Genomic DNA, 99,735 nt, shown 5'->3' with positions numbered 1-99,735 from the left:
CATCCAAGGACCAGAAGGAGCCGAAGGACCTACTGGTCCTCAAGGTGTGCAAGGGCTTCAAGGGCCAGAAGGAATCGAAGGGCCCACTGGACCTCAAGGTGTGCAAGGCATGCAAGGACTTAAAGGACCAGAAGGGCCGACTGGACCTCAAGGTGTGCAAGGTATTCAGGGGCCAGAAGGACCACCAGGGCCGACTGGCGATTGTGAGTGTCCACCGGGTCCTACTGGGCCGACTGGACCAACCGGACCTACTGGACCTGCATGTAATTTCCTTGTTTATGTTACAAACGCAGGTGTTATAGATGATCCAACAGATGATACAGTATCTGTAATCAACACCGGAACAAATACAGTTGTTGCTACAATTACTGTAGATAATGCACCGCTCGAAGTAACAGTCTCACCAAATGGTACTCGCGCTTATGTTACTAATATTTTTTCTAATACCGTTTCTGTTATTAATACTGCCACTAATATAGTTGTCGCTACCATCCCTGTTGGATCTAATCCAATCGGTGTAGCTGTTTCTCCAAATAACACAACTGTTTATGTTGGAAATCACGGTAATAATACAGTTTCTGTTATTAATGCTGGTACTAACACTGTCATTGATACCATTCCTGTTGGCAATGCTCCGCAAGGAATCACTGTTTCTCCAAATGGAGCCTTTGCATATGTTGCAAACGAATTAAGCAACACAATCTCTGTTATTAATACTGCTACTAATACAGTTAGCGCTACCATTCCTGTTGGCATTCGCCCTAGGATAATCGTATTTACACTAGATGGTACTCGCGCGTATGTCACAAATCAAAATAGCAATACGGTTTCTGTTATTGACACTGCTACTAATTCCGTAATTAATACAATTAACGTAGGGATTGAACCGGTTGGTATAGATATTACACCCGATGGCACTCGTATTTACGTTGTAAATAAAGTTAGTAATAATGTATCAGTAATAAGCGTGGCGACAAATACTGTAATTGATACAATTCCTGTTGCTTTATCGCCAGATCAAGTAACCATCATACCAAATGGCACTCGTGCCTATGTTACAAACCAAGCTAGTAATACTGTTTCTGTTATCAATACTGCTACTAATACGGTTATAGATACGGTTCCAGTAGGTGTTGCTCCAACTGGTATAGCAACCGGAACTATTTGTGAATAAAATAAAAAAACAGAGAGTCAAAAATATGTCTCTCTGTTTTTTGCGTTCCTTAAAAACTTCATATTCATAGTAGCCCCTCTTGTATGAAATGAAGTAACTGATTAACTTTACGAACTTGAAAAACAGTCAGAAATTATACATATCAAGCTCTAATCTTATTTTCTAACCTTCTAAAATTCCTTTACAAAATAAAAAAGCAGCTGTTAAGCTACTTTACATTCGTTTTATCCCCAAGAGAAATGATATATATATTCTCCCGTTACACTTTGGTTAATTCCAATAATTCTAGCAAACCTCATTAAGTCCGCACCCTGAAGAAAATACATTGCAAGCGTCACTGGTACTTGTGACCACATGAATTGATAAAACTCCTCGACTCTCTGGTTAGTTGAAACAATTAGATCATTTACAGGCCCTTGATTCCATACAGAAGTTCTAACTGAATTAAACGGAAGATCTTTCCCATTAACCACTATTCGCGCCATACTTTGAGTTATGTCCACAACAATTCCCTCCATCATTACAAAAATTAGACCTGTGTATTTACTCCTTTTGTTATAAATATTCTTTACTTTCATAAATGTCTAAGGCAAATCTCCATTTTTCGATTCTGTTCAAATGAATTTATTTATTACAGTAAAAACAAATGAAATTTTAATATTACTCTCCCTCAAATTTCGTATTATTTAGATATTCCATGCTCTTATTCGCTTTTAAAACCCGGTATGCAAAATTGCATATCTTATTATCTCGATATCACTTTATTAACTGCAATTTAATAAGAATCCATTTAAACCCCTTGATAAATAAGCTTTTGTAAATTAATTCCTTATTCAAAAATCCAATCAATTACCCTTAAACACTATATCCGAATATTTATATTGGAATTTCTTGTTGTATACACATCTATCTTTTTCATGTATTATGTACGAGAAGGGTAAGGTAAGAGTTACTCTTTGCCATTTTAGGAAAGGTCCTGTTGGAAACAACAGGACCTTTTTTCGTATTATTATCATTTAGTGGGTGTAGATCCATTGCAGTTACCTCCTCTTAGAAAGTATTCCATGATTACCAAACTCAATAGGAACCACAAAATCCATGGCACTCAAGCACCGTTACTGAATATATAAAATGAATTGGTATTTTCGTCATTTTTGCGGATCAGCTTTACAATAGCCATTGTGTATGAACATCGGTTTTTCTAGCATCTAGTACACCTCCTTAAAAATGCAGGATTTCCCTTTCCAATATCGAATTGGTAATGTTTAGAAAGGGGGTGTAACATGGCGGAAATTAAAGTGGGACTTACACAATTTTTAGACTTCACACTGAAAAGCAGTGCAGCTAAAACAAATTTTGTAAAGAATCTAAAATCTCAACCTGAATATCACCCGGTTTTTGATTACTGGAAACAATTACGAGAAACTATTATTAAATTTCATAAAAACGAACTACCTTTTGACTGTTTTGAAACATTAGTACAAACTGTTGACCAGAAGAAAAAGCAAAACTACATTGATGTTATAAAGCAGTACAAAAAATTTATTAAAAACAAAGAAGTCTCTTGGTTTGATCCAGGTAAATCACATTGGTTATCAGATAATTTAATCGTCCGCTCATCACCTGAACTCGGTTTGCTCATTAATGATGAGCCATATCTTATTAAACTGTTTTTCAAAGGAAAGAAAGAGCGAATTGATAAATATAACATCAACTCAACACTGACATTATTAAATGAATCAACATTTTCAAATAAATATAACGATGTGAATTATACGGTCCTTAACATCCAAAAGAACAGAATGTATACGAATAACTCTATTAATAATGATCATTTAATAGCTCTTGAATCAGAAGCCCACCAACTTTCTTATTTATGGAATAAGGTGTAAAGGGGTACAGGTATCTATTTTAATACCTTATTCATGCGTAATTTGGGCACAACTTTCACAAATCCAATTCGTTTTTTTAAGTGTCGCTCACCTTCTTGTTTCTCACAAACAATGTAAGGTGGGCGTTTTTTTAACACAGTTTCTTTACCCATTTCAACATCCTAATTCCCCCTTCTGAAAGAATAATATAATATTTTTTTACCAGATCTACATTCCCCCTGACTCCTTAACCACTAGATAATTCCTAAGTTGTTCTTACAATCCCTTTTGCGCTCCACATCATGTTTTTTCTTCCACTATATACAGTACAGCAATTCCCCCTCTTGTTAGTCACGTTTCTTTCACACACATTACTTTATTTGGTTGTGATTATTGCTGGGACTCAGCTAACTCCGCCCTAATCTCTTCTCTCACAACTTCACGAATAAGTTCTTATAACGATTCCTCTAAATTCATACATGCATCCCCTACATCTATTTTTGAATTTCCTGCTTGTTGTTTCATTCACTCATAAAATTTATGAGTAATGATCATCCACCGTTTCCCTTTCTTAAGTACTTGAAAGAGATTACTTGTTTTATCCGTCATTACATTACAGGCGCTTCATAAACATCTGAGGAAAAGAACGTTATAGCAATGGCTATCATGAATACAATTTGATCCACCCTACTTATACCTTATAATTCAGAAGTTTGACACAGCTCATGAAAAAGCTTATAAAGAAAAGTAAGGTTCCTAATATTCGTTTCTATGATCTAAAAGATTACAAGTAAACGTTTAGTAGGTATCACACTGGAAACTAATTGAGATATTGTACCAGGAATTTAAGAAACTACGGTGGATCAATTTGCAAACGAATTATTCAGAAAGAAAACTCTCGTTAGAAGTTTTCGTTTCACAGCAAATACACCAACTAATCAACCTAAAATATTAATAGTGAAAAAGGAGAAACAAATCATGAAAGAAATCAAATCAGAACAGGAATTCAAAGACATCATCGCAAGTGAGGAGCCAGTAGTTGTTAAGTTCTTTACTACATGGTGCCCAGATTGCGTACGTATGGACAATTTTATCGGAGATGTAATGGAAGAGTTCAATAAGTTTGAATGGTATTCTATTAATAAAGATGAGTTCCCAAGTATCGCTGAAGAGTATCAAGTAATGGGTATTCCAAGTTTACTTGTATATCAAAATGGCGAGAAGCTAGGTCACTTACATAGCGCTAACGCAAAAACTGAAGAGCAAGTTACTGAGTTTTTAGAAGCATACTAAAATAAAGACCCTCTGAAAAATATTTTCTAGAGGGTTTTTATTTTGCCCAATCACCTTTCAGCAGTGCAGTATACTGATTCATCATAATACATGTATCCTTTCACCTATCCCCTCGATTAAAATCGCGTTTACACCCTAACTTTGCACTTTACAACATATTTTTCCTTCACGAAACTTTGTTATCCCCTTCTTAAAAAGCTAAAAAACGTCAACAATGTTTGTATAGACCCACACGAGTTTCGTTTGGTACTCTATTTATAGAAAGAAATTCCTTGTAGAAAGGTGAGTGATTAAAATGGATACTCTTTCTCATAAAGAAGCTGATAAAGGTGCGATTGTCAGCATTATGGCCTACATATTTTTATCCTCTATGAAAATCATCATCAGTTATATTACCCTCTCTAGCGCATTACGTGCTGACGGTTTAAATAACTTAACGGATATCGGTGCTTCTTTAGCGATATTAATTGGTCTAAAAATCTCTCGTAAGCCTCGTGACCCAGATCATCCTTATGGGCATTCGCGCGCAGAACAAATTGCATCACTTGTTGCTTCTTTTATTATGGCAACGGTCGGATTAGAGGTTGTTATTAGTGCCATTCAATCTTTTTTCAATCCGAAACAAGCAGCGCCTAACGTACTTGCTGCATGGGTAGCCTTATTTTCTGCTGTCGTTATGTACTTTGTGTATTTGTATACGAAAAAGATTGCAGCGCGCACAAAAAGTAAATCATTAGAAGCCGCTGCGAAGGATAATTTATCAGATGCTCTCGTAAGTATCGGTACAGTAGTAGGTATTGTCGGTTCGCAGTTCCAAATGCCTATTTTAGATCCTATTGCCGCTTTACTTGTCGGCCTTATTATTTGTAAAACTGCATGGGAAATTTTCGTAGAAGCTTCTCATATGTTAACGGATGGAATCGATCCAGATAAGATGGAAGAGTACGCTGGTGCTATTGAACATATTGGCGGCGTGGAAAACATCGTAGACATACGCGCGCGTATGTACGGGAATCAAACGTACGTTGATATTACAATCGAGGTAGATGCTCGTATGGATGTTGGTGAAAGTCATTGTATTACTGACAACATCGAGGCTATGCTTCGGAAAAAGTTTGGCATTTACCATGCACACATTCATGTTGAACCAATGAAAAAAGAACCTATTATGACATAGGTTCTTTTTTCATGAACGTTTTATGAAATATAACACATAAAACGAGCCAGCTACCGCCAGCTGCCCATCCTGCTAATATGTCAGATGGATAGTGCACGCCAAGGTATATTCGGCTAACTGAAATAGATAATACAACAAAGCTCGCTATAAAAATAATCAACAATTTTTTATGCAATGTAATTCGTTCTTCAGTAATGGTGACGTATGCAATAAATCCTAAAAAAGCAGTAGCATTCATCGTATGACCGCTCGGAAAACTATATCCAGTTGCCGTAACAAGCTGCGTTACATCAGGTCTTGCTCGTTCGTACCATAGTTTAAGCATACTGTTTAAATAACGAGATCCATAATAATTAATTGTTAGAAGTAATGCACTAAGCAATTTTTTTCTAACGAGAAAATACATTACAAGAATAATGAGCAACGGAAAATATATTCTTTTGGAACCGATAAAAGACACCCACGTAAAATAGGCTGTCAAATAATCGTTTCGAAAACTTTGAATAAAATGCGCGACTATATTGTCAAATTTCTCAATACAAGCGGTATGATACGAAAGTGATAATACGACAAAACAAATGAGTAGCGTAAAACTTAACAAGTATAAATGTCGATATCGTTTCACATACATAACCTCACTATGCAAAAAAATGGAGCGGTTGTTTTAGTTTTCCTCTCCATTTCTTTTTTATGCATAGTTTATTAAAAAATATAATTGTTAATTTTTTCTTTCATTGCTGGAATATCTTCATTCGTTACTGTAAAGCGAATCACTTTCTCGTCAAGATCAAGCGCTTCTGCAAATAAACCTGCTAATCCGCGAGATTTTCTGTCTACTTCCATAATAATCTCTAGTCGATTGTAGGCGCTTGGCAAGATTAATAATTCTAGTTCATCTAATTTCCCATAATACTCTCCGGAAACCGGAACAAACTCAAATTCTTGCGCAAATGGAACTTGCTTACGTAATCGATACGGTAATTCTTCACATTCTATATGACGCGCTTTAAAACCTAATTGTTGTACACTCTCTAACACACTATTTAATAGTGCATTTGGCAACACTTGAATGTAATCACGATCACTTGGATCTATACTGCGTTTAATATCAAGTCCTGTATGCACCCAAACTGTTTTCATTCCAAGCGTAAGCGGCGTTTCCACTGGCATTACAAATGAAAATGGAATTTCTTTTTTTTCATTCGGCTCAACAGAAAAAGGTTCTGTTAAACGAACTCGCTCTAAATCATATGTTGCTGTTACTTTTTTATCATCCACTTCTCGTACATACGATGTTGATAACGTTAAGTAAATGCTTTCAATTTGTTGGCTAACTGAACCACCAGTTATATGAACCTTACCTAGTATCTCTTCTCCAACAATATACTCATCTTTTTCAAGAACTGTATCTACTTTTGCATTACCAATACCAACGCTTGCTAAAAACTTTTGAAACATGGATCCTCCATCCTTTCTAAAGCAAAAGCTACATCTTTTTTTAAATCTTGTACATTCTCATAGTACGGCGTTTTTATTTGTAACATTCGCATAAGCATTTCACGGTTATAATTTTCTAAAGTTAATTCGTCATACCATGGTTTTTCATGTTTTTCATTAGATTCATAGCCTGCATATAATAAAAATAATGAGAAATGACCAAGCGCATAAAAATCACTACGAAAGTGAACTTCTCGCATCAAAGCTTGTTCACCTTCATAAGTTGTAGCTCGTTCATCACCCTCACCCTTCAATTTAGCTAATCCAAAATCAATAATACTAATTTTATTTTCTTTCATTAATATATTTGGAATGCGTAAATCTCGGTGAATAATACCTTCACTATGAAACACCGATACAATTTCTAATATTTCATATAAAATTTTAAAAACTTCACGTTCTGTATATACATGCCCATCCAAGAAAATATAATCTTCGAAATTTTTACCAGGCATATACTCCATCACAAAAAAGCTTTTTTTCTCCCATACGAAATGATCATATAAACTAGGAATTGCATGATGATTTAATGTTTGTAAAATCATTTTCTCTTGTTCAAATGATTTTCTCCCAGACTCATATCTTTGTTTACTTTGCCTTAATTGTTTTAAGACTTTATATCTATTTATTTGTAAGTCATTAACGACATATGTAACCCCATAACTGCCCATTCCAATTACTGATTCAATTTTATAACGTTCTGCAACGATTGTATTTTTTCGCAGTGGTCTATCAAATAAAGCTAGTATACGACGCCATTTCATCAGCTACTTGAAAAGAAGCTACGGCTTTTACGCTTTCTTTTATAATGCTGATGCCCATAACCAGATGAACGTCGTTTATAATCGCTACTTGAATAAGAGCGACCTCTATGGCGATAATCACTACTAGAATACGAACGATATTTTTTCCTACCTAATAAAGAATCAATAATTTTTTTGAACATCCCTTCACCTCTTGAGTAAAATTTTCTTTTAATTATACCAACTATTACCGACTTTATTTGTGACAAGTTTGTAAAGAGTAAAAAACGACGAGTTAAGCCCGTCGTTACTTTCACTCATCCTCTTCATCAAACACTTCATCAATCATACATTTCTCTAATAAGTACTCGAATGTAATGTCTGCGAGATCTTCAATTTCTTCTCGTTTTGGGACGTATCCTCTTTCAATTAGTTGCTCATAAAAAAACTCCGCAATCTCTTCCGTATCAATTACGACTTCAATTTCCTTCATGAGCATCACTCCTTTATTTCTGTTTTATGAAAAAATCTCAAAAATATGTATATGAGATTAGAAAAATAGTTTTTCTTTTTTTATAGGTCATATCCTTTGGACGAGATGCATACGATGGTAGTACAAGCTATCAAAAAGGGGGATTTAATTATGGAATATCAATATGAGGTAGAACAAGAAGTAGGGCAAACAAAAGAAGAGTTCATGCATGAAGATCAATGGGCAGACTCTCTTATTAAATGGCTTTTTATTTTTTTAATAATTGTAGGCATACCTTATACTGCATATGTTGTTGTTCAATTCATTCTCTCTTTCTAGTTAACTATTTTTTCTCTGTCAATTTAACTAAATAATTATGAACAACATCCATAACAATTTTGTATTCTTCATCTTTAAATGTATCAAATAACAATTGATAATCGTTATAAATATCAAGTAATCCATCAATGATTTCTTGACGATTTGTCTTAACACTCACTTTTTTTGAGTTGTTAATTGACTTTAATTTTCCTAAATCTAATTTATTCATACCAGCTTTATCTTGTTTCATTTTCTTCAAAATTGCATTTGCCGTTTGAGCATTGGCAAGTAGCGTTAAATCTGATTCATCTGCTTCTAACCATTCACCATCAGTAATTCGTGACAATTCGTATATTGTATCTTCCCATGCGTCATTTTTATATCTCCATACTTCTGTACGAAAACCAACAATTCGAAACACATCTTTATCGTATCCTGTTACTTGCACGAGATCACCAAATGTGAAATTATAATTTAATTCAATCCACTCAGTTTCACCTTTTTTCATATCTTGCTCTGAAACGTGCTGCAACGTTTGCTCTACGTAAAAGCCATCGTGATTATTGACTTCATAAACGTAAACTCCATCTAACACCTTCATATTTGTGATTTTACCAACGGTTCCATATAGCGTAATCACGACTATGTCCCCTACGTTATATTTAGGTTGCTTTTTCCTTGCCATCTATATCTCTCCTTTTTTTGACGTCGTGATTTTGATAACAGTATATGCAACCTACATAAAAACGCTTATCACAGAAGCGTATATTCATAAATTTTTTCAATAAAAAATATCACCATATGAATTTTTTTTGCAACGTAAAAAAAGCTAGTAAATAGACTAGCTTTACATTATCTCTCTTGTATGTATAAATCCCAAGCTTCATCAAATATAGACATACTTTCTAGCATTCCACTTAATTCTAAGTATGAACTAATTTCATCGTAATCTTCAGATTGCTTCGGAAAGCTTAAATCATCGTACATTGCCTCTGCTAAATTCGAAATTTCATTACTAAATAGAGCGGCACGATGCTTCATCATATAGTGGTAAAATGTCTTTTTCAAAAATATTCCCTACCTTTCTAACTTGGATACATTATACAAGGCAAAAAAGAAAAAAACCAGCATAAAAGCTGGTTAAAAGTCGAAATAATTTCTTTTTAATAGACGTGGTCTTCCCATTAATTCTTCATATGTTAGTTGTTTTGGTAAATCTTTCGTATAAATTAGAAACAATTGATCTTCTATTTCTTTCACTGTTTGATCAGCTTGATAGTCCATACCACATGAGGAACAAGAAATGCATGGTGTCTCTTGGATTTCAATGGCTTTCGTACCATCTGGCAATTCCCAATATACAGTATTCAAGCTTTCTTTCGCTTCTGTACTGTCACACCACATACAATTCATACTGCATCACCCTCATTTTTTTTGTCGTTTTCTTCTAATTTAGCCATTTGCGATTGGTACTTTTTATCTTTCAGTTGATCGCGCTTATCACGTTTATCTTTTAGTGATGCATGAGTGTCATTATCTTCATAGTCTTTACGACGGTTCATACGCTGTAAGTCGTCTGGAACAAGGTTAAATTTCTTGTCACTCATAAGACCTGCGATACCAACATCTGAACGTTTTTCTTCGTAGTTTGGATAGATTTCTTTAAAGTACCCTTCTGCTCTTCCTGGGATATAGCTCTCTGGTTCTGGGTACGTTGTAATAACGCCTTCAAAGTTACGAAGTACAACTTTATCCGCACTTTGCGAAATTAAATAGTTTGGTTGAAGCGCAATTTTTCCGCCTCCTCCTGGTGCATCAACAACGAATGTTGGAACTGCATAACCAGACGTATGACCGCGTAAACCTTCAATAATTTCCAGACCTTTAGATACCGGTGCACGGAAATGACCAATACCTTCAGATAAATCACATTGATAAATGTAGTATGGGCGTACACGGATTTTTACTAAGTCATGCATAAGTTTTTTCATAATTGGAACGCTGTCGTTAATACCAGCTAAAATTACTGCTTGGTTTCCGATTGGAACACCAGCATTCGCTAGCATTTCACATGCTTTTTTCGACTCTTCTGTAATTTCAATAGAAGTATTGAAATGTGTATTTAACCATACTGGATGATATTTTTTAATAATGTTACATAAGTTTTCTGTAATACGCTGCGGGAATACTACCGGCGCTCTCGTTCCGATACGAATAATCTCGACATGCGGAATCTCTCGTAAATTTTTTAATACATATTCTAAAATTTTATCGTTAATAAGAAGACCGTCACCACCAGAAATTAATACATCTCGTACTTGTGGTGTATCACGAATGTAACCAATTGCATCATCTAATTGTTTCTTTGGCACACCCATTCCAATTTGTCCACTAAAACGACGGCGTGTACAGTAACGACAATACATAGAACATTGATTCGTTACTAAGAATAATACGCGGTCAGGATAACGATGTGTTAACCCTGGAACTGGTGAATCTTCATCTTCATGAAGCGGATCTTCTAAATCATATTTTGTTTTATATAACTCTTCCGAGATCGGTACAGATTGCATCCGAATCGGACAGCGTGGGTCATCAGGATTCATTAGCCAAGCATAGTACGGTGTAATATTTAACGGGATCGTTTTTGTTGAAATTTTAACGCCTTCTTCTTCGTCAGGTGTTAAATTAATCACTTTCTTTAAGTCATCCAAAGTTTTGATCGTATTCGTTAATTGCCAAACCCAGTCATTCCATTGTTCTTCAGTAACATCCTTCCACAACTCGATATCTTTCCAGTGACGATTTGGTTTGTATACATCATGTAACATTGCTATTCCCCCTTTTTATACGCTCATCCTTTATATAAGCAATAGTTATGCCAACTTTACATTATTGATAAGTAAATGTACGGAGAACGCTATTACATAAGCAAAAAAATATTTTTAAGCACTGTATGAAATCCATACATACTATCATATTCATTACTTTTTATATATGTAAACGCTCTTTTATTGGTGCAAACACACAAAAACCGCCAATTATTCGGCGGTTTTGTCGTACTTACTCAGTTTATATTGCAGCGTTTGGCGAGGGATACCTAACATTTTTGCAGCTTGCAGTATATTCCCTTCCGTTTCAATTAACGCTTGATCTATTAATTCTTTTTCCGTTTGATGAAGTGCTTCTCTAAGAGGCAATATGCTCTTCTTCTTCGGAAGACTCTCTTTCCGAAATGTACGCGGTAAACAATTAGCTGTTAATGTATTACCTTCTGCAATTATGACAGCATGTTCAATCGTATGTTTTAGCTCACGAACATTTCCAGGCCATTGGTAAGCTTCTAGTCTTCCTTTCGCTTCCTTATCCATTTGAAGTACACCTTTTTTATAACTTTTATTATATTCTTTCAAAAAATAAGACGCTAATAATGATACATCCTCAGTTCTTTCACGGAGCGGCGGAATATATAATGAAAAGACATTTAATCGATAATATAAATCAGTGCGAATTTTATTCTCTTTTAAACATATTTCTGGTGGCTGATTCATTGCGGTAATAACGCGAACGTCTACTTTTCTCGTCTTATTATCACCAATACGACGAATAACGCCATCTTCTAATACACGTAGCATTTTCGCTTGTAAATCGAGTGGCATTGAATTCAGTTCATCTAAAAACAATGTCCCTCCATCTACCAGTTCAAATAATCCCGCTCGTTCAATTGCCCCTGTATAGCTACCTTTCGTCGTTCCAAACAATAAACTTTCTAATAGCGACTCTGGCAAAGCTGCGCAGTTTTGTGCAATAAACGGCTTGTTCTTCCGTTTAGAAGCTTCATGAATCGCTTGTACAAATAACTCTTTCCCTGTTCCTGTTTCCCCATATATTAAAACATTTGCATCCGTTGGGGCTACTTTTTGTGCTAATTCTTTCGTCTGTTTAAACCGAGCATCATTCGTCACAATCGTCTCAAATGCAACATGCTTTTTAATTGCTTTTTTTCTAGATGACCGCTTTATTTTCGACTGCAAATCGACAATTGTATCCGTAAGTTTTTGAACTGTGGAATAATCCTTAGCAATTTCAACAGCCCCAGCAATATTTCCATCTATAAAAATAGGTAACGTCGTATTTACTGTACAAATGTCTTCTCCATTTAAATTTTGATAATGTTGCACTTGATGAACGATTGGCTTTTTTGTATCTAACACTTTCATCAACGTACTTGTTTCCCTAGATAAAGAAGGAAACGCTTCTAATAAATGTTTACCTAACACTTTTTCAATTTTTGACCCATCGTGTTTTGCAGCTACAGAATTATAAAAAATTGTAATACCATTTTCATCTACTGCGTGTATAGCCTCATCAATACTGCCCAAAATCGCTTCAATGACTTCTTGTGTTGAAACTGCTAGCAATGTCATCCCCCCTTTTGCCGAAAATTCAGCAATCACGTGCCGAATTTCCGGCATACCTATATGCGATTATAAGCATGACGATTCCGTTCTATTTTTATACCGTACTATTTAGACAAATCTTTCACCCATATATTCATATCTTCCAGCTTATCAAAAATGTAGCAATTGTTCGCCAGTCTTCCTGTATACGTATAACCTAACTGATGAAAGGCCGCATTCATTCCGAAAGAAAGTGATCGAGCAATTGTATAAGAGCAGAAAATCGATTTTTCTTGCAGTTCTTCTTCTAACTTAATTAGTAAACTTTTCATAAACCCATGCTTACGATATTCAGGTAACGTAGCACAATTCGTTAATTCTGCATTCGCTTCTTTTATATTCATTTCTGCAGATGCTGTACTAATTATTTTCCCCTCGAATTCATACACATAGTATATTGTATCGTCTTCTTTCATCGTTTGTTTTACATAACTTGCTTCGTTTAAAGGAGTCGGATAAACTTCAAATACTTTTCCAAAGACACCAGCTAATTCTTCCGCATCCTCTTCTGTCGCTTTTCTTAATAGAAATTTCTCTGGGACTATTTTTTCCTTTACTTCTTTTGCTTTAACACCGCTTAAAATGATATCTTCCTCAGCCCAATGAATACTATTTCGTCTTTCATCATTAATAAATTTCACGAAGAAGTATGCATCATGACCTTGAAAATAATGCGGTATTGTTGCTTCCAATAAAAAACCGAAAGAGAGCCATGTAGAAACATGCTCTCCCTTTCCTTTAATAATACATTTAGTGAAAGAATGCTTCTCTGCTAATTCGTCAATTGTTTGTATAATCCTCTCAATATTTCCTGTGTAGTGGTCTACTCGAATACGTTTATTAAAATAGTCTAAAACGCCTTCTACTGTATAGCCATTCGTCTGTTCTCTAAAAGATTCATAGTATTTCATTTTTTCACCTCACACCAATCTAGTAATGTACATGCAATAACTTTTGCGGCAGCTATCATTTTATCAACTTCTATATATTCGTTTGGATAGTGTGCTACTTTCGTCTCTCCTGGACCAAATACTATCGTTGGTACACCTGCGATTTGTGTAAATAAACCACCATCAGTCCCCCAAGGAGACGCTTCAATAATTGGTTTGTTCCCTTCGATTTCAACAAAGTTATGCTCGAGTGTCGTAATTAACTCATGATTTTCTTCTAGTTCACCAGGAACCCATCTCGCTCCAAACCATTCTACTTCTACAGGATTTTCAACAAACCAATTGTCCACATCATTTAATTCAGCGATCCAATTCTCGAACTCTTCTTTCGCTGCCTCTATAGTCTCATTCGGCGCAATACCACATCTTCCTTCTAAAATTAACGAATCCGGAACAGAACTTGGCCAGCTCCCGCCTTCAATTTTTCCAATATTAATTGGAATTGGAATCGGGATTCCTTTAAATAATGGATCTGTAATTCGATCATTTCTCTTCTCTTCCAATTTTCTCAAATGATCTACAACAAACATACTTTTTTCAATTGCACTTACTCCTTCATAACGCGTTCCACCGTGTGCGGCTTTACCTTTCACATGTAGACGAAACCACATGGACCCTTGTTGTTTCGGAAAAAACTTCATATTTGTCGGTTCTGGAATAATGACACCATCTGCTTTATATCCTCGTAATATAGTCGCTAATGTTCCTGCCCCGCCACTTTCTTCTTCTATTACACTTTGAAAATAAATATCTCCTTTTAATTCAATACCAGATTCAATAATGGCTTCCATCGCAAGCATTAGTGCGACATTTCCGCCTTTCATATCTGTTGTTCCTCGACCATATATACGATTCCCTATTTGCTCACCACTATAAGGATGATGATCCCACTGATTCACATCTCCCTCTGGTACGACATCAATATGTCCATTTAATATCATAGATTTTCCGTCGCCACTCCCTTTTAACGTTGCCACTATATTCGGGCTATCTGAAAAACTTGTACGCGGTGATACAAAATAAGGATGATCTTTCATTTTAGAAAAGGAAGGTTCCCAAATATCAAGATCTAAACCTAGCTCACGTAATTTTTCAATCACAATTGCCTGCGCACCACTTTCATCACCAGATACGCTTTTTTCTTGAATTAATCGTTTTAAAAATTTTACGCTTTCCTCTTCATGACTCTCGATATAATCACAAATTTTCTTTTTTAATTGCTCCATATATTACATCTCCCCTCATTCAATTACTAGTAAGTTAGAGCCAATTTTGAAATCAGCTTCTGTATGTTGTTTTATATCTTCCACTGTGTATGGGCTCATTAATTCTTGTAAAATGAGTCCATCCTGCGTCACTTCCATAACTGCCATATCCGTAATAATTAAATCTACACATTTCTTTGAAGTTAATGGTAATGTACATTCCGAAACTATTTTTGCATTTCCGTATTTATCAACATGATTCATCACAACAACGACCCGCTTCGCTTTTTGTGCCAAATCCATCGCTCCCCCAATACCTGGAACGCGTTTTCCTGGTACAATCCAGTTTGCTAAATCACCATTCTCACTTACTTGTAATGAACCAAGAATCGTTATGTCTAATAAACCTTTTCGAATCATCCCAAACGCTGTACAACTATCAAAATAACTCGCTCCTGTAATAAGAGAAGTCGGTAAACCTGCTGCATTACATAAATTTTCGTCTTCATTCCCTTTGCTTGGCGTAGGTCCCATACCTACAATTCCATTTTCAGCATGAAACATAACGTTTATATCGTCAGGAAGATGATTCGGTACAAGCGATGGTATGCCAATACCTAAATTTACAATCATGCCATTCTGTATTTCTTTCGCCGCACGCCTAGCAATCTTATCTCTCACTTCTACGCCCATACCCATTTCCAATTCACTCCTTCCGACGGTACGATATAATTTACAAATACTCCTGGGACAACAATTTCTTCTGGATCTAAACTTCCAAGTGGAACGATCTCCTCTGCTTCTACAATCGTTATATCCCCTGCCATTGCTACGTGAGGGTTCATGTTACGTGCGCTTTTATCAAACACAAGATTACCAAACGGATCCGCTTTTTTCGCATATACAATTGCAACCTCAGCAGTTAATGCTGTTTCAACTAAATATGTCTTACCATTCATTTCAACTGTACGTTTTCCCTCTTCTACAATCGTATCAACACCTACATCAACTAATACGCCTCCAAGTCCTACACCACCAGCGCGAATACGCTCTGCTAATGTTCCTTGAGGGGAAAACTCGATTTGTAACCTTCCTTCGTTTAGCTGTCTTCCTGCATTTGGATTTGAACCAATATGTGAAGTAACTAATGATTTTACTCTTTCATTCGTAACAAGTCGACCGATTCCTACATCAGGAAATCCCGTGTCATTTCCTATTAAATTTAAATTTGTAACTCCTTTTTCTAAAATCGCCTGTATTAAAGATGGAGGGGATCCAATCCCCCCAAATCCTCCAAACATTAATGTCATATCATCGTGGAACAAAGAAATTACTTCCTCTATCTCTTTTAATTTATCGAATGTATTCGTAATAGTTGTCATGCGATACTATGCCCTCCTTTTTGCATCATTTCTTCTACACTTTTTGCAAAAATTGAAAGTAATTCATCTAACTCGGAATATGTAGTTGTCATCGGCGGTGCTACAAGCAGTGCACTATCTTCCTTTCCTGCTTGCCCTGAAACAGCTTGGTATAAAAGAAGACCATTTTTAGCTGCAACCGAAATAAGTTCCGAAGCCTTTGTAAACGGTTGCAATTCTACTCCAATCAGCAAACCTTTTCCGCGCACATCAGCAATGATTGTCGATTGTTGCTGAACTTTTTGTAGTCCTTTTATTAAATACTCTCCCTTTTCTGCTGTTTTTTCAGGTAGGTTATGTTTTTCCATATATTCAATAACAGCTAGAGCTGTTGCTGCTGATAATGGATTTGCACTTAACGTATGCCCACTCATAACTGAACGTGATCCTCGTAATATTGGCTCCATAACACGGTCACTTACAATGGTCGCTGCCATCGGTGTATATCCAGCTCCTAAACCTTTACCAAGAGTCATAATATCCGGTTCTACACCCCAATGCTCCATTGCAAACCATGCACCAGTGCGACCAAGGCCAGTCATTACTTCATCGGCAATAAATAAAATATCGTAATGACTACAAATATCTTTAATAACTTTATAATATTCTTTCGGCGGAACGACTGCACCTCCAGCAGCTCCGATAATCGGTTCAGCGATAAAAGCTGCGATATGTTCTGCACCAATTCTTTCAATTGATCTTTCTAGTTCAGTCGCACAAGCAAGCTGACAAGTTGGATATACTTTTTGCACCGGACATCTAAAACAATATGGAGCTGGAATAGTTGGATAATCTTCTAGAATTGACACGAAACGTTGTCTGCGCAGTGGATGCCCAGACATTGATAAGGCTCCCATCGTAATACCGTGATAACTCATCCATCGTGACAAAATTTTATGTTTCCCTTGAATACCTCGCTCCTGAAAATGCTGGATTGCAATTTTCATAGCTGTTTCATTTGCTTCCGTACCACTATTCACAAAAAAGCTCCAGTTCAAATCTCCTACACTTAAATCGCTTAATTTCTTCGCTAATTTTTCAGCTGGTTCACTCGTAAACTGTGATCTATAAACGAAAGCAATCTCCTCTGCTTGCTTTTTGATAACGTCCGCAATCTCCTTTACGCCATGCCCAATACCTGCCGTAATTGCCCCTGACGAACCATCAAAATATTTATTTCCGTTTTGATCATACAAATACACACCTTTTCCATGTGAAATCATTGGATACGGCTGACCAACAAGTGGTTTAATTAAGTAATCGCGCATAGCGCTCCCCCATTTCTCCAATTTGTATATATATATGAAGAAAATTGACGTTTCTTTCATAAAAAAGAACCCTCTGCGAAAGCAGTGATTTTATCAAAAAACTATTATAAAATATACAAATGAGTGCTTAATATTAATTCAGAAAACAGAAAATTCAGAACTTAATTCGAAGACTAACCCTTATCTATACGCTCAACTACCCCTCTCTTATATAAGATTAACGCTTCACTAAATACTTTCCTAACATAATGCCAGCTTCCCTCAAATGCCGACATTGTGTAAACTTCGACGAAACTCCCTTTAAACTCCTTCCTATTCTCCTACTTTATATTGCATATTTTCAAACAAATCTCGACAATTATTCCCACTAAATGCATAGCAATTATTTTAAAGAAACCAAGATTTCACATACATCCCCATCCGTTTTATACAATAAAAAAAGAACCGATTAACCACATTAATCAGTTCGGCACGACGCTCTTTTATCAGTTAATACCTTCACTTGCTAACGTAAATAGTAACAATAGCATTACAAATTCAAAATTCATCCTACAGCCTAAAGCACAAAATCGTCCATAACTCCACTCACAATTTCTTACGGGATATCCCCATTCCAAGATTTCATTCCTTTCCTCAATTTCAAACTACCTTTCCTTTATAATTTATGTAGGACAATTATCACTTTGTATGTGTATTCGCCCATAATTAAAAAAATCCCTAGTTTTCTAAGGTTTTTAAGACATGTTTTCGATATGTCAATTGATACGCTATTAAGGTTTTTATTTCGAAATACACATTGCATCATCCAATAGGGGTGATAATATACCCTCTGGAAATTTATTACTCTCTTTCACCTAAACTACACTGATCCATAAAAAATTCTTATTATAAGTTTTCAATTTTTCTCCTTTAAAAAATAATTTTTCCGCATAACCTCTTTCTTACTTCGCATATAGTTTTAATGATGACAAAGGAGGAATGTTCATGTCCCAATCTGAAATCGAAAAATATGGACAAGAAGCTGCACGTTACGAACAGCTCGCTCGTTACTATCAATTTCATAACCCTAAAAAATATGTAGAGCTATATATGAAATATTATGATGCGCTTACGAAACTTGTACAGGCATATGAAAAAAGAGATTCACAAGAAGCTGCTTTACCGTCACACATAAGGTTTTTTCACTCAGCTTCCAATACACCTGCGGTTGACATTTTAGTAAACGGGCAAAAGGTAATTAAAAATATTTCATTTAAACAATTTAGTCCCTATTTAACATTAGTACAAGGTAAATACCGTATAGATATTGTTCCTGTCGGCAATGAAACTCCCATCTTTTCAGCTTTAGTACCAATAATGGGAAATCACTCTTATACTTTTGCTGCAATAAATAGTGACAATCATCTACAATTACAACCTATGCTTGATAATACACATTTACCAGCCGGTCAAGCAAAAATACGCTTTGTACATTTTTCTCCGGATACCCCTGTTGTAAATGTAACTTTAAAAGGTGGAGATCATTTATTTGAAAATGTACTCTTTAAACAAATTACAGATTTTTTAGAAGTTAGCCCTGGTACAGCAGATATTGAAGTTTCACTCGCAGATAATGCAAGCGTCTTGCTAACTATACCGAATTTCAAAGTCGAACCGAACATCATTTATACCATTTCAATTTTAGGTTATTCAACGAAAGATCCTAAATTAGAAGCCGTTATCCTTACAAATTAAAACAGTCTACACCATTCATTTGGTGTAGACTGTTTATTTTTGAAACACAATTTGAAATTCTGTCCAATCGTTATCTGAACGACACATGATAGACCCATTATGTTTTTCTACAATTTGTTTACATACAAATAACCCAATACCAGTTCCTAATTTTTTAGTAGTTACAAATGGTTCGAAAATCGTTTCTACATTTTCAGCTGGAATTATTGGTCCATTATTTTTTATTACAATTCGAATTGCTTGATCTTCTTCAAATACATCAACGATAATTTTTCGTTCTTCTTTTATCGATTCAAGAGCGTCAATTGAGTTCATTAATATATTTAAAAATACTTGTCTCACTTCACTCCGATAACCAACAAGCGGAATTGGATACGGCAAATTCTTTTCAATTGAAACATTTGCATTGACCAAACTCGGATATAAGAACTGTATAATATCTTGAAACAGATCATTAAGCCAAAATTCTTCTGATTCAGTCCACATTTCTTTTTTCGATACGAGTAAAAATTGTGAAATACGAAAATTTAATTGGTCTAATTCATGCGAAATAATATCTAAATACGATAAACTAGGATGATCTGCCTTTAATAATTTGACAAATCCCATAATGGAAGTAAGTGGATTACGAAATTCATGTACAAAACTAGCTGACATTTGGCCTAAAATCGTCAGCCTTTCTTTATGTGTCTCGTTAATATATTGCTGTTTTTCCTCTAAATTTCTTGATATAATTTCCGAGTATTTTAAAACAGTATAATAAATTAATTTATCAAAACAAGTATGTATTTGAGCCATAATTGGTTTCAATTCACGTGCGCTAACATCTAATTCACACATCGCTTCAAAAAGCTCATTTCTTCCCACATTTGCATTATAAACAAAATCTCCAATATTCGCATCTGCTCCTGCACGTTCAATAGCTATTTTCTCGCATAATGGCTGAAGATAATCTATATCTTTTTCTTCCATAGTAAGTTCGATAATTAACTCTAATAAATCCTCTCCATTTTGAACTGCTTCTAGTTTAAATGGATCTTTATCGGAAATTATCATTTTGTTTTTCCAGTTCTCAACGAATTGGTGCCTGTTGTTTTTCAAGTGCGAACAAAATACTTCTTTAATATCCTTATCGATTGGAAAAACCCCCATTCCCTCCATTTCCATACGACGAACACCCTTTATATTTTGAATATTAACACAAAAAATGCGATTCGTTAATAGATTATTGTCACATTTTGTTAATATGTGTTGATAAAATTTTTAATTTCCTTATTAATTGTTTAGATTGATTCATTCCATTTTCCTTCCTTTCATTCAAAGTTTTTTACATTTGATGAGACTTTTTTTGCATCCTGCTTCATTCTTTCGTACAATAGAAAATGAAAGGTGTGAAAAATATGGTAAATAAAAATGTGGAAGATTATCTCCAAGAAGGCATTTACGGCCAAAAGCAGAACAAACCAGAAGAACGTAATATGTATTTAACTACATTACGTGAGCGTGTAGAAATCGCTTTAACTATCGGTCAAGTAATGCAAAGTAATGTATATTCTGAAGTAGCTAGTAGCATGCGCTCTTCTCAATCATTACAAATATTCCTAAATGGTGGCATTGCTTACCCACATTTATCAAAATACATTAAATTAGCAAATGAAAAAAATATTCCTTTTACAATTGTTCAAAATAAAGGTATAGAAACACCAATCGGTTTAGTATTATCTCATAGCACTGCTGTTGATAAAGATCAAATTTATGTAGAGGATGCTATTTTCAAACAAGAAATGAAGTAAAAGGTACACTTGATTAAATGAAATCGTTCTGAAAAACGTAAAACAAACAATAAAAAACGAGTATGGAATCGTAAACATTTCCCGCTCGTTTTTTATTGTGATGTTTAAACTCGATCTACTTTATTTTTTAATACATACTAATTTCATTTCTGTCATTTCCTCTATTGCATATTTAATTCCTTCACGCCCCGTGCCGCTTTCTTTCACACCACCGTATGGCATATGATCTACCCTAAACGTTGGAATGTCATTAATCATGACACCACCAACTTCTAACTCATCAATTGCACGCATTGCTTTAAACAAATTATTTGTAAATACACCTGCTTGTAGACCGTAACGTGAATGATTTACTTGCTCTATCGCTTCATCAAATTCTTTAAATGTATTTACTGTCATAAGTGGACCAAATACTTCTTGGCACTGTACCGATACATACTCTGGAACATTTGTTAATACAGTTGGTTCAAAAATCCTTGCATCATGTTTCTTACCACCATATAAAACAGCTGCCCCTTCCTTAATAGCTTCTTGCACCCACATTTCAATTCGCTCTACATCTTTTTTCGAAATTAAAGCCGATACATCCGTTTCTTCATGCAATGGATCCCCAACAACAACTGTTTCCATTGCTTTCTTTAGCTTTGAAAGAAATTCATCTGTTCTCTTTTCATGTACAAAGACACGTTGTACTGAAATACAAACTTGTCCATTATTAACAAATGCTCCCCATTTTACACGTTCAATTAATTCATCTGTTAATTCTACATCTTCATCAATAATAACAGCAGCGTTTGATCCTAGTTCTAACGTAACTCGCTTTAACCCCGCCTTCGCCTTAATTCCAATTCCAACTTTCGGACTTCCCGTAAAAGTAATAGAAGCGACATCATCATTTGTAACTAGCGCCTCACCTACAGTTGAACCAGGACCAGAAATAATATTTAATGCTCCTTTTGGCAATCCTGCCTCTTCAAACAGTTCAACTAATGCGTAAGACGATAATGGCGTTTGATCGGCTGGTTTTAACACAACTGTATTTCCAGCAGCAATTGCAGGGCCGACTTTATGTGCCACTAAATTTAATGGGAAATTAAAGGGTGTAATAGCTCCTATAACCCCAATCGGTTTTCGTATTGTGTATGCAATACGTCCATCTGCACCAGGTGCTGCATCAAGTGGCAGTGTCTCGCCGTATATACGCTTCGCTTCTTCCGCCGCAAATTTGTATGTCTGAACGGTACGATCTACTTCTCCCCTTGCAGCACGAATTGGTTTTGCAGCCTCTTTTGCAATAATCTCTGCAAATTCTTCTCTTCTTTCATCCATTTTTTGTGCAACCTTCTCTAAAATAGTCGCACGATCATATGCTGATAATGTATTCATTTTTTTCATTGCATTTTTTGCAGCAGTAACAGCCTCTTGTACATCTTCTTCCGTTCCTTGTGCAATTTCCGCTAACGTTTCTTCAGAGTATGGTTCGTATAATGGTTTATACGTGTTTACAGACTTCCAATCTCCATTTATATATAAATGCTTTTTCATAATTCTTCTCCTTCCAAATATATGTATAAAACAATACTTCACCTAGTGAAAGGTCTGACTTATGCCATTGTATCATAGCCCTTATTCTGCCAAAAACATTATGCTCAAAAAAACTCTGCCATATAGCAGAGTCTACGAACTAATTTGTTCTTGAAATGGAATTTGTTTTTCATCTTCTAAGATAACAATTGATTCTACAGTTTTTGTAACTTCTAGTCTCTTTATATAGTGTCCATCTAATTCTTTCACACAAAACTTATAATTTTCAATTTCGATGAAATCCTCTTCAGCAATTTCTATATTTTTCGTTAAAATCCAGCCACCTATTGTATCAACACCATTATCATCAATCGTTAAACCTAATAACGTATTCACTTCACTAACAAGCACTTTCCCTTCTAGAATTGTTTTCGTTTCACTAACTTGTTGAATTTCTGGCTGTTCATCTGTATCAAACTCATCTTGAATATCTCCAACTATTTCTTCTAAAATGTCTTCAACTGTAACAAGTCCAGATGTACCACCATATTCATCTATCAATATAGCAATATGTGTTCTTTCTTTTTGCATTTTTAAAAATAAGTCGTGTATTGGGATAGAGTCGATAACTAAAATGATCGGCCTAATATATTGCTCTACTTTCTTATTACTTACTGCATTATGCTGCACAAAATCTGTGAAAATATCTTTAAAATTTACAAAGCCTATTACGTGATCTTTGTCGCCATCAACAACTGGATATCTTGTATATTTTTCCCGAGACATTTTTTGCAAAGCTTCTTCAGCAGGCATTTCTTTACTAATAATATGCATCTCAGTTCGGGGTACCATTATTTCTTTTGCGATACGATCATCAAATTCAAAGATTTTATTTACATATTTATATTCAGATTGATTAATTTCTCCATTTTTGTAACTTTCTGAAACTAACAACCGTAATTCTTCTTCTGAATGAACCTCATCGTGCCCTTTCGGTGGTTTCAGCCCTAACAATTTCGTAATAATTCGAGCTGATCCATTTAGGATCCAAATAAACGGAAACGCCATACGATAAAAGAAAATTAACGGTTTAGCAACAAATAAACTCACTTGTTCAGCTTTTTGAATCGCAAATGTTTTTGGGGCCAATTCCCCTATTACAACATGTAAAAATGTAATAAACAAAAACACTAAAATTACAGCAAAAATGTCTGCCAGTTGAGTAGAAATGTTCAAATTCACAAAAAGCGTGTCAAACATTTGCTTTAACGCAGGTTTACCAAACCACCCAATCCCCAGAGCTGTAACTGTAATTCCTAGCTGACAAGCAGATAAATATTCGTCTAAGTTTGTAATGACTGTTTTGACAGGTGTTGCGCGATTATTTCCTTCTGCAATTAAATAGTCAATTCGTGAACTTCGCACTTTAACAATTGCAAATTCTGCTGCAACGAAAAATGCCGTTAACGCAATTAAAACAATCACTATACTTATACTATATATGTCCAAATACTTCTCCTTACTTACATTGTAAGCAAGGAAGCCACCTCCTACTTAATTTTATTCAAGTGAAGTAAGCATTCTAATACTCTAACAAAATTCTACATTAGCAACCACCTTTTTATATATTATATGCATACATAAAAAAGATATTTATCATTATGATAATCTAATTCATTTCCCTTAGTCAAATGATTCTAAATCTTACGATAAAACATTTTTATATACACGATATATTCTTCACAGCTTCATTTCGTGAAAAAACACTTTCTTTGCCGATTCCACACTTCTTTTGTCACACTAGAAGGGAACTTACTTCATAGATCGAAATCATTCAACAGGATATATATAGGAGGGATTATATTGGAATATAAAACACCATTTATCGCAAAGAAATTAGGTGTTAGCCCTAAGGCGGTTGCTCGGATTGCACAACAATTAAACCTTACGATAGAAAAAAATAAAAATGGTCATTTTATTTTCACACAAGATGATTTAGATCAAATGTTAGAATACCATCTTTCACAAATAGAGCAGTCTCCAAAAACATCATCAAACGATGTTGTAGAATTAAAAACGCAAGTAAATACAATTGTTCAAAACATATCATCGCATGATTTTGAGCAATTAGCAGCTCAATTAAACACAATCACAAGAAGGCTAGATCGAATGGAAGAACAGATGCAAGATAAGGCAAATGATGTTGTTACATACCAACTTTTACAACATCGCCGTGAAATGGAGGAAATGTTAGAGCGAATTCAAAAGCTTGAAGCTGCCCTCAAGAAAGAAGAACCAATATATATAACTCCCGATACGAAACCAACATATGAACGTGAACAGAAACCGAAGCGCCGCAAAATGATTTTTAGTATATTTGGATTATAAATTTTAGACCCTTATTACAATAATAAGGGTCTTTTTTCATGAAGAATGATTTCATATTAAAATAGCATTCTCTTTATTATACATATTCATTTCGCTTTATTTGGTTAACATAATATTCTTACTGTATTCTGCGATTAATGCCTGTGCATGAGCATTCCCTTGAATTACATCTCGAAATTCTTTTAAAGAATACAAATGCGTAGCCCCTTTTCGGGCATGAATTCGCACTGGTACACCTTGTAAAGTATCATGAAACTGAAATGGCTTATCAATCGGTTCAATTGGGAAACCAAGTGTTACTAAATACATATACATTCTTTTTGTAACTGCTGCAATATACCATTCTGCTTTCGTTTCTAATGCATGCATAAATAAAATAGCTGTTAGTCTTTTGAAGTGTCCTCTCCCACGAGACGTTTTCGCAATACTTAACTTGCCTATTTCATATACATTTTTCAAATCTTTTACTAAATCATTTTTAGAAAACGGATAGAAAAACTCAGAATTTGATTGCTCTGGTACCGTATACTTAATACATTCTACTGTACCGATATGATGTTCATCTTCTATTAATAAAAATCGTGATGGATTTAAATTACGTTCTACAAACATTAAGTTTCTTTCTTCACAAAAATCTCCCCATAGTTGCTCGAACCAAAAATGTTCTTCCTTTGTTTGAACACGCTGGAACATATTTACCCGCCTTTCCCATCGCCGCTCTGTTTTTGATAACGCTTTCACTATCTATCATATAAGAACAAATCTTCGTATGCAACTAAAAATATTTATGACTTATTATATTCTGCAAAATGAATTAAATTCCATCTTAATCGTCTTTTATCCCTCATGTACCTTTCTTCTAACAACATATTTATATTACTTACAAATTCAAATCGTATAAAGCTGTCTTCCATACTGCATATAATTCTTCTTAATCTAAAAAAATCCTTTATAAAAAAGGATTTCTTTTACTCCTTCATGCTTTTTAACCACTTCTCAAAAATTTGTACCATCCCATGTTTTCCGGCTAATTTCTCTTCCCCTTGTTTCGTTTTATATGGATATAATTGCAAAAACACACCACATCCGGACTCAATTTTTTTACTATGCATATGGCTTCCTGGATATACACAAATAACTTCATAAATGGCCCTTCGATAATATACTCTCTTTCCATCCTGTTCTTCTACATATTTGATAGACCAATACTTATACATTTGCTCAGTTGCTTTCGTATTTCCAACATGCTGAAAAATATTGTACATTGGGCTATACTTCACTTCAATAATAATAGAAGATTGATATACATATTTCTCTTCTTCCTTTACATAACAGTCTAAGCGAATATCTGGCTTCTTCGTGTCTTCTCCATTATAAAAATTACTCCCTTTACTTAATGCAATAAGAGGATGTGTTTCAATTAAATCATTGAATGCGACATGTACTCTCATATCATCTCGGTGTAAAACTACTGTCGTTCCATCCTGTAATCCATCTACATAAAAATGTTCTTGTATTTGTTCACGGATGGAATTCCTAGCCTCAAAACCAATTTGCTCTAACATGGAAATAACGATAAAAAAAGCGTAATATTCATACACTAAAAATGTTGGTTTATAAACAAATAATAAAGATGGAGATTGATCTGTATATTGTGGAAGTAAATCTAAATATTGTAGTAGTTGTTGATGTGGTATCGGTAAATTATGTGAGTTCATGTTACCCGTTTCGGAAACTTCCCTCCAAAATGGAGAATGCATTAAAGTTTGAAAGTATTGTACACTTTCATGTACAAAATGTGCTAATATTTTATATTCTTGTATCTTCATAGAACTTTTTCGCAAATCCGCCTCTTTTAGTAAATGTAAATTTTTATATTTTTGTTTCTCTCTATCGGTTACTGATCCATTACGCTCAATTGTTTGTATAATCGTTTTTACAGCTTGAAATTCTTCTGATTTCTTCTTTTTTGCTCTTTCTAATATTTCAATTGTTTGACGTAAAAAACTTTCAGCCTCAAGTAAATAGAGATTAAATTGCATCGCTTTAAATTTAAGAAAAGCATTTTCCTTACTATTTTTTTGTTCTATAAACTTACGATTATATTTTTTTGCATACGGTTTTCTTTCCGCCACTATGACTCCTTTTCTCGTTGTTTTCCGCTCCTTTTCTTCCCATTTATATTCATGTATAAAACTTGAACTCAATTCTATTTTCTTAAAAATTTGCTTTATCTTTTTCATTTTTTGCGGCAACTTTCTAAGTAAAACTAAATAAGAAGAATCTTCAATATCACTGAGTGCAGAGAAAGTCTTTTTATAATAACCTCTATCTAAAATCAACTCATTTAAAATTGACTTTACATAGTTTTGAATCATTTCAAATTGATCATCAAAAAAATTTTTTGGAACGACTTGAAAAGCGCCATAATACGTTTTATCTTCTATATTCACTTCAAAATGATATAAGCCACAACGCCATGGATAAAAGAATTCCGTTTTTCCATGTTCATATATTAATACCTTTTGTTTTTTTTCATTTATTTCATATTTTGACTCTTTTATATTTTTCTGTCCCTCATATACTTTATTCCATATAAAAGTAATATTCATCGGACTTTCATAATGGTAATGCAATCTAATTGGCTTTAATTCTTGCACCTTATAAATACATTGAACTAATGCTGTAGTAGATGTACAAAGACGATTTAATAAAATATATTCCCCTTTTGCCTCAGATCCAATGATTAACTTTAATACAAAAGGGAGCGTTTCTTTCGTATCAACGATTTCTGTTTCATAGCGCCCTTCATTTTGCATAGCCATACAACTCCAGTTCTCTCCGCTTTTCTCTTATATATGCTAAAGAGTGTTCAAATGTAGATACCCTGTTTGCAAGTTGCGATTGTAAAAGAGGTACTAATGTCGCCCCCCTTTTTGCTTCTTCAGAAAGCAAAGACCCAACCATCATTTCAGTTCCTCTTATTTTCGTCAGTACACGCTGCTTGATTTGTAGATCAAATCCTTCTTCTCTACTGATCATATAGGAATGATTATTTTGAAACGGTATATTTTGCAAATAAGTTGCGATTGCGTTTGCACATCGAAATGAAATTCCCTTTGACGTATCGTGTGATGACAATACAACATGTAACTTATCTAATAGCTCTAACTCTTCTTCAGAAAACACCTCGATCATCGCTTTATTCCTGACCCAACTTATACGAAATTCTCCTGCAGTTACTTTCAGAGGTGGTTGTAACACAATTTTCTCTTGTTCCATATACATCTCACAAAACGGAATCTTTTGTAACGTTATTAAATTCGTCCGATCTAATAATCGATCTGAGAGTTCTTTCGTTGTTTCATCAAAATTTACTGTGCCTACAAATATAATATTTTCACCAATTTCAATTGTTGGTGGAATTGGATTTTCTTTTTCTTGTACACCTTCATACAAATTTAAAATACGGTTTTGCTTTTCAAGTTGAAGAACAGATAGAAATGGAGTAAACCAATGCTCAATATGTGACATATTCATTTCATCAAAAACGATTATATATAGCTGATTTTGATTTTCTTTCGCCTTCATTAACGCCCTAACTAATTTTGTTTCACTTTCAATAAAAGTACCATTTGGATGAAGGTAACCAAGTACATCATGTGGTTCTTGATACGATGGTGAAATCGGAATCCACACCAATTCTTCCCCATGCTGTAATCCAAGTGCTTCTGCATAAGCTTGCACAAAACGGGATTTTCCGGCGCCTGGTATACCACCTAGAATCGTCAACATATTTGTTTTCGCACTTATATGAAAGTTATATATGTCCGTTTCATCCAAATAGAGCCCTTTATTACGCACGAAATTTTTTACATACTGTAAAAAGACGGATTCACGCTCATCCCATTCCCATTCATCCTTGTGCACTTTTATTTCCTCTACTTCTACACGCTTACCTTCTTCAGTCATTCGTTTTTTTAATTGCTCATACATGTGATTACTTACAAAATACAATTGATCTTCTACCGATATTTCTACATGCTTACCCCAGTCATTAAAGTCTATATACTTACATTCCCTCTGCTGTTCAAAATAGGCAATTGAACTAATTGATGAGGACTTTAAAGATATATTTCCATATAACCTTCCATCGTGCCACAATAATTCAGGAGGCTCAAAGTCTTTCGGATATTTGGGCATTAAAAATGACAAATAGCCATTTCCAAGTTTTCTTTCTAAAGACTCTCCTTTTTTGTATTCGGAAACTTTAGGTACTGGAATCATTTTATAGCCATTAGCCATTTCTCGCGGTTCTTCTGCACAAATTAACTCCACATATATATGTCCTCTCTCGTAATAGAGACGAAACATAACCAGTTGCTTTTCTAATTTTCTTTTCTTTAATTCCGAAAAGACTTTTTCATTCTTTTTATTGCTACATAAACCTTCAAATACGTATGGTTCATTTTTTAATTGCTCTTGTAACGTGAATGGTATTGGCGATAGGCATTGTACAAAGAAGTTCTCTCCATTCTTCTCTCTCTCTGCTTTTGTAAACTTTCCGATAAACCTCATATAGTACATTCTTTTTATAAAACTTGGCTGAAGAGCTTTATGTAATTTCACCTTCGTCACCTTCTTTTTTTCATACTATTCTTAGTGTATGAGAGAAACGAAAAACTAGAAACAAAAAACCTGACGTTATCCGCCAGGTTCAAAATGAAAACGTATATTAATGAGATGGAAATGCTTTTTTCTCTTGTAAAATGGCATTATGTGCAATTTTCATTTTAGCAAGTACATATCGTAATCGATCTTCAGCGTTTTCATCTGTATTTTGCTGTAATTCCGCCAAATTCTCTACAGCACTTGCTAAATTTTCAATCACTCCTCGTAGTTCAGGATGATGATTAAAAAAGGATTCTTGCACTAATACTTTCCTTACTTCACTCGCTAAATCAACAATTCTGGTTAACTGTTCTTTTTCTTCCATTTTCATCCCTCCTGAATATCTTATGTATTAAATATTCTCTAGACAAAGAAAAAAGCCCTTTATTTAAAAGGACTTTTACATTTTTATATTTCCAGTCAATAACATATAGATTGATGTGATAGCTGCAATAACAATTGCCCACATTACATATCTCTCAATACCTCTAAAACAACGATTTCCTTTTTCTTTTCTTGCATACACGTAAACAATAATCCCGATTCCATATACGATTGAAACAAGTAATAAATTTTTCAAACCTGCTGCATATAGAAGCCATACAGAATAAATAGAAGCAATTAAAGCTAACGAGCCGTTTTTTACTTTTGCATCTTTTAGTTCGTTTGTAATAACTAATTTGAATTGGAATAACGCTGATAATAAATATGGTACTAAAATTGATGTTGACGCTATGAAATACATAATTTGATAAGTCGATTCTGAAAACAGAACGATTATAAATATAATTTGGGCAACGCCATTTGAGATCCATAATGCCATATGTGGCGTTTGTTTTTTATTTGTTTTCGTAAAGACTTTTGGAAACACGCCATCTTTTCCTGCTACGTGGGAAATTTCAGAAACAAGTAAAAACCAGCCTATTAATGTACCTACAAGTGAAGCAACTAATCCGATGTTAATCGCAACTGCGCCCCATGTCCCAACAACATGCTCTAATACATGTCCCATTGACGGAGTTTCTAACACGGAAAGCTCTCCTCTTGACATCGCTCCCATTGACAAGACAGAAATTAAAATATAAATAGACATTACTAAAATAAGTCCAAGTACTGTCGCTTTACCAACATCTCGGCTATTTTTCGCTCTACCAGATAATACAACCGCTCCTTCAACCCCAATGAAAACCCAAAGAGTTACAAGCATTGTATTTTTCACTTGGCCTAGTATAGAGGAAACTGAGATCGTTCCTTCTCCCCAAAAATCATGTGTAAATGTATCCCAGCGAAACGCTGTTACCATTACAACAATAAATAATACGATTGGAACTAATTTCCCTATCGTTGCAATAACATTCATAATAGATGCTTCACGAATTCCAAATAAAATTAGAAAATGAAGTGTCCATAATAAAAGTGATGCTCCTACGATAGACGCAACATTATTTCCACCTTTAAAAATGGGGAAAAAATAACCTAATGTACTAAACAGTAACATGATTGTTGCAACGTTTCCTAAAATTCCTGCTAACCAGTATCCCCAAGCACTGTTAAATCCAATATATTCACCGAAACCAGCACGTGCATAACTATAAATTCCGCCCTCAAGCTCTGGTTTTTGTCTTGCTAACGTTTGATATACGAGCGCGAGTGGAATCATTCCCATCGCTGTAATACACCAGCCAATTATTATAGAGCCGCTATTTGCTCCTACTGCTAAATCATGCGGTAAACTAAAAACACCGCCACCAACCATTGTTCCGACTACTAATGCAATTAATGGAAAAAATCCTAACTTCTTTTCTATTTGTACCACCCCATCTGTCATTCTAGGTGTTATGTTCGTTCAACTATTAAAGTCACCTTTTTCTCTAATAGACGTTTCTCTTATATTTTTTCAGGAAAACATTACTTATTCTAAAAGAAAATGAAGAAAAATGGAATACTTTTTTGAAAAAATGTATAAGTATGCACAAAAAACCGTTCATTTTGTAATGAACGGTCATTTCATACATATAAATTTGTATATTTCTTGTAAAATTAACGAAGTAAATTCTCTTTTTGTAAAAATTGTTTTGCTACTTCTTCACTACTTTTTCCATTCACATTTACTTCATAATTCATTTTTCGCATTTCTTCATCTGTAATCTTCCCAGATAATTTATTTAATACTTTTTCAAGTTCAGGATATTTCTGTAACGTCTCTTTTCTTAATAATGGTGCACCTTGGTATGGTGGGAATAATCCTTTATCATCTTTTAGCACTTTCAGTCCGTATTGCTCAAGTTCACTATCAGTTGAATATGCATCGATTACATTAACATCCCCTGATTGAATTGCACTATAACGTAGTTTCGGTTCCATCGTTTTCACATTTGCAAACTTATAGTTATATAATTTTTGCATTCCTTTATAACCATCTTCACGATCAGCAAATTCTAATGTGAATCCTACTTTCGCATCCTGTGCCATTTTTCCTAAATCAGAAATTGTATTTATATTATTTTGATCTGCTATTTTTTTCGGCATGGCTAGTGCATACGTATTGTTATACTCCATCGGCTTCAACATCACCATATCATATTTCTTTTCCATTCCAGTGCGTGCCTGCTCATATACTTCATCCCGATTTGTGCTTTTTGGCTCTTCTTTCACGAAAGTAGATAAAGCTGTTCCCGAAAATTCAGGGTATATATCTACTTCACCTGATTTCAATGCTTCAAATACAAATGCTGTTTTTCCAAGACCTGGTTTTAATTCTACATGTAAATCGGTATCTTGTTTGATAAGTTGCTTATACATTTGAATTAAAATTTCAGGTTCTGATCCAAGTTTGCCAGCAATAACAATATCTTTCTTTTCTGTATTCCAAAGAAATGGAGAAGCCATCATGATACAAACAATACATATCGTCAATATAACACGCTTAGAAGAGCGTTTTGGGCTCTCAAGTACTCGAAGTACTACATCAAAGAATAAGGCGAGTAACGCGGCTGGTACGGCCCCTAAAATGATAAGCGCATGATCATTTCGATCAATACCAAGTAATATAAGTTTTCCGAGCCCACCAGCACCAATAAGAGCTGCTAATGTAGCCGTTCCAACAATTAATACCATCGCGGTACGAATACCGGCCATTATAATTGGTAATGCAAGAGGAAGCTCTACCTTCCACAGTCTTTTCCAGCTATTCATTCCCATAGCTCTCGCTGCTTCGATTAAAGACTCATCTAACTCCCTTATTCCTGTATATGTATTTCGTAAAATAGGTAATAGTGCATACACAACTAATGCAATAATGGCTGGAAGTTTTCCAATTCCTACTAACGGAATTAAAAGTCCGAGTAATGCCAGTGATGGGACCGTCTGCATAACTGCAGAAGTTCCTATAATAAACTCAGCCATTCGTTCTTTTCTCGTTAATAAAATGCCAAGCGGTACTGCAATAATTACTGCAAAAAATAATGAAATAAGCGATATTTGTAAATGCTCACTTAATGCAGTTAGTAATTCTATTTTTCGTTCTTGGAACGTTTGTATAAAATCAGTCACTGTTTAGCCTCTTTCCTTCATTTGTTCAACTATGTAATTGACAATATGACGACTTGTTAAAGCTCCAACATATTGACCATTTTCTTCAACTGGCACTGATTCTTCAGTCTGTAAGCGAATAAGTGCTTCTTGTAAAGGAGAATGCAATGATAAAGCAATCCCTTCAACTCGTGTGCGATCGTCTAGCGGCATTACATCTCCTATATTCATGCCCTCATACCAAGGTCGTCCACGATTTCCAATGAACTCCTCTACAAATTCATTTTTCGGATTATGTACAATTCCTTCTGGTGTATCTAATTGAACAACTTTTCCTTCTTTCATAATGCAAATACGATCGCCAAGCGATAACGCTTCTTGCATATCATGCGTTACAAATACAATTGTTTTTTGAATCTTTTTTTGCAATTGTACAATATCCTTCTGAAGCTGCTCCCTACTTAGTGGATCTAACGCACTAAATGGTTCGTCCATAAGAACGATTTTCGGATTTGCGGCTAATGCCCGTACAACACCAACGCGCTGCTTTTGACCTCCTGACAATTCATCAGGCATACGATCGCGATATACGTCTGGATCTAGCCCGACCATCTGTAGCAATTCATCGACACGGGCTTTTGTATTTTCTTTGCTCCATTTTCTCATTTCAGGAACAACTGCAATATTTTCTGCAATTGTCATATGCGGGAACAAAGCGATTTGCTGCAACACGTATCCTATATTCCAACGTAATTCGTTTATATTATATTGTTGAATATCTTTTCCATCGATTAAAATCGATCCTTCAGTCGTTTCAATTAAACGATTAATCATTTTCATTGTCGTTGTTTTCCCGCAGCCACTCGGACCAATAAGGACAAAAAACTCTCCCTTTTTAATTTCTAAATGCAATGAATCCACTGCTTTCGTGCCATCTTCATACGCTTTTGACACATGATTAAATTGAATCACAAATACAACTCCTTTATCGTTGTTTCCTTTATTTTGATGGAAGATGGAATTCATTTCAAATGATACGCATTATTCTACAAAAAAAGAGCCCCTATTTGAGCTCTAACGGTCGAACAATATTGTTTTCATTATTGCAGCATATTCACGTACATACATTTTCCTCTTAGAACGCATTGGTGTTTCAGCAGCTAGTGCCTCCATCTTCATGCCTAAACGCTTTGCAATTATTTTCGTTCTATATAAATGATACGTATTACTTACAACTACCGCATGTTTCACATCATATAAATCCATACTAAACTTTACATTCTCATACGTATTTGTAGATTGATCTTCTATTAAAATACGACCATCCTCTATACCATGTACCATTAAATAGTTTCTCATACTATGAGCTTCCGGTATATCTTCATCTTCCCCTTGACCTCCTGAAACAATTACTTTCGCTTCAGGATGGGAATATAAATATTCCAACGCTACATCCAAACGGTTTTGAAGAGATAAAGACGGTCTATCTCCAAATAACTTTGCGCCTAATATAAGAACGTACGGAGAGTGATTACTCAATTTTTCACGGGCAACATTTTTCATTCGAAACGTCATATAAAGAATGTATAGTGGTGGTAATAATAAGATTATAAGCAAGATCCATTTGTTCATAAATTAGTTTACACTCCCTTTCTTTTTATTATATAGAAAAAGATAGGAAGGCAGAAGTATTTTTTAAACGAGTGATTTATTCGGAACATCCGCTCCGAATTTACGTTGTGATATCACATAATAAAGAGCAATTCCTAATGATAGAATCAATATACAGCTAAGTACGTAAAACGGGAGCATTACCCCAGCTTTAGATACACCAGCTGTAAACAGCATTAATAATACTATTCGTATTCCTGTACCAATTAAGCGAAATAAGCTGTCCACACGTCCCATTACTTCGTTTGGGATTTCCTCCATCATCAATACATTTCTCGCCACTCTTGTTCCAGCGTTTCCAATCGCATGAAAAATCGCTAGTCCATATAATAGCATTACGGAAGGTTCAATAATCATTGCGGTAATTGAAATTACATATATGAGCATCGTCATGACAATTGAAACTTCTATCTTTATATATTTCATCATAATTGGAATACCTATTCCAGCAAGAACCGCTCCGACACCGTACATCATACCTTCTATTGCGTATACTGAGGCACTGGCTTTTAATATATCTGAAATGTATACCGGGATTAAATAATTTGTCATCATCACACCAATAAAAGGCATATAAGTCGCAAGTAAAAACCAAAAGAACTTCGGACGCTTTTGCATGAAGTGAATCCCTTCGAACAATTGCTTCTTAAATGTTACTTTCTTTTTTACTTCCTTTTTCTTTACGTACGGTATACATAAGAAAAGGATGAAAGCTCCTGCAAAAGTTAACATATCTACTAACAAAATCCATTTTAAAGAGATAATTTCAATAAGGAAGCTAGCAGCCGCTCCGGATATAACTTGTGTTAACTGTCCTTGTATTTCCATTGTTCCACTTAAATTTTTATAATGTTCTGCTTGAAATATCTCTTGGTTGAACGCAAATATTGTAGGATAAAATAATAAATAGTAAAATGACCCTGCTATATATATAAGAATATAGTGAATTGAATGATAAGGTTGCCCAGTAAATCCCCATATAGCCATCATTCCTATAACGACTATCCCGATACCTTCATTACATAATAATAATGATTTTCTTGAAAAACGATCAATACTTTGCCCAATAAACGGTGTTAATAAAAACATAATCAGAGTTGCGATGATGGAAACATAACCAAACGTTGTATCTCCACCACTTTCTTTAATTAACAACCACGGAATCGTTATCATAACAATCCCAGAACCAATAGCTGATAAACTATTGGCCCCTAGAATGAAATACAAGCGTGAATCTTTATACAGAGATGGCATATCACTCAACTCCTAGTTGTTTTTTCACCTCTTTATATACGCTCATATATGCTTTTAATTCTTTAACTAAATCATGAATTAATGGTTTTGCATCTTCTCCCAGTTCACCGTCTTGTACATGAAGTCCATCAAGTACAACTTGTTTTGGGATGGCATTTGCGTATACCCCTCTAGCAACAGTGCGCATATTGTTTAATGCGTTAATTCCACCTTTACCGCCTCCTGCAACTGCAAGTAATGCGACAGGTTTATGAACAAATTCACTACTACTTAAGTAATCTAACGAATTTTTCAACGCACCACTCATTGCATTATGATATTCAGGTGTACATAGTACTACACCGTCTGCAGTTTTCACTAACGCCTTTAATTTTTTTACCGCTTCTAGTTCACGTTGTGATTCTTCCCCGTTATATAAAGGCAGTTCCTCTACTGATAAATCGTATAACTCCCCTTCAAATTGATCAGCAATATATTTCGCCACCACACGCGTTCTACCGAATTTTCTTGGTGTGCCATTAATAACAACTAGTTTCATAATTATTTCTCCCCTTTGTTTTCCAGTTATACTTATATATTATCAGAAATTTCTATACAAAACACAATATAAAGAGGGAACTAGCTTGATAAAATAGTATGATTGACGTAAAAAAGAACTCATACGAAAGTATGAGTTCTTCACAATTACTTTTCCTCCTCTATATGACACAGTATGCCTATGTTTCCTTTCGCTTCAAAATGGTTATACGCTTTTTCTGCTAATTTAATACGCTCTTCTGGTAAAGCTACATATTTCATAATATTTTCTATTATTTTCTCGTACGGAGTAAACACAATTCCTGGCCACTCTATCTCATCCTCTGGATTACTATTTTCCGAAATAATAAATTTCTTATTTGCTACTGCATAAGAAACTCGAGGTGTTTCAAGAATGCCTGATAAGTAAAAATGAATATTTAATATAATTTTAGACCTAGCAATCAACTCATTTCTAACAATTCCCCACGCATTATTTTTAAAAACGATATTTAAATGCGGGGCAACTGCTTTTAATTGATCTAAAATAGCTTGCCGCCTTGAATTAAGAGCACCTATAAATAGAATATCAATGTCTTCAGCTATCTCATCTTCAAATGCATCTTTTTTTATTTCTAAAGTTGGGGCATAGTACATTTCCACATGTTTTATTTCTTTTCCTACTCCTTTTTGTTTTAACCATGCTATATTTTGTTTACTATAATCCCAAATTTCCCTATCTTTTAATAACATTAAATAAAGTGGGTGCGCATAAGGGCTTCCTTCATATAGCTGTTCTAAATTATAAATAATCGCATTTTTTGGAAGTAGATTCGGGTTATGTGCATATGTATGTGCTCCAAAAACAATTGTATTTTTCACATTTTCTAGTATTGTTTCTGAAATAATTGCTGTATTTCCCTCCTGCTCCAATCGCCATTTCAAAGCTCGCGCGACATCTATAAAACTACCATACGTCTTTGGGCATATAAAAAGACAATAATCATATTCTTTATTCAAATAAGCTTCCATTAACCTTAAATTATTTTTATATAAATCCACATCCGGATATTTAAGTAAAAGTTCATTTGCATGTTTTTTTGCTACTTTATATAATCCAGCATAATAAGCAGCAATACACCTTCTTAATTCAATTCTTTGCCGATGCTCATCTGCTACGTCCATGTCCAAAAGAAGATTTGCGATACAATACGCTTGTAAATGATCACGATCATAATAATAATCTAGTAGTGGCATCAATTCTTCATACGTATTTCCATGCACAGATTCCCCTAGTTCTAGCGCCCATCGTATTAATTCCATTATTACTCCACTACTCCTTTAACCGAAATTGTATTTAATAAAATTTCGCATTACTTTCTACCATATTTGCTATATGAAACGGTAGCTCTTCTTTTTTCGATTCCAAATATTGTTGTGATACTGCACCCAAATGTTTTTTATGCGGTATATAAAAAGCACTTATAGAAATCTCATAGTCAAATAAGTAATCATACACATGATAATCTACAAATAGAAGATCATCTTTCGGGAAAGGAACTTCCTTCCCTTGCAACGCATACATCAAAGCAATATTATTTTGAGATTTTAATCGATACATTCTTGCAAGCTGGTATAATGGTTCAGCCCGAGTTGGTCTATATTCCCACGCTTTTTGAAAATAAAGAATTGCTAATGCTGTATATTGTTCTTCTTGCTTCTTCATAGTTTCTTTTTCATCCGCTTCTGTTACTTCATGTTGCTTATTTGCCGAACGGTTTGCTAATTGTTCATAACAAAATCCTATTCGCAATAACGAATAGAACACCTCTTCAACCCATCCCCCTGCTTCCACTCGTTTTTTATACCATTTAATCGAATCTTCAAATTGACTTAAATGAAAATAAGTTTGGGCTAAATAAAATAAATATCTTATATGCAAATCTGGCGTTGTTTCTGGATCATTTAATCCTTGTAACAACAACCTCTCGTCTCTCTCAAATTTATCAGCTTTACTACCACCATCCCCAGGATCATTAACGACAAGCGTCTCTAACCTAGCTACCCTCGTATTGTAATCCGCCCCAACTTTGGAACGATCTATATCCCAATACTCATGAGTAACACCAACAGATTTCCATGGTAAAGAAGCTTTTAAAAGGCGTGTAAGCCAATACTTAATATGAATATCATATTGCAATGTAAGATAATGGTCTTCCGTTAAACTAGTCTTATCAAACTCAGGATCAACTTCTAATATCATATCTGCATCTAATATTAATAAATAATCTGCTTCTGGATATGTTTTTTGAGCCAATGAAACTGCTAAACTTCTGTTATAACCAAAGTTTTTAAATGGTTCATGATGAACTGTTCCAGGGATTTCATTTTCTTTACACCAATTTTCAATAATTTCAGGTGTACTATCAGTTGATCCCGTATCACAAATAGAAACAAAGTCCACAATTGATTTTGTGGCATTTAAACATCTTTCCATAATTCTAGACTCGTTCTTAACAATCATACAAAGACATAACTTTTTTTCTTCCCCTGCATTCTTCACTTTCTCATTTCCCATTTAACCACCTCATATTTTATTAACACGCTCTTTTCATATGTAACACTATTTCATAGCTATACTGATGACATAACCATCCTTTTACTATTTATGAAAACTTCATTTTATTTATTCTTATTTTTATGTTGGGACATCTTTCATACTTTCCTCTATATTTGATAAAATCAGTACAAATAAACAATGATTGATTGGTATTTTCAAATGAGAAATTTCTTACACTAAAAAAAAGAAACTTGCGCTTATGCACAAGTTTCTTTTCAAAAATCATTTCCTATTTTTTCACAACTTCATGTCCACCGAACTGATTACGAAGAGCTGAAACCACTTTTCCGTGGAAAGTATCATCTTCTTGAGAACGGTAGCGCATAAATAATGACATTGCGATTACCGGTGCTGCCGCTTGAAGTTCAAGTGCCGTTTCCACAGTCCATTTCCCTTCTCCTGAAGAATTCATCACACCTTTAATCCCCTCTAGTTTTGGATCATCTGCAAATGCCTTTTCAGTTAAGTCCATTAACCAACCGCGGATAACCGATCCGTTTGCCCATACTTTTGCAACATCTTCATAATTGAAATCAAAATCACTTTTATCTAACACTTCAAATCCTTCAGCGATTGCTTGCATCATACCGTATTCAATACCGTTATGAACCATTTTTAAGAAATGACCACTTCCGACGCGGCCTGCATAAGAATACCCATTCTCTACTGCTAAATCTTTAAATAAAGGTTCCAATTGATCGTAAATTTCTTTTTCTCCACCAACCATTAAGCAAGCACCGTCTCTAGCTCCTTCTACACCGCCTGATGTGCCAATATCTACGTAATGTAAACCAAAGTTTTTCGCTTCTTCCGCACGGCGTAACGTATCTTTATAGAATGAATTTCCACCTTCAATAACGATATCGCCTTCCTCTAATAATGGATATACATCTTTTAATACTGACTCAACAACTTCTCCCGCAGGTACCATTACCCAAATTGTACGAGGAGCCTCTAGTTCAGCAATCATTTCTTTTAATGTATGACGAGCAGTAATCCCTAAAGCCCCTGCCTTTTCAACAAGCTCTTTATTTACATCGTATACAACTACTTCATGCTTGTCTTCATATAAATGTTCTGCTAATGGGAATCCCATTTTTCCTAATCCAATTAAACCTAGTTTCATATTAATCAATCTCCCATTCTATACAAATATATTTAATAACGAAATTAGTCCAAGTGCTACAACAGATAATATGGTCTCCATTGCAGTCCATGTTAATAATGTTTCCTTCACAGTCATTCCGAAATACTCTTTAATCATCCAAAATCCAGAATCATTTACATGTGATAAAATTAATGATCCTGCACCTGTTGCAAGTGCTAACAGTTCAACGTTTACACCTGGTGTACTTGCTGCAATCGGTGCTACAATTCCAGCTGCTGTCATCATAGAAACTGTAGCAGATCCCGTCGCAATTCGGATCAGAGCCGCAATTCCCCAGCCTAATAATATCGGTGAAATATGAGATTCTTTCGCCATTTCTGCGATTGTCGTTCCAATTCCAGAATCTAATAGTACTTTATTAAACGCACCGCCTGCACCAATAACTAACAGTATGTTCGCAATTGGTCCTAAACAATCATTTGTAAATTGTAATACTTTATCTTTTGAGAACCCTTTTGCATAACCAAGACTAAAGAAAGAATATATCGTTGCAATTAATAGTGCGACGATTGGATCTCCAATAAAGTGCAATACTTGAGCAAGTTGACTTGTTTTGCTTAGCGCGACTTCCGCAATCGATGCACCAAGCATTAGAAATACTGGAAGTAAAATAGTAAACAATGTATTTCCGAAACTAGGAAGTTCCTTCTTCTTATCTCTTTCAATAAATTGCTCTGCTATATCTAATGGCACTTCTTTATGTATACGAGCACCAATCCATTTCCCGTAAAGCGGACCTGAAATGATTGCAGTTGGAAGTCCGACAATTAATGCATATAAAATTGTTTTCCCTACATCTGCTTTAAAAATACCTACCGCTGCCATCGCTGCTGGATGCGGTGGAACGAGTCCGTGTACAACAGATAGTCCTGCTACTAGTGGAATACCGATTGTAATAAGTGATACCCCAGTTTCTAACGCAATTGTAAATACTAATGGAATTAATAGTACAAATCCAACTTGGAAAAATACTGGAATCCCTACTAAAAATGCAACGAACATCATTGCCCAGTGAACACGTTTCTTCCCAAAACGATCAATTAATGTGGTAGCAATTCGTTCAGCACCGCCAGATTCGGCCATCATTTTTCCAAGCATCGTTCCTAATGCTAAAACTATCGCTAAAAACCCTAACGTATTACCAAGCCCTAGTTTAATAGAGTCGATAATCCCTGGATCTTTTGGTGAAGTTCCAATCAATGGCATTCCCATTGCTAGCCCTACACCAATTGCTGTTAAAATTAACGCGACAAATGGATGCCACTTTACTACCGTAATAAGTAAAAGTAGTATGACAACTGCCGCTAGTACGATCCCAACTACCATTTCTCCCAATCCCCCTATTGTTTACGTTGGAAAGCAGCTATACAATCAAATTCTTCTTTCAAGCGATTGTAAAGTCGTTCATACATATAAAACATTTCTAAATATATAGCCGTATTTTCTTTATTCGGTACATGGTGATGAACAATATCAATCCAATCTTTTACCTCTTCAAGAGAATCAATTTTTCCTACAGCATATAAAGCAACCGCCGCTGCCCCAAGCGCAGATGCTTCATGACTTTCAGGAACAAGCAATTCTTTTCCCATCATATCGGATAGCATTTGTCTCCAAAATGCAGATTTCGCAAATCCTCCTGAAACGCGTATTTCAGTAAGTGGCCCTGTACAATCCCTAATTGCAAGTGCAACAGAATATACGCTCATACAAACACCTTCCATAACTGCTCGTATAAAATGTTCTCGTTTATGCTGAAGGTTAATTCCAAAGAATGTACCACGCGCATTTGCATTCCAGTAAGGTGCACGTTCTCCAGAAAGAAACGGTAAAAATAGCAATCCACCTGCTCCAGCTGGTACACTTTCCGCATATTTAATTAATAAATCATAAGGATCAATGCCAAGTTTCCTTGCTACTTCTTGTTCTGGGCTACCAAATTCATCACGTAACCATCTCAATAATATTCCGCCGTTATTCGTTGGTCCGCCTATCACCCAGTGCTCGTCTGTTAATGCATAACAAAACGTTCTTCCTTTTTCATCTGTATTAACACTTGATGAAATTGTTCGAACTGCACCACTTGTTCCAATCGTAATTGCAGCTGAGCCAGGCGATATTGCCCCAACGCCCACATTCGCAAGAACACCATCACTTGCACCTATAACAACTGGAGTATCTTCACGAATACCCATCTTTTGTGCTAATTCAGGCTTTATACCCGATAAAATATATGTAGTTGGCACAGGTGTTGATAATTGTTCTGGTGACATATGTAACATCGTTAAAACATCTTCATCCCAGTTTAATGTTTCTAAATTAAATAACCCAGTAGCAGATGCTATTGAATAATCCACTACGTAACGTGAAAACAATTGATAAATAACATACTCTTTAATGGAAATAAATTTATAAGCGCTCGTATATAATTCTGGCTCTTCCTCTTTCATCCACAATAATTTAGAAAGCGGCGACATCGGATGAATTGGTGTACCCGTTCGTCTATAAATGTCATGCCCATTCATATGTTGTAATAATTTTTCCGATTGTTTCGTACTTCGATTATCCGCCCAAATGATAGAACGTGTTAATGGCGCACCGTTTTCATCTACTGCAATTAATGCGTGCATTGCTGTACTAATACCGATTGAAGAAATATCTTCTGGTAACACATTACCCTCTTCGATGGCAACGCTTACAGTTTTGTATACAGCAGCACATATTACATCAGGATCTTGCTCTGCCCATCCGACGTTCGGTTGAATAATTGGATAATCAACTGCATGTGATGCAACGACTTTTCCTTTTTCTGTGAACACAACCGTTTTTGTACTTGTGGTACCGATATCAATCCCGATTACTCTCCCCCTTGTTTCCATGCAAATCTTCCCTTCGTTTCTAGCAAAATACGATCTAGTAAACCGTTTACATGAATTAGTATATAAAATATTTTTTCTTTAATCAAGTTTTAAAAAGAAAATTTTTTTCATCACAAAAAATAAATCCCCTCATTCCATTTCACTACATACTAAATTTAGATTTTCTCCTCGTTAAATTTGCGTTATATTCTTTACGCAACACACTCTTTTTCTTTCATTAACAACACATAGAGAGTCTTTCCATACGTTCTATTCATTTGCATGAAAAAGGAGTTGTACAGCAACTACCTCTGCAATAGAAATTTTTTTGCACTTTGCTCGTTTTTATTGTATTAAGTTCACTCGTCTTTTTATCTTAATAGTCTTAGAGCACGTATCCTACTATCACTTTATTAACTTGTAAATATATGTTCCATAATATAAAATCTAATAGTATTTATATTTTTCAGAAAAATAAAAACAATATTATAAACTTTATTGTATAATGTTGTAAAAAGATGTCGGAGGGATTTAATGTTACATAAAATATCTCAATTCACAATTAAGCTTTCATCCATTCTTTTATCACTGTTACTATTATTAAATTTACCTTATTTATTTATCACTCAACAAGGATTTACCTTTCAACCAATTTATTTTTTTGACCAGATCGTTACTATGTTAAAACAGGTTTTCTCCCCTGAATCATTGTTGGTTATAGGATCAGACCCAAAGTATGGTCATTTAAAAACAACACCACTATTTCCAACTGTTTTAGAACCTTATCTATATTCATTTACTATATTATTTTTAGCCTTTTTGCTTGCGCTCTTTATCTCATCTAGCATGGCATTTTTTTATTTTTTAGCAAAAGATTATATAAAAAAATGGATAAACCGAATTGTGTTCATATTAGAAGCTGTCCCTGATATGATGATGATGATTTGTTTGCAAATATTTTTCATATGGGTACTTCAGAAATTCGGAGAAGCTCCTTTCACCATTATTTCCTATAATGAAAATCGAGCTTATTTACTCCCTATTTTATCTTTATCTGTTTTACCTACATTACAAATGTTTCGAATGATGGTGTTATACATAAAAGAAGAACATGGAAAACATTACGTAGAGGTTGCATATGGCAAAGGCCTTTCATCCAGTTATATACTTTGTATTCATTTATTCAAAAATATATCTATCCACTTCTTCCACCATTTAAAAACGATTTTTGTTTTCTTACTGTCTAACTTATTCATTTTAGAATTCGTTTTTAATATGCAAGGCATTATTCAATTTTTATTTAAAAAAGCGTTTATTTCACCACCAGCTGCATTTATCATACTTGTCATGATTATCTTACCATTTTATGCCATTTTCCAAATAATCTCTCTCATCATGAATAGATGGCAAAAGCAATTGAAAGGAGCGGCTCTATGAAATCTATTTGGAAATCAAAACGATTTTTAATCGGCTTTACTTATTTATTCATACTTGTTTCAGCTAGTTTTATTTATAGCTGGTTCTTTAAAGATAACATCCCAAAACCTCCTCAGTTACTTTACAATGACAATAACGAATTGCTTGGAAAGGCCCCCTTTTCACCATCGTTAATACCGCCTTTTGGATCTGATCGTTTTGGAGAATCTGTTTTCTTACAAATTATAGAAGGAGCAAAATTCACCATTTTATTAGCCGTGGCAATTAGCTTCTTTCGAATTTTATTCGGAACATGTATAGGAATCCTTTTAAGTTTATATGCTCCAAAATTCAAGAGATTTTTCCAGTCATGCTCAGAAGTTTTTTATTACATTCCTACTTTATTTATTGCATTTATACTCATCACGCCCGTTAATATTGTAATCGTATCAAATGCTGATAGATTAGATCCAAATATTTCATTTGCGTTTTATCAAGTACTCGTACTTATATTCGTGGCTCTGCCTACACTTTCTTTATATATATCCTCAGAGGTTGATGAATTTATGAAACAAGATTACATTTTAAGTTCCCAATTGCTAGGGGCTAGCCGTTTTCATATTATCAAAAAACACTTACGAGTCTTATTACTTGATCGCTTATTTGTGTTATTCATGGAACATATCGTCCAAGCACTCATACTCGTTATCCATTTAGCTTTGCTTGACATTGTAATTGGCGGGATTCAAATGCGAGAACTCTATGACGGAGTGCTCAAACCTGTTTCTCTATCTAATGATTGGGCAGGCCTTATTGGATTAAATCGTTATGAAATGAATCTTTCATGGTGGATTATTTTTTATACTCTCGTTTCATTCTTTATTACGATTCTTTTTATTAAACTTATGACAATCGGGATTCAAGATGCACTGAAAGCAAGAGATTTGCAAGCAGTAGCAATTCAAACCGTTCCAGATCATAAAAAATTTGTTAAAAGTAAAGATTCTTTTTCGTTTGCAGATAAAGTGAACCTTTAATCATTTCTCATTAATCAGCATTAATATTAAAAAAGCTGATCCTTGTTGAATACAGGGATCAGCTTCTTTATGCCGTCTAACTTTTTAATGTCCTTTGCTAGACTCATATTTTTTATATTTAAAGTGAATTATTTACAACCACAATTATGCTGTTTAAAATCGATTACCATACGTCCTTGAATTCTACCTTGTTCCATTTCTTCGAATACATTTTGTACTTTATCTAGAGAACACGTTTGAACAACTGGCACTACCTTGCCTTCTGCACCGAACATGAATGCCTCCTCTAAGTCCTTACGAGTACCGACTAGAGAACCAACTACTTCAATTCCATCTAATACAAGTCGCGGAATGTTTAAATCCATAGTTTCTACTGGTAAACCGACTGCAACGACTTTACCACAAGCACGTACTGCATCAACTGCTGAGTTGAATGCTACTTTAGAAACGGCTGTTACTACAGCAGCATAAGCACCACCAAACTCATCTTGCACAATCTTATCAGCAGGACCTTGAGAAATTGGATTGATAGTCATATCAGCGCCAACCTCTTTTGCTAAGGCTAATTTATCATCATTAATATCTACTGCAATGACCTTTGCACCAAATACGTTTTTAGCATATTGGATAGCTAGGTTACCTAATCCACCACAACCATAGATGACGATAGGTTGACCAGGTTTAATATCTGATACTTTTATTGCTTTATATGTAGTTACGCCCGCACATGTAATTGATGATGCTTGAGCAGGATCTAATCCTTCTGGTACTTTCACCGCATAGTCAGCTGTAACAATACATTGCTCCGCCATACCACCATCTACTGAATAACCAGCATTCTTAACTTCACGGCAAAATGTTTCTCTACCAGTTACACAATATTCACAACGTCCACAAGATTGGAACATCCATGCAATACTTACACGATCACCTATCTTTAGTGAAGTAACATCATCAGCAAGTTTCGTAACTATACCTACACCCTCATGACCAAGAATACGGCCATCTGTGTTTCCAAAATCATGATTTGCAACGTGTAAATCAGTATGACAAACTCCACAATACTCTACATCTACTAACGCTTCACCTGAGTGTAACGGACGTAATTCCTTTTCAATAACTTCAATGTTTGCTTTACTATTTTTATTAACTATTACTGCTTTCATATGTGATCTCCCCTTTAGTGTTTTAGAATTTTAATGAGTACATCTCAAAACTTCTGTCTTCACTGATTTGGCTAATCATTATGCCAAATTTAAATGTTCAATCATCATTACACGTTCATCATAACATGTAATTTTAAAAGCTTATTGTTAAATTTTGAACAATATTTGAATTATTAACCAAATATTTTCTTACTATATTTAAAGGAAAACTGAATTTTCATTCATGTATCGTTAATTAAAATTCTAGGTGCGGAGTATAAGACTCAATTAAAAAAGATTCTTAAAACAGAAAATTATAATCAGCAGATTTTCACAAACGACTATTGACCAATATAAAAAGCCCTTCAACTGAAGGACTTTTATATTCGTTTCATCGAAATAGTTTCACGTATACTTTGTAAATTTTGCAACGTTTCTTCTTGGCGTTGTAATGATAACCCAACGTATAAAGTATCTAACAAACTTAACTGTGCTAATCTTGATGAACTAGCTTCTGTACGGAATTCCGTCTCACGTGTTGAAGTATATAATGTAATATCAGCAAGTTGACTTAATGCCGATTTCTGATAGCTCGTAATTGCAATAATACGAACTCCCCTTGCTTTTGCTACTTCTAACGCTTCCAGTAACCCTTTATTACTACCAGAATGAGAAATTGCAATGACCACCGCTTCTTTAGTTAGTAAACCCGCACCCATAATTTGAAAATGTGAATCTGTATGAGCAATACAAGAAATACCTGTTCTCATAAATTTATGATATGCATCCATCGCAATAATACCAGAACCACCATTTCCATAAAACTCAATACGGCTTGTATCTTGCAATACTTTTACAGCCTGCTCTAGTGCTGTATCGTTTAGCAAATGTAATGTATCTTGCAGTCCCGTAATATGCGAATGAAAAACTTTTTTAGCAACAGTTACCATGCTATCTTCCGCCGATACTTCTTCATGAATATTTTGCATTGGAGTATGTACAATTTCACGAGCTAATGTAATCTTTAAATCTTGAAACCCTTGAAAACCAAGGTGCTTACATAAGCGGAATATCGTAGCTTCGGAGCTATTCGTAACTTCAGCTAATTCTGTAATAGATTTATGTACAACATCTTGTGGATGTTTCAATATATGTTCAGCAATACTTCGCAATTTCGGTGATAAACCGTTTAACGAAGCCTGAATCTTTCCAAGCCCATTTCTTGTACCTGGCATAGCATATCTTCCCCTTCCATCGTAGCTTTATTGTACCTAATTATCGAAAGAAGAAAAACCTTTATTTGGCACTACTATAAATTGAAGTTTTAATTAGCGAGCTTATTGTACATCTCCCAATGATTATTATCCCGAAAATAGCGAGATAAATTTTAAAGGCTCCTATGTATTCTGTCGCAACATAGTACATAATTATTCAAATTTATTATTCCCTCTATGCTTCACCGCATATAATGCAGCTTGCGTACGATCATCTACTTCCAGCTTAGCTAAAACATTTGAAACATGCGTTTTTACAGTTTGTTCTGTAATATGAAGCTCTACTGCAATTTCCTTATTGCTTCTCCCTTTCGCAATTTCACGAAGTACTTCTTGCTCTCTTTTCGTTAGCATGGAAAAAGGGTTTTCTTTTTCTTTTTTGACTGCTGATCGTCCTAAGAGTGCTGGTGTTACTTTCGGGTGAAAATTCGCATTACCTTCCTGTACTGCAATGATAGAAGCAACAAGTTGCTCAGGTTGTACTTCTTTTAATTGATAACCATCTGCTCCAGCTTCTAGTGCTGGTAAAACATAATCTTGCTCTGAAAAACTGCTTAATATAAGTATCTTTATTGTCTCATCATATTGTTTTATCCGTTTTGTTGCTTCAATACCATCCATCTTCGGCATTGATAGATCCATTAATACTACATCTGGTCTTTTTGTTTGGACGAATATTAATGCCTCTTCACCATTTTCTGCTTCCCCAACAATTTCAAATCCTTCTCTCGTTTTCAAAAAGAATACAAGTCCTCTTCGAACGATATGATGATCCTCAACTAAAAGTAATTTAATTTTCAACCTTCTTCTCCCCTTCAAATCGGCAATTGAATTTCAATTTTCGTACCCTTTTTCAGCTCCGTTTTTATTTGAAACGATCCCTTCATTAACTGAATACGTTCCTTCATACTTTTTAAGCCGAGCGCTGTCTCTCTTACGTTATCTTGTATAAATCCTATTCCGTTATCCTCTATGTAAAAATATAGCTGGTTATTTTCTATTTTTAAAAGAACATTTACCTTTTCACATGAAGCATGTTTTTTACAATTATGTATTGCTTCTTGACTAATACGCCATAAAACTTCTTCTATTTCATCCCCAATTGAAACCATTCCATCAATTCGAACTTCCACATGAATCCCTAACAACTTCCCGTAATTTTTAATTGCTTCTGCTAGACCTTTCTCTAATCCTTCCGGTCTTAATTGCCAAATTAAAAGTGTCATTTCTTGTAATGCTTCCTGTGATAATTCTCCAATATAACTTAACATCTCTTGCAAGTCTCTATCTTGCGTCATATTTAGAGTACCTTTTGCTGTTAGCATAATAGAAAATAACAATTGTTTTACTGAATCATGTAAATCACGTGCAAGTCGATTTCTTTCAGCTACCACTACGTATTTACGTTCTTTTTCCACTAACTGAATACGTTGTATTGTCGTTCCTATTTGAAATGCAATTGATTCTAATAATGCTAATTCTTCCTCTGAAAAATGTGTTTTTTGAGGCGAGGCCACATTTAATAGACCAAACTTCTCCGACCCAGACCTAAGAGGAATTGTCGCATGATGCGTAACATCTTCTGTCTCTCCCCAATTACATTCAATCGCATCCTCTATCCGCTTACATTCAATAATATTTGTTGCTTTTTCTAATCTCCCATTTACAAAACGCTCTACACACCAACAGTCTCCTTCACACATTGGCCTCTTTTCTTGCCACGTAAGAGCTGGAGGTAAGTTTTGATCTACAAGCATACGGTGCTTTCCACTTTCATCGATAAAGAATATCCACCCTGTTTGTAAATTCATAACTTGTAACAATGTATGTAACACTTTTTCTAACATGTCCTGTAAGTCTGTTGCTTCATTTAATAATTCAGCAATTGCTTTTAATGCTTCTAAACGATACATCTCTTTTTCTTCAAAGTTCATTTTCATCACCAACTACCATTATAACATTAAGAAATTTCTAAATTCTACAAATTAAAAAGAGCCAATTTCCTTTGGCTCTTTCTTTATCTCAATCATTTTATTATTATTTTTCTATCCAATGTTGGATGCAGAATTTTTGTTAACAAACTGTTCTACTTTAACTGTCCGATAAAGTGAAACTTTAATCAGTGGGGTTTTTCTTCATCCCCACTGATTATTAGTTGAACCAATCGGACTTTTATGGGCAGTTGCCCCCCACCTAACTTCTTTGCTTTCGCTGAATTTTGAGGTGGGGATCTTACTGCCCATTAAAGTGGGGTAAAGATTGTCCAGCACGGGCATGCTGTAAGCTTTCAGCAGTAACGACCATATTGGCTGCTGGCATCTGCACTTGATTCTTATGGAACATAGACATCAATTCAAATCTTACTTGTCTAGAAGTTTCAAAATAATCTTCTGGCTTTATTAAACCCGTAATACAAAATTCATATCCAACATATTTAAGATTCGGATTTAAATCTGTAACACCAACATATTTAAATGGCTCAACAGCTTCATCCTCTACTTTATAAAGACTTGGAGCCAATTTTTCATTACAATTCACACAAACTTCTTCCAACAATTCCTTAACTCTTGTAGGATCTTCCTGATAACTTACCGTAATCCGTTCAATTACGCGCATCCATCCTTTATTAAAATTTTGTATCGTCCTAATCTCTCCATGTGGTATAGTTAGGAGTTTTCCTGACCATTCACGAATTTGCATAAAACGAATACTAATTTCCTCAATTGTTCCTGAATTTGTTCCGTTAAAAGTAACAAAATCGCCAACACGAAACTCTTTGTCCGCTAATCGCGCAAAGCCTAATATAACATCTTTTAGCATCTGTTGTGCAGCAAAACCGATAACAACCCCCGCTATCCCTGCGCCTGCAATTATACTTTTTATATCTACAAATTGGCTAATTAAATATATGATTAGACTGATGATAATGATATATCTAAAAATAGATCGGATCACACTTTGAATCGTTTGCTCTACCTCTTCATCAAAAAAGCTTGATTTCCTAAAAAACCAATCAATAATACGGTTAATTACAAATGAGATAATGATTAGAACTAAAGCAAATAGTAAAAATCTTAAAAGTAAAAACTCTCTTACATAATTAAAAAATTCTTCAGTATACGTTAATAAACTCATCCAACCACACCCTTAACTAATGAAAATTTCATGAAAAACTAATTTATTGTCATAACTTTTGATTTCTTTAAAACTTGTTACACTTTCTTCTATAAATATACCCTTTTTCATCACCTAAAGGGAGCTGACAATTGAAATTTTATTAAATGAATTTATTTTAAGACCTCAATACTTTCCTAAACAAAAAGTGAAATATTAACACAACGCCGAATTGTTCATTTAAAAATATTTTGACTCGCGGAGGTTACTAACAATGAGCTATAACGTAAAAAGAGACCTTTTTAAAGGCCTCTTTTTTTTACTTTACTTCTGCATGTAAGCATGACTTAAAATGTCCAAGTGCAAATTCATGTCCTTGCGCATTAAAAGATGCAACCGCTTTTTCATAAACTACAATTTTAAATCCTTTATTATAAGCGTCTACTGCTGTGTGGAGAACACAAATATCAGTACAAACACCTACAAGATGAACTTCTTCTATTCCTCTTTCTCTTAACTTCATCTCTAAGTTTGTTCCTGCAAATGCACTATATCGTGTTTTATCCATGTAATATACATTCTCAGCACTTTTATATGTTTCATATACATCTTGCAATTCACCGAACAAATCTCTTCCCTTTGTACTAGCTATGTTGTGAGGCGGGAATAACTTTGATTCTGGATGATATACATCGTTTTCTTCATGTTTATCGATCGCAAAGACAACGTAATCTCCATTTTCAATATATTGCTTCGTTATATGTACAATTTCTTTCTCAATTTCTTGTCCTGGTTTCCCGCATGTTAAAGCACCTTTTTCGGCTACAAAATCATATGTATAATCAATATTAATAAGCGCTCGTTTCATAACTACTATCTCCCCTTCTTCTGTTTCACAGTAAACAATAGAAAATTTGTTATTACGACATCGTATGTACTTTTCGACATTTCAAATGAAATACCTATATTTTTCTCTCAAAACTTACCTTAATCCGAGTTTATCACAAAAAAGATAAATAGTGATAAAACAAATAGCTACTATTAACAAATCATGAATTTGATAATTGAATGTAATTTGAATGGCTTCTTGTATCGTAAGCCAAATTACTGACATCATTATACTAATCAATACGATACGAATACATCGATTCACACCTTCAATCTCTTTCTCTGCCATAGTAATAACAAGTGATTTCTTCCTATTTAATCGTATTAGAAAACGAAACAAGTTATTCACTATCACATCCGCTAGTCCAAACAAAAAAGTACACTACTTTTTGAGTAATGTACTTTTTATTCTTATTAAGACGCAGGCTTTGTCTCAAATGTTGCTTGATTAAAACTAATAACCTTTCCTTTCGGGTCATTGTTTTCATACTGAACTGCAGTAACCGTATGATTACCTGTCTCAAGCGTTTTTTCTTTTAATTGTACGGTTGTCTGTGTTGTACTAGTGACTTGATGTTTATCTGCATATACTTGATCTACAAATATAAATGTTTCTTTATCGTTTTGAAAATTAGAAAGCTCTAATTCAACTTGCTGAATTAAAGTATCCTTTTTGATGAACACAGCCGGTATATTGCCATTTTCAGAGGTGCCATCTGGAGTAATAACTTTCACTTTTCCTTCTCCGACTGACACTGCTCCTTCAGGAAATACAACTACATTCTCATTACTTGCGTTTACAACTTTTTCTTCCTGCTTTGATTGTGTACCCTCTTTTTCCTGTGGAGTACCGCAACCAGCTAGTAACAATACAGACAATCCAGTGATTATGAATTTTTTCAAAATTCATCCCCCCTGTCATTTCATTATAATTTATTATACAAAAATAACTTTTAAATTTTAAGACTACTTTCAACACTTTCATGAACAAATAGAATATTGCTCACGATTAATGTATCATACTTTCCTTAATAGAACATTAATTTTTTTTATGAAATAAATAGTAATTCCCTCTTATCTATCATTTTAGCCTAACAATTGAATTACATACCTACCCAAAATAAAAAGACATTGTTCATTCAATGTCTTTTTATTTTGGGCTTTAAAAAACAAATGTTGTAATCTCATCTACTTCTTTTCTTGGAAGTTTCTTCGGCTTATCTTTCGGAAAACCGAGTGAAATAACCATATTTATTTGTTTTTCAGGCTCAATTTGTAAGTATTGTCGTAGTTCATCTTGAGCTAACAATACTGGTCCTGTCATCGGACAAGTACCAAGTCCCTTCGCATGTGCAGCTAGCATTAAATTTTGTGCCGCTAAACAGCTGCTCTTAATTCCTTCTTCTTCCCAAACTGAATCTGGAACAAAAGCAATTGGATCAAAAATCTTTTCACGAAACTTTGATTCATATGGTGTGGCCAAACATACGATTAATACTGGCGCCTCCGAGAAAGCTGTCGCATATGGCCCGAAAGAACGTGTAAGTAATTTCCCTGCTTTCTCTTCTCCGTTTTCTGCCGCTTTTGCCGCAAGTTTATGTAATGCATCCCATGTCATTTGTTCAATTTCTTTAATTTTCTCTCGGTTCATAATGACCAAGAACTCCCAAGTTTGTGAGTTCGTATCACTCGGCGCATAACGAGCACAATCAATAATTTCTTTTATATCACTAGTGGATACTTCTTGTTCTGTGAACTTCCTAACACTTCGTCTACCGTGAATTAATTCTTTAAAATCTTCATAATTCATACATTAAATCCCCTTTTTACAGCGTTTTCAAATCTTGTCCTATGCTTGAATTATATCATGAAAAAAAGCTGGAGGAATACCAGCTTTTTTCTTCAATATTAGTTCGTAACTTTAAACAAACGAATACTTTCTTCATATGTAACTTGGAGTTTCTTTGTAATTGGTCCTCTTTCCCCGGTTCCAAACTGTTCATCACCTATTTGAACGACTGGGAATATTTCAAGTGGTGTCGCTGTGAAGAAACACTCATCAGCTTCATATACTTCTTGTAATGAAAATTCTCGTTCTTCTACTTCAATATGTAACTCTTTCGCTAACGTAATAACGAAGTGGCGTGTAATGCCGTGGAGAATGAAATTGTCAGCCGGATGTGTAATTAATTTATTATTTTTCACCATAAAGAAATTTGAATGACACCCTTCCGTTACAATTCCATCTCGTACTAATATTGCTTCTTGATAACCTTGTTCGTTTATTTTATTTTTAATCATAATATTAGGTAGCAGATTTAAAGATTTTATATGACAGAACTTCCAACGTATATCCTCTTCTACAGTAACTTTTATTCCTCGTTCCATAGCTGCAATTGGCCTTGGAAATGAAACTATATTTGCAAAATATGTTGGTTCCATATTTGATTCATACACATGATTACGTGCTTGAGCACCTCTTGATATTTGCAAATATACATTCCCATCTTCTTGAAAGTGATTTTTTTCAATCATTTGATATAACTCTTCCACCAACTCTTCCTTAGTAAACGGTGGAATTATTTTTATTTCTTCCATAGAATTAAAGAATCGTTCTAAATGTAAATCTAATAAATGTGGCTTCCCATCATATAGTCTGAAAACCTCATATATACCATCGCCAAATTGAAATCCTCTCTCCTCTAATGGAATCATCGGCTGTTCTTCCTTCGTATTTATCATTCTTCCGTTAAACAAAATCCAATCTTTATGAGTAGCTTTCATTTATTTCCACTCCTTTATTCCATGATTGGTTTAATTGTACAACTTATCCGCATCCAAAAGAAGGAATTTTCTGTATTTTTATAAATGAAAAAGTACATCACTCATTTAAAGTGATGTACTCGACCGTTCATTTACTTCAGAAAATATTTTTCAATATCATCTAACATAAGATTGGCAGCTACAATACCACCTGCTGTATTCCAAATCACTTCATCTACTTGGAATACTTTATTATCTTTAGAAGCCTGTAACTGCTTAAAAAGTGGATCTTCTGTCCATTCTTTCGCTAACGTGTTTCCTTCATTATTCTTATCCGCATCTTTATCAGATGTGAAATAGAATATATAGTCCCCGTCCATATTTGGAATTTGCTCTTTTGTAATTCCTTTTATCGCAAATTCATCTTTATCTTGTAGTGGTGGTCGTTTAAATCCAATATCATTTAATACAACGCCTGAGAATGAATTTTTTTGATAAATACGGACATCACCTGGGACGAAGCGAATAATGGAAACTTTAGAGTTAATTTTATCACCTAATTGTTCTTTTATTGCTGTAATACGCTTTTTATAATCATTAAGAGCATTTTGCCCTTCTTTTTCTTTATTTACAGCTTTTGTATACAGCGTAAAGTTTTCTTTCCAATCACCGCGCAACGTTTCAGCATATACTGTTGGCGCGATTTCTTTTAACTGCTCGTATATTTTTTCGTGACGCATTTTATTTCCGATAATTAGATCCGGCTGAAGCTTCATTACCGCCTCTAAATTAATGTCACGCTCAGTTCCTACTACTTTCGTATTTTTTAACTCTTTCGCTAAATGAGGATACCATTCATCACCAGCACGTGGTTTTGTCATTCCGACTGGTGTTACTCCAACAGTTAAAAGCGCTTCAGCACCCTCGTTTGTTAAAACGACAACTCTTTTTGGTGTACCATTTACTGTCGTTTCTCCCATTGCATGCTTTATTGTATATGAATCTTTTGCTTTAGCTGATGTATCATTTTCTTTCTTCTCTTCTTTACTACACCCTGCGATTATGATCGTTAATAACATAACGCAAAATATAAACAAGTTTTTAGTGCGTGTCATAAGTCCTCCTAGTTGAAACTGATTATCATTCACATTCTAAAGAGTAATGTATATCTCATACATTGTCAATAGATATATCAGAAAACTTTTTCAATATATATAATTCAGATCTCATTTTTATTCAAAATATTTTTGTACTTATTTGCTACTCACATTTTTTAACCGTAACATGTGAAATAGAAATGGACATAAGAAAGTAATTGTAATTCCAGTCAATACATAACGTAAATAATACATATCAGGTATTATTTTTTTTAGTATGAGCTGTATCATGAACATGAAACTAAGACCTAATACTGTTTTTACTACTTGTATTTTAAAATTATTATTTTCAATCATTTTAATAAAATGATTTTCTAACATGATACCAATCGTAGAACCTGTCAAAACTCCAAGCAACTTTAAATTATCTATTTGGTCTGTCACGAAATACATTATGAGGGAAGCAGCCAATACAATTCGTTGTAACAATATAAATTTCCTATCATTTAATTCCACTGTTACTTTCGTATATAAATAAACAACTATGACACTAATTAAAACAGCTCCTACTATATCACTAAGCCAATGTACACGTAAATAAAGACGAGAAATAGCAACCAATATTATAAAAATAATTCCAATGATCCAAATGATTCTCTTTTTACATAAACTCATGAACGAACTCCAAAACGTTGCCCCTAACTGGACGTGTGTACTTGGAAAAGAATATCCTGCGGCGGATTTTTCATATAAAGCTTGAACTCCTTCGTATGTATACGGCCTTGGGATTTTCATGAATTCTTTTACCACTATCCCTATATACCCAGAAAAACAAAGCATAACAATCATATGAAATGCTTTTCTTTTAGAAACACACCAATATAAAATCGAAATAATAACTAAATACAGCGTTTCATTTGCAATACTGGATATAAATTTGAAAAGTATTGTAAGTACACTTCCCTCCAGACTGGTCATCCATTCAAGAAATAGCATATCAATATTAAACATACAAAAACGATACCTCCTAAAAAATTTCCTTCTTCAATTTGTCAGCACTTAAGATAAGCTAGTTGATTTACATTTCAAATTTATACACCTACTTACGTTATAGATTAAGAATATATAGTACCACATACTAACAACAGATAATATGTGGAATCATCTAATCATTTCAATAAATTCTAATGAATTTTTGAGCTTTATATATAAAAACATCTGTATCTTGTTATTTCATTTCAGATTGCACCCATAGCAGTTCGTATTGCGTGTTATATGGAACTTCTATTAGATAAAACTGTTTACTTACTATAACTTTCAAAGCTATTATAAATACAAAGAAACCGCCTTATGTAAGGCGGTTTCTTTCATTTTGCTTTAACCAATTTAAAATAAATATATACGATTGATAGTGAATATAACGTATGCAAAATAAAAAGAATAAAAGAGCTATTCCAGTACTACTATACAGCAAACCGAACTTTAAAAAAATATTTAATAGCGGCGGAAAGTTCATTATGTTTTGTAATGTAATCAGCATACAAAATAAAAGGAAAAACACAGGGGCATATTGTAATTCATACGGCTTTTTCTTCTTATTCATTCTTTTTCGAATGAACATATGGATTAGCTCTGCTACTAGAAAACACCCTCCAATTAATACAAGACCAGAAGTCATCATCATATATCCACCTGCCTTATATTTATCCCGCGTAACTACGCATCGTTATATTTTTTTCACATATATTCCATTTTCTTCATTAAAACCAAAGCTCTCTATGAAAGATTTAGCTTGTTCCGTTAATTCCGTTTGTATTACTTTTATCTCTTTCACATTTCTTTCTTTCATCATCGTTTCAAATGTAAAATACGTATTTGTTCCATAACCGTAACTTTGATAATCAAAGTGAATAATTAACTGAGATAAAACCGCACTCTCCTCTTGAACACAATAATCTATTACACCAATATATGTATCATCAACTTTCACACAATACTGTACCTGATTCTCACTTAAACTATGTGAGCGAAACATTTCTTTAACAACGTTTTCATTTTCTACATTTACTTTTTCAAACGTAATCATATGTTGTCCATCCTTTTACTATTATTGTATCAATAATTCGTTCTATTTATGAAAAAAACCTTAAGATCGTATGCGATCTTAAGGTTTTTCTAATTAAACTAAGCTATACGCACGTTTCGTTTCTTCGTGGAACTTATTCGTATCGTATTTATGCTCAACATAAATTTGATGCCATACCATAAACGCAAGTACAGTCCAAATTTTACGGCTATAATCGCCTTTATCTGCACAATGTGCTTCCAGTAAGTTTAATACGTACTGTTTGTCGATTAAATGCTCTGTTTTACTCTCGTTTATAATATTGATAGCCCAATCATGCATTTCGTCTTTTAACCAGTGACGAATTGGTACTGGGAATCCAAGTTTTTTACGATCTAATACGTGATCTGGAACGATTCCGCGTGCTGCTTCACGTAAAATAGCTTTCGTAGTTCCGTTAGCAATCTTAAATTCAGTTGGAATTTTAGATGCAACATCGAACACTTCTTTATCTAAGAACGGTACACGAAGTTCTAATGAGTTTGCCATTGTCATCTTATCAGCTTTTAATAAAATGTCACCGCGTAACCATGTGAACATGTCAATGTACTGCATTTTGCTTACATCATCATAATCTTTAATTTCGTTATACAATGGTTTCGTGATATCCATATAGTTAACACTTTCATTGTAATACTTCATTAATTCAACTTTTTCTTCTTCACGGAAGATTTTCGCGTTTCCATAGTAACGCTCTTCAATTGGCGTACATCCACGCTCTAGGAAGCTCTTTCCTTTAAAGCCTTCTTTAAGAGCACCACTTAATGCTTTTAGAACGCTCTTACCCGGGCTAGGAATGTAAGAGAACATTTTTAGTGAGTTTGGCTCACGATAAATGTTATACCCACCAAATAGCTCGTCTGCACCTTCACCTGAAAGAACAACTGTTACATGCTTACGTGCTTCTTTTGCAACGAAGTACAATGGTACAGCTGCTGGATCTGCTAAAGGATCATCCATATGCCAAATGATTTTTGGGAACTCATCCATAAACTCTTTCGCTGAAATGAATACGTTATGGTTTTTAACGCCTAATTTCTCAGCAGTTTCTTTGGCAACATCAACTTCACTGAAGCCACGTTGTTCAAAACCAATAGAGAATGTTAAAAGATTTGGATTCATTTCTCTTGCGATAGAAGCGATAATAGATGAATCGATACCACCAGATAAGAATGAACCTACTGGTACATCACTGCGCATATGCACTTTTACTGAATCATATAACACATCACGAATTGCTTGGATATGCTCCTCTTTCGTTGCACTTGAAGCATTGAAATAAGGTTTCCAGTAGCGATGGATCTCCATCTCTTTACCAACTTCTTTTACAAAATAATGACCAGGCTCGATTTTATTAACATCAATTGTTAATGTTTCTGGCTCTGGACCATATTGGTACGTAAAGTAATGTTGTAGTGACGTTGGATTAACGCCTTTATCTTCCATCACATGCATAATACTTTTCTTCTCAGATGCGAAGAATGTAGTATCACCTTGTTGTGCAATGTATAAAGGTTTAATACCGAAGTGGTCACGTGCACCGAAAAGTTTCTTCTCTTCTCGATCCCAAATCATAAATGCAAACATACCACGAAGATAGTCTACACATTTTTCTTTCATATGTGCATACAATGCAATGATAACTTCTGTATCAGATTGCGTTGCAAACGTTGCACCTTTTTCAAGTAACATTTCACGTAATTCTACATAGTTGTAAATTTCACCATTAAAAATAATTACATATCGATCATTTTCATAAGTTAGCGGCTGATGTCCTGCCTCTAAGTCAATGATGCTTAAACGGCGGAAGCCAAATTGTACATGTTCATCACGAAAATATCCTTCGTCATCTGGACCGCGGTGGAAAATCATCGTGTTCATATTTTCAAATTGATGTTTTTCTGTTTCTGAAAACTCTCTAGGGTTTTCACATAAACATCCTACAAAACCACACATACTTCTTACCCTCTTTCAGTTTTCATTCTGTCTATATACTACTATATCAACCCTATTTATACTAGCATAATCAATTGAATATGGCGACCAAAAACTATAAAAAAATCACTCCATTTCACATTTTTAACAATTTTTTATGAAAACATGAAAACTAGGCAGTCACCTTTCTCCGCTTTTGTCATATGATATTGCAAATTGATTTCTAGGAGGGAATACCATGAGTGAAGAAAAAAAAGACTCTTCTCGCCCACCGGTTCGCAATTATTTAAAGCAAATTGATGATTTCTTCGAGCAAACACCACTTCGCAATGTAATCGCTGATTTAAATCATTTTTTCCAAAAAGGAAACCGTTTATTAACATTCCCTGTAGATTTATATGAAGTTGGTGAAGAACTCGTTGTTACAGCTGAACTACCAGGTATACAAAAAGAACAAATTCAAATTGAAATACAAAGTGAATACTTAAAAGTCTCTGTAAAAGAAGAGATACTTGAAGAGGTCGAGGAAGAAACATCTCATAACTATTATCGCCGAGAACGTTCCATTTCAGAAGCATCAAGATTGATTAAATTACCCTACTCAATTAATAAAAAAGCAGCGAAAGCTTCGTATCAAAACGGCGTGTTAGAAATTCGAGCACCAAAACTACCACAACAGCATGACATTTTATCCATAGACTAATGTAAAAAAAAGAAGGGTGCTTTGCACCCTTCTTTTTAATCCGCTAATCGCTTCATATCACGTATAATGTCTTCGTACGGCGTATTACTAATGCCACTATACTTTTTCATTACTTTTCCGTTTTGATCAATTAAATAAAATGATGTACCATGCATAACTTGACCATTCTCCGGTTTATCTACAAGTGATTGGAAATTATCTTTTGAAAACTTTGTAATATCTTCTAACGAATAACCCGTTAATAAATTCCAGTTACTAGTATCCTCTGTAAACTTTTGAATGAAAGCCTTCAGATTCTCCGGCTTATCAAGGTCTGGATCTACACTAAACGAAACAAACTGAACGTCTAATTTCTCTTCTTTGGCCATCTTTTGTAGTTTTGCCATATTAGCAGTCATTGGTGGACAAACTGTTTGGCAATTTGTGAACATAAAGTCAGCAACCCAGACTTTCCCTTTTAAATCTTTTGTACCAAATGACTTTCCATCTTGATTTGTAAATTGGAAAGTTTCTAAATCCCAATTCAATGGTTTACGAAGCTTTGAACCCGATTCACTACATCCAGCAAGTACAAAGAGACAAAATACAACCATAAGACCAATTATTTTTTGATAACGCTTCATATATAAACCTCTTTTCTCTATCCTAAATTTAAATAGGTTATGTTTATCATAACAAAAGTTAACACTACGAGAAAATTGTTTACTACATTTGTTCACGAAATCGTACGAATTTACGTATGTTACTTCTTTATTTCAAGCGAATTACTAGACAAAATATATTTTTTCACTATTATATCTCTAAATAGAATTTGCAAAACTAATTTTATTGTTACTTTTGTAAACGTATCCCCCTATTTTTTAACAATTCGTTAAACATTCATCCATGTTATTCACTGTATTCCTTAACAACATTTCGGTACAATACAATTACAACGATTTTAAATGAGGTGATGTTCATGACAAAACGTTATGAAAATATGGATAATGTAAGCACAAAAAAATCAATTCGTTCCTTCATACGTTGGCGAAAAGAGCGAAAACAAAATAAAAAGGATTTTTCTTTTTTAGTAGAACAATCACCTATTAAACAAAGCAAATTCCTACAAAACAACTTTGAAAAGACGACTGTAACTTGGATTGGCCATTCTACATTCCTTATCCAAATGAATGGGCTGAATATATTAACAGATCCAGTTTGGGCTACTAAATTAAAATTAGTTCCAAGACTTACTGAACCGGGCCTTTCTATACAAGAACTACCTAAAATTGATATTGTCCTCATTTCGCACGGTCATTATGATCATTTAGATTTTTCAACGCTCCGCCAGCTAAATGATGATGTTTTATACCTTGTACCTATTGGACTGAAAAAATTATTTACTCGCAAAAAATTCACTCACGTAGAAGAGTATAATTGGTGGGAAAATACAACAGTTAATGATGTTTCCATTCACTTCGTACCTGCCCAGCACTGGACGAGAAGATCCTTATTTGATATGAATACCTCTCACTGGGGGGGATGGATTATTAATAATGAAACAACGAAAGAAACCATTTATTTTTGTGGTGACAGTGGTTATTTCCAAGGTTTCAAAGAAATTGGCAAACGCTTTTCAATTGATATTGCCCTTATGCCAATTGGCGCTTATGAACCAGAATGGTTTATGAAAGTATCTCATGTTTCACCTGAAGAGGCTGTGCAAGCTTATTTAGATTTAAACGCTGCACACTTTATACCGATGCATTACGGAGCTTTTGCACTCGCCGATGAAACACCTCGTGAGGCAGTAACCAGGCTTCGAAATAATTGGAATTTACGTATGTTACCGTGGGAACAACTGCATGTCCTCTTTTTAGGCCAAACTTTCACTTCTAATAGCGTAACAAATGATAAGCAAACAAATGAAAAAAGTGAAACGTTACACGTATAACGTAACTACTTATTTTCTATATCCAACATATACTATAGAAAATCATAAAGTGAAACTTTAATCAGTGGGTGTTTTCTATGAATGAATATTTACAGACTCGCTATATCATTAGCGGGAGTGCCTGTATAACCCTTCTTATTTCTTACTTTCTATTCACATAAAAAAGCTACTTGAAATAAATTTCAAGTAGCTTTTTTATTACTCTGCTAAATACATAAATCCGATTGCACCCGGACCTGTATGAGTACTAATAATAGGCGTTGTAAAGAAAATTTCTGATTGAGCAAATCCACTCACTTTTTCAACAGCCGCTTTTACATTTTCAGCTAAAGGAATTGCTTTCGCATGTGGAATCGCAACAGCTTTTACAACTTTTCCAGCTGTATCTTCCTCAAATAACTTAGCTAACGTTTTTACAATTTGACCTTGGCTACGCACTTTCGTTACAGGGTTATAAACACCATCTTCAAGGCTAGCAATTGGTTTTATATTAAGTAGCGAACCGATAAACGCTTTTCCTTTACCGATACGCCCACCCTTCACTAAGTTTTCTAATGTATCTACTACTACATATAAACGAGTATTCTTCCTCACTTCATCTACACGTTTTAAAATTTCTTCTAGTGAGCGTCCTTCATTTGCCATTTTCGCAGCTTCTATTACTTGATATGCTAAAGCATGTGTAATAAATTGAGAATCAACAACTGTTACTTTTGTATCGGTCATTGATGCAGCACTATTGGCAGTTGCCACAGTACCACTCATTCCACTTGTCATATGAATGGAAAGCACTTCACTTCCATCTTCACCTAACTTGTCATACATTTCTACAAATGTACCCATTGCCGGTTGTGATGTTTTTGGTAATTCCTCTGACTTGATCATTTCTTCAATAAATTCATCAGGTTGTAAATCAACACGATCTAAATATGTTTGTCCATTTACAGAGATTGATAATGGTAGCACATGAATGCCATACTTTTCGATTACATCCTGCGCTAAATCTGCAGTTGAATCTGTTACAATTTTAATTTTTTGCATATTATATTCTTCCCTTTCCAATACGCTCTCCTTGTTATTATACTAGCATTCCCTGTGCTTTCAACAATTTCGAACAAATTTCACCAAATTAATTATATTTTTATACCTAAAATGAAAAAGACAGAGTTTATTAACCCTGTCCATACTCCATATCATGCATTTTTTTCAAGGGTATTTGTATTATATACATTTAAATAATCATTCCACTTCAAACAATTTTGTAAATATTCACGGAAAGAATACGAAAATCTTGGGTGCTTTTGTTTTTGAATTTTTGCAATAAACAATTGAAGACGAGACTGAATTAGAAACGATAATGGATGCTGCGCCTGTAGGACAGGGATTTCGAATATTTTAATACAATCCCCTGTTGAATGAGTGAAATAAAAACTTTTCGTAATCACAATATCAATCCTCTTTTTCATTGGATTTTTGAACTTCCTCTACTTTACGCTGTAACACGTTGTTTATAGTGGCGACTTCTATGAATACAAAAGTATACTTAGTCAATCCCTGTAGTCCTTTTGATTAAAAGATTTATACTCTATTCATCTCCACCTAATCCATCCTCCGTCCTAAATATCCGATAAGACAGGAATCTCGTTATCCGTATATTGCTGAATGATTTTAGTATAAACTTAGTAAAGCGCAAAGTTTGTCTAAATTTTGGAGATTCTATAATTTTTTTCTTCTTTATATTGTATACGTTTATAGCTATAGTATAACAACTAAATAAAAAAAGTGCCTTTATAACGAGGCACTTTTCGACTGTATTTCTTCTTCTCTTTTCTTTTTTCTTTTACTAACAATCTTTGATAAAGCGATACTAATTTCATAAATACAAATAAGCGGCACCGCTACTAAACTATGTGATAAAAAATCAGGCGGTGATATACACGATGCAATGATAATCAACGCTACGTAAGCATACCTTCTAATTTTTATTAGAAATTCCGTCGTCAGCAATCCAATACTTGTTAAAAACATTACAACTACAGGTAATTCGAAAATTACAGCAAATGGAACTGTTAAATTTAGAACAAAATGAAAATACTTTTCTGTCGTAAACATCGTATTAAACATTTCATTACCTATCGTAGTTAAAAAATGAAATAAAAACGGCATTACAACGAAATATCCAAAACATAAACCTGCAATAAATAATATAGACAATACCGGTATATACACTACTGTCATTTTTTGTTCATTTGGATGTAAACCCGGTTTTACAAATAACCAAATTTGTATAGCAGCAAAAGGAATTGTACAAACGATAGCAAATACTGTAGCAATCGAGAAAAAAATCCATAATACATCACTTGGACCGAGAACAGTTAATTTCATTGGTAAATCTTTTACAAGCCAAAAATAAATATCCTTCGTAAAAGTAAATCCAACAATTAAAAATAGTACAAAGGATAGCACTGTATATATTACTCGTTTGCGAAGCTCAACAATATGTTCTACTACGCTCATTTCCCGATCTTCCATCTCGTTCACCACACTTTATTTATCCATTTCGAGGAAAATTCATTACATTTTTTCTTTCTTTTCCTTCTCTTGAAATGCATCATCAGTCAATTCTTTCGTTGATTTTTTAAATTCTTTTAACGTTTCCCCTAAAGCCTTTCCGATTTCCGGCAATTTTTTCGGTCCAAACAAAATAAGTACAGCTACTAAAATTAAAATTAATCCTGGAAAGCCAATATTTGAAAACATTTCTCCATCCCCTTTATTAGTAGATTCCTTGTCCTACTATTGCATAATTTTATTTTGTCAAAAAAGTTTGAAAACGTCAACAAAACCATTGCCTTTTGTCAAAAAAATTCAAAAATATAATCAATTATACAAATTTCATTTTCTATTGCTCTTGTGTATGATATGGTAAGGGAAATGACATATTATTTTATGATAGTAGAAAGGATTTGCATTATGACTGAAAAAATGACACGAATGACCCAATTTGTAAAAGAAGAAATTGCAAATGCAATTACACATGGTATCGGTGCCATTTTAAGCATCCCTGCCTTAATCATATTGATTATTCATGCTTCTAAGCACGGTACCGCATCAGCTGTAGTCGCATTTACTGTTTATGGTGTAAGCATGTTTTTACTGTACTTGTTTTCAACATTGCTACATAGCATTCATCATCCTAAAGTAGAAAAAATATTTACTATTTTAGATCATTCAGCCATTTACTTATTGATTGCTGGCACGTATACTCCTTTTCTACTTATTACACTTCGTGGCCCATTAGGATGGACATTGCTTGCTATAATTTGGACACTTGCAATCGGAGGTATCGTCTTCAAAATCTTCTTTGTACGTCGCTTTATAAAGGCATCAACTTTATGTTACATCATTATGGGCTGGCTCATAATCGTTGCCATTAAACCACTTTATGAAAATCTAACTGGACATGGTTTTTCACTACTTTTAGCAGGCGGAATTTTATATTCTGTCGGAGCTATATTCTTCCTTTGGGAAAAGCTACCTTTCAACCATGCCATATGGCACCTGTTCGTTTTAGGTGGTAGTGCGATGATGTTCTTCTGTGTACTCTTTTATGTCTTACCTACAGCATAATAAAAAAGGTTTCAGCTTACTATAAGCTGAAACCTTTTTTATTACTTATGTAATTGTGATGCGATAACTTCCTGTGTATACTTCGTTAATTCTTTAATATCCATATTCGCATAATCTTCAGGTGTAATCGGTTTAGAAATTGTTACTGTTGCATGAGCTGACTTCATACGATTTCCATTCGCTTCAAACATCTTATATGTACCATCTAACGTTACAGGTAAAATTGCTACACCTGACTTTACTGCAAGATGGAAACTACCAGCCTTAAACTCTCCAACTTCGCCACCTTTACTTCTCGTTCCTTCTGGGAAAATTACGATAGAATGTCCATTCTTTAATAGTTCGATTCCATCTTTAATTGCTTTAAGAGATTGACGACGATCGCTTCGATCCATAAATACACAATTCATAAGTTCCATCCAAGTTGGTACAACTGGGAACTTTTTAATCTCTGCTTTTGACACGAATCCAATTGGTTTATTTAAGTAACCTAGTAAAACAGGGATATCCATATTACTTTGGTGATTACTTACAACTAGTACCGGCTTGTCTTTCGGAACATTTTCAAGCCCTTTCACTTCTACTGTCCCTCCAGCTACACGTACCATTTTCTTACCAAACCAATTTGTCGTTTTGTACACAGCATTATCTTTTTCTTGTGGCGACATCGTATTTACTTGTCTTTTAAGACGCCACATTCTCGGTGTAATCGCAATTACAATTAAAATTAAATAAAAGATTTTAAAAAAAGTTTGAATCATACAGAACCCCCACCTATTATCATTCCGACCTTCATTATACTAGACAAACGAAGGAAAAAGAAGAAAAAAAGTCCAAACATCAAGTGTTCGGACTTTTTAAGCATTCTATATTAGAAACGTTTTGCTAATTCACGAGCATTAGCAATTGCTGCTTCTTTAATTTCTGGTGCTTTTTCAGGGTTTGCATTCATACCTTCAACTGCAATATATTCAGTATCATTTACACCGATAAATCCTAATACTGTTTTTAAGTGGTTGCGACCGAAGTCTACAGCTGCGTATGCTCCTTCAGAATACACGCCACCTGTAGCTTGAATGTGAAGTGCTTTTTTACCTTCTAATAAGCCAACTGGACCATTTTCAGTATATTTGAATGTTTTACCTGCGATTGCTAAGTTATCTAAGTATGCTTTTACTACTGGTGGGTAGCTAAAGTTCCACATTGGAGTTACGAATACATAACGATCTGCATGCATAAATGTTTCTAAGTTTGTGTTCATTGCTGCTACTTTTTGTTGTTGAGCTTCCGTTAAAGTTTCAAAGCCTTCACCTGCTGCAAATTTACCCCAAGCAGCAAATACATCTGCATCGATTGCTGGTACAGTAGTATTGAATAGATCAATTGTTACAACTTCGTCTTGTGGATGCTCGTTTTTATAAGCCTCGATGAAAGCTTCCCCTACTGCCATTCCGAAAGAACCTTCTGCTGAATTTGGATTTGCTGTAATAAATAGTACTTTTGTCATTGTATTCTCTCCCTTTTCTCTCTTTATCTTTAATTCAAGATTTGTTTTTTAAAAGTTAATAACTTACCTTATGTAAGTATAATACAAAAAGTTTTAATCAATGTCAATAAAAAATAGCTACTTTTTTTTCGTAAGTTAATGATTTATTTTGCTTCTCTAAAATTCAGTATGCAGATATTAAGAATTCTTACATATAAAAAGGCTACCTCTACAAATGATAGAGATAGCCTTTTTTTACATATTATTTTTGAAAAACATGTTTCACTTTTTCAGCTGGAATGTTACTTCCGCCTCTACCTTTTACATCTTCAATCATCATTGTAATGACCATATCTGGTGAATTTAAATCAAATGCAGCGAACCAGCCTAGTTCTTTTCCTTCGGCCTCTTTTGATACTTTTAATTCCGCTGTACCTGTTTTTCCAGCAAGCGTCTTACCATCAATTTTAGCAATTTTCCCAGTACCATCTGGATCATTAATTACTTTCGTCATAGCAGTTTTTAATATATCCTGATTGCCTTTTGAAATGACATTCTCTTTCCAAACTTTCGGTTGCTTATCTGTTTTAATAATATATGGAGAAGGTATGTTTCCATCATTAACAATTGGTGCGTACGTTAATGCTAGATGGAGTGGCGTCATTAATACTTGTCCTTGTCCATAACCTGTGTCTGCCATTTGAATATCATTTTTAATACCATCATTTGCGATTTTAGAAGCTGGGAATCCATATTCAATTGGTAGTTTCTCATCGAATCCGAATTTTTTTGCTTCACTCATAAATTTATCTTTTCCAATTTTCAAAGCTTCTTGTGCGAAATAAATATTATCCGAGTATTTCATTGCTTTATCAAAATCAATCGGATTTGCATCTTTCACACGTGTTACATAATAGTTACCCCAAGAAGAATCTTTTGTCCATTTCAATCCTTCTATTTTCAACTCTTCTTTTGGATCAATTGTTTTCGTTTCAAGACCGATTGCAGCTGTAATAGGCTTAAATACAGATCCTGGAACTGATAATTGTGTAAATCGATTTGTCATCGGTTTCTTCGGATCATTATTTACTGCATCACGTTGCGCTTTTGATGCCCCTCTTGTGAGAGTATTAGGATTATAAGCTGGCGTGCTCACAAGTGCAAGTGTTTCTCCAGTCTTTGGATTAATTGCTGCACTTGACCCTACCTCATTTTTCATTTCATTATAAATTTCGCTTTGAACTGCACTGTCAATCGTTAAAGTTACATTTTCTCCATCAACAGCTTCTGTTTTTGCTAAATTTTTAATTTCTTTTCCTTGCGCATCTTCTACGAAGACACGACCACCTTTTTTACCGCGTAGCTTTTCTTCCAGTACTTGCTCTAAACCAGCTTTACCTACTGGATCATCAGCTTGATAGCCTTTCTTTTGAAGCGTTTTTAAATCTTCAGCATTCACTTTTCCAATATAGCCAGTAAGATGTGCTGCTTCTTCTCCTAATGGATATGAGCGAACATTTACTGGCTTTGTTGCAACACCCGGTAAATCTATGTACGTATTTTGTGTTGCTCCTTCAGGCAATATTCCCATTGGTACAAGGTAATTTGGCTTTACCCATTTAGCTGCTAGTTTTTGATCAATTTCTTCGACAGACATATTTAGTAACTTCGCTACCGTTTCTTTCGTTTGCGGAGCAGCATCCCCTAACTGTTCAGGAATCATTCCGATTTCAGAGGCTTTACCATTTACCGCAAGATATTTACCGTTACGGTCATATATTTCTCCACGTTTTGGTTCTGTCGTTTGCATACGTACCTTACTATCTTTTGTCATCCCTGGGAATATAAAATCAGGAGTCCAATCTATTTTCCAAGATTCTTTATCTCCATCTTTTTCTTTCACCATTTTTGCTTCATGGCCAAAAGTGATCTTACCACCAACTGTATCCATGCTTACTTTAAAAGGAACAGGGCCTTCATCTTTTTTATCTTCTTTTACTTCCCCTGTTTCTACTTTTAAATCTTTCACTTCAATGCCAGAATAAATTTTTTCATATTTCTCAGTGAACTCTTTCTTTGAAATATCTTTTTTTGCCTTTTCTGATAATTGATCATACATTTCTGCAAATTTTTGTTTATTCCATGCTTTTACATATGTATCAAACGCTTCTTGTGGTTTTTCTTCTTTACCGCATCCAACTAACATGAATGTTAAGCAAAGAAAAAGAATCCCCCATATCTTTCTCAATCCATTCTCCTCCTCTTTCTATATTAGTACTTTTGCAAATTTTAGCATTTTTTACATGCTACCTATCATTATAGCACTATCGAATCTCATCTATAAACTTATATTGGTGAATATAAATAAAAAGATTGATGCGAATTCTCACATCAATCTTTTTTATTATTGTTGTTTCTCATATACGTGGTAATAATACGTATACGGGTTTTTTTCATCCGTTAAACCTTTTTCTACAAAAATCTCTTCCCAATTTGTCATATCTATTTCTGGGAAGAATGTATCTCCTTCAAATGCATGATGGATTTTTGTTATATATAACTTGTCTACATAAGGTAAAAAGAGATCGTAAATTTGAGCTCCACCAAAAATAAATATTTCCTCTTCATTTTTACATAGTTCAAACACTTCTTCTACAGAATGTGCTACTTCACAACCTTCAACATGATACCCTTCATTACGAGTTACAATAATATTACGTCTGCCAGGTAGTGGTCTACCAATCGCTTCGTAGTTCTTTCTACCCATAATAAGTGAATGACCCATCGTTGTTTTCTTTACATACTGTAATTCACTTGGTAATCGCCAAGGTAAATTATTATCTTTACCAATTACTCTATTTTCGTCCATTGCAACCATAAATGAAACAATCATCTTTTCATCTCCTCTACAATTATACTGCAACCGGTGCTTTAATTGCTGGGTGTGGATCATATCCTTCAATCGTTAAATCTTCCATTTCAAAATCAAACACAGATTTCACATCTGGATTTAATGTAAGTTTCGGGAATGGACGTGGTTCACGTGCCAATTGCTTTTCTACTTGCTCAAAATGATTCGTATAAATGTGAGCATCTCCAATTGTATGAACAAATTCTCCTACTTCAAGTCCGCATTCATGTGCAATTAAATGTGTTAGTAGCGAGTAGCTTGCAATGTTAAATGGAATTCCAAGGAATATATCCCCACTTCTTTGATATAGCTGACAAGAAAGTTTGCCATCCGCTACATAAAATTGGAATAACGTATGACAAGGAGGTAATGCCATACTTGGTACATCTTCAGGATTCCAAGCAGAAACAATTAGACGTCGTGAGTCCGGTGTTTTTTTGATCATTTCAATTACATCTTTTAATTGATCAAGCGTCTCACCAGCTGTTGTTTTCCAGGCACGCCACTGCTTTCCGTATACGTCTCCTAAATATCCATATTTATTTGAGAAATCATCATCTTCTAAAACGTTCTTTTTAAACAATTCCATTTGCTCATCGTACTGTACTTTAAATTCCTCATCTTGTTGTGAGCGAAGACCGAAATCAGTCATATCAGGACCAGTATATTCGTCACTTTCTACCCAGCTCTTAAATGCCCATTCATTCCAAATGTTATTATTATGCTGCAATAAATAGCGAATATTTGTGTCACCTTTCATAAACCAAAGCAGTTCACTTGCTACTAGGCGAAACGGTACTCTCTTTGTCGTTAATAAAGGAAAACCTTTACTTAGATCAAAACGCATTTGATATCCAAATACAGATACAGTGCCTGTCCCTGTACGATCTTCTTTCTTCGTACCATGCTCCATTACATGGCGGCATAAATTTAAGTATTCATATTCAGCATGTTTCATATGTAGAAAAACCTTCTTTCAATCTTATATGAAATTTATCATAACATGAAAAACAGTGAATTTAATAATCTTGATTAATAAAATTTCATTTCATTAATTCTTACAAAATTATTAACTTTCCATAATTAAAAAGGTTTTCATTTTCTATTACCGAAAGTATAGTGCGGTAGAACAAAATTTATATTTGGAGGTTAGAAGTATGTCTAAAATTGAAACTCCTGTTATGACTTCTTTACAAACAACGGTTGAAAAAATGATGAAGGATTTACATGTTCCTGGTTGTGCTGTAGCTGTTATAAAAGATGGTGAAGTTATTATTTCAGAAGGTTTCGGCTATCGTAATATAGAGACAAAAGAGGCTGTTACACCGAGTACTCGGTTCGCAATTGGTTCCTCAACGAAAGCTTTTGGCACACTTTCATTAAGTTTATTAGCACAACAACAAAAATTTAATTGGGATAGTCCTGTCCAGTCTTATATACCTAACTTCTCTTTATCAGAACTACTTGCTAGCTCACAAGTTACAGGACGAGACTTAGCTTCTCATCGCACTGGGGTAAGTCGTCATGATGCTCTTTGGTACAGCTCTTCTTTAACTCGAAAAGATATAGTAGAAAAAATAAAACATTTATCACTTGATGCTCCGTTCCGTACAGCATTTCTTTATAACAACTTAATGTATGCGACAATTAGTTATATTGTAGAAAACATTACGAATCAAACATGGGAACAATATGTTACAGAACATATTTTAGAGCCTTTAAATATGGATCAAACAAACTTCTCTGTTACAGACTCACAAAATACAGACAATTACGCATTACCTTACGTTGAAAATGAGGGTGAAATAAAAGAAGTTCCATTCCATAATATTGATACAGTTGGTGCTGCTGGATGTATTAATTCTACAATTGAAGATATGGCAAATTGGATACTTCTTCACTTAAACAAAGGGAAATTTGGAGATCATGAACTAATCTCCCCTGAATTATTACAACAACTGTTTACACCACATAATTCAATTCCAGATCAACCAGCTTTATCACTTCCTGAATCTCCATTAAATAGTTATGGGCTTGGTTGGTTTATTAGCGCTTATCGTGGTTATAAAATGATTCATCACGGCGGTAATATCGATGGATTTTCAGCGTTTGTTTCATTCATGCCAAATGAAAATGTAGGTCTTGTTTTATTGACGAATGCTGGAGGTACATTACTTCCTATTTACCTAGCAAACCAAATTTACGACGAACTACTCGGATTAGAGTCCATCGACTGGCATAAACGTGCTGTAGAAGATAGTGAAAAAATGAAGGAAATGATGAAAGAAGCAACCGAATCCATCCCTGAACAAACGAAAGGGACTACACCTTCTCACAAGTTAGAGGACTACACTGGTACATTTGAACATCCTGCTTATGGGACATTACAAGTAAACAAACGAGATGATTCGTTATATGTACAATTTATGGAGATGGATATTCAATTAGGGCATCATCATTACGACGTATTCTCCGCACCAATTGACTTGTTCCAAACAAAAATGAATCTATTATTTGCATATGAAATGAATGTGAGTGGAGAATTCCCATCTCTTCAATTGCATGTACCTGCAATGCTAAGTACTCAACCTCTTACATTCACTAAAATTAAATAGTTATTTTAATAGAGGGAAGCTTTCGCTTCCCTTTATTTTTCATCATTCTCCCTACTTTTCACTATGCTTTAATATAAAATTCCCCATTTCAATTGCTAAATCTTCACTTTGAGGATAAACACCTACGTTATCTCCATAAGCGTGCCCTAATCCTCGATAAAGGACTGTTTCGGTATCCACTCCTCTGTTAGTTAATTTAGCTGCATAAGCTAAACATTCTATCATTAGGAAATCATGCTCTCCTACTGTAATAAATGTACTTGGATAACTTGGTGATACATCAACATATGGGCTTAAATACTTAGAATTAATTTCTTTCGTACCAAGTACTTCTGACATACCTCCAACCATTGAATGCATAATAGTAAGCATTTTTTCTAATCCTTTTTTATACTTTGGAGCGATTTCATATTTATCTATACTCCAAGAATAAAATTCATCTTCAAAGTCACACATATTAAGTGTTGGATATAGAAGTAGCTGTCCTTTAACGAGATTTCTACCCTCTTCCCTATCTTTAGTCGTACAATATTGCGTTAAGTTACCTCCAGCACTATCACCCGCAACAAAGATATTATTCTTATCGCCGCCCAATGTGTCAGCATTCTCATAAATCCACTTTAAAGTTGTATAACAGTCTGTATGCCCAGTTGGAAAAGGATTTTCCGGAGCTAATCGATAATCGACAGAAATGGCTAGTACATCTATTTTCTCAACTATCAATTTCACAAGCTCTTCAACCACATCTGGTGATCCTGCCATAAATCCGCCACCATGAATAAAGTATAGAATTGGTGCATTCTCTCGTTTTGAACTACTATTATAAATTCTTATCGGAATATCAAATCCATCTTCAGCTTTCACAGTTTGATGCATAATATTAATATCTTGAGTGACAATGGGAACACTTTTAATCGCATTAAATTGTTTCCTCATATTCTTTACTGATTTTTCAGAAGCATCCATTTTCATCATATTTTTAGGCATAAATCTCATTACATTCATTTGAACCTTCATATCCTTATAAAGACGTGGATCCATAGCACCTTTTTCATCACAATCTGGTATGTTTTTTACTAAGATTTTTGCTCCCTGTAAGTTAATGTTTTCTTGTTTTTCTTGTATTTTTTCTAAAAGGGTTAAGTCATACTTTCTAGTCATCCAGTATTCATCCTCTCTTATTTTAAGCGTTTTCATTTTTAGAGATTATATAAATTCCCTTTAAACCTTACTTCATTGTTATTATTAAATTAAAAACGTTCCATGTACAAAATGTAACATGGAACGTTTTTTTATTGTTGTTCATATTTGATTGAATTATTGTCATTTTTTGATATGAATTTCTTCCTATACTGTAATGGTGTATATCCATATTTATCTTTAAACTGTGAAATAAACGATTTTATATTTGGAAATCCGTGTTTTACTGCTATATCTTGTACAGAACTTGTACTTCTAATAATATCTTCATAAGCCTTATAAAGCCTATACCTCATTAAAAAAGTGGTGAAATTTGATCCAAACGATTTTTTGAACATGCGTGAAAAATGTTCTTCACTTACAAAAAAATGTTTAGCCACATCTTTTAGTTTCAGTTCTTCATTATAATGTTTGTAAATATACGTAATCATTTCCTTCTGTCTATTTCCAAGTTGAAAATTATTGTCTATATTCTCTCCAACTTTGCAATATCGCAATAAAATATAAACAATTTCATAAATTAAACTATTAATTTTTATGTAACTTAAATCATCAGAATGTATGACTAACTCTTTTAATTCATAAAATATTTGCCTAAGATTCGTTTTCTGAACGATGGATTCCACTATATTGAATCTATATTTATCAAAATCTTCATTTACCTCTTTAAGAAATTCATATGAAATAATTAACATCATTACTGCACAACTTGTATTCTCTACTTTTTCAAATTCATGAACATCTCCACTATTTACAAAAATAAATTCGCCAGCAGATACTTTCTTTTTTTGCCCATTTACATACAAAAATACTTCTCCATTAACTACTAAGCTAATTTCAATACTTCTATGCCAGTGAGGAGGAATATAATAGTGAAAATCAGTAGGAAACATCGTATCTTCTATGTATTCAACCATTCCTGGAATTCTATCACGTAATTTTATTTCTTCATATTTACCTTGCCTGACTTTCAATAACCCACCCCCTTTTTTTATTATAATAGAGACGTCAAGTTTCTCCTTCTACTTCCACATTCGATATATAATTCCATTAGGGTTATAAAGATTAATCGAATAGTCCTCATCCGAATAATAATTCATTTCAATATGACTTCGGATAAATTTCACATTATTAACAGCAAGAAGCTCTGCTATCTCATCAACCCCTTTCCTATAAATAGCTTTGTAATAAACATTCTTCGTTCCTAATGTTTGTAATAAAACCCCTATCAAAATAAAGGATAATACATATAAAACACAGAATTCTTTTATTCAACTAATTAAATTATAAGGAGGAAAAACTATGTACACAGAAATTTTTAAAGAAGTTGTTTCGATTACTCATCACGATTATTCAGGCTGTTTAGATAAGGAAGGATGGGACGATCCCGCTACTTATTTACATACAGTTGAGAAACTAGAGAAACTTGGAGAACTAACACCAGTACAATTTACTGAAATTGTGCGTGATTACTTACTAGACTTTAAAGATAATCATATGTTTTTCAAAATGTACTCTAACAATCAACCTCTTAACAGTGTTGGCTTCCAAGTGAAAAGATACGAAGATCGCCTATATATTACATCCACTTCACAAGAAATAAGAGTGAAAAAAGGGCAATCTATTCTAGCATTAGATAATATGAAAATTCCTGAGTTATTAATAAAATATAAGAAGTATTTAAATGAGAATACATATGAACGTGAAAAATGGGATTATGTTTTATTACAATCATCAACTTGTACACTTATAGATGAAGATGGAATAACCGAAACCATTACTTTACAAAAGTATAAACAAAATGAATACACGCCTATTTATTCATTTAAAGAGCATAATAAAGACACACTCTTAATTACTTTGACTGATTTCGCAAATACTGAAGCTATTAATACATTATTAGACTCACACAAAAATGAGCTTAATTCTTTTCCGAACTTAATTATTGATGTGCGTTTAAATCGTGGTGGAAGTGATGATGCATTTTTCAAATTACTTCCTTACTTATTTGAAGACAAAGAGATCTCCCTTTTAGATTCTTCAGATACAATGCAATTGAATCATACGGAACGAAACTTTCATTTACGTATGAAAGACATCGAAATGGAAGATTACGATTCTTTAGACGAACTTTCCAAATTATTCACTGATATATTTATTCAAGATTTAAAAAAGAATTATAAAAAAGGATTCGTTACATTTGATACTTCTGAGTTACCAAAAGAACTTCAATCATTAAAAATACACGGAAGAAAATCACCTAATAGAGTAGTTATATTAACAGATGTTACATGTGGAAGTTCTGGTGATTCTTTTGTAGAAGTTGCAAAAAAATCATTGAAAGTAAAAGTAATAGGTCGTCCGACTGCTGGTTTAAATGATTATTCTAATTTAGCAGTGATGGAATGGGCTGATACATTCGCTCTTTACTATCCTACTTCACGGCTTTCTAGTATAGATAAAGGCAAAGGAATGTCTGGAATTGGTATACAACCACATATACATATCCCGTGGACTCCGGAACATATACAAGAAGATGTAGATTTAAAGTTAGCATTACAACTGCTTCAAAACGAAGAATGGTAAAAAATAAAGGTAGATGTGAATCACACCTACCTTTTCTATTTCATATCAATCTTTTCTGGTTGAAACCAAATTGGCTTTAATAACTCAAAGTTTTTATGATCCTCTAAAACGATAGTAAGGCGTTCTAACGTATCATCTAACATATGTGGTGCTGCTCGTAATGACCAGACAACTGATGAGAAAACCGTCATGCCAACATATACCGCATATAAATTCCAGAACTCCTCTGGTATTTTCCCATTAAAGTAGCCTTCTATTTGTCCGATTGAATAAGGAATACTAATGTCTCTTGCAAATAGTGCAATCTTTACGAAATCATGAAGTGGATCGCCCCAGTCATAGCCATTAAAATCAACAACACCTACATATTTCCCATCTCGCACAATTATATTTTCTAAATGAAAATCATCGTGTTGAAATCGATTTGGACGGTTCTTTACATATATTTCATTTTCATCTATAAACTTTATGATTTTATCATCATTTTTTATTTTTATTCCACATGTTTTATATGCCTCTACATATTTTTGGTGTTTTTTCATTGCTCTTTCATACCATGGAAGAATATCCTCAGGAGCTTCATATGTATGCATTTTTGCTAAATCTTTTCCTGCCTCTATACCAATCTCATATTGTTCTTTTGGTGAATACGTAGGCAATAGTTTCTTCGCATCTTCCCCTTCTATATATGAGAAAATACTATATACACCTTCTTCTTCCAATATACCTATTTCAATCGGCCTTTGTGCCTGTACGTTACGTTTTATCATTTCATTTAAAATTTGAAATTCGATTTTCCTTCTTTCATACTCTTGTATATCGCCAATCCGTAACAAATATTTTTCATTATCAATTGTCGTAACTATATATTTCTTATCAGGAGAGAAACCTTTAGAAATTTCTTCAATATTAACTGCATCTTTTACTATCTGTATATTGTTTTGCCATGCTGTAATAGTTTTCATTTTTATTCCCCTTATATTTCTACATTTGGTCTATACGCTACTTCTCTATGAATAGCTTGTTATCTAGGCCCTAAAGTACTTACGATTTCCTCGTCTACTTCCTTAAAATACATTTCACTTTCTCCCGTACTATATGATACTATATTTACCTTTCTTCATCCAATTATGGAAAAAATCATATCATAAAAAGAAATGGACTCCTCTAATTTGCTACCCCAAATTCAATATGATGAATACCAGCTCGAAGTATATTCATATTAAGAATACACCCCTTGTACTACTTGCACAATTTCCATCGGTGTATTGACCGTATAATCTGGTGCATCTTTTTTCACTGTTTCAATAACATCATACCCCCAAGATACCCAAATTACGTTCACCCCGGCCTTTTTACATGCTGCTACATCTCGCTGTTCGTCACCAACGTATAACATATCTTTCTCTGTTATCTTTTTGGATTTTAAAAACCTTTTTATCATTTTATCTTTCCCGAACAAATTTTTTGAACAATACACTTCTTGAATATTTTCTATATCATTATTGTGTAAAAATGCCCGAATGTGCTCTTCTGAGTTCGAGGATATGACTGCAATTCCATAGCCTTTTTTATGTAGTTCATCTAAAACATCCTTCATCCCATGGAACAAAACGAGATCTTTTATAGCAGGTTGATACAATTTATAAAACTCTAGTGCTAAGATCGGTAGTTTATACAGTGGTACATCGAGTTGTTTGCATCTCTCTGGCATCGTTAGTTTACGTAAATACTCAATTTCTTCTTTCCTTACCGATTTATATCCGTGCTTTTCAGCAAGTTGATTATAAATTGGTACAAATATATTTTGTGAATCTACTAATGTGCCATCAAAGTCAAAAACAATATACTTTTGCATTCCCATACTCCCTTTGCTTCTTTTTTTCTAAACCTATCTTATTCAACACCATAGTTGTCTTACCCTTCTACAAAAATAAAAAAGAACAAGATTTTCTCTTGTTCTTTTAAGAAAGCCATTTTGGCGGTACATTCGTATTCCAATAAATATTTCCTAATTCATGGTGTCCTGAGTACCCATCATCAAAACGGTGATAGTGGAAATTAAAATAATAACCATCTTGCGGTGGATGATCTCTTCTTACATGAAATCGCAATAAGTCATTTCCTGATTTCGTGTCATACACATGAAAAATCTTTTCATTATTTCCGCCAGCTGGCCTTTGAGAAATCGCTAATGATTGTAATGACTCCTCTGGTACATCACTTGCAAGCTCAGCAATTGCCTCTTCAATTTTCGGTAATATTACATCTTTAAACTCATCTTCAATTACTGGACCAATTTTAGTGCCAAACTTTTGCATCGACTGCTTCTCTGCTTCTAGCATTGCATAAGTAATAAAAGTATCGGTGGTTAACCTGTCATTCGTTTCTTCATATGTATAGGACGTACTCTCCAAATTTTGTTGCCCAGCTGTACTCGTAGGCTTATCCGCAGCTTTGGCATTATCAAGCAATATGGAAGGAGGCGTCACTAAACCAAATGTAAATACGGTAATTAATGCGACTAAGGTTTTTCTAAACCAATTTGGCATTTATGTTCCCTCCCTTTCACTCATTATATTTTATATAACGGTTGTTTCTTCTATTATACAAAATGATTGTAATTTTTGCACTTTACAATTTTGTTAACGTTCACATATTTTTCACTTGAATATGAAATTGTAAGATTTCATACAATATAAATACAACAACAATGAGGAGGCAATCAGATGACTTTAGATGTCATGTATTCCGCCGCAAGCATACTCGTTTTAGTATATTTTCTTTATCAATGTGTAACAGATTAAAAAGAGCCGTTTTTAGGCTCTTTTTCTACGGTAAAAATACAATCCAACCAATCCATACTATGAAAATAACCCCGGCAATTACAGCTGGTAATAAATAAAAATGAGAAAGGATCACTATTCCATACAAAAGTAGTACTGGAAGTAATAAATAGCGATCTGCCTTCCATCTTAACAATAGTAATTTCCCTTCATCACAATATAAATGAAGAAACATTTTTTTCGTAAATTCATTCCAATAATCGCGCGCATAACGAGAAATTCCAACTAAAGCAAATGCAAGAATAATAGCTGCAATCCACCTCGGACTCATGATAATACTAACAGTACTTATACAAACAATTTGAATATAAAATATTCGTGCACTACTTGTACGGAAAAATTCTTTTAAAAAGGATTCAACAATACGAGAATCTTTTTTCTTCCCTAATAACTTTTTAGAACGTGGAAACATCCACGGTTTTTTATTCGAACTACTCGGTTTAGCTGTATGACCACCAACTTGCATAATCCCACTCGTCCAGCGCATACTCTCTTCTTTCTCTTTCTCAATTTCTTTAAAAAAGCAATTTTTATAATTTCGTTTTTCTTTTATCAATACGATAATTAGAAAAATTGCTAGACCGATACTTGGTATAGCATAAAATGGATTTTTATAAATAAGAAACAGACTCAATCCAAAAAAGGATAGACTTATAGAAGATATTACATTTTTTATAATCCAGAGTAGCCATCGTTTCCCCACTCGTACATGAATAAATCTCGTTAATAACGACAACATAAATCGAAATACTGTAAATAATAACCAAAATAATACGACTTGTATCTTCGTCACTCCGATACTTTTCATCAACACTGGTAACATAGCAACTACTACCACTACATTCGTTATCGCTATTCGAATAAACGTATATGTCATACCGTACTGCATTAACTTTTGCATGTGAGCAGGGTACGAAATTAAAAACAAACTATCCGCTTGTTCAAAAAATGAGCGAACTCCTCTTGAATATGTAATCACATAAAATACAAGTAGACCTAATCCGAAATAAACGGTCTCCCCCATCGATAATTCTTCTATCCATAGTGAACGATAATAAATTCCTATAAATATAAGTGCTGGGATAATAATATATAGTGCAACTGTCCAATCAGTTATAGAACGTATGGACTTCCATTTACGCCCCATTTCATGGCGCAATCTTTTATAAAATTGTTGTTTAATCATGCTGTTCACGCCTAACGATTACATCAAAACAGTCTAATAATGAACTCCCTGGCATTTCAGCTAACTTTTGGATAGATTCTAAATGTCCATCTGCGACTAATGTACCTTGTGAAATGAGTAAAAATCTCTCACAAATTCTTTCAGCTGTATCTAATACGTGCGTACAAAGTAAAATTCCTGCACCGCGTTCTTTCTCTTTATATAAATAACTTAAAAACTCTTTCGTAGCTACTGGATCTAAGCCGATAAAAGGTTCATCAATGATATAAAAATCTGGTTCAGTTAAAAACGCCAAAATGAGCATCGATTTTTGTTTCATTCCTTTTGAAAACTTTGATAAATACTCATGTTTATGTTTATCCATTCGAAACATATGTAATAATTCTTCAGCTTTCCTTTCCCAGCTTCCTCCCTCATTCTCGCGAGCAGCCATTAATAGTTCAATATGTTCCCAGAGCGTTAAATAATCATAATATGTCGGATGCTCCGGCACATATGCATAAGGGTTCTTTTTTTCACCGAATGATATTTCACCATTCATATTTACAAGTAAACCTAGCATTGTTTTAATCGTCGTACTCTTCCCAGCACCATTCGCACCAATAAGTGCAACTAATTCACCTTTTTCAATCGAAAAGGCAATATCATGAATTGTCTTTTCCCCTATATCATATCCGGCAGAACGGATATTCACGTCTAACATACATTCCCCTTCTTTCCATTTCCAATACAATCAAGGAAAAGAATAACATATAACTATCTATATATCATTATAAAATATTCATTTTCATAGCAGGAATAAATATCTTTTAGTAGAATACTTAATGTTTGATTACATTTTATTGGAGTGGATAATATGTCCTTTCATATACGTGAAGCTACGATAGACGATATAGATGCACTTTGTTCTTTAACGAAAGAATTAAAAGGTTCCTCTATTTCCTATGAAGATATGAACAACCGATTACAATTCGTACAAATGAGTCCCTTTGATTTTTTATATGTTTATGAGGAAGAAGACACTATATTTGGATTACTTGGGTTTCGTATACGTGAAAATTTAGAAGATATAACTCGTTATGGGGAAATTTCAATTATTAGCGTTGATTCTACAATCCGGCGGAAAGGCACTGGACAAGTATTAATGGATTATGCAGAACAATTAGCCAAAAAACATAATTGCATTGGTACATGGCTAGTTAGTGGAACAAATAGAGTAGAAGCACATCCTTTTTACAAAAAATTAGGATATGAAGTGAATGGATATCGATTTGTAAAACATTTTTAAACTATTTATACATGGAAAGGACTAAAAAATATGACAAACATCGAAGCTATTTTTATTGATCGTGACGGTACAATTGGTGGTGATACTACAATACATTATCCAGGTTCTTTTACATTATTTCCTTTTACAAAAGCAGCTCTACAAAAACTAAAAGCTCAAAATATAAAAATCTTCTCTTTCACAAACCAGCCAGGTATCGCAGACGGGATAGCGACTGTTGCTGATTTTGCAAAAGAATTAAAAGGGTTCGGCTTTGATGATATTTACGTATGTCCTCATAAACACGGTGATGGTTGTGAATGCCGCAAACCAAGTACAGGTATGCTGCTACAAGCAGCCGAAAAACATGGGCTTAATTTAACAAAATGCGCTGTAATTGGTGATCGCTGGACTGATATCGTTGCAGGAGCAACAGTACATGCAACGACGATATTAGTTCGAACAGGCGCTGGATATGATGCTTTACATACGTACCGAGACAAATGGGCACATATTGAACCAAACTACATTGCAGAAAACTTTGAAGATGCTACAAATTGGGTTTTAGATCAACTATAATACAAATTAAAAGAGACGTTTTCACAATGAAAACGTCTCTTTTAATCTTATATTTCTTTAAAATGTTAATTCATAATGGAAATAACGATTATCTCTCAAATAACCATTTTCAGCGTATAATCTCTGCGCTGATAAATTATCGATTTCCGTTTGTAATTTTACACCTTTTGCACCATTTTCTAAGGCAAATTCTTTAGCAGCTTCTAGTAATTTTTTACCTGTTCCTGCTCCGCGCTTAGTGGCTTGTACAAACAGATCATTTAATATCCATAATTCCTTCATCGAAATGGAAGAAAATGATGGATATAATTGTGTGAATCCAATATATTCACCGTCTTCAACTGCCACGAAAATAACGGATTCTTTTCTCTCGATTCGATTTCGTAAAAATACTTTTGCTCCTTCTAGATCGGAATCTTGTCTATAAAACATACGATAGTTATTAAAAACTGATGCTAGTCCATCTAAATCTGCAATTGTTGCCTCATATATTCTCATTTTACTCCATTCCCCTTCCAATACTGTCTCATTATATCTGTTGCCCATTTAGGCTGTACAATTTCTTCTTTCGGCATAAACTCTTTCATTATCGGCTTTATATCCAATATAGGGGTGCCATCAATAGCATCTAACCCCTCAACAATAATTGATTTACCTTCTCTTTTGATCACCTTTACAATTGTGGATCCTATGCGATTCGGACGATTTTTCCCGCGCTGTGCAAAAATGCCTACTTTAGGATAATCATGATTATTTCTAGGATGTCTAGCAAAATATTGAATTTGTTCATCAGCTACTTTATGAAAGTAAAAAACAACTTCAATGTGAGAAAAATCTTCAATCCCTTGTATACTTTCTTCTGTATACGTTTCAGTTAAAGTAATATAGGATATTACTTCTCCCCACTCATCGTCTTTTATTTCCTTTCTTTCATTATGTACAAATGCGATTGGTTGAACTGAAAACATACGCATTCCCCCTTAAATGTAACCACTTACATTATAAAATATTTTCTGAATGTTTTCCACAAACACGAATTAGGTTACATAATATAATTATAATCTATTTTGTAAAGCGAAATTAACAGCTTCAACTGCATGTATATGAGCTGTGTCAAATATCGGAATAGATACGTCTTCCTGCTTTATTAATAATCCTATTTCTGTACAACCTAATATGATTCCTTGCGCCCCTTCTTGTACTAGCTCTTCTATAACTCTTTTGTAATACTCTCTAGATTGAGATGTTATCTTTCCTAAACACAATTCTGTATATATTACTTCGTTTAGCTTATCTCTATCCTTTTTTGATGGAACCATTACTTTTATATGATTTTCTTCTATGCGTAATTTATAAAAGTCTTGCTCCATTGTATATTTAGTTCCAAGTAAACCAACCTTTTGAATATCTTTCCTTTTAATTTCTTTTGCAGTTGCATCAGCGATATGTAACACTGGAATATGAATATTCTCCTTTATTTTCTCAACTACTTTATGCATTGTATTTGTGCAAATAATAATAAAATCTGCTCCTCCTCTCTGTAACGAATATGCTGCATTTCCTAATATTTCTCCTGCTCCATCCCAATCTCCGCTAGACTGGAATCGTTCAATCTCTTCAAAGTCTACACTATTAATCATACATTTTGCTGAATGTAATCCTCCTAACCTCTCTTTTATTTCTTCATTTATGATTCGATAATATTCAGAAGTTGATTCCCAGCTCATGCCACCAATTAAACCTATTGTTTTCATTACACAACACCCACCTTATACTGTTTTTTAAAACTAATCACAACATTTTATTATGTATATTATACATAATAAAACAAGACTTTACGTTTTTAATATAAAGTCTTGTTTTAACTATTTCCAAGGAAATTTTATAAGAATATTCTGAAATTAATGATCTAATGTTTTTATAGAATCTTCATATTGATAATGAAAACACTCTCGATACAACTGTTTAATTTCATCATATGATGGCACACGTGGATTATTTGCTGGACTTCCACTTTCAATTGCATCTGATGCCATTTTAGAAATAGATTTTTCAAATTCAACTTCACCAATTCCGTATTCTTTTAAGTTTGGAATTCGGAGATCAAAACAAAGTTTTTTTATTTCCCTCAGCGTGTAGTCTGCTACTTCTTCATCACAATAGGAATACAAATCTTTATTTAAACAACGCCCAATTTTCGCTAGTCTTTTTACTGCATTAACTTTTGTATATTCTAAAACTGTAGGTAATAGTATTGCATTCGATATACCATGTGGTACATGAAATAACGCCCCTACTGGCCTGGACATTCCATGAACTAATGTAACAGATGCATTTGAAAATGCGATTCCAGCTTGTAAGGATGCTATCATCATCGCTTCTCTTGCCTCCATATTCTCTCCGTCTTCATATGCAATACGTAAATATTTCATAATACTTTCAATGGCGGAAAGAGCTAGTACATCTGTAAGTGATTGTGAAACTCTAGAAATATATGCTTCGACTGCATGACACAATGCATCTATCCCTGTTGCTGCTGTAATATGAGGTGGTACCGAACGCGTTAAAATCGGGTCAATAATCGCTACTTGCGGGGTGAAGTTTGGATGCTTCATCATCATTTTTACATCTGTTCGTTTATTCGTAATTACTGCTACACTTGTTACTTCCGATCCAGTACCAGAAGTTGTTGGGATTGCAATAAGTGGTAGCGGATCATTGTCTATTTCCATATTCTTTTGGACGTAATCTTCCACTTCTCCACCATTTGTATATAACACCGAAACTGCTTTCGCAGCATCAATACAACTTCCACCACCAATACCTATAATAAAATCACACTTTCCTTCTTTACAAATAGATAACGCTTCTAACACATGTATATTGGTAGGTTCAGCATTTACTTTATTATATGTAATAACTGTAATACCTTTCGTATTTAGTTGTTGTATACACCTCTCAACATATCCTAAATCCTCCATAATTGTATCCGTAACTATAAACGCTCTTTTCCCTAACTTCTTAGATTGTTCCCCCAGCTTTTCAAGCGAATTTCTTCCATATAATACAGACTTCGGCATACGAAACTCAGCAACTTCTTGCAAGTACTCCACCCCTTCTTACCCTAATTAATATTTTAGTTTATAAAATATCGACTTAATAAATTCCTGTTACTGTATAGAATGCAATAACTAAAAATACAGCAACCGTTTTCAAAATTGTAATAGCAAATATATCTTTGTATGACTGTTTATGTGTTAAACCTGTTACTGTGAGAATAGTAATAATTGCTCCGTTATGTGGTAATGTATCCATTCCTCCTGATGCCATTGATACAATACGGTGCATTACTTCTAATGGAATATCAAATTGATTGGCCGCTGCAATAAACTTATCTCCCATTGCACTTAAAACGATCCCCATTCCTCCTGATGCAGAACCTGTAATACCGGCTAAAATATTTGTCGTTACTGCTCCATTTACTAAAGGATTTGTGAATGTGGCAGAAATGCCATCTCTCATAATCGCGAAGCCTGGAAGTGCTGCGATGACACCACCGAATCCAAACTCAGCTCCTGTATTCATCGTTGCAAGTAGCGCTCCACCAATACTTGTATTCAATCCAGCTTGAAATCCTGTTACTACTCGTCTCCAATATAATAATAACGTTGTTACAATACCTATAATAAGTGCCAATTCTACTGACCAAATTCCAACTACTGCACTTAATTCTACTTTTCCAAATGCTTTCATACCAATTGCAGAAAAATCAAAACCATTCGGATACCACTTCGGTATCATAATAGTAAATACCTTATTCATTACACCTACTAAAATAAGTGGTATAAAAGCAATCACTTGCTGAACTCTTGTAATTTCAATGCTTTTCAGTAATGGCATATCTTTTTGTTCTACTTGCACTTGCAAAGAAGCTGCCATTTCAGTATCCCCATCGTTAAAACCAAAATACCCTTCTCCTGCTGCCTTCGCCTTCTTACGTCTACTCTCTAAATATAGTAAACCTAACGTCAGTACAAAAATTGCCCCTACAATACCAAGTAGCGGCGCAGCATAAATGTCCGTTTTAAAAAATGTAGTAGGTATTACATTTTGAATTTGTGGTGATCCAGGTAGCGCATCCATTGTAAACGTGACTGCTCCAAGTACAATCGTTCCAGGGATTAAACGCTTCGGGATATTCGCTTGTCGAAACAGCTTAGCTGCGAACGGATATACAGCAAACACTACTACGTACACACTAACGCCACTATACGTTAAGATCGCACCCATTAATACAATCGCTAAAATCGTACGTTTTTCACCAACTAACTCAATAATTGTCTTTGCAATCGAATCTGCAATTCCTGACATTTCTACTACTTTCCCAAATATTGCTCCGAGTAAAAATACAGGAAAATATAGTTTAATAAAACCTACCATTTTCTCCATAAAAATATTCGAAAAGAAAGGTAATACAAAACTAGGCTCTGTCAAAAATACCGCAAATAATGCAAATATCGGTGCAAATAAAATAACAGAAAACCCTCTATATGCTACAAACATTAGTAAACTAAGTGCTAATAATATAATAACTAGCTCCAATTATACCCCTCCTTTAAACTGAAAATTCAAACTTTTATAGATAAACTTCTACTAATCTTTTGATTCTGACATCCCTCCTCTTATTCATACAAATTTTTCATGCTAAAAATGTCTAATTATAAGTATTCGATTACATATGAAAAATCCCTTTAAACATAAACGATTTCATCGTAATACGTTATAAAGGGATTTTCAGTCTCTATATTTACTTCTTTATCAAACTACTGTCTACACAAAAATGATGTAGTCCTTTTACATCATTTACTATATGAGTCGCACCAACTTCAGTCAATTCTGTTTCACTACCATAGCCATATAATACACCGATTGAAGCAATTCCATTATGATTCGCACCAATTATATCGTGTTTTCTATCTCCAATCATAACAATTTCTTCTTTATTAAGGGCTTCATTTGTTTGTAAAATATGAGCAATGATTTCTTCCTTTTTTATTCTCGTACCATTTAAATTACTTCCAAAGATACCCTCGAAATAATTTGTTAATTGAAAATTCTCTAGTACTTGTTCAGCAAATACAGTAGGTTTTGAAGTTGCTATAAATAAACGATTTCCGGTATCTTGTAATTGTTTTAAAAGATTTGTAATACTATCGTATACCTTATTTTCTAACAATCCACGCTGCTTTAAATATTCTCTGAAATAAAAAACAGCTCGTTCAACTTCTCCTTCATTCATATTGTACCTCTCTACGAATGATTGCTGGATGGGTGGACCAATAAATGAGTCTAATTCACTTACATGTAATTCTTCAATTCCAACCTTTTGTAATGCATACAATACAGAATTTACAATTCCTTCTTTCGGATCCGTCAATGTTCCATCTAAATCAAATAGAAATGTTGTGTACAAATTTAATCCTCCCGCTCCTTTTTACTTTACATATTATATAGAAGGCTTTTCGTGCCCACCTTTTACTATACTACCATTATTTATCTTTTCGAAAAATTATTTCTTCTATGTCACATACTTTCCGTTACAAAGTGTAAGACATATGATAAAGTTAAAAAGTTACAATTATTTTAATAGGAACTGGTGAATCTAATGTCAATTACGTTAATTGTTATAATGGCTTTCACAATTGTTATTCACGCAGTTGAAACGAGCTCTTATAGTATTCGTTTAGCTGGAGTGTAAAGAGAATTGCTGTTGCTTTGTCTGTCGTAGGCATGGTGTTACTTATTTCAAGAACATCTAACATGCTACAAGCCTTTTTAATCGGTGGGATTGTCGATGAGGCAAAACGAGACGCTTCCATTAATTTAGAACATACTATACGGCTCGTTCTATTATCCGCCTCTGTCGGTACTTTACTTGCGATTATACTGTATCCAACTTTGACCAAACTATTTGGATATGTCATTCAAAACTTTGAAACAGATGGTTCTTTCATTCGAATGATGAAAACAAATAACATTCAAAAATTAAAGTACACAAGAAAATACGTACGCTTCCCAAAATTAGAAATGATTCATAGACTGCGTATCGGTGGTATTCCAAAACGTATTATGCTTATTAATATGTTTGCTACTGCAATTTATACAGCTGGTGTTCTTTCAGCCCTATACGCTTCTTTTTTACTTCCAGCTTACGCAACAAAAGCTACTACAGCTTCTGGCCTTATTAATGGTTTTGCTACTATTTTATTAACAGTTCTGCTCGATCCACGTATCGCTCTTTTAACAGAGCGAGCTCTTCAATCAGAAGAAGGTGCAGAAGCAATGAGTAAAATGTATGGTTGGCTAATGATTTCTAGACTTTTCGGTACATTATTAGCACAACTATTATTCATACCAGGTGCTTACTGGATCACATGGATTATTAAACTGATGAATTAGTCCTCTATAAAAATAGTAGGTGGGATAACAAATGACTATACAAACAGAGCAAGATATAATTCGCTTAATTGAAAACGACGAATGGATGATGAACGTATTACAAATGGCAAAATCACTAAATTTACCTGATTGGTGGATTTGTGCCGGGTTTGTTCGCTCTAAAATTTGGGATACTTTACATAACTATGAAGCTAAAACAGCTATGCCTGATGTTGATGTGATTTATTATGATAGTCTACATAAAGATGAGATATACGAACAATCATTAGAAACGAAATTAATGAATATTGATGCTACGATCCCTTGGTCTGTAAAGAATCAAGCTCGTATGCATGTAGTGAATAATATGCCACCGTACTCTTCTTCTGTTGATGCTATTTCTAAATTTCCTGAAACGGCAACGGCTTTAGGGGTTACATTAGGCGAAGAAAAAAACAAAGTTATATTAACAGCTCCGTGCGGGATTGAAGATGTGCTTTCCTTACAAGTGAGACCAACAGATCATTTTCTTGAATCAAAAGAACGACTGCATATGTACAATACTAGAGTTACTAAAAAGAATTGGCAAAACAAATGGCCTAATATTACAATCACTTATCCAGAAATTTAGAAAGGGTGCTTCCCATTTATAGAAGCACCCTTTTCTTCATTTCAAAAAATGTATGACTGTTTCTGCAAATCGATCTGCTTCCTCATAATGTGGTGAATGACCACTCTCTTCAAAAGCGATATACTTGCCGTTTCGAGCATCTTTATTAAATATTTCAATTTGTTTTTCACACGTTACTGCATCGTGTTTTCCTACAATTAATAACATTGGATTTTGTATTTCTTTTATTTTTTGTAATAATGAAGTATGAACTGCGCCTTCTTCTTTTAATCTATCAAAATGAATTTTGGAGCGATTTGAAAATACTTCCCACTCTTCATCACTATATAAACTCTCGTCTGTCACATCTTCCTTATAATTGTAAATCTCCATTCTATTTTCTTCTAATTCATTGCTTAGTCTTATATAAGCTTCTAGCAACTCTTCTGAACTCGTATTGCTAGATGAATAAGCAAGGGATTCTTCTGCTATTTTTTCTTTTCCATACTTTTTTAATAAATTCCCTGTCTTTTGTAACAAAGCCCTACTTGTTAAAGCAAAATCGAAAGTTGGCCCTTCGAATATTATTTTCTCTATTGAACTTGGATATATCGACGCATATAACAACGCTACATATCCACCGAAAGAATGTCCAATTACAGACCACTTTTCAATTTGTAATGCTTTTCTTAGTTCCTCACAGTCTTCAATTAAATCATTTAATCCAAAAGCTTCGTCCTCAGTAATTTCTTCTGAGCGACAAACACCTCTTTGATCTATCATAATTACATATAAAGAATCTTTTAAACGTTCCCCTTGATGAAATGAAAAATCATAGCAACTTTCTCCTGGTCCACCATGCAAGTATAAGACCGGTTTATTTTTAGGGTTTCCATGCGTTTCAACGTATAGCTTTTTCCCTCTAATGTTCATGTATTTCCCTGCTTCTATCAAATTCGTCATAAAAATCACCACTTTTTTTACTGAATATTATAACATTTAACCTTAAATAATCCCTATTACATTTAAAAAGACGATGATGATTGCGAGTGGTGCTACAAATCGAAGTAAGAAAGCCCAACAAATAAATACTTTCTTTCCATAATTTCCACCTACAAAAAACTCTGCTTCTAGCACCTTCTTTTCCATTTTGAATGAAACGAAAATACTAATAAATAGTGCTCCAAGTGGCATTAATATATTACTAGATAAGAAGTCTACTGCATCAAAAATATTCTTTCCGAAAATCGTAATATCACTCCATACTCCAAATGATAGCGCTGAAGGTATACCTACTAAGAAAATGCCGAAACCAATCATCCATGATAATTTCGTTCTTCTTTCTTGTTCACCATTTGCTAATGCTGAAACAACTGTCTCTAGTAGAGAAAATGCCGATGTTAATGTCGCAAATGTAAATAGTGCAAGAAATACTGTTAAGAAAAATCCGCCGAATGGAATTTGACTAAATACAGATGGTAATACGATAAATAGTAATCCAGGCCCTTCTGTTGGCTCCATTCCTAATGAAAATACGGCCGGAAAAATAGCAAGACCCGCAAATAATGAAACAAATAAATTCAATCCAACAATTGTTATTGCTGATTTTGGTAAACTTTCTTTTTTATTTAAATAGGAACTATACGTGACCATAATCGAAATCCCGATACTAATCGCAAAAAATGATTGGCCCATTGCAAACAAAATACTTTCTGAAGTAATCTTTGAGAAATCTGGTTGTAAGAAAAACTTCACACCTTTCATTGCGTTATCAAGTGTTAGTGAGCGAACAATAAGAGCAACAAATAATACGAACAATGCTGGCAACATATATTTACTTGCTTTTTCAATTCCGTTTTGTACACCTTTTGACACAACCCAAATCGTAATAAACATAAAAGCGAAATGCCCTATAATCGCCCAGGTGGGATTTCCAATTGTTTCAGTAAATAATGCTCCGTAATTTTGTCCCGGAGTAATAAGTTGTCCCGTTACTCCTCTGAATAAATAAATTAACACCCATCCGCCTACAACGCTATAAAACGAAAGTAATATAAAACATGTTCCAACGCCAAGTCGTCCAATCCAGTGCCATCCTGTATTTGGCGCGATACTTTTAAATGCTCCAACCGCTTGTTTCTGTGTACTACGACCAATCATAAATTCAGCTATAAGTAGCGGTAGCCCAATTAATACAGTAAATAATATAAAGATTAAAAAGAATGCTCCTCCCCCGCTCTTCCCAGCGATATAAGGAAACTTCCATATTGCGCCAAGTCCAATTGCCGATCCTGCTGCAGCCATTATAAAGCCTAATTTCGAAGTCCATTGCTCCGTCTGTTTCATCTTATTTTCCTCCTAATTAAATCTTTTTATATGAATAATTAAATTTTGTAAACCAATCCGAATAAACCCTCCATTTCTATTTCCATAAAATAAAAAAATGGCCAAGCATCTCTATATAAAGAGACGCTAAGCCATTTACTTAACGCGGTACCACCCTTATTGATTCCATTATGAATCCACCTTAGTAGTAATCGTTTGATTACAAACCTAATATCGAAGGTTAACCGTTAAGATTTACTAAGAATGTGATTCCGTTCCACCTTACTGCTCCTAGGCGAGTTCAGGATGTCATTTGACTATGTCACACCAACCCATAGCTCTCTGTACAAATATACGACCTTACTACTCCTATTCAACACATTTAAATATTTAGAATATATTTTCTTTTGAAATTAATATGAAGTATATCGGTTATATTTATAACTGTCAAGGGCTATATTAAAATTTGATGAGAAATCTTTTTATGATCCTCCGTCATCATCATCACTATCAGCAGTACCTTCTTCTGGATCATCGGTATCTTGTTGTTGTGATGACTCTTTTTGTTGAATAGCGTTATTTACCGCTGTAGTAGACATGACTCCACCTGTTATTGGATGTACTCTTACATCAACCGTTAAAACGTACTTTACGATAATTTCAAAACATAATACAACCCTTTATTTTTTCCTCCGCTATCGTCATACACTGTTCACGACTATTACAATCTATAAACTTTAAGAATTAATACACTTGTAAGATTATAATACTATTTTAAACTTTCACGTTAAAACACAAAAAAGCACTCGTAGCCTTTAGTCGACAATCGAGTGCTGTAAGTTCATCTATTTTTAAGTAGCATAAATTTGTAAGTTTTGTAGTAACAGTATGGCACCTTTTACATGTCATGACAACTACTACGTTAAAACTTACGAGTTTGTACGAGTTCGTTAGTTTAATGTCCATTCCATGTGTTTATATTTATCGCCCGGTAAAATGTCATCTCGCCTAAGCTCGTACTTCGTTTTTTCGACGTACAATGAATTAGAGAATCTATTCAAAGTTGTATAAACTCTACCTACTAAATTAGGATTTTTTTGTTTATATAAAAACTTTGCAACAGAACCTTTAAACTAAACTTCAAATCCAATTACTATCCATTCATCAACAATGTCCCAAAAATTCATATTATATCTAGGCTCTTTATTCGTCCACCATAAAGTCGCATTATCATTATTAGAATTCTTATAATCTACTGCAACATAACCACCCATACCACTTTTAAAGAAACCAAAAGTAGTTTGTAAATCAATTTGTAAAGGTTCTTCTAACTCCTCAATAATACCCCATTCATCATCATCAAAAAAAGTTACATTTTCTAAAGGAACTAAACCCATAGATTGACTCGCATAAAAATAGAAACCATTATGAACAGTTCGATAAAAATTTCGTATTGTTGAAGGAATCTTATCCCAAGATTTTTCTAATTCTTCATTATTAAACTCATCTTTGGGATTTCCCCCTTCATAATATAGAATTTCCCCATTATCTGTTTTAATAGTGTATAAAATTGAATATCTACCATTTGTGTTCATAAGCTCTACTTCTTCAAGGTGCCTAGACAAATAAGAAATAGTGTTTCTTAATTCCACTCCTACTTGCTCTTTCCATATCGATAAAATACTCTCAACTCTCTTGTCTACGTTTTCTTCTTGAAACAATTCATACCATGAATTTGGTATTTTCCCACTATCAAGTTTATTAATCTCATGGCATGATATAAGTTGTGCATTTCTTTTATATTTTCTTAAAAAATCAAGTTTTTGTTCCATAATTCTATCTCCTTTATTTATCTATATCCTTTTTATTTCCTTCAACAAAATCATCAATTTGTTTTTGTAATTTCATTTCTAATTCTTTTTCCTTCTTTATCATTTCTTCTCTAAACTTAGGATCAACTTCAATTTTTTCTTTCTTATAAATTGTCCAATCAGAATAAGATTTAGACCCCTTAGATTTATTGGCTGCTTCACTTAATCCTAGAAAATTCTCTTCATTGTTTAAAACCTTAAGTTGTTGTTCTTTCGTTAATTTATCGAAATTTTCCATCTTTGCTATATTTTTCATTGATACGATATGATCAGCTTGAAGTCTATCTGTAATATACTTACCAGGTAAAGCAGGGTCAGGCGTTCCTATTTTATCCTCAATGCCCTCATTAACTTTTTCCCGTAGCTTTGCAGTAGGCGTTCCATCTCTTAATTCATCATATAATTCCTTTGAGATTCTTCTTTCCCCGTATCGAGGCGGTGTTCCAATATCACCCGTACCCTTATAGTTGTGATCTCACGCTAATTTTTAATTAGGGATTTTTTCAATACACTTAACAAAAGAGACCTCAAATATGAGGTCTCTTTTGTTAAGTCTTCTTCATCTATAACTTCCTCTTTACTTATTCAATATCAGACAATCTCCCTTATTGAAATATAATAAAATCCTAATAAAAACGCGTTCTTCAAAAAGTTCTTTTTCTGCCCTTCGAATCTAGTAAAATGGCTATAAGATATTACAAATTTAAGCTACGCTTAACTTGCACTAATAAATCCATTAATCCATTTCTTTCTGGATTTTTTTCCACTTCTTTTTTCACATGTTCTTCCAAATAATTATAAAAAGTTTCAAAGTCCAAATACACTTGTTGTTCAGACTCAACAGCTGGAGAATCTAATTCAACCAACACATGCTTATCATCTAAAGGTATAGGTAGCTGTGACATATCAAATTCATCTAAATCCGACTGAAAATGAACAAATACTATTTCTTGTCCAAACCCCTCTTTTTTCACAAAAAAACTCAAAGCTCTTTCCAAGTACTTACCGTTTATAAAGTTAAAATATATTGACATTAATTCATCGTTTTTCTCTTTATCTTCAATAAATTCAAAATTACTATTCATTTTATCCTCCTATAAACATTGTATCTTATAATATCAGTCTAGAATTGGGAAAAAGTTAGTTATCTCTCCAGTATCATTTAAATAACCTCTGAACTTCAATCCATTTGAAGCAGTACCTTCAACAAGCCTACCATTTATTGTTCCCTTTTGCATTGCTTCTTTTCCCCACTGATATATCTTATCATCACTAATCATTGCTGGATCGTATATTGTTTTAGGCTCCTTAATATTTTTATACGAAACAGGTTCTGCAATATTTCCAGCCATATCTTTTCTAGGTATTTTGTATTCTATCTCATAAATCCCTTCAATTGAAGAATGTGATTTTTTAGATATAATTAAGTCTTCTACATCAACACCCTGATTTTTCAAAGCATTGTAAAATTCATCCATGTTATGTCCACCACTAACTCCTTTCTTAGTGCTTATATTCTCAACATTTTTCAAATGATTTTTAGCATTATCTCCAAATTTAAAGTTATTAGCTCCAACCGTACCCTTAACAACCTTACTCTCCATATACTGATAAGCATCTTTCAGAGAATGCTGTCCTATCTCTCGGACCATTCCTACTCCAGGCATGACATAGGCTTTTCCCAAACCTGGGATCCATTTGTACTCCAGTAATGTTTTTACTGCGTGCTGGATCTTTTCATTCCCCTGCAAGAAGGTTGTTTTTACGGTTGTGGCGCCTTTGTTCCATAAGCTTCCGATTTTGTCGGCAAATCCTTTTGCTGTGGAGGCTACAAAGTTTACGCCTTCTTTTACTTTGTGGCTGGCTGTTTTTATACCATCGACAGCTGCTTTTCCAGCTTTTCCAGCCACCATTGATATTCCTTCGCCTAGCCCTTTTCCTGCTTTTACAATTGTCTTTCCGAAGCTAGAAGCGACATACTTTATTCCTTTTCCAGCAAGACTTGCCACTTTTCCAACAGGAACAAAGTTTAGGAGCGTCCATCCTGCGGCGATGAGTCTTTCTTTTGATGATAATTCTTTTCCTGTAATAGGATCTTTACCGGTAACTGCACGAATTGCATCATTTACTCCAATGAATTCAGCTGCCCCTTCTACTCCCTTTTCCCACCATGATTTTTCATGTTTCTTTTCTTTTTTATGGGTTTCTTTCAATTTTTCATTTTGTTTCTTTTGATATTCTTCATCTGCTTGACGAAACTTTTGAGCGATACGCCGTAATTCTTTTTCTGTAACTTGTAAGTTACGTATGTAAGATTCCATGAGTCCCATTGATCTCATATATTCCCCATAAAAATGTTGACTCGTTGCTCCTTGCCATTGCATTTGAATACTAAACATAGATTGATTGAGATTTTGTTGTATGTTCTGGCTGTGTGTTTGCATCTCTGATATGTTTTTGGCAATTTGTTCGAGTTGTTCAGGTTTGACCTTGATCTCCAAACCCTCTCCCACCTTCCTCTATTTTATACCAAAAAGAAATAGAACTGCATCAATTTTTACTTATTCCCTTTAGAAAAAACATCAAAAATACTGTTATCACAAATCGATTCAATTTCTTCCTTCACAAATAATTTTTGAAATTTTGTTCCTGGGTTTAATATTACATTTGCTTCTAAATCTATAGTCTTTAATAATTCAATCGCATTCATAGAGACATATGGACATTCTTCTGGAATAACCATTTCTAAATGTTTCAAATCAGAATACAGTGGTAACATTAATCCTTCTTCCATTTCAAAATAATGAATTTGCAATTGTGTATTTTCAGTTGAAATCAAATTCCCTTCTTCATCTACATTTGTATCTCCCTCTACAGAAGCAACAACGTACAAATTTGATTTCTGTAATATCTCATAAAAACGAACTCTTTTTTCTTCATTCTGTAAAGCTTCCACTAACGCCTCATCTAATGGACAAATTTCTAGTAAACTCATTAACTTTCACTCCTTATTTGGAATAAAGTTCGCCATCTTACTTGAGATAAGATGGCGAACTTATTATCTACTTATTTTTGAGCATCCATAGCTTTTACTTTTTCTAAATTCTCCATTGCTTTTTGGCGCAATTCTCCATCAATCGTTGTTGCATATTGTGGTCGAGTTAAAAACTCAAAACATTTATATGCATTATTGTTGTCATTTTTGTCTAAATACCCTTTACCGGTTTGTAACATTTTTTCAGAGACAACTTTCATAAATTCTTTTGCAGGTGCCTGCTGATATCCTAAGTTCATCGCTTGATGAGTTAGCTCAACTACTGATGCTAAATCTTCAATAGTGTTTATACGAGTAGCCTTTTTATTAGCAGCATCAAATGCACTTAAATATTCAATGGCAGCTTTGGCTTTATCTTTTACTCCGGTCATTTCAACCCCTGGTGTTTTATAAAGAATTTGATAGATTTCTAAAGCTGATAGGTAATTACTCTTTTCCATTTCTCCCCCTTCTTTTAATACGCGATTTGCGACATCAGAAAATCCTTTTTTATCATTAACACCACGGTAGGAAGCTTGTCCATAATAGTGTAAAGCCTCGTAAAGTTTTCCTTTCTGATTTGCTTTTGCATTCGCTACTTGTAGTAGTTGAATTCCCTCCATCTTTTTCGACGCATTATCAATAACACCCATACCAGCGATTTGCTCAATCTTTTTATCAATATCTTTCAACTGTGCCAATAACGTATAAGATGGAAGTACAGTTTTCTCGGCATTTTCTTGCCAATTTGGTGTTCCATTGATTTGCTCCCATTCAACTTCTGTTTTTTCCCATAGTTTATTTGCATAATTCACCATTTCTTCTCTGGAACGCTCCAGTGGATGCTTTGTGCGAATTGCATTGGCAATATTCAATACAGCTGTATAATATTCTCCTTTATTTGCAGCCTCAGTTGCTTTTCTTTCAAACATAAGTGGCATTAACATTTTATTTGCTTCATCTTGAACAGATTGTTCTACTCTTGCCGTACTTGTTAATAGATTTGCTTTCTTTAAAGCATCTTCCACTGAAGATTTTGGGTCTTTCATTTGTCCTCTAAGCCCATCTACCGCTATACTAAATTGCTGATTTAATTTTTCTTTTTGTTGGTCTTTTGCGACATCAATCCATTGATTTGCTAATAGTAAAGCATTTTCATAGTTTAGACTTTCAGGGTTTAAATATGTTTCAATTTGCTCAATCGCTTGATTGATCGGATTTGGTTTTTCCGGTTTCATTTGAACATCTGTATCATTGCTATTTGTGTCTTTATGATTTACTTCTTTCGTATTTTCTTTGTTGTTTTTATTAGCTTCAATTAATTGATCTTTTTGCTCTTTCTCACTAGCTATTTCTGACGCCCCAGTTTTATTCGTATTATCTTCTTTAACCACTTGTCCTCCATTACTGCTAGTTGCAGTTTCTTTCTCTGGACTTACGTTTTCTTTTGTATCATTTTTAGATGTCACTACTGGTGCTTCAATGTTAATATTTTTTAATTCTTCTTGTAATAGTTTATAGAAAATCTTTTCTACACGTTGATTTGCAGCCTCTACTAATTTAGGATCCACGCTTTCAAGCACCGAAGTAACTAAGTAATATTTACTTAAAGATTGTTCTAGAGAAGCTATATCTGTTTGGTTATTTAACCAAACATTCTCCTCTTGTACAGCCTTATCGTATACTAACTTTGCAACTGATTGAATATACTCTTTCGTATTTTCTTTTAAATACTCTTGTAATTCTTGTTGGGTTGTAACTTTTTCCTTAAGTGTATTCATTTGGTTACGTAAATAAAATAATTCACTTTGATTCGAATAATTCTCCTTATTAGCTAAAATTTCTCCCAAATTGTCCAATGTTAATCTATGATCAGCAACTGTCTGTGCATTTGAAGATGCATTCAATTGAGATATAAGTGTTAACTCTTTATTTTCCTTGGAATATTTAGCCCTATTATTCAACGTATCAGAATTTTGTCCTTTATCATAATAATCATTGAAAAATACTGACGAGTACCTTTCTCCATTCCCAGCATACCACTCCACCAAAATATCTCCAGTTATTGGGGATACTGTAATTTGATCGTGTGGAACTGGTGGTTTTGGTTTCTCTTGTTCTTTATCATCACCTGGTTTTGG

At 34.1% G+C, this 99,735-nt stretch carries 99 protein-coding genes, 3 pseudogenes and 1 other annotated feature; of the genes and pseudogenes, 19 read left to right on the top strand and 83 right to left on the bottom strand.

What is annotated here, in order from left to right:
- Nucleotides 1-1,174: YVTN family beta-propeller repeat protein (locus MR113_RS05820; RefSeq protein WP_242252190.1), on the top strand; the 1,174-nt coding region annotated here is incomplete at its 5' end.
- 224 nt (nucleotides 1,175-1,398) lie between these two features.
- Here MR113_RS05820 and MR113_RS05815 read toward each other — a convergent pair.
- Nucleotides 1,399-1,752 carry a hypothetical protein gene (locus tag MR113_RS05815; protein ID WP_242252188.1) on the bottom strand — a complete coding sequence of 118 codons (354 nt, stop codon included), beginning with the start codon at nucleotides 1,750-1,752 and terminating at the stop codon, nucleotides 1,399-1,401.
- 705 nt (nucleotides 1,753-2,457) lie between these two features.
- On the opposite strand from MR113_RS05815, the gene MR113_RS05810 reads away from it, so the two are divergent.
- Nucleotides 2,458-3,066: a hypothetical protein gene (locus tag MR113_RS05810; protein ID WP_242252186.1), complete on the top strand. Its 609-nt coding sequence runs from the start codon at nucleotides 2,458-2,460 to the stop codon at nucleotides 3,064-3,066.
- Between the two features lie 14 nt (nucleotides 3,067-3,080).
- Here the strand turns inward: MR113_RS05810 and MR113_RS05805 are convergent, their stop codons facing one another.
- A complete protein-coding gene (locus tag MR113_RS05805) occupies nucleotides 3,081-3,218 on the bottom strand; it encodes a hypothetical protein (RefSeq protein WP_242252185.1) in 138 nt (45 codons plus the stop codon).
- Between the two features lie 805 nt (nucleotides 3,219-4,023).
- On the opposite strand from MR113_RS05805, the gene MR113_RS05800 reads away from it, so the two are divergent.
- Both MR113_RS05800 and MR113_RS05795 read left to right on the top strand, forming a co-directional pair.
- The gene (locus MR113_RS05800; RefSeq protein WP_000658777.1) at nucleotides 4,024-4,338 is read left to right on the top strand and encodes a thioredoxin family protein; all 315 of its coding nucleotides are present in this window, start codon (nucleotides 4,024-4,026) and stop codon (nucleotides 4,336-4,338) included.
- A gap of 295 nt (nucleotides 4,339-4,633) precedes the next feature.
- Nucleotides 4,634-5,515, top strand: a complete 882-nt coding sequence (locus MR113_RS05795) for a cation diffusion facilitator family transporter (protein ID WP_242252184.1) — start codon at nucleotides 4,634-4,636, stop codon at nucleotides 5,513-5,515.
- On the opposite strand, the gene MR113_RS05790 is transcribed toward MR113_RS05795, so the two are convergent.
- From MR113_RS05790 to MR113_RS05770, 5 genes are all read right to left on the bottom strand, one after another.
- On the bottom strand, nucleotides 5,505-6,140 hold the full coding sequence (locus MR113_RS05790; RefSeq protein WP_033656043.1) for a phosphatase PAP2 family protein: 636 nt from the start codon (nucleotides 6,138-6,140) through the stop codon (nucleotides 5,505-5,507). The genes MR113_RS05795 and MR113_RS05790 overlap by 11 nt on opposite strands.
- A gap of 77 nt (nucleotides 6,141-6,217) precedes the next feature.
- Nucleotides 6,218-6,973, bottom strand: coding sequence for a sporulation protein (locus MR113_RS05785; protein ID WP_242252182.1), 756 nt, complete (start codon nucleotides 6,971-6,973; stop codon nucleotides 6,218-6,220).
- Nucleotides 6,955-7,776 (bottom strand): serine/threonine protein kinase, encoded by an 822-nt coding sequence (locus MR113_RS05780; protein ID WP_242252180.1) that lies wholly within the window; start codon nucleotides 7,774-7,776, stop codon nucleotides 6,955-6,957. Before MR113_RS05780 ends, MR113_RS05785 begins: the two co-directional genes overlap by 19 nt.
- Nucleotides 7,776-7,958, bottom strand: a complete 183-nt coding sequence (locus MR113_RS05775) for a hypothetical protein (RefSeq protein WP_000473374.1) — start codon at nucleotides 7,956-7,958, stop codon at nucleotides 7,776-7,778. The genes MR113_RS05780 and MR113_RS05775 overlap by 1 nt, the downstream gene beginning before the upstream one ends.
- A gap of 110 nt (nucleotides 7,959-8,068) precedes the next feature.
- Complete coding sequence (locus MR113_RS05770) at nucleotides 8,069-8,248, bottom strand: YozD family protein (protein WP_000658451.1); 180 nt, start codon at nucleotides 8,246-8,248, stop codon at nucleotides 8,069-8,071.
- Between the two features lie 150 nt (nucleotides 8,249-8,398).
- On the opposite strand from MR113_RS05770, the gene MR113_RS05765 reads away from it, so the two are divergent.
- Nucleotides 8,399-8,566, top strand: a complete 168-nt coding sequence (locus MR113_RS05765) for a DUF3930 family protein (RefSeq protein ID WP_000456535.1) — start codon at nucleotides 8,399-8,401, stop codon at nucleotides 8,564-8,566.
- A 4-nt stretch (nucleotides 8,567-8,570) separates the two neighbouring features.
- Here MR113_RS05765 and MR113_RS05760 read toward each other — a convergent pair whose 3' ends face one another.
- The 10 genes from MR113_RS05760 to MR113_RS05715 form a co-directional block, all read right to left on the bottom strand.
- Nucleotides 8,571-9,233, bottom strand: coding sequence for a hypothetical protein (locus tag MR113_RS05760; protein WP_000101496.1), 663 nt, complete (start codon nucleotides 9,231-9,233; stop codon nucleotides 8,571-8,573).
- Nucleotides 9,234-9,400: 167 nt separating this feature from the next.
- Nucleotides 9,401-9,616, bottom strand: coding sequence for a YozE family protein (locus MR113_RS05755; protein ID WP_000750725.1), 216 nt, complete (start codon nucleotides 9,614-9,616; stop codon nucleotides 9,401-9,403).
- A 72-nt stretch (nucleotides 9,617-9,688) separates the two neighbouring features.
- Complete coding sequence (locus MR113_RS05750; protein WP_000995761.1) at nucleotides 9,689-9,961, bottom strand: YokU family protein; 273 nt, start codon at nucleotides 9,959-9,961, stop codon at nucleotides 9,689-9,691.
- A complete protein-coding gene (gene kamA, locus MR113_RS05745) occupies nucleotides 9,958-11,379 on the bottom strand; it encodes a lysine 2,3-aminomutase (protein WP_097844565.1) in 1,422 nt (473 codons plus the stop codon). The genes MR113_RS05750 and kamA overlap by 4 nt, the downstream gene beginning before the upstream one ends.
- A 210-nt stretch (nucleotides 11,380-11,589) precedes the next feature.
- Nucleotides 11,590-12,975 (bottom strand): arginine utilization transcriptional regulator RocR, encoded by a 1,386-nt coding sequence (rocR, locus tag MR113_RS05740; RefSeq protein WP_242252168.1) that lies wholly within the window; start codon nucleotides 12,973-12,975, stop codon nucleotides 11,590-11,592.
- A 98-nt stretch (nucleotides 12,976-13,073) separates the two neighbouring features.
- Nucleotides 13,074-13,919 carry a putative beta-lysine N-acetyltransferase gene (gene ablB, locus MR113_RS05735; protein WP_242252166.1) on the bottom strand — a complete coding sequence of 282 codons (846 nt, stop codon included), beginning with the start codon at nucleotides 13,917-13,919 and terminating at the stop codon, nucleotides 13,074-13,076.
- Nucleotides 13,916-15,184 (bottom strand): peptidase, encoded by a 1,269-nt coding sequence (locus tag MR113_RS05730; protein ID WP_000436668.1) that lies wholly within the window; start codon nucleotides 15,182-15,184, stop codon nucleotides 13,916-13,918. Before MR113_RS05730 ends, ablB begins: the two co-directional genes overlap by 4 nt.
- Nucleotides 15,185-15,199: 15 nt before the next feature.
- Entirely contained in the window at nucleotides 15,200-15,862 is a 663-nt protein-coding gene (locus MR113_RS05725; protein WP_000525280.1) for a CoA transferase subunit B, read from the bottom strand.
- Nucleotides 15,847-16,545 carry an acetate CoA-transferase subunit alpha gene (gene atoD, locus MR113_RS05720; RefSeq protein WP_242252154.1) on the bottom strand — a complete coding sequence of 233 codons (699 nt, stop codon included), beginning with the start codon at nucleotides 16,543-16,545 and terminating at the stop codon, nucleotides 15,847-15,849. Before atoD ends, MR113_RS05725 begins: the two co-directional genes overlap by 16 nt.
- Nucleotides 16,542-17,852: an aspartate aminotransferase family protein gene (locus MR113_RS05715; protein ID WP_001205889.1), complete on the bottom strand. Its 1,311-nt coding sequence runs from the start codon at nucleotides 17,850-17,852 to the stop codon at nucleotides 16,542-16,544. The genes atoD and MR113_RS05715 overlap by 4 nt, the downstream gene beginning before the upstream one ends.
- 984 nt (nucleotides 17,853-18,836) lie before the next feature.
- Here MR113_RS05715 and MR113_RS05710 point away from each other — a divergent pair.
- Nucleotides 18,837-19,586 (top strand): DUF4397 domain-containing protein, encoded by a 750-nt coding sequence (locus MR113_RS05710; RefSeq protein WP_242252152.1) that lies wholly within the window; start codon nucleotides 18,837-18,839, stop codon nucleotides 19,584-19,586.
- Nucleotides 19,587-19,619: 33 nt separating this feature from the next.
- Here the strand turns inward: MR113_RS05710 and MR113_RS05705 are convergent, their stop codons facing one another.
- Nucleotides 19,620-20,753 carry a BA2291 family sporulation histidine kinase gene (locus MR113_RS05705; protein ID WP_333563530.1) on the bottom strand — a complete coding sequence of 378 codons (1,134 nt, stop codon included), beginning with the start codon at nucleotides 20,751-20,753 and terminating at the stop codon, nucleotides 19,620-19,622.
- Nucleotides 20,754-20,986: 233 nt separating this feature from the next.
- Here MR113_RS05705 and MR113_RS05700 point away from each other — a divergent pair, with 233 nt between their 5' ends.
- Complete coding sequence (locus MR113_RS05700; RefSeq protein WP_242252150.1) at nucleotides 20,987-21,379, top strand: YueI family protein; 393 nt, start codon at nucleotides 20,987-20,989, stop codon at nucleotides 21,377-21,379.
- Nucleotides 21,380-21,499: 120 nt separating this feature from the next.
- Here MR113_RS05700 and MR113_RS05695 read toward each other — a convergent pair whose 3' ends face one another.
- Both MR113_RS05695 and MR113_RS05690 read right to left on the bottom strand, forming a co-directional pair.
- Nucleotides 21,500-22,924, bottom strand: coding sequence for an aldehyde dehydrogenase family protein (locus MR113_RS05695; protein ID WP_242252148.1), 1,425 nt, complete (start codon nucleotides 22,922-22,924; stop codon nucleotides 21,500-21,502).
- 132 nt (nucleotides 22,925-23,056) lie between these two features.
- Nucleotides 23,057-24,412, bottom strand: coding sequence for a hemolysin family protein (locus MR113_RS05690; RefSeq protein ID WP_242252146.1), 1,356 nt, complete (start codon nucleotides 24,410-24,412; stop codon nucleotides 23,057-23,059).
- Nucleotides 24,413-24,766: 354 nt separating this feature from the next.
- Here MR113_RS05690 and racA point away from each other — a divergent pair, with 354 nt between their 5' ends.
- Entirely contained in the window at nucleotides 24,767-25,291 is a 525-nt protein-coding gene (gene racA / locus MR113_RS05685) for a chromosome-anchoring protein RacA (RefSeq protein ID WP_242252144.1), read from the top strand.
- A gap of 96 nt (nucleotides 25,292-25,387) precedes the next feature.
- Here racA and MR113_RS05680 read toward each other — a convergent pair whose 3' ends face one another.
- From MR113_RS05680 to gntK, 15 genes are all read right to left on the bottom strand, one after another.
- The gene (locus MR113_RS05680) at nucleotides 25,388-25,984 is read right to left on the bottom strand and encodes a hypothetical protein (RefSeq protein WP_061678435.1); all 597 of its coding nucleotides are present in this window, start codon (nucleotides 25,982-25,984) and stop codon (nucleotides 25,388-25,390) included.
- Between the two features lie 275 nt (nucleotides 25,985-26,259).
- On the bottom strand, nucleotides 26,260-28,110 hold the full coding sequence (locus MR113_RS05675; RefSeq protein ID WP_242252142.1) for a hypothetical protein: 1,851 nt from the start codon (nucleotides 28,108-28,110) through the stop codon (nucleotides 26,260-26,262).
- Nucleotides 28,100-29,920, bottom strand: a complete 1,821-nt coding sequence (locus tag MR113_RS05670; RefSeq protein ID WP_242252140.1) for an AAA family ATPase — start codon at nucleotides 29,918-29,920, stop codon at nucleotides 28,100-28,102. The genes MR113_RS05675 and MR113_RS05670 overlap by 11 nt, the downstream gene beginning before the upstream one ends.
- A gap of 106 nt (nucleotides 29,921-30,026) precedes the next feature.
- Entirely contained in the window at nucleotides 30,027-30,287 is a 261-nt protein-coding gene (locus MR113_RS05665; RefSeq protein ID WP_000391452.1) for a hypothetical protein, read from the bottom strand.
- Between the two features lie 75 nt (nucleotides 30,288-30,362).
- Nucleotides 30,363-31,790 carry a basic amino acid/polyamine antiporter gene (locus MR113_RS05660; protein ID WP_061678438.1) on the bottom strand — a complete coding sequence of 476 codons (1,428 nt, stop codon included), beginning with the start codon at nucleotides 31,788-31,790 and terminating at the stop codon, nucleotides 30,363-30,365.
- A 212-nt stretch (nucleotides 31,791-32,002) separates the two neighbouring features.
- Nucleotides 32,003-33,514, bottom strand: coding sequence for an ABC transporter permease/substrate-binding protein (locus MR113_RS05655; protein ID WP_242252123.1), 1,512 nt, complete (start codon nucleotides 33,512-33,514; stop codon nucleotides 32,003-32,005).
- A 3-nt stretch (nucleotides 33,515-33,517) separates the two neighbouring features.
- A complete protein-coding gene (locus tag MR113_RS05650) occupies nucleotides 33,518-34,465 on the bottom strand; it encodes an ABC transporter ATP-binding protein (protein ID WP_242252121.1) in 948 nt (315 codons plus the stop codon).
- A 102-nt stretch (nucleotides 34,466-34,567) separates the two neighbouring features.
- The gene (locus MR113_RS05645; protein WP_242252118.1) at nucleotides 34,568-35,125 is read right to left on the bottom strand and encodes a YdcF family protein; all 558 of its coding nucleotides are present in this window, start codon (nucleotides 35,123-35,125) and stop codon (nucleotides 34,568-34,570) included.
- Between the two features lie 63 nt (nucleotides 35,126-35,188).
- Nucleotides 35,189-36,418, bottom strand: coding sequence for an MFS transporter (locus MR113_RS05640; RefSeq protein WP_242252116.1), 1,230 nt, complete (start codon nucleotides 36,416-36,418; stop codon nucleotides 35,189-35,191).
- 1 nt (nucleotide 36,419) lies between these two features.
- Entirely contained in the window at nucleotides 36,420-36,956 is a 537-nt protein-coding gene (locus tag MR113_RS05635) for an NADPH-dependent FMN reductase (RefSeq protein WP_242252114.1), read from the bottom strand.
- 146 nt (nucleotides 36,957-37,102) lie between these two features.
- Nucleotides 37,103-38,257, bottom strand: a complete 1,155-nt coding sequence (locus tag MR113_RS05630) for a CgeB family protein (RefSeq protein ID WP_242252112.1) — start codon at nucleotides 38,255-38,257, stop codon at nucleotides 37,103-37,105.
- A gap of 34 nt (nucleotides 38,258-38,291) precedes the next feature.
- Nucleotides 38,292-39,512: a tetratricopeptide repeat-containing glycosyltransferase gene (locus MR113_RS05625; RefSeq protein WP_242252110.1), complete on the bottom strand. Its 1,221-nt coding sequence runs from the start codon at nucleotides 39,510-39,512 to the stop codon at nucleotides 38,292-38,294.
- Between the two features lie 271 nt (nucleotides 39,513-39,783).
- Nucleotides 39,784-40,680 carry a phosphogluconate dehydrogenase (NAD(+)-dependent, decarboxylating) gene (gnd, locus tag MR113_RS05620; protein ID WP_242252108.1) on the bottom strand — a complete coding sequence of 299 codons (897 nt, stop codon included), beginning with the start codon at nucleotides 40,678-40,680 and terminating at the stop codon, nucleotides 39,784-39,786.
- A gap of 18 nt (nucleotides 40,681-40,698) precedes the next feature.
- Nucleotides 40,699-42,048 (bottom strand): GntP family permease, encoded by a 1,350-nt coding sequence (locus tag MR113_RS05615; protein ID WP_061678446.1) that lies wholly within the window; start codon nucleotides 42,046-42,048, stop codon nucleotides 40,699-40,701.
- A 14-nt stretch (nucleotides 42,049-42,062) separates the two neighbouring features.
- A complete protein-coding gene (gene gntK / locus MR113_RS05610; protein WP_242252099.1) occupies nucleotides 42,063-43,601 on the bottom strand; it encodes a gluconokinase in 1,539 nt (512 codons plus the stop codon).
- A gap of 513 nt (nucleotides 43,602-44,114) precedes the next feature.
- Between gntK and MR113_RS05605 the strand changes: the two genes are divergently transcribed.
- Together MR113_RS05605 and MR113_RS05600 are read left to right on the top strand one after the other, a co-directional pair.
- Nucleotides 44,115-45,017, top strand: coding sequence for an ABC transporter permease subunit (locus tag MR113_RS05605; protein WP_242252088.1), 903 nt, complete (start codon nucleotides 44,115-44,117; stop codon nucleotides 45,015-45,017).
- Nucleotides 45,014-46,033 carry an ABC transporter permease gene (locus MR113_RS05600; protein WP_242252086.1) on the top strand — a complete coding sequence of 340 codons (1,020 nt, stop codon included), beginning with the start codon at nucleotides 45,014-45,016 and terminating at the stop codon, nucleotides 46,031-46,033. The genes MR113_RS05605 and MR113_RS05600 overlap by 4 nt, the downstream gene beginning before the upstream one ends.
- A 128-nt stretch (nucleotides 46,034-46,161) precedes the next feature.
- Here the strand turns inward: MR113_RS05600 and adhP are convergent, their stop codons facing one another.
- The 15 genes from adhP to asnB form a co-directional block, all read right to left on the bottom strand.
- Nucleotides 46,162-47,199 carry an alcohol dehydrogenase AdhP gene (gene adhP, locus MR113_RS05595; RefSeq protein WP_242252084.1) on the bottom strand — a complete coding sequence of 346 codons (1,038 nt, stop codon included), beginning with the start codon at nucleotides 47,197-47,199 and terminating at the stop codon, nucleotides 46,162-46,164.
- A gap of 359 nt (nucleotides 47,200-47,558) precedes the next feature.
- Entirely contained in the window at nucleotides 47,559-48,413 is an 855-nt protein-coding gene (locus MR113_RS05590) for a MurR/RpiR family transcriptional regulator (RefSeq protein ID WP_242252073.1), read from the bottom strand.
- Nucleotides 48,414-48,605: 192 nt separating this feature from the next.
- Nucleotides 48,606-49,253: a response regulator gene (locus MR113_RS05585; RefSeq protein ID WP_242252071.1), complete on the bottom strand. Its 648-nt coding sequence runs from the start codon at nucleotides 49,251-49,253 to the stop codon at nucleotides 48,606-48,608.
- Between the two features lie 14 nt (nucleotides 49,254-49,267).
- Nucleotides 49,268-50,386 carry a GAF domain-containing sensor histidine kinase gene (locus tag MR113_RS05580; RefSeq protein ID WP_472927131.1) on the bottom strand — a complete coding sequence of 373 codons (1,119 nt, stop codon included), beginning with the start codon at nucleotides 50,384-50,386 and terminating at the stop codon, nucleotides 49,268-49,270.
- Nucleotides 50,387-50,684: 298 nt separating this feature from the next.
- Entirely contained in the window at nucleotides 50,685-51,587 is a 903-nt protein-coding gene (locus MR113_RS05575; RefSeq protein WP_242252068.1) for a mechanosensitive ion channel family protein, read from the bottom strand.
- A 298-nt stretch (nucleotides 51,588-51,885) separates the two neighbouring features.
- Nucleotides 51,886-52,434: a cysteine hydrolase family protein gene (locus MR113_RS05570; RefSeq protein WP_242252067.1), complete on the bottom strand. Its 549-nt coding sequence runs from the start codon at nucleotides 52,432-52,434 to the stop codon at nucleotides 51,886-51,888.
- Nucleotides 52,435-52,548: 114 nt separating this feature from the next.
- Nucleotides 52,549-52,803 carry a hypothetical protein gene (locus MR113_RS05565; protein WP_242252065.1) on the bottom strand — a complete coding sequence of 85 codons (255 nt, stop codon included), beginning with the start codon at nucleotides 52,801-52,803 and terminating at the stop codon, nucleotides 52,549-52,551.
- Nucleotides 52,804-52,868: 65 nt separating this feature from the next.
- Nucleotides 52,869-53,357: a putative periplasmic lipoprotein gene (locus tag MR113_RS05560; protein WP_242252063.1), complete on the bottom strand. Its 489-nt coding sequence runs from the start codon at nucleotides 53,355-53,357 to the stop codon at nucleotides 52,869-52,871.
- A gap of 259 nt (nucleotides 53,358-53,616) precedes the next feature.
- Nucleotides 53,617-54,264 carry a nitroreductase family protein gene (locus MR113_RS05555; RefSeq protein WP_242252061.1) on the bottom strand — a complete coding sequence of 216 codons (648 nt, stop codon included), beginning with the start codon at nucleotides 54,262-54,264 and terminating at the stop codon, nucleotides 53,617-53,619.
- Between the two features lie 98 nt (nucleotides 54,265-54,362).
- Nucleotides 54,363-55,238, bottom strand: coding sequence for a D-amino-acid transaminase (dat, locus tag MR113_RS05550; RefSeq protein WP_242252055.1), 876 nt, complete (start codon nucleotides 55,236-55,238; stop codon nucleotides 54,363-54,365).
- A 131-nt stretch (nucleotides 55,239-55,369) separates the two neighbouring features.
- Nucleotides 55,370-56,332: an ABC transporter substrate-binding protein gene (locus tag MR113_RS05545; protein ID WP_242252046.1), complete on the bottom strand. Its 963-nt coding sequence runs from the start codon at nucleotides 56,330-56,332 to the stop codon at nucleotides 55,370-55,372.
- Nucleotides 56,333-56,470: 138 nt separating this feature from the next.
- Nucleotides 56,471-57,325: a phosphatase PAP2 family protein gene (locus tag MR113_RS05540; RefSeq protein ID WP_242252044.1), complete on the bottom strand. Its 855-nt coding sequence runs from the start codon at nucleotides 57,323-57,325 to the stop codon at nucleotides 56,471-56,473.
- Between the two features lie 337 nt (nucleotides 57,326-57,662).
- The gene (locus MR113_RS05535; RefSeq protein ID WP_242252195.1) at nucleotides 57,663-57,992 is read right to left on the bottom strand and encodes a hypothetical protein; all 330 of its coding nucleotides are present in this window, start codon (nucleotides 57,990-57,992) and stop codon (nucleotides 57,663-57,665) included.
- Between the two features lie 48 nt (nucleotides 57,993-58,040).
- Nucleotides 58,041-58,400, bottom strand: a complete 360-nt coding sequence (locus MR113_RS05530; protein WP_242252035.1) for a GNAT family N-acetyltransferase — start codon at nucleotides 58,398-58,400, stop codon at nucleotides 58,041-58,043.
- A 93-nt stretch (nucleotides 58,401-58,493) separates the two neighbouring features.
- On the bottom strand, nucleotides 58,494-60,395 hold the full coding sequence (gene asnB / locus MR113_RS05525; protein ID WP_000333823.1) for an asparagine synthase (glutamine-hydrolyzing): 1,902 nt from the start codon (nucleotides 60,393-60,395) through the stop codon (nucleotides 58,494-58,496).
- Between the two features lie 217 nt (nucleotides 60,396-60,612).
- On the opposite strand from asnB, the gene MR113_RS05520 reads away from it, so the two are divergent.
- Nucleotides 60,613-61,077 carry an Hsp20/alpha crystallin family protein gene (locus MR113_RS05520; protein WP_001288088.1) on the top strand — a complete coding sequence of 155 codons (465 nt, stop codon included), beginning with the start codon at nucleotides 60,613-60,615 and terminating at the stop codon, nucleotides 61,075-61,077.
- A gap of 35 nt (nucleotides 61,078-61,112) precedes the next feature.
- On the opposite strand, the gene MR113_RS05515 is transcribed toward MR113_RS05520, so the two are convergent.
- Nucleotides 61,113-61,700, bottom strand: a complete 588-nt coding sequence (locus MR113_RS05515; protein WP_000833337.1) for an SCO family protein — start codon at nucleotides 61,698-61,700, stop codon at nucleotides 61,113-61,115.
- 335 nt (nucleotides 61,701-62,035) lie between these two features.
- On the opposite strand from MR113_RS05515, the gene MR113_RS05510 reads away from it, so the two are divergent.
- Nucleotides 62,036-63,010 (top strand): MBL fold metallo-hydrolase, encoded by a 975-nt coding sequence (locus tag MR113_RS05510; RefSeq protein WP_242252024.1) that lies wholly within the window; start codon nucleotides 62,036-62,038, stop codon nucleotides 63,008-63,010.
- Between the two features lie 198 nt (nucleotides 63,011-63,208).
- On the opposite strand, the gene MR113_RS05505 is transcribed toward MR113_RS05510, so the two are convergent.
- From MR113_RS05505 to MR113_RS05490, 4 genes are all read right to left on the bottom strand, one after another.
- The gene (locus MR113_RS05505) at nucleotides 63,209-64,051 is read right to left on the bottom strand and encodes a DegV family protein (protein ID WP_076539187.1); all 843 of its coding nucleotides are present in this window, start codon (nucleotides 64,049-64,051) and stop codon (nucleotides 63,209-63,211) included.
- A gap of 152 nt (nucleotides 64,052-64,203) precedes the next feature.
- Entirely contained in the window at nucleotides 64,204-64,455 is a 252-nt protein-coding gene (locus MR113_RS05500) for a DUF2535 family protein (protein ID WP_033656333.1), read from the bottom strand.
- Between the two features lie 343 nt (nucleotides 64,456-64,798).
- The gene (tatC, locus tag MR113_RS05495; RefSeq protein WP_242252023.1) at nucleotides 64,799-65,542 is read right to left on the bottom strand and encodes a twin-arginine translocase subunit TatC; all 744 of its coding nucleotides are present in this window, start codon (nucleotides 65,540-65,542) and stop codon (nucleotides 64,799-64,801) included.
- Between the two features lie 42 nt (nucleotides 65,543-65,584).
- Nucleotides 65,585-65,770 (bottom strand): twin-arginine translocase TatA/TatE family subunit, encoded by a 186-nt coding sequence (locus MR113_RS05490; RefSeq protein ID WP_000492443.1) that lies wholly within the window; start codon nucleotides 65,768-65,770, stop codon nucleotides 65,585-65,587.
- Nucleotides 65,771-65,983: 213 nt separating this feature from the next.
- Here MR113_RS05490 and trhA point away from each other — a divergent pair, with 213 nt between their 5' ends.
- Nucleotides 65,984-66,640, top strand: coding sequence for a PAQR family membrane homeostasis protein TrhA (gene trhA, locus MR113_RS05485; protein WP_000136889.1), 657 nt, complete (start codon nucleotides 65,984-65,986; stop codon nucleotides 66,638-66,640).
- A gap of 41 nt (nucleotides 66,641-66,681) precedes the next feature.
- On the opposite strand, the gene MR113_RS05480 is transcribed toward trhA, so the two are convergent.
- The 5 genes from MR113_RS05480 to MR113_RS05460 all read right to left on the bottom strand — a co-directional run bounded on the left by MR113_RS05480 (nucleotide 66,682) and on the right by MR113_RS05460 (nucleotide 71,995).
- On the bottom strand, nucleotides 66,682-67,401 hold the full coding sequence (locus MR113_RS05480; RefSeq protein ID WP_242252014.1) for a lysophospholipid acyltransferase family protein: 720 nt from the start codon (nucleotides 67,399-67,401) through the stop codon (nucleotides 66,682-66,684).
- A gap of 110 nt (nucleotides 67,402-67,511) precedes the next feature.
- Nucleotides 67,512-68,147: an FMN-dependent NADH-azoreductase gene (locus MR113_RS05475; RefSeq protein ID WP_016081785.1), complete on the bottom strand. Its 636-nt coding sequence runs from the start codon at nucleotides 68,145-68,147 to the stop codon at nucleotides 67,512-67,514.
- A 241-nt stretch (nucleotides 68,148-68,388) separates the two neighbouring features.
- Nucleotides 68,389-70,374 (bottom strand): penicillin-binding protein 3, encoded by a 1,986-nt coding sequence (pbpC, locus tag MR113_RS05470; RefSeq protein WP_242252010.1) that lies wholly within the window; start codon nucleotides 70,372-70,374, stop codon nucleotides 68,389-68,391.
- A gap of 156 nt (nucleotides 70,375-70,530) precedes the next feature.
- Nucleotides 70,531-71,019, bottom strand: coding sequence for a dihydrofolate reductase (locus MR113_RS05465; protein WP_242252002.1), 489 nt, complete (start codon nucleotides 71,017-71,019; stop codon nucleotides 70,531-70,533).
- Nucleotides 71,020-71,038: 19 nt separating this feature from the next.
- Entirely contained in the window at nucleotides 71,039-71,995 is a 957-nt protein-coding gene (locus MR113_RS05460) for a thymidylate synthase (protein ID WP_002085878.1), read from the bottom strand.
- Nucleotides 71,996-72,194: 199 nt separating this feature from the next.
- Here MR113_RS05460 and MR113_RS05455 point away from each other — a divergent pair, with 199 nt between their 5' ends.
- Nucleotides 72,195-73,652, top strand: coding sequence for a serine hydrolase (locus MR113_RS05455; protein WP_242251994.1), 1,458 nt, complete (start codon nucleotides 72,195-72,197; stop codon nucleotides 73,650-73,652).
- Nucleotides 73,653-73,703: 51 nt separating this feature from the next.
- Here MR113_RS05455 and MR113_RS05450 read toward each other — a convergent pair whose 3' ends face one another.
- Nucleotides 73,704-74,813, bottom strand: coding sequence for an alpha/beta hydrolase (locus MR113_RS05450; RefSeq protein ID WP_242251992.1), 1,110 nt, complete (start codon nucleotides 74,811-74,813; stop codon nucleotides 73,704-73,706).
- 131 nt (nucleotides 74,814-74,944) lie between these two features.
- Nucleotides 74,945-75,826, bottom strand: coding sequence for an AraC family transcriptional regulator (locus MR113_RS05445; protein ID WP_242251989.1), 882 nt, complete (start codon nucleotides 75,824-75,826; stop codon nucleotides 74,945-74,947).
- Nucleotides 75,827-76,154: 328 nt separating this feature from the next.
- On the opposite strand from MR113_RS05445, the gene MR113_RS05440 reads away from it, so the two are divergent.
- Nucleotides 76,155-77,438, top strand: a complete 1,284-nt coding sequence (locus MR113_RS05440) for a S41 family peptidase (RefSeq protein WP_242251987.1) — start codon at nucleotides 76,155-76,157, stop codon at nucleotides 77,436-77,438.
- A gap of 35 nt (nucleotides 77,439-77,473) precedes the next feature.
- Here MR113_RS05440 and MR113_RS05435 read toward each other — a convergent pair whose 3' ends face one another.
- The 6 genes and pseudogenes from MR113_RS05435 to MR113_RS05410 all read right to left on the bottom strand — a co-directional run bounded on the left by MR113_RS05435 (nucleotide 77,474) and on the right by MR113_RS05410 (nucleotide 82,173).
- The gene (locus MR113_RS05435) at nucleotides 77,474-78,403 is read right to left on the bottom strand and encodes an aminoglycoside phosphotransferase family protein (RefSeq protein WP_242251985.1); all 930 of its coding nucleotides are present in this window, start codon (nucleotides 78,401-78,403) and stop codon (nucleotides 77,474-77,476) included.
- A 62-nt stretch (nucleotides 78,404-78,465) separates the two neighbouring features.
- Nucleotides 78,466-78,659 (bottom strand): annotated as a pseudogene (locus MR113_RS05430) (VOC family protein); the annotation flags it as partial.
- Between the two features lies 1 nt (nucleotide 78,660).
- Nucleotides 78,661-79,296 (bottom strand): HAD family hydrolase, encoded by a 636-nt coding sequence (locus tag MR113_RS05425; RefSeq protein ID WP_242251977.1) that lies wholly within the window; start codon nucleotides 79,294-79,296, stop codon nucleotides 78,661-78,663.
- 106 nt (nucleotides 79,297-79,402) lie between these two features.
- Nucleotides 79,403-79,990, bottom strand: a complete 588-nt coding sequence (locus MR113_RS05420) for a YpjP family protein (RefSeq protein ID WP_098095935.1) — start codon at nucleotides 79,988-79,990, stop codon at nucleotides 79,403-79,405.
- 280 nt (nucleotides 79,991-80,270) lie between these two features.
- Nucleotides 80,271-81,470 carry an ABC transporter permease gene (locus MR113_RS05415; protein WP_242251975.1) on the bottom strand — a complete coding sequence of 400 codons (1,200 nt, stop codon included), beginning with the start codon at nucleotides 81,468-81,470 and terminating at the stop codon, nucleotides 80,271-80,273.
- Nucleotides 81,463-82,173, bottom strand: coding sequence for an ABC transporter ATP-binding protein (locus MR113_RS05410; RefSeq protein WP_061679524.1), 711 nt, complete (start codon nucleotides 82,171-82,173; stop codon nucleotides 81,463-81,465). The genes MR113_RS05415 and MR113_RS05410 overlap by 8 nt, the downstream gene beginning before the upstream one ends.
- 153 nt (nucleotides 82,174-82,326) lie before the next feature.
- On the opposite strand from MR113_RS05410, the gene MR113_RS05405 reads away from it, so the two are divergent.
- Both MR113_RS05405 and MR113_RS05400 read left to right on the top strand, forming a co-directional pair.
- Entirely contained in the window at nucleotides 82,327-82,758 is a 432-nt protein-coding gene (locus MR113_RS05405) for a GNAT family N-acetyltransferase (RefSeq protein ID WP_132132037.1), read from the top strand.
- Nucleotides 82,759-82,788: 30 nt separating this feature from the next.
- The gene (locus tag MR113_RS05400) at nucleotides 82,789-83,316 is read left to right on the top strand and encodes an HAD-IIIA family hydrolase (RefSeq protein ID WP_242251965.1); all 528 of its coding nucleotides are present in this window, start codon (nucleotides 82,789-82,791) and stop codon (nucleotides 83,314-83,316) included.
- A gap of 57 nt (nucleotides 83,317-83,373) precedes the next feature.
- Here MR113_RS05400 and MR113_RS05395 read toward each other — a convergent pair whose 3' ends face one another.
- The 6 genes from MR113_RS05395 to MR113_RS05370 form a co-directional block, all read right to left on the bottom strand.
- Nucleotides 83,374-83,814 (bottom strand): GNAT family N-acetyltransferase, encoded by a 441-nt coding sequence (locus tag MR113_RS05395; protein ID WP_061679521.1) that lies wholly within the window; start codon nucleotides 83,812-83,814, stop codon nucleotides 83,374-83,376.
- The gene (locus MR113_RS05390) at nucleotides 83,811-84,284 is read right to left on the bottom strand and encodes an SAM-dependent methyltransferase (RefSeq protein ID WP_242251963.1); all 474 of its coding nucleotides are present in this window, start codon (nucleotides 84,282-84,284) and stop codon (nucleotides 83,811-83,813) included. The genes MR113_RS05395 and MR113_RS05390 overlap by 4 nt, the downstream gene beginning before the upstream one ends.
- Before the next feature lie 87 nt (nucleotides 84,285-84,371).
- Complete coding sequence (locus MR113_RS05385) at nucleotides 84,372-85,070, bottom strand: aspartate/glutamate racemase family protein (RefSeq protein WP_061679519.1); 699 nt, start codon at nucleotides 85,068-85,070, stop codon at nucleotides 84,372-84,374.
- 147 nt (nucleotides 85,071-85,217) lie between these two features.
- Complete coding sequence (gene eutG / locus MR113_RS05380) at nucleotides 85,218-86,420, bottom strand: alcohol dehydrogenase EutG (RefSeq protein WP_242252193.1); 1,203 nt, start codon at nucleotides 86,418-86,420, stop codon at nucleotides 85,218-85,220.
- Between the two features lie 52 nt (nucleotides 86,421-86,472).
- The gene (locus tag MR113_RS05375; protein WP_242251961.1) at nucleotides 86,473-87,918 is read right to left on the bottom strand and encodes a GntP family permease; all 1,446 of its coding nucleotides are present in this window, start codon (nucleotides 87,916-87,918) and stop codon (nucleotides 86,473-86,475) included.
- Nucleotides 87,919-88,123: 205 nt separating this feature from the next.
- Nucleotides 88,124-88,789 carry an HAD family hydrolase gene (locus MR113_RS05370; RefSeq protein ID WP_242251959.1) on the bottom strand — a complete coding sequence of 222 codons (666 nt, stop codon included), beginning with the start codon at nucleotides 88,787-88,789 and terminating at the stop codon, nucleotides 88,124-88,126.
- Between the two features lie 192 nt (nucleotides 88,790-88,981).
- Between MR113_RS05370 and MR113_RS05365 the strand changes: the two are divergent.
- Nucleotides 88,982-89,775 (top strand): annotated as a pseudogene (locus MR113_RS05365) (lipid II flippase Amj family protein).
- Between the two features lie 31 nt (nucleotides 89,776-89,806).
- On the top strand, nucleotides 89,807-90,385 hold the full coding sequence (locus tag MR113_RS05360) for a nucleotidyltransferase family protein (protein ID WP_242251957.1): 579 nt from the start codon (nucleotides 89,807-89,809) through the stop codon (nucleotides 90,383-90,385).
- 36 nt (nucleotides 90,386-90,421) lie between these two features.
- Here the strand turns inward: MR113_RS05360 and MR113_RS05355 are convergent, their stop codons facing one another.
- The 9 genes and pseudogenes from MR113_RS05355 to MR113_RS05315 form a co-directional block, all read right to left on the bottom strand.
- A complete protein-coding gene (locus tag MR113_RS05355) occupies nucleotides 90,422-91,327 on the bottom strand; it encodes an alpha/beta fold hydrolase (protein ID WP_242251956.1) in 906 nt (301 codons plus the stop codon).
- Between the two features lie 42 nt (nucleotides 91,328-91,369).
- Nucleotides 91,370-92,710, bottom strand: a complete 1,341-nt coding sequence (locus tag MR113_RS05350; protein ID WP_242251954.1) for a sodium-dependent transporter — start codon at nucleotides 92,708-92,710, stop codon at nucleotides 91,370-91,372.
- Nucleotides 92,711-92,826: 116 nt separating this feature from the next.
- Nucleotides 92,827-93,075: a binding site (T-box leader), on the bottom strand.
- Between the two features lie 96 nt (nucleotides 93,076-93,171).
- A pseudogene (locus MR113_RS28720) lies at nucleotides 93,172-93,348 on the bottom strand (PepSY domain-containing protein); the annotation flags it as partial.
- Between the two features lie 474 nt (nucleotides 93,349-93,822).
- A complete protein-coding gene (locus tag MR113_RS05340; protein ID WP_242251952.1) occupies nucleotides 93,823-94,521 on the bottom strand; it encodes an SMI1/KNR4 family protein in 699 nt (232 codons plus the stop codon).
- A gap of 13 nt (nucleotides 94,522-94,534) precedes the next feature.
- Nucleotides 94,535-94,816, bottom strand: a complete 282-nt coding sequence (locus tag MR113_RS05335) for a hypothetical protein (protein WP_000788961.1) — start codon at nucleotides 94,814-94,816, stop codon at nucleotides 94,535-94,537.
- 439 nt (nucleotides 94,817-95,255) lie between these two features.
- Nucleotides 95,256-95,645, bottom strand: coding sequence for a hypothetical protein (locus tag MR113_RS05330; protein ID WP_001087573.1), 390 nt, complete (start codon nucleotides 95,643-95,645; stop codon nucleotides 95,256-95,258).
- A gap of 33 nt (nucleotides 95,646-95,678) precedes the next feature.
- The gene (locus tag MR113_RS05325; protein ID WP_242251942.1) at nucleotides 95,679-97,061 is read right to left on the bottom strand and encodes a WXG100 family type VII secretion target; all 1,383 of its coding nucleotides are present in this window, start codon (nucleotides 97,059-97,061) and stop codon (nucleotides 95,679-95,681) included.
- 56 nt (nucleotides 97,062-97,117) lie between these two features.
- On the bottom strand, nucleotides 97,118-97,555 hold the full coding sequence (locus MR113_RS05320; RefSeq protein ID WP_242251935.1) for an SseB family protein: 438 nt from the start codon (nucleotides 97,553-97,555) through the stop codon (nucleotides 97,118-97,120).
- A gap of 71 nt (nucleotides 97,556-97,626) precedes the next feature.
- Nucleotides 97,627-99,735 (bottom strand): hypothetical protein (locus MR113_RS05315; RefSeq protein WP_242251934.1); only part of this gene is annotated, 2,109 nt, incomplete at its 5' end.

The sequence above is a fragment of the Bacillus cereus group sp. BfR-BA-01379 genome, from assembly GCF_022663605.1.
GTDB lineage: Bacteria > Bacillota > Bacilli > Bacillales > Bacillaceae_G > Bacillus_A > Bacillus_A mobilis.
This window is presented reverse-complemented; position numbering and strand designations above follow the sequence as displayed.

What these genes read in the sequence shown, in the direction of transcription:
- MR113_RS05815 (WP_242252188.1), bottom strand. Translation starts at nt 1,752, where the DNA reads ATGAAAGTAAAGAATATTTATAACAAAAGGAGTAAATACACAGGTCTA.
- MR113_RS05810 (WP_242252186.1), top strand. Translation starts at nt 2,458, where the DNA reads ATGGCGGAAATTAAAGTGGGACTTACACAATTTTTAGACTTCACACTG.
- MR113_RS05805 (WP_242252185.1), bottom strand. Translation starts at nt 3,218, where the DNA reads ATGGGTAAAGAAACTGTGTTAAAAAAACGCCCACCTTACATTGTTTGT.
- MR113_RS05800 (WP_000658777.1), top strand. Translation starts at nt 4,024, where the DNA reads ATGAAAGAAATCAAATCAGAACAGGAATTCAAAGACATCATCGCAAGT.
- MR113_RS05795 (WP_242252184.1), top strand. Translation starts at nt 4,634, where the DNA reads ATGGATACTCTTTCTCATAAAGAAGCTGATAAAGGTGCGATTGTCAGC.
- MR113_RS05785 (WP_242252182.1), bottom strand. Translation starts at nt 6,973, where the DNA reads ATGTTTCAAAAGTTTTTAGCAAGCGTTGGTATTGGTAATGCAAAAGTA.
- MR113_RS05780 (WP_242252180.1), bottom strand. Translation starts at nt 7,776, where the DNA reads ATGAAATGGCGTCGTATACTAGCTTTATTTGATAGACCACTGCGAAAA.
- MR113_RS05775 (WP_000473374.1), bottom strand. Translation starts at nt 7,958, where the DNA reads ATGTTCAAAAAAATTATTGATTCTTTATTAGGTAGGAAAAAATATCGT.
- MR113_RS05770 (WP_000658451.1), bottom strand. Translation starts at nt 8,248, where the DNA reads ATGAAGGAAATTGAAGTCGTAATTGATACGGAAGAGATTGCGGAGTTT.
- MR113_RS05765 (WP_000456535.1), top strand. Translation starts at nt 8,399, where the DNA reads ATGGAATATCAATATGAGGTAGAACAAGAAGTAGGGCAAACAAAAGAA.
- MR113_RS05760 (WP_000101496.1), bottom strand. Translation starts at nt 9,233, where the DNA reads ATGGCAAGGAAAAAGCAACCTAAATATAACGTAGGGGACATAGTCGTG.
- MR113_RS05750 (WP_000995761.1), bottom strand. Translation starts at nt 9,961, where the DNA reads ATGAATTGTATGTGGTGTGACAGTACAGAAGCGAAAGAAAGCTTGAAT.
- kamA (WP_097844565.1), bottom strand. Translation starts at nt 11,379, where the DNA reads ATGTTACATGATGTATACAAACCAAATCGTCACTGGAAAGATATCGAG.
- rocR (WP_242252168.1), bottom strand. Translation starts at nt 12,975, where the DNA reads ATGACATTGCTAGCAGTTTCAACACAAGAAGTCATTGAAGCGATTTTG.
- ablB (WP_242252166.1), bottom strand. Translation starts at nt 13,919, where the DNA reads ATGAAATACTATGAATCTTTTAGAGAACAGACGAATGGCTATACAGTA.
- MR113_RS05730 (WP_000436668.1), bottom strand. Translation starts at nt 15,184, where the DNA reads ATGGAGCAATTAAAAAAGAAAATTTGTGATTATATCGAGAGTCATGAA.
- MR113_RS05725 (WP_000525280.1), bottom strand. Translation starts at nt 15,862, where the DNA reads ATGGGTATGGGCGTAGAAGTGAGAGATAAGATTGCTAGGCGTGCGGCG.
- atoD (WP_242252154.1), bottom strand. Translation starts at nt 16,545, where the DNA reads ATGACAACTATTACGAATACATTCGATAAATTAAAAGAGATAGAGGAA.
- MR113_RS05715 (WP_001205889.1), bottom strand. Translation starts at nt 17,852, where the DNA reads ATGCGCGATTACTTAATTAAACCACTTGTTGGTCAGCCGTATCCAATG.
- MR113_RS05710 (WP_242252152.1), top strand. Translation starts at nt 18,837, where the DNA reads ATGTCCCAATCTGAAATCGAAAAATATGGACAAGAAGCTGCACGTTAC.
- MR113_RS05705 (WP_333563530.1), bottom strand. Translation starts at nt 20,753, where the DNA reads ATGGAAATGGAGGGAATGGGGGTTTTTCCAATCGATAAGGATATTAAA.
- MR113_RS05700 (WP_242252150.1), top strand. Translation starts at nt 20,987, where the DNA reads ATGGTAAATAAAAATGTGGAAGATTATCTCCAAGAAGGCATTTACGGC.
- MR113_RS05695 (WP_242252148.1), bottom strand. Translation starts at nt 22,924, where the DNA reads ATGAAAAAGCATTTATATATAAATGGAGATTGGAAGTCTGTAAACACG.
- MR113_RS05680 (WP_061678435.1), bottom strand. Translation starts at nt 25,984, where the DNA reads ATGTTCCAGCGTGTTCAAACAAAGGAAGAACATTTTTGGTTCGAGCAA.
- MR113_RS05675 (WP_242252142.1), bottom strand. Translation starts at nt 28,110, where the DNA reads ATGCAAAATGAAGGGCGCTATGAAACAGAAATCGTTGATACGAAAGAA.
- MR113_RS05665 (WP_000391452.1), bottom strand. Translation starts at nt 30,287, where the DNA reads ATGGAAGAAAAAGAACAGTTAACCAGAATTGTTGATTTAGCGAGTGAA.
- MR113_RS05660 (WP_061678438.1), bottom strand. Translation starts at nt 31,790, where the DNA reads ATGACAGATGGGGTGGTACAAATAGAAAAGAAGTTAGGATTTTTTCCA.
- MR113_RS05645 (WP_242252118.1), bottom strand. Translation starts at nt 35,125, where the DNA reads ATGAACAAATGGATCTTGCTTATAATCTTATTATTACCACCACTATAC.
- MR113_RS05640 (WP_242252116.1), bottom strand. Translation starts at nt 36,418, where the DNA reads ATGCCATCTCTGTATAAAGATTCACGCTTGTATTTCATTCTAGGGGCC.
- MR113_RS05635 (WP_242252114.1), bottom strand. Translation starts at nt 36,956, where the DNA reads ATGAAACTAGTTGTTATTAATGGCACACCAAGAAAATTCGGTAGAACG.
- MR113_RS05630 (WP_242252112.1), bottom strand. Translation starts at nt 38,257, where the DNA reads ATGGAATTAATACGATGGGCGCTAGAACTAGGGGAATCTGTGCATGGA.
- MR113_RS05625 (WP_242252110.1), bottom strand. Translation starts at nt 39,512, where the DNA reads ATGGGAAATGAGAAAGTGAAGAATGCAGGGGAAGAAAAAAAGTTATGT.
- gnd (WP_242252108.1), bottom strand. Translation starts at nt 40,680, where the DNA reads ATGAAACTAGGTTTAATTGGATTAGGAAAAATGGGATTCCCATTAGCA.
- MR113_RS05615 (WP_061678446.1), bottom strand. Translation starts at nt 42,048, where the DNA reads ATGGTAGTTGGGATCGTACTAGCGGCAGTTGTCATACTACTTTTACTT.
- gntK (WP_242252099.1), bottom strand. Translation starts at nt 43,601, where the DNA reads ATGGAAACAAGGGGGAGAGTAATCGGGATTGATATCGGTACCACAAGT.
- MR113_RS05605 (WP_242252088.1), top strand. Translation starts at nt 44,115, where the DNA reads ATGTTACATAAAATATCTCAATTCACAATTAAGCTTTCATCCATTCTT.
- MR113_RS05600 (WP_242252086.1), top strand. Translation starts at nt 45,014, where the DNA reads ATGAAATCTATTTGGAAATCAAAACGATTTTTAATCGGCTTTACTTAT.
- adhP (WP_242252084.1), bottom strand. Translation starts at nt 47,199, where the DNA reads ATGAAAGCAGTAATAGTTAATAAAAATAGTAAAGCAAACATTGAAGTT.
- MR113_RS05590 (WP_242252073.1), bottom strand. Translation starts at nt 48,413, where the DNA reads ATGCCAGGTACAAGAAATGGGCTTGGAAAGATTCAGGCTTCGTTAAAC.
- MR113_RS05580 (WP_472927131.1), bottom strand. Translation starts at nt 50,386, where the DNA reads ATGAACTTTGAAGAAAAAGAGATGTATCGTTTAGAAGCATTAAAAGCA.
- MR113_RS05575 (WP_242252068.1), bottom strand. Translation starts at nt 51,587, where the DNA reads ATGAGTTTATTAACGTATACTGAAGAATTTTTTAATTATGTAAGAGAG.
- MR113_RS05570 (WP_242252067.1), bottom strand. Translation starts at nt 52,434, where the DNA reads ATGAAACGAGCGCTTATTAATATTGATTATACATATGATTTTGTAGCC.
- MR113_RS05555 (WP_242252061.1), bottom strand. Translation starts at nt 54,264, where the DNA reads ATGAATTATGAAGATTTTAAAGAATTAATTCACGGTAGACGAAGTGTT.
- dat (WP_242252055.1), bottom strand. Translation starts at nt 55,238, where the DNA reads ATGAAAGCTACTCATAAAGATTGGATTTTGTTTAACGGAAGAATGATA.
- MR113_RS05545 (WP_242252046.1), bottom strand. Translation starts at nt 56,332, where the DNA reads ATGACACGCACTAAAAACTTGTTTATATTTTGCGTTATGTTATTAACG.
- MR113_RS05540 (WP_242252044.1), bottom strand. Translation starts at nt 57,325, where the DNA reads ATGTTTAATATTGATATGCTATTTCTTGAATGGATGACCAGTCTGGAG.
- MR113_RS05535 (WP_242252195.1), bottom strand. Translation starts at nt 57,992, where the DNA reads ATGACTTCTGGTCTTGTATTAATTGGAGGGTGTTTTCTAGTAGCAGAG.
- MR113_RS05530 (WP_242252035.1), bottom strand. Translation starts at nt 58,400, where the DNA reads ATGATTACGTTTGAAAAAGTAAATGTAGAAAATGAAAACGTTGTTAAA.
- asnB (WP_000333823.1), bottom strand. Translation starts at nt 60,395, where the DNA reads ATGTGTGGTTTTGTAGGATGTTTATGTGAAAACCCTAGAGAGTTTTCA.
- MR113_RS05520 (WP_001288088.1), top strand. Translation starts at nt 60,613, where the DNA reads ATGAGTGAAGAAAAAAAAGACTCTTCTCGCCCACCGGTTCGCAATTAT.
- MR113_RS05515 (WP_000833337.1), bottom strand. Translation starts at nt 61,700, where the DNA reads ATGAAGCGTTATCAAAAAATAATTGGTCTTATGGTTGTATTTTGTCTC.
- MR113_RS05510 (WP_242252024.1), top strand. Translation starts at nt 62,036, where the DNA reads ATGACAAAACGTTATGAAAATATGGATAATGTAAGCACAAAAAAATCA.
- MR113_RS05505 (WP_076539187.1), bottom strand. Translation starts at nt 64,051, where the DNA reads ATGCAAAAAATTAAAATTGTAACAGATTCAACTGCAGATTTAGCGCAG.
- tatC (WP_242252023.1), bottom strand. Translation starts at nt 65,542, where the DNA reads ATGGAAGATCGGGAAATGAGCGTAGTAGAACATATTGTTGAGCTTCGC.
- MR113_RS05490 (WP_000492443.1), bottom strand. Translation starts at nt 65,770, where the DNA reads ATGTTTTCAAATATTGGCTTTCCAGGATTAATTTTAATTTTAGTAGCT.
- trhA (WP_000136889.1), top strand. Translation starts at nt 65,984, where the DNA reads ATGACTGAAAAAATGACACGAATGACCCAATTTGTAAAAGAAGAAATT.
- MR113_RS05480 (WP_242252014.1), bottom strand. Translation starts at nt 67,401, where the DNA reads ATGATTCAAACTTTTTTTAAAATCTTTTATTTAATTTTAATTGTAATT.
- MR113_RS05475 (WP_016081785.1), bottom strand. Translation starts at nt 68,147, where the DNA reads ATGACAAAAGTACTATTTATTACAGCAAATCCAAATTCAGCAGAAGGT.
- MR113_RS05465 (WP_242252002.1), bottom strand. Translation starts at nt 71,019, where the DNA reads ATGATTGTTTCATTTATGGTTGCAATGGACGAAAATAGAGTAATTGGT.
- MR113_RS05460 (WP_002085878.1), bottom strand. Translation starts at nt 71,995, where the DNA reads ATGAAACATGCTGAATATGAATACTTAAATTTATGCCGCCATGTAATG.
- MR113_RS05455 (WP_242251994.1), top strand. Translation starts at nt 72,195, where the DNA reads ATGTCTAAAATTGAAACTCCTGTTATGACTTCTTTACAAACAACGGTT.
- MR113_RS05450 (WP_242251992.1), bottom strand. Translation starts at nt 74,813, where the DNA reads ATGACTAGAAAGTATGACTTAACCCTTTTAGAAAAAATACAAGAAAAA.
- MR113_RS05440 (WP_242251987.1), top strand. Translation starts at nt 76,155, where the DNA reads ATGTACACAGAAATTTTTAAAGAAGTTGTTTCGATTACTCATCACGAT.
- MR113_RS05435 (WP_242251985.1), bottom strand. Translation starts at nt 78,403, where the DNA reads ATGAAAACTATTACAGCATGGCAAAACAATATACAGATAGTAAAAGAT.
- MR113_RS05425 (WP_242251977.1), bottom strand. Translation starts at nt 79,296, where the DNA reads ATGCAAAAGTATATTGTTTTTGACTTTGATGGCACATTAGTAGATTCA.
- MR113_RS05420 (WP_098095935.1), bottom strand. Translation starts at nt 79,990, where the DNA reads ATGCCAAATTGGTTTAGAAAAACCTTAGTCGCATTAATTACCGTATTT.
- MR113_RS05415 (WP_242251975.1), bottom strand. Translation starts at nt 81,470, where the DNA reads ATGATTAAACAACAATTTTATAAAAGATTGCGCCATGAAATGGGGCGT.
- MR113_RS05410 (WP_061679524.1), bottom strand. Translation starts at nt 82,173, where the DNA reads ATGTTAGACGTGAATATCCGTTCTGCCGGATATGATATAGGGGAAAAG.
- MR113_RS05405 (WP_132132037.1), top strand. Translation starts at nt 82,327, where the DNA reads ATGTCCTTTCATATACGTGAAGCTACGATAGACGATATAGATGCACTT.
- MR113_RS05400 (WP_242251965.1), top strand. Translation starts at nt 82,789, where the DNA reads ATGACAAACATCGAAGCTATTTTTATTGATCGTGACGGTACAATTGGT.
- MR113_RS05395 (WP_061679521.1), bottom strand. Translation starts at nt 83,814, where the DNA reads ATGAGAATATATGAGGCAACAATTGCAGATTTAGATGGACTAGCATCA.
- MR113_RS05390 (WP_242251963.1), bottom strand. Translation starts at nt 84,284, where the DNA reads ATGTTTTCAGTTCAACCAATCGCATTTGTACATAATGAAAGAAAGGAA.
- MR113_RS05385 (WP_061679519.1), bottom strand. Translation starts at nt 85,070, where the DNA reads ATGAAAACAATAGGTTTAATTGGTGGCATGAGCTGGGAATCAACTTCT.
- MR113_RS05360 (WP_242251957.1), top strand. Translation starts at nt 89,807, where the DNA reads ATGACTATACAAACAGAGCAAGATATAATTCGCTTAATTGAAAACGAC.
- MR113_RS05355 (WP_242251956.1), bottom strand. Translation starts at nt 91,327, where the DNA reads ATGACGAATTTGATAGAAGCAGGGAAATACATGAACATTAGAGGGAAA.
- MR113_RS05350 (WP_242251954.1), bottom strand. Translation starts at nt 92,710, where the DNA reads ATGAAACAGACGGAGCAATGGACTTCGAAATTAGGCTTTATAATGGCT.
- MR113_RS05340 (WP_242251952.1), bottom strand. Translation starts at nt 94,521, where the DNA reads ATGGAACAAAAACTTGATTTTTTAAGAAAATATAAAAGAAATGCACAA.
- MR113_RS05335 (WP_000788961.1), bottom strand. Translation starts at nt 94,816, where the DNA reads ATGAAAAATATAGCAAAGATGGAAAATTTCGATAAATTAACGAAAGAA.
- MR113_RS05330 (WP_001087573.1), bottom strand. Translation starts at nt 95,645, where the DNA reads ATGAATAGTAATTTTGAATTTATTGAAGATAAAGAGAAAAACGATGAA.
- MR113_RS05320 (WP_242251935.1), bottom strand. Translation starts at nt 97,555, where the DNA reads ATGAGTTTACTAGAAATTTGTCCATTAGATGAGGCGTTAGTGGAAGCT.